At 64.1% G+C, this 115,343-nt stretch carries 91 protein-coding genes, 5 tRNA genes and 1 pseudogene (1 of these 97 cut by a window edge); 57 read left to right on the plus strand and 40 right to left on the minus strand.

Translation table 11 applies throughout. The features are described from left to right. Positions 1–223: 223 nt before the first annotated feature. The 6 genes from HYR72_19135 (at position 224) to HYR72_19160 (ending at position 26,820) form a co-directional block, all read left to right on the plus strand. The gene (locus tag HYR72_19135) at positions 224–1,354 is read left to right on the plus strand and encodes a hypothetical protein (protein ID MBI1817095.1); all 1,131 of its coding nucleotides are present in this window, start codon (positions 224–226) and stop codon (positions 1,352–1,354) included. A gap of 443 nt (positions 1,355–1,797) precedes the next feature. Further along, positions 1,798–11,502 (plus strand): Ig-like domain-containing protein, encoded by a 9,705-nt coding sequence (locus HYR72_19140; GenBank protein ID MBI1817096.1) that lies wholly within the window; start codon positions 1,798–1,800, stop codon positions 11,500–11,502. A 134-nt stretch (positions 11,503–11,636) separates the two neighbouring features. Then, positions 11,637–12,710: a hypothetical protein gene (locus tag HYR72_19145; protein MBI1817097.1), complete on the plus strand. Its 1,074-nt coding sequence runs from the start codon at positions 11,637–11,639 to the stop codon at positions 12,708–12,710. 233 nt (positions 12,711–12,943) lie between these two features. Continuing rightward, positions 12,944–14,206: a hypothetical protein gene (locus HYR72_19150; protein MBI1817098.1), complete on the plus strand. Its 1,263-nt coding sequence runs from the start codon at positions 12,944–12,946 to the stop codon at positions 14,204–14,206. A gap of 67 nt (positions 14,207–14,273) precedes the next feature. Then, on the plus strand, positions 14,274–23,384 hold the full coding sequence (locus tag HYR72_19155; GenBank protein ID MBI1817099.1) for an Ig-like domain-containing protein: 9,111 nt from the start codon (positions 14,274–14,276) through the stop codon (positions 23,382–23,384). Positions 23,385–23,430: 46 nt separating this feature from the next. Further along, complete coding sequence (locus tag HYR72_19160; protein MBI1817100.1) at positions 23,431–26,820, plus strand: hypothetical protein; 3,390 nt, start codon at positions 23,431–23,433, stop codon at positions 26,818–26,820. Positions 26,821–27,334: 514 nt separating this feature from the next. Here the strand turns inward: HYR72_19160 and HYR72_19165 are convergent. The 9 genes and pseudogenes from HYR72_19165 to HYR72_19205 form a co-directional block, all read right to left on the minus strand. Continuing rightward, positions 27,335–28,258, minus strand: a complete 924-nt coding sequence (locus tag HYR72_19165) for a TauD/TfdA family dioxygenase (GenBank protein ID MBI1817101.1) — start codon at positions 28,256–28,258, stop codon at positions 27,335–27,337. Between the two features lie 54 nt (positions 28,259–28,312). Continuing rightward, positions 28,313–28,531, minus strand: a complete 219-nt coding sequence (locus HYR72_19170; protein ID MBI1817102.1) for a UPF0175 family protein — start codon at positions 28,529–28,531, stop codon at positions 28,313–28,315. 96 nt (positions 28,532–28,627) lie between these two features. Continuing rightward, positions 28,628–28,843: pseudogene (locus tag HYR72_19175) on the minus strand (DUF3387 domain-containing protein). A 112-nt stretch (positions 28,844–28,955) separates the two neighbouring features. After that, positions 28,956–29,618, minus strand: a complete 663-nt coding sequence (gene radC, locus HYR72_19180) for a DNA repair protein RadC (GenBank protein MBI1817103.1) — start codon at positions 29,616–29,618, stop codon at positions 28,956–28,958. A gap of 4 nt (positions 29,619–29,622) precedes the next feature. Beyond that, complete coding sequence (locus HYR72_19185) at positions 29,623–32,442, minus strand: type I restriction endonuclease subunit R (protein ID MBI1817104.1); 2,820 nt, start codon at positions 32,440–32,442, stop codon at positions 29,623–29,625. Between the two features lie 2 nt (positions 32,443–32,444). Beyond that, positions 32,445–33,515 carry a DUF1016 domain-containing protein gene (locus HYR72_19190; GenBank protein MBI1817105.1) on the minus strand — a complete coding sequence of 357 codons (1,071 nt, stop codon included), beginning with the start codon at positions 33,513–33,515 and terminating at the stop codon, positions 32,445–32,447. Next, a complete protein-coding gene (locus HYR72_19195; GenBank protein ID MBI1817106.1) occupies positions 33,512–34,885 on the minus strand; it encodes a restriction endonuclease subunit S in 1,374 nt (457 codons plus the stop codon). Before HYR72_19195 ends, HYR72_19190 begins: the two co-directional genes overlap by 4 nt. Then, on the minus strand, positions 34,882–36,864 hold the full coding sequence (locus tag HYR72_19200) for an SAM-dependent DNA methyltransferase (GenBank protein MBI1817107.1): 1,983 nt from the start codon (positions 36,862–36,864) through the stop codon (positions 34,882–34,884). The genes HYR72_19195 and HYR72_19200 overlap by 4 nt, the downstream gene beginning before the upstream one ends. 251 nt (positions 36,865–37,115) lie before the next feature. Beyond that, positions 37,116–37,187 (minus strand) — tRNA-Arg (locus HYR72_19205). Positions 37,188–37,246: 59 nt separating this feature from the next. Here HYR72_19205 and ispE point away from each other — a divergent pair. From ispE to HYR72_19250, 9 genes are all read left to right on the plus strand, one after another. Continuing rightward, positions 37,247–38,146, plus strand: a complete 900-nt coding sequence (gene ispE / locus HYR72_19210) for a 4-(cytidine 5'-diphospho)-2-C-methyl-D-erythritol kinase (protein MBI1817108.1) — start codon at positions 37,247–37,249, stop codon at positions 38,144–38,146. After that, positions 38,147–38,217: transfer RNA gene (locus tag HYR72_19215), tRNA-Gln, on the plus strand. A 64-nt stretch (positions 38,218–38,281) separates the two neighbouring features. Then, on the plus strand, positions 38,282–39,238 hold the full coding sequence (locus HYR72_19220) for a ribose-phosphate pyrophosphokinase (protein ID MBI1817109.1): 957 nt from the start codon (positions 38,282–38,284) through the stop codon (positions 39,236–39,238). 22 nt (positions 39,239–39,260) lie between these two features. Next, a complete protein-coding gene (locus HYR72_19225; protein ID MBI1817110.1) occupies positions 39,261–39,977 on the plus strand; it encodes a 50S ribosomal protein L25 in 717 nt (238 codons plus the stop codon). Between the two features lie 6 nt (positions 39,978–39,983). Continuing rightward, the gene (locus HYR72_19230) at positions 39,984–40,556 is read left to right on the plus strand and encodes an aminoacyl-tRNA hydrolase (protein ID MBI1817111.1); all 573 of its coding nucleotides are present in this window, start codon (positions 39,984–39,986) and stop codon (positions 40,554–40,556) included. Between the two features lie 10 nt (positions 40,557–40,566). Then, positions 40,567–40,932: a 30S ribosomal protein S6 gene (rpsF, locus tag HYR72_19235; GenBank protein MBI1817112.1), complete on the plus strand. Its 366-nt coding sequence runs from the start codon at positions 40,567–40,569 to the stop codon at positions 40,930–40,932. Positions 40,933–40,941: 9 nt separating this feature from the next. Continuing rightward, entirely contained in the window at positions 40,942–41,271 is a 330-nt protein-coding gene (locus HYR72_19240; GenBank protein MBI1817113.1) for a 30S ribosomal protein S18, read from the plus strand. A 2-nt stretch (positions 41,272–41,273) separates the two neighbouring features. Then, complete coding sequence (locus HYR72_19245; protein ID MBI1817114.1) at positions 41,274–42,200, plus strand: DUF2232 domain-containing protein; 927 nt, start codon at positions 41,274–41,276, stop codon at positions 42,198–42,200. 13 nt (positions 42,201–42,213) lie between these two features. Continuing rightward, positions 42,214–42,666, plus strand: a complete 453-nt coding sequence (locus HYR72_19250) for a 50S ribosomal protein L9 (protein ID MBI1817115.1) — start codon at positions 42,214–42,216, stop codon at positions 42,664–42,666. A gap of 19 nt (positions 42,667–42,685) precedes the next feature. Here HYR72_19250 and HYR72_19255 read toward each other — a convergent pair whose 3' ends face one another. The 4 genes from HYR72_19255 to HYR72_19270 form a co-directional block, all read right to left on the minus strand. Further along, positions 42,686–44,050 (minus strand): sigma-54-dependent Fis family transcriptional regulator, encoded by a 1,365-nt coding sequence (locus HYR72_19255; GenBank protein MBI1817116.1) that lies wholly within the window; start codon positions 44,048–44,050, stop codon positions 42,686–42,688. A 12-nt stretch (positions 44,051–44,062) separates the two neighbouring features. Next, positions 44,063–44,734: a response regulator transcription factor gene (locus HYR72_19260; protein ID MBI1817117.1), complete on the minus strand. Its 672-nt coding sequence runs from the start codon at positions 44,732–44,734 to the stop codon at positions 44,063–44,065. A gap of 342 nt (positions 44,735–45,076) precedes the next feature. Beyond that, entirely contained in the window at positions 45,077–45,538 is a 462-nt protein-coding gene (locus HYR72_19265) for a pyridoxamine 5'-phosphate oxidase family protein (GenBank protein ID MBI1817118.1), read from the minus strand. A gap of 22 nt (positions 45,539–45,560) precedes the next feature. Further along, a complete protein-coding gene (locus HYR72_19270; GenBank protein ID MBI1817119.1) occupies positions 45,561–46,580 on the minus strand; it encodes a hypothetical protein in 1,020 nt (339 codons plus the stop codon). 130 nt (positions 46,581–46,710) lie between these two features. On the opposite strand from HYR72_19270, the gene HYR72_19275 reads away from it, so the two are divergent. The 3 genes from HYR72_19275 (at position 46,711) to HYR72_19285 (ending at position 50,489) form a co-directional block, all read left to right on the plus strand. After that, positions 46,711–48,084 carry a GNAT family N-acetyltransferase gene (locus HYR72_19275; GenBank protein ID MBI1817120.1) on the plus strand — a complete coding sequence of 458 codons (1,374 nt, stop codon included), beginning with the start codon at positions 46,711–46,713 and terminating at the stop codon, positions 48,082–48,084. Between the two features lie 50 nt (positions 48,085–48,134). Continuing rightward, entirely contained in the window at positions 48,135–49,754 is a 1,620-nt protein-coding gene (locus HYR72_19280) for a HEAT repeat domain-containing protein (GenBank protein MBI1817121.1), read from the plus strand. Positions 49,755–50,096: 342 nt separating this feature from the next. Then, on the plus strand, positions 50,097–50,489 hold the full coding sequence (locus HYR72_19285; protein MBI1817122.1) for a response regulator: 393 nt from the start codon (positions 50,097–50,099) through the stop codon (positions 50,487–50,489). A 43-nt stretch (positions 50,490–50,532) separates the two neighbouring features. Here the strand turns inward: HYR72_19285 and argC are convergent, their stop codons facing one another. The 7 genes from argC to HYR72_19320 form a co-directional block, all read right to left on the minus strand. After that, the gene (argC, locus tag HYR72_19290; protein ID MBI1817123.1) at positions 50,533–51,594 is read right to left on the minus strand and encodes an N-acetyl-gamma-glutamyl-phosphate reductase; all 1,062 of its coding nucleotides are present in this window, start codon (positions 51,592–51,594) and stop codon (positions 50,533–50,535) included. Between the two features lie 101 nt (positions 51,595–51,695). Next, positions 51,696–52,553, minus strand: a complete 858-nt coding sequence (locus tag HYR72_19295; GenBank protein MBI1817124.1) for a hypothetical protein — start codon at positions 52,551–52,553, stop codon at positions 51,696–51,698. A 2-nt stretch (positions 52,554–52,555) separates the two neighbouring features. After that, on the minus strand, positions 52,556–54,481 hold the full coding sequence (locus HYR72_19300) for a M1 family metallopeptidase (protein ID MBI1817125.1): 1,926 nt from the start codon (positions 54,479–54,481) through the stop codon (positions 52,556–52,558). A 1-nt stretch (position 54,482) separates the two neighbouring features. Next, complete coding sequence (locus HYR72_19305) at positions 54,483–55,259, minus strand: SDR family oxidoreductase (protein ID MBI1817126.1); 777 nt, start codon at positions 55,257–55,259, stop codon at positions 54,483–54,485. 105 nt (positions 55,260–55,364) lie between these two features. Continuing rightward, entirely contained in the window at positions 55,365–56,024 is a 660-nt protein-coding gene (locus HYR72_19310; protein MBI1817127.1) for a TVP38/TMEM64 family protein, read from the minus strand. Between the two features lie 4 nt (positions 56,025–56,028). Further along, complete coding sequence (locus HYR72_19315; protein MBI1817128.1) at positions 56,029–57,507, minus strand: CoA-binding protein; 1,479 nt, start codon at positions 57,505–57,507, stop codon at positions 56,029–56,031. Continuing rightward, positions 57,507–58,154 (minus strand): acetate--CoA ligase family protein, encoded by a 648-nt coding sequence (locus HYR72_19320; GenBank protein MBI1817129.1) that lies wholly within the window; start codon positions 58,152–58,154, stop codon positions 57,507–57,509. The genes HYR72_19315 and HYR72_19320 overlap by 1 nt, the downstream gene beginning before the upstream one ends. 257 nt (positions 58,155–58,411) lie before the next feature. Here HYR72_19320 and HYR72_19325 point away from each other — a divergent pair, with 257 nt between their 5' ends. From HYR72_19325 to HYR72_19340, 4 genes are all read left to right on the plus strand, one after another. Next, the gene (locus tag HYR72_19325) at positions 58,412–58,888 is read left to right on the plus strand and encodes a pyridoxamine 5'-phosphate oxidase family protein (protein MBI1817130.1); all 477 of its coding nucleotides are present in this window, start codon (positions 58,412–58,414) and stop codon (positions 58,886–58,888) included. A 43-nt stretch (positions 58,889–58,931) separates the two neighbouring features. Continuing rightward, positions 58,932–59,561 carry a pyridoxamine 5'-phosphate oxidase family protein gene (locus tag HYR72_19330; GenBank protein MBI1817131.1) on the plus strand — a complete coding sequence of 210 codons (630 nt, stop codon included), beginning with the start codon at positions 58,932–58,934 and terminating at the stop codon, positions 59,559–59,561. A gap of 89 nt (positions 59,562–59,650) precedes the next feature. Next, the gene (locus HYR72_19335; protein MBI1817132.1) at positions 59,651–60,277 is read left to right on the plus strand and encodes a class I SAM-dependent methyltransferase; all 627 of its coding nucleotides are present in this window, start codon (positions 59,651–59,653) and stop codon (positions 60,275–60,277) included. 238 nt (positions 60,278–60,515) lie between these two features. Further along, on the plus strand, positions 60,516–61,118 hold the full coding sequence (locus HYR72_19340) for a hypothetical protein (GenBank protein MBI1817133.1): 603 nt from the start codon (positions 60,516–60,518) through the stop codon (positions 61,116–61,118). 28 nt (positions 61,119–61,146) lie between these two features. Here the strand turns inward: HYR72_19340 and HYR72_19345 are convergent, their stop codons facing one another. Next, a complete protein-coding gene (locus tag HYR72_19345; GenBank protein MBI1817134.1) occupies positions 61,147–61,485 on the minus strand; it encodes a c-type cytochrome in 339 nt (112 codons plus the stop codon). Between the two features lie 128 nt (positions 61,486–61,613). Here HYR72_19345 and HYR72_19350 point away from each other — a divergent pair, with 128 nt between their 5' ends. Both HYR72_19350 and HYR72_19355 read left to right on the plus strand, forming a co-directional pair. Continuing rightward, positions 61,614–62,387: a sulfite exporter TauE/SafE family protein gene (locus HYR72_19350; protein MBI1817135.1), complete on the plus strand. Its 774-nt coding sequence runs from the start codon at positions 61,614–61,616 to the stop codon at positions 62,385–62,387. A gap of 25 nt (positions 62,388–62,412) precedes the next feature. Further along, positions 62,413–65,562 (plus strand): fused MFS/spermidine synthase, encoded by a 3,150-nt coding sequence (locus HYR72_19355; protein MBI1817136.1) that lies wholly within the window; start codon positions 62,413–62,415, stop codon positions 65,560–65,562. A gap of 42 nt (positions 65,563–65,604) precedes the next feature. Here HYR72_19355 and HYR72_19360 read toward each other — a convergent pair whose 3' ends face one another. Genes HYR72_19360 through HYR72_19390 form a run of 7 tightly spaced genes read right to left on the minus strand, consistent with a single transcriptional unit; the run spans position 65,605 to position 70,929 of the window. Continuing rightward, positions 65,605–66,423 carry a hypothetical protein gene (locus HYR72_19360; protein ID MBI1817137.1) on the minus strand — a complete coding sequence of 273 codons (819 nt, stop codon included), beginning with the start codon at positions 66,421–66,423 and terminating at the stop codon, positions 65,605–65,607. Between the two features lie 3 nt (positions 66,424–66,426). Beyond that, positions 66,427–66,546 (minus strand): hypothetical protein, encoded by a 120-nt coding sequence (locus HYR72_19365; GenBank protein ID MBI1817138.1) that lies wholly within the window; start codon positions 66,544–66,546, stop codon positions 66,427–66,429. Positions 66,547–66,564: 18 nt separating this feature from the next. Next, positions 66,565–67,299, minus strand: a complete 735-nt coding sequence (locus tag HYR72_19370) for an enoyl-CoA hydratase/isomerase family protein (GenBank protein MBI1817139.1) — start codon at positions 67,297–67,299, stop codon at positions 66,565–66,567. A gap of 14 nt (positions 67,300–67,313) precedes the next feature. Continuing rightward, positions 67,314–68,870, minus strand: a complete 1,557-nt coding sequence (locus HYR72_19375; protein MBI1817140.1) for a long-chain-fatty-acid--CoA ligase — start codon at positions 68,868–68,870, stop codon at positions 67,314–67,316. 53 nt (positions 68,871–68,923) lie between these two features. Further along, positions 68,924–69,649: an enoyl-CoA hydratase/isomerase family protein gene (locus HYR72_19380; protein MBI1817141.1), complete on the minus strand. Its 726-nt coding sequence runs from the start codon at positions 69,647–69,649 to the stop codon at positions 68,924–68,926. Between the two features lie 39 nt (positions 69,650–69,688). Beyond that, positions 69,689–69,832: a hypothetical protein gene (locus HYR72_19385; GenBank protein MBI1817142.1), complete on the minus strand. Its 144-nt coding sequence runs from the start codon at positions 69,830–69,832 to the stop codon at positions 69,689–69,691. A 26-nt stretch (positions 69,833–69,858) separates the two neighbouring features. After that, on the minus strand, positions 69,859–70,929 hold the full coding sequence (locus HYR72_19390) for an aminomethyl transferase family protein (GenBank protein MBI1817143.1): 1,071 nt from the start codon (positions 70,927–70,929) through the stop codon (positions 69,859–69,861). A gap of 146 nt (positions 70,930–71,075) precedes the next feature. Here HYR72_19390 and HYR72_19395 point away from each other — a divergent pair, with 146 nt between their 5' ends. Beyond that, on the plus strand, positions 71,076–72,305 hold the full coding sequence (locus HYR72_19395) for a hypothetical protein (protein ID MBI1817144.1): 1,230 nt from the start codon (positions 71,076–71,078) through the stop codon (positions 72,303–72,305). Between the two features lie 9 nt (positions 72,306–72,314). Here the strand turns inward: HYR72_19395 and HYR72_19400 are convergent, their stop codons facing one another. Continuing rightward, the gene (locus HYR72_19400) at positions 72,315–73,442 is read right to left on the minus strand and encodes a hypothetical protein (protein ID MBI1817145.1); all 1,128 of its coding nucleotides are present in this window, start codon (positions 73,440–73,442) and stop codon (positions 72,315–72,317) included. Positions 73,443–73,602: 160 nt separating this feature from the next. On the opposite strand from HYR72_19400, the gene HYR72_19405 reads away from it, so the two are divergent. The 3 genes from HYR72_19405 to HYR72_19415 all read left to right on the plus strand — a co-directional run bounded on the left by HYR72_19405 (position 73,603) and on the right by HYR72_19415 (position 76,551). Next, positions 73,603–74,040, plus strand: a complete 438-nt coding sequence (locus HYR72_19405) for a hypothetical protein (protein MBI1817146.1) — start codon at positions 73,603–73,605, stop codon at positions 74,038–74,040. A gap of 81 nt (positions 74,041–74,121) precedes the next feature. Next, complete coding sequence (icd, locus tag HYR72_19410) at positions 74,122–75,510, plus strand: NADP-dependent isocitrate dehydrogenase (protein ID MBI1817147.1); 1,389 nt, start codon at positions 74,122–74,124, stop codon at positions 75,508–75,510. Between the two features lie 108 nt (positions 75,511–75,618). Next, complete coding sequence (locus HYR72_19415) at positions 75,619–76,551, plus strand: methylenetetrahydrofolate reductase (GenBank protein MBI1817148.1); 933 nt, start codon at positions 75,619–75,621, stop codon at positions 76,549–76,551. Here the strand turns inward: HYR72_19415 and HYR72_19420 are convergent. The 5 genes from HYR72_19420 to ccrA form a co-directional block, all read right to left on the minus strand. Next, positions 76,543–78,525 carry a PAS domain S-box protein gene (locus tag HYR72_19420; GenBank protein ID MBI1817149.1) on the minus strand — a complete coding sequence of 661 codons (1,983 nt, stop codon included), beginning with the start codon at positions 78,523–78,525 and terminating at the stop codon, positions 76,543–76,545. The genes HYR72_19415 and HYR72_19420 overlap by 9 nt on opposite strands. A gap of 67 nt (positions 78,526–78,592) precedes the next feature. After that, on the minus strand, positions 78,593–78,985 hold the full coding sequence (locus tag HYR72_19425) for an MAPEG family protein (protein MBI1817150.1): 393 nt from the start codon (positions 78,983–78,985) through the stop codon (positions 78,593–78,595). A 56-nt stretch (positions 78,986–79,041) separates the two neighbouring features. Continuing rightward, positions 79,042–80,964, minus strand: a complete 1,923-nt coding sequence (locus HYR72_19430; protein MBI1817151.1) for a sulfatase-like hydrolase/transferase — start codon at positions 80,962–80,964, stop codon at positions 79,042–79,044. A 102-nt stretch (positions 80,965–81,066) separates the two neighbouring features. Next, positions 81,067–81,366 (minus strand): hypothetical protein, encoded by a 300-nt coding sequence (locus HYR72_19435; protein ID MBI1817152.1) that lies wholly within the window; start codon positions 81,364–81,366, stop codon positions 81,067–81,069. A 48-nt stretch (positions 81,367–81,414) separates the two neighbouring features. Further along, entirely contained in the window at positions 81,415–82,665 is a 1,251-nt protein-coding gene (ccrA, locus tag HYR72_19440; protein ID MBI1817153.1) for a crotonyl-CoA carboxylase/reductase, read from the minus strand. Between the two features lie 199 nt (positions 82,666–82,864). Here ccrA and HYR72_19445 point away from each other — a divergent pair, with 199 nt between their 5' ends. The 3 genes from HYR72_19445 (at position 82,865) to HYR72_19455 (ending at position 86,508) form a co-directional block, all read left to right on the plus strand. Continuing rightward, a complete protein-coding gene (locus tag HYR72_19445; protein MBI1817154.1) occupies positions 82,865–83,890 on the plus strand; it encodes an alcohol dehydrogenase catalytic domain-containing protein in 1,026 nt (341 codons plus the stop codon). Between the two features lie 185 nt (positions 83,891–84,075). Continuing rightward, complete coding sequence (locus tag HYR72_19450) at positions 84,076–84,534, plus strand: transposase (GenBank protein ID MBI1817155.1); 459 nt, start codon at positions 84,076–84,078, stop codon at positions 84,532–84,534. Between the two features lie 285 nt (positions 84,535–84,819). Beyond that, a complete protein-coding gene (locus tag HYR72_19455; protein ID MBI1817156.1) occupies positions 84,820–86,508 on the plus strand; it encodes a thiamine pyrophosphate-binding protein in 1,689 nt (562 codons plus the stop codon). A gap of 4 nt (positions 86,509–86,512) precedes the next feature. Here HYR72_19455 and HYR72_19460 read toward each other — a convergent pair whose 3' ends face one another. Then, the gene (locus tag HYR72_19460) at positions 86,513–87,715 is read right to left on the minus strand and encodes a CoA transferase (protein MBI1817157.1); all 1,203 of its coding nucleotides are present in this window, start codon (positions 87,713–87,715) and stop codon (positions 86,513–86,515) included. 122 nt (positions 87,716–87,837) lie between these two features. Between HYR72_19460 and HYR72_19465 the strand changes: the two genes are divergently transcribed. Both HYR72_19465 and HYR72_19470 read left to right on the plus strand, forming a co-directional pair. After that, positions 87,838–88,485, plus strand: coding sequence for a glutathione S-transferase family protein (locus tag HYR72_19465; GenBank protein MBI1817158.1), 648 nt, complete (start codon positions 87,838–87,840; stop codon positions 88,483–88,485). A gap of 153 nt (positions 88,486–88,638) precedes the next feature. Further along, a complete protein-coding gene (locus HYR72_19470) occupies positions 88,639–89,418 on the plus strand; it encodes an enoyl-CoA hydratase/isomerase family protein (protein ID MBI1817159.1) in 780 nt (259 codons plus the stop codon). 77 nt (positions 89,419–89,495) lie between these two features. On the opposite strand, the gene HYR72_19475 is transcribed toward HYR72_19470, so the two are convergent. Beyond that, positions 89,496–89,569 (minus strand) — tRNA-Gly (locus tag HYR72_19475). Between the two features lie 98 nt (positions 89,570–89,667). Between HYR72_19475 and HYR72_19480 the strand changes: the two genes are divergently transcribed. Then, positions 89,668–90,141 carry a hypothetical protein gene (locus tag HYR72_19480; GenBank protein MBI1817160.1) on the plus strand — a complete coding sequence of 158 codons (474 nt, stop codon included), beginning with the start codon at positions 89,668–89,670 and terminating at the stop codon, positions 90,139–90,141. Positions 90,142–90,310: 169 nt separating this feature from the next. Here the strand turns inward: HYR72_19480 and HYR72_19485 are convergent, their stop codons facing one another. After that, positions 90,311–90,751: a PKD domain-containing protein gene (locus HYR72_19485; protein MBI1817161.1), complete on the minus strand. Its 441-nt coding sequence runs from the start codon at positions 90,749–90,751 to the stop codon at positions 90,311–90,313. A 63-nt stretch (positions 90,752–90,814) separates the two neighbouring features. Beyond that, positions 90,815–91,603 carry a PKD domain-containing protein gene (locus HYR72_19490; GenBank protein ID MBI1817162.1) on the minus strand — a complete coding sequence of 263 codons (789 nt, stop codon included), beginning with the start codon at positions 91,601–91,603 and terminating at the stop codon, positions 90,815–90,817. A 294-nt stretch (positions 91,604–91,897) separates the two neighbouring features. Here HYR72_19490 and HYR72_19495 point away from each other — a divergent pair. The 6 genes from HYR72_19495 to HYR72_19520 all read left to right on the plus strand — a co-directional run bounded on the left by HYR72_19495 (position 91,898) and on the right by HYR72_19520 (position 96,378). Continuing rightward, positions 91,898–91,970 (plus strand) — tRNA-Cys (locus tag HYR72_19495). 27 nt (positions 91,971–91,997) lie between these two features. Beyond that, a tRNA-Leu gene (locus tag HYR72_19500) sits at positions 91,998–92,082 on the plus strand. Positions 92,083–92,168: 86 nt separating this feature from the next. Further along, positions 92,169–93,149, plus strand: coding sequence for a DUF4236 domain-containing protein (locus HYR72_19505; GenBank protein MBI1817163.1), 981 nt, complete (start codon positions 92,169–92,171; stop codon positions 93,147–93,149). A 397-nt stretch (positions 93,150–93,546) separates the two neighbouring features. Continuing rightward, a complete protein-coding gene (locus tag HYR72_19510; protein MBI1817164.1) occupies positions 93,547–94,185 on the plus strand; it encodes a hypothetical protein in 639 nt (212 codons plus the stop codon). Between the two features lie 142 nt (positions 94,186–94,327). Then, the gene (locus tag HYR72_19515) at positions 94,328–94,984 is read left to right on the plus strand and encodes a class I SAM-dependent methyltransferase (GenBank protein MBI1817165.1); all 657 of its coding nucleotides are present in this window, start codon (positions 94,328–94,330) and stop codon (positions 94,982–94,984) included. Between the two features lie 317 nt (positions 94,985–95,301). Further along, positions 95,302–96,378 (plus strand): L,D-transpeptidase family protein, encoded by a 1,077-nt coding sequence (locus HYR72_19520; GenBank protein ID MBI1817166.1) that lies wholly within the window; start codon positions 95,302–95,304, stop codon positions 96,376–96,378. 240 nt (positions 96,379–96,618) lie between these two features. Here the strand turns inward: HYR72_19520 and HYR72_19525 are convergent, their stop codons facing one another. Beyond that, a complete protein-coding gene (locus HYR72_19525) occupies positions 96,619–97,443 on the minus strand; it encodes a hypothetical protein (protein MBI1817167.1) in 825 nt (274 codons plus the stop codon). Positions 97,444–97,707: 264 nt separating this feature from the next. On the opposite strand from HYR72_19525, the gene HYR72_19530 reads away from it, so the two are divergent. From HYR72_19530 to HYR72_19610, 17 genes are all read left to right on the plus strand, one after another. Next, the gene (locus HYR72_19530; GenBank protein MBI1817168.1) at positions 97,708–98,964 is read left to right on the plus strand and encodes a lipoprotein-releasing ABC transporter permease subunit; all 1,257 of its coding nucleotides are present in this window, start codon (positions 97,708–97,710) and stop codon (positions 98,962–98,964) included. Further along, positions 98,957–99,637, plus strand: a complete 681-nt coding sequence (locus HYR72_19535) for an ABC transporter ATP-binding protein (GenBank protein MBI1817169.1) — start codon at positions 98,957–98,959, stop codon at positions 99,635–99,637. Before HYR72_19530 ends, HYR72_19535 begins: the two co-directional genes overlap by 8 nt. Positions 99,638–99,720: 83 nt before the next feature. Continuing rightward, positions 99,721–102,069 (plus strand): outer membrane protein assembly factor BamA, encoded by a 2,349-nt coding sequence (gene bamA / locus HYR72_19540; protein MBI1817170.1) that lies wholly within the window; start codon positions 99,721–99,723, stop codon positions 102,067–102,069. Positions 102,070–102,115: 46 nt separating this feature from the next. Next, positions 102,116–102,664, plus strand: a complete 549-nt coding sequence (locus tag HYR72_19545; GenBank protein MBI1817171.1) for an OmpH family outer membrane protein — start codon at positions 102,116–102,118, stop codon at positions 102,662–102,664. After that, entirely contained in the window at positions 102,664–103,128 is a 465-nt protein-coding gene (fabZ, locus tag HYR72_19550; protein ID MBI1817172.1) for a 3-hydroxyacyl-ACP dehydratase FabZ, read from the plus strand. Before HYR72_19545 ends, fabZ begins: the two co-directional genes overlap by 1 nt. Then, positions 103,046–103,999, plus strand: a complete 954-nt coding sequence (gene lpxA / locus HYR72_19555) for an acyl-ACP--UDP-N-acetylglucosamine O-acyltransferase (protein MBI1817173.1) — start codon at positions 103,046–103,048, stop codon at positions 103,997–103,999. The genes fabZ and lpxA overlap by 83 nt, the downstream gene beginning before the upstream one ends. A gap of 52 nt (positions 104,000–104,051) precedes the next feature. Then, positions 104,052–104,876 (plus strand): UDP-2,3-diacylglucosamine diphosphatase LpxI, encoded by an 825-nt coding sequence (gene lpxI, locus HYR72_19560; protein MBI1817174.1) that lies wholly within the window; start codon positions 104,052–104,054, stop codon positions 104,874–104,876. Continuing rightward, positions 104,873–105,820: a Gfo/Idh/MocA family oxidoreductase gene (locus tag HYR72_19565; protein ID MBI1817175.1), complete on the plus strand. Its 948-nt coding sequence runs from the start codon at positions 104,873–104,875 to the stop codon at positions 105,818–105,820. The genes lpxI and HYR72_19565 overlap by 4 nt, the downstream gene beginning before the upstream one ends. After that, a complete protein-coding gene (gene lpxB / locus HYR72_19570) occupies positions 105,817–106,968 on the plus strand; it encodes a lipid-A-disaccharide synthase (GenBank protein ID MBI1817176.1) in 1,152 nt (383 codons plus the stop codon). The genes HYR72_19565 and lpxB overlap by 4 nt, the downstream gene beginning before the upstream one ends. Then, the gene (gene msbA, locus HYR72_19575; GenBank protein MBI1817177.1) at positions 106,965–108,719 is read left to right on the plus strand and encodes a lipid A export permease/ATP-binding protein MsbA; all 1,755 of its coding nucleotides are present in this window, start codon (positions 106,965–106,967) and stop codon (positions 108,717–108,719) included. The genes lpxB and msbA overlap by 4 nt, the downstream gene beginning before the upstream one ends. After that, entirely contained in the window at positions 108,719–109,396 is a 678-nt protein-coding gene (locus HYR72_19580; protein ID MBI1817178.1) for a lysophospholipid acyltransferase family protein, read from the plus strand. The genes msbA and HYR72_19580 overlap by 1 nt, the downstream gene beginning before the upstream one ends. A gap of 41 nt (positions 109,397–109,437) precedes the next feature. Next, complete coding sequence (locus HYR72_19585) at positions 109,438–110,715, plus strand: 3-deoxy-D-manno-octulosonic acid transferase (protein ID MBI1817179.1); 1,278 nt, start codon at positions 109,438–109,440, stop codon at positions 110,713–110,715. After that, entirely contained in the window at positions 110,712–111,809 is a 1,098-nt protein-coding gene (lpxK, locus tag HYR72_19590) for a tetraacyldisaccharide 4'-kinase (GenBank protein ID MBI1817180.1), read from the plus strand. Before HYR72_19585 ends, lpxK begins: the two co-directional genes overlap by 4 nt. Beyond that, the gene (locus HYR72_19595; GenBank protein ID MBI1817181.1) at positions 111,796–111,969 is read left to right on the plus strand and encodes a Trm112 family protein; all 174 of its coding nucleotides are present in this window, start codon (positions 111,796–111,798) and stop codon (positions 111,967–111,969) included. Before lpxK ends, HYR72_19595 begins: the two co-directional genes overlap by 14 nt. Before the next feature lie 96 nt (positions 111,970–112,065). After that, entirely contained in the window at positions 112,066–113,124 is a 1,059-nt protein-coding gene (gene waaF, locus HYR72_19600; GenBank protein ID MBI1817182.1) for a lipopolysaccharide heptosyltransferase II, read from the plus strand. Beyond that, positions 113,121–113,873, plus strand: coding sequence for a hypothetical protein (locus HYR72_19605; protein ID MBI1817183.1), 753 nt, complete (start codon positions 113,121–113,123; stop codon positions 113,871–113,873). The genes waaF and HYR72_19605 overlap by 4 nt, the downstream gene beginning before the upstream one ends. Further along, complete coding sequence (locus HYR72_19610; GenBank protein MBI1817184.1) at positions 113,870–115,135, plus strand: DUF2029 domain-containing protein; 1,266 nt, start codon at positions 113,870–113,872, stop codon at positions 115,133–115,135. Before HYR72_19605 ends, HYR72_19610 begins: the two co-directional genes overlap by 4 nt. Positions 115,136–115,266: 131 nt before the next feature. Here the strand turns inward: HYR72_19610 and HYR72_19615 are convergent, their stop codons facing one another. Continuing rightward, positions 115,267–115,343, minus strand: partial view of a glycosyltransferase family 2 protein gene (locus HYR72_19615; protein ID MBI1817185.1) — the end only. The gene runs 817 nt beyond the window's last position; the window shows 77 of its 894 coding nt (coding positions 818–894); its start codon lies beyond the right edge, outside the window; it ends in the stop codon at positions 115,267–115,269.

Here is a 115,343-nt window from a genome sequence, read left to right on the forward strand (position 1 = left end):
ACCAAGCCGGAAAACGCAGTTGATCTTGATTCGAAGGAAAACTCACCGCCGAGAACGCGGAGATCGCAGACCGGACGTCATCATAAGAACACAACGAGTGAGTTCGCGAAGCTCATCAAACATGGACTTCGGTTTGATCACTTGGGTCCGCGGATTCGTATCTCGGCGCGCTCGGCGTGCTCCGCGGTGAATCCGCTTGTGTCAGACCAAGGTTGAGCCTGGCATGACGGAAATTGCATCAGCGCCATTCACCTCGCGGCGCGTCGACCGCTTCGCCGAGTGGCTGCACGCTCCGGCACCCCGCGAGTCGACCCATCCGCGCTTCGACGTTCGGCGCGCGCGGCCGCAGGAGTTCGACGCCATCTATGACTTGGTCGACGAGACGTTTGGCATCAAGCGGTCGCGCGCGGCCTACGATTGGCTCTACCGGCGCAACCCCTGCGGCACGGCGCGCTGTCTGGTGGCGATCGACAGGGCCAGCGGGCAGATGGTCGGGAATACATCCTCTTGGCCGTGGCCGATGGCGCGCGGGACGCAACCGGTGGAAGGTGACCTCGAGGGCGACACGGTTACCGCCAAGGGATGGCAACGGCTCGGCATCGATGCGCTGCGCGGCGAAGTGGCGCGCTCCCACGCATGGATAAGCCATAGCGTGGGGATGAGCTGGCCCAACGACATCGCGCGCGCAGCCGGTGTCAAGCGTGGGCGCAGTAAGCGCATGCTGGGGCCGGTGCCGCGAAGCATCCTATTGCTCAACACCAAAGAGTTTTTGACCACGCGTTCATGGCCGGGGTTCGCGGGCGCGGCTGCCGGAATGGTCGCGGATGCCGCGTTCGATCTCTGGCGCAAAATGTTTGTGCGCGCTCAGCCGGGAGTAGCAATCCAAGAGGTGCGGCGCTTCGATTCAAGCTTCGACGAAGTGATGCAGCGGTGCATGGCGTGGCATGGCTTCTGGTCTCCTCACGATGCCGAGTTCATGAATTGGCGCTATCTCGACCACCCCACGATGTCGTACGCGGCCTTCAGCCTGACGGTTGGCGGCGAGCTCGTCGGCTACTCGGTACTGAAGATCGAAGCGTCGGGGGCGATGCTGATGGAGTTCGTGGCCCCGAGTTCGCCCACACACTTCGCTGGCGCGTTGCTGCTCCACCTGATCAAGATCGCGCGTGCAGCGGGCTGCATGTGCCTGAGGTTCTCCGCCGCGCCCAACTGGCATCATCGGCAACTCTTCCGCGCGGCGGGCTTTATGCCGACCCGGTCGTCGCCAGTCTATCTGTGGCCGACCGGCGAGGCTCCGGGGACGGGACAACTCGACCTGTGGCAATGGGTGCCGGGCGACATGGACGATCTGTAGTCGAAGCCGGTCGAGAATTCGGCCACGAACTCTTGAGCTTGCCACGGCCCACTCGACGACACGCGGTGTGCCGGCTTCAGGGACGAAGAACGCGAGAGACACGGCCCCAGGTCGCGTACTCTCGTAGCAATTCCGGCACGCTCAACCCGCTATGACAGAGTTGGTAGCAGAGTGGGGGCAGATGAAGCGACAGTGGCGCTGGCTGGACGAGCAGTTCACACTCAGTTCATGTTGACCAACGGCTACGTAGCGAGCTGCGGAGGTGATGCGAGTGCATGATGCACGCAGTCGACACCACGAACAGTAACCGAGAAATGTCTTGACATCAAGGAACGATTCGGAGTAATTCGCGTCACCACAAAAACAGTGCGGGCGCTCAACACACAGGACGAGCGGCCGCGTAACACCGGATGGTCAGGGGCGCGGGGTTCCGAGTGTTGCTAGTGACGCCGAGACGACTGGTTGTCTTCACCGCCCTCAGCTTGGCGCTCACGATCAGCACCATCGCCCGCGCCCAGACTGTGACGCTCGCACCCGTCGGCGACACGTACCTCCGCAGCGGCAGCGCGAATCAGAACCAAGGTAGCGATACCATTCTGCGCGTCCAGCAAAGCGGGAACAACCGCGCCCTCGTGCGCTTCGATCAGGCCGCCATTGCCACCGCCGTCGGCAGCGGTACGGTCGCCTCCGCCACCCTCGAATTGTACGTCCAGACCAACGCCAACAACTGGGGTACCACCGGCCGCTCCGTCGACGCGCTCCGGCTCACCGCCGACTGGACCGAGCTCGGTGCGACTTGGAACTGCCGCATCGACAGCAACACTGGCAACTCGTCGGCTGACTGTTCGTCTCAATGGAACGGCGGCAGCTTCGCTACAACGGCCACTGCCAGCAAACTGCATGCGAACACTCTGACCGGCTGGGTTCAGTTCGACGTCACGGCCGACGTGCGCGCCTTTCTCACCGGTACGCTCAACTACGGCTGGGTGATCAAGAAGACCGATGAGAGTCAGAACGGTCAGGTCGACTACACCTCGCGCCAAGGCACCGCCGGCAACGCGCCACGGCTGGTCCTGGTTGTCGAGAGCCCGCAGATCGATCAAGTCCCACCGACGGTGCAGATCACGCAACCCGACTTTCCGGTGGTGTTCAACAACGCGACCCCCACCATCGGCGTCAGCTACAGCGATGGTGGCTCGGGCCTCAACCTCAGCAGTCTGCTCGTCAAGGTGGATGGCGCCGCCGTCGGTGGCTGCGCGGTGGCGGCGAGCACGGCGACGTGTACGCCGGCGGCGCTGACAGCCGGCACCCACGCGATCACCGCCGAGATCCGCGACATCGCCGGCAACCTCGCCAGCACCAGCTACGAGTTCGAGTTGTTTCTCGGCAGCGGTCCGGCGTCGGTGACGCTGCCGGTGCGCTGGGACACTTACCTCAGGCAGGGCAGCGCGAACCAGAACCAAGGTGCGGAGAGCGTCCTGCGCATTCAAGACAGCGGCAACAATCGCGCGCTGCTCACGTTCGATCAGGCGGCGCTGTTCGACACCTTTGGCGATACCCCCCTCAGCTCGGCTACGCTGGAAGTCTACATCGAAGACAACGCCAACAATTGGGGTACCGCCGGGCGCTCGGTCGGCGTGTATCGCGTCGATGACGAGTGGAGCGAGTTGGGCGCAACCTGGAATTGCCCCGACGACACCGACAGCACCAACTCGCAACCCGACTGCAATCCGCAGTGGAGTGGCGCGACCTTCGAGGCGACCGCGACCGATGGCGTCGTACACACCAACGGGTTGATGGGATGGATACAGTTCAACATCACTGCCGATGTGCGCGCGTTCCGCAACGGCACGGCGAACTTCGGCTGGCTGATCAAGAAAACAAACGAGGGTGACTCCGGGCAAGTCTCGTACACGGCGCGCGAAGGCACCGGCGCGCACGCTCCGCGGCTGGTGCTGGTGTTCGATCCGGCAGCGCCCGACGACATCGCGCCGCGCCTCAGCATCACTGCCCCGAGTCTGCCGGTGATCATCAACGAAACGCACCCCGCTATCAGCGTCGCGTACGACGACGCTGGCGGCCTGAATCTCGCTAGCTTCCACGTCGATGTCGATGGCAATGACATCACGGCCGGCTGCACGGTTGGTCCGGCGGCGGCGACCTGCACTGCGCCGACGCTGGCGGCCGGGACGCACACGATCACCACGCTGATTCGCGACCTCGCCGGCAACCTCGCCAGCGCCACCGGCGGCTTCGTGCTGCTACTCGGCACGCCCGCGCAAACCGTTACGCTCCCCGCCACGGCAGACACGTACTTGCGCCACGGCGCGCCCAATCAGAATCAGGGCGAGCAGAGCTTTCTGCGGGTCAAGGCGAGTGGCCGTAACCGCGCGCTGGTAGGCTTCGATGCGAACACCATCTTGAGCGCGCTCGGCACCAACCCCGCGACCTCGGCGATCCTCGAATTGTACATCGAGCGCAACGGCCACAACTGGGGACCGGATGGCCGCACGGTCGACGTGCACCGGCTCACCGGCGATTGGTCGGAGTTGGGCGCCACGTGGCATTGCGCGTCCGACAGCAACACCGGCAACTCGCAACCCGACTGTGCGACCCAGTGGGAGGGCGCGGCGTTCGCACCGACCGCCTCTGCCACCGTGCTGCACACGCGCGGGCTGATGGGTTGGATTCAGTTCGACGTCACCGCCGACATCAACGCGTTCCGCAGCGGCACACAAGACTTCGGCTGGATCGTCAAGAAGACCAACGAGAAGCTCGCCGGCTTGGTGAAGTACACATCGCGAAACGGCACCGCCGGCTTCGGCCCGCGCCTGGTGATCGCGTTCCCCGCCGGCACGCCGACGATCACCGCGACCAGCGCGGCGACTGCCACGCACACCGCGACGCTGACGCCGACGGCGACGCCGACGCACACACCCACCGCAACCCTGAGTGAGACGCCGACCACGCTTGCCACGCCGACCGACACCACGGCCCCGCCGCCGCATACCGCGACGCCGGTGCTGACGACGACGCTCACGCCGCAACCGACGCACACCGCGTCTCCTCTGCCGACCGACACGCCGATCCCGACCGAGACGCCACGGCCGACCTTCACCCCGACGCCGTTGCCGATCGACACTTCCACGCCAATCCCGACCGATACACCGACGGCGGCGCACACCGCGACCGACACCGCCACCGCAACGGAAACACCCACACCGACTGACACCGCGACGGCCACGGCGACCTTCACGCCACGACCCGGTGTGGCGGTCGGCGGAGTGTTCGACGATAGCATCGCGCAACCACTCGAAGGTGCATCGGCGCGCGCCGTCTCCGACGAGTCACCAGTCACGAGCACGAATCACGATGGTGGCTACAACCTGCCGCCGCTACCGCCAGGGGACACGCTGATCGAACTCGCCAAGCCGGGCTACACGCGCAACCTGCGTCGCGTCGAGCTGAGCGCACACAGCGCCGCGCGCGTCCGCGACGCGCGCCTGACTCCGCTCAACGTACCGGTGCAAATCGGCAGCGCCGGCGGCACGGTGACTGCGTCGTCCATCGAATTGGTGATCCAGTCCGTAACCCCCAACCCCGAACCCCCAGCCCCTTCCGCGGTTCGCCTCACGCCGCTCAGCCCGCAGGGACTCATCTACCCCGCCCCGCTCGGCTGGAGCGTCCTGCTCGGGATCGATTTTGCGGTCGCTCCAGGGCCTGGGGTTCAGGGGTTGGGGGCTGGTACCTTGCGGGTGCCACTTGCGATCCTCGATAGTGTATCGCCCGCGTCCATCACCGTCGCCGTTTGGGACGACACCACACAGCAGTGGCTGGGTGGTCCGATTCCGACGGTCGATGCGAGTTCTCTGGCAGTGGCTATCAGCGATCAGGCATCAGCCATCAGCCAGATCGCGTTTCTCGTCGCTGACAGCACTCCGGCGGCTCCGCCAGTGGCCATCCAAGGCCAGCCGCTCCAGGGCGTCGATTCGTCGCAGGTCAACGCCGATAGCGGCACGATAGTCGCCGATCCGCCGGTGATCGTGGCGGGCACCAACGGCCACGCGATCGTGCTGACGCAGGTGCACAGCGCGGCGCAGCTGCCGAGCGGCACGCTGCTCGAAGCCGCGTTGCGCGAGCGCTACGACCTGCGCGATGGCAGCCGAGTGCTCGGCACTAGCTCACGCCAAGACCTGTCCGGCTATCAAATTTCGCCGATGGCCGATCGCCGATCGCCTATGGCCGGAACACTCGGAGCATACTTCCAACTCACTCCCAGCCGCGACTTCGCGTTGAGTAAGCTGCGCGATGGCCGTGTCGACATCGAGATCGGGCTGCCGCAGTCGGGCAACGGCGCGAATCTCATCGACCCGAACGGCGGTGAGGTGAGCGGTCCCGGCGGTGTGCGCCTTGTGATCCCGCCCAACGCGGTGAACGGGCCGACCGCGATCACACTGAGTCCGGTGGCACCGGCATCCCTGCCGGTGAACGTCGGCTGTATCTCTGGTGGCGCCGGCGTCCGGGCGTGCGATCCGCCGATCGGCGCCTTCCAACTCGATGTCAGCGGTACACTCGATCCGCTCGCCGCGTATCAACTCAGCTTCGGCACGTCCCTGACCGACGGCCAACGTTTCGCGCTCGGGCGCTTAGCCACAAGCGATCAGCGATCTGCGCTTATCTTCGCCGCGCTCGCGCACAGCGAGAATGGTCTCATCGTGCTCGACGCGTGTCCGCCAGGATTGAGTGCCTGCCTCGACGGTCTGACCGGTAGCGGCACCTACGCGGTCTTCGCGCTGCCCACAGACATCGCGCTGGTCACCGGCACTGTGGCTGACGCGACGGGGCCGCGCGGCGGTGTTGCGGTTCAAGCGTATCCGAACTGCCCTCTGCCTACCGCCGACTGTCCACCGTTCCCGGTGATCAGTATCACCGATATGAGCGGCCGCTACGCATTGCCGGTTCTCGTCGGCGTGACGAGCACGATCACGGTTCGCGATCACGAACACGATCTCTCCGGTTCCGTCTCCGCCACGCCGATCCCCGATCCCCAGTCCCCGATCCCCGTCCTCTCCGCCGACATCGAACTCATCGCCACTGGTCCCGAAGTCATTGCCATCGATCCGCCGAACCACGCCAGCAACGTCCGCCTCGGCGCCACGATCACGGTGAGATTCTCGAAGCCGGTCGATGCGGCGACGTTGACTGCCGACAGTGTCCAGCTCCTCTCCGTCGAATCACGAGTCACCAACACGAGTCACGTGCGTCTCTCATTGAGCACTGACGGCACCCAGTTGCTGATCACGCCCACCGATCTGCTGGCACCGAACACGCTGTATCGCCTCCAACTCAGCACCGCGATCACCGATCTCCATGGCGCTCCCCTAACAGCGAACAACCTAACAACGAACAACCTGGTCTTCGACTTCACCACTGCCGCCGTCTTCCGCGCCGACGCCTTGCCGCCGAACACGCTGCGCGTGTCGCTACCGGCGGACGATCAAGGCAACAACCTTAGCGTCGGGCAGACCGGAAGAGTCTTCGTCTGCGGCGGCGCGCAGCTCGCGTTGCCGGGCAGCGCGGTGACGATTCTCAACGACGCGACCGGCGAGACGTTCACGGCCGTCGCCACTGACCGTGACGGCTTCAGTGGTAGCGCCTTCTGCGACACGCTCTTCCCCGGTCGTTGCGACACGACGCAGCCCGGCACGTTCTGCGCGGTGTTCGATGCGGTCGTCGGCGACCGCATCAAGGTGCAAGTCGAAGACGTGCTGCGCAACACCGTCACGCTCGACGCCGGCAACATGCGTGACGAGCGCACCGGCGCGACGGCGATTGGTTCAGCCGGCGGTGTCGTCAGCTTCCCCGCCGATTTGCGCTACCAAGCGCTGATTCCCGACGGCGCGTTCGCCGACACCACCATCATCACGCTGACACCGATCGAAGCGAACCCAACCATCGCGAGAAAGCTCGCGCTCGACGATCCGAACCACCCCGAGTTCGCCGCGCTCACCAATCCCGACTTGGGGCAACACTTCCAGCTCCTCAGCGGCGTGCGGGTCGACCTCGATCCGCCCGACACCAAAGCGCAGCGCAACTACGATGTGTCGGTCCCGGCACCGGCCGATGCGACGGCCGACGATCAATACCTCGCCCTGCAGGTGATTAGCTTCCGCACCGATGCGACCGGTCGTCCACGCTATGAGCTGACCACGATCGACACCGCCAACTTCGACGCGACCAATCATCTCGTCGTCACCGATCCGGGTCTGTTCCAAGGGCTCACTATTGGCGGCACCTTCGGACTGATCCGCGCGAAGGAGTGCATCGCGTACCTCAAGGGCTGGACCGCCATTGAGGACTACGTCACGCCCGCGCTCGTGGCCGGCACCTTCGGCCAAGTTCTCATCGTCGTCCCCATCTTCATCAGCGAACCGGTGACCCACACGGTCCCGGTGCCGTGCAACACGCCGATCAACGGCCTTACGCTGTACGATGTGGCTGATCATGTTTTGGATGACGGCTGTGGCTGTTCCGCTGGACCGGCCCCGTCATCGCCGCCGCCGAACCAGCCTGGCGGCCAGTGCACACTGCCGGTGAATGGCGTCGGCTTCTCGAACTGCACCCTGAGCACAAGTCACGCCCCGCCCGTGCTACAGACCAGTACGGTGCAACCGAATGACGAGAACGTCGATCCGCTCACGTCGCCGCAAGTGACTTTCGGGCAACCGGTGCAGATTCCGGCCCCGCTGGTGCTCAAGGACGCCAACGGCAACCCGGTGCGCGGCCACGTCGAACCGTCGGCGCACAACACGACGCTCACCTTCGTGCCGGAGATTCGCCTGCACTACGACACGACGTACACGCTGGATCTGAGCGGCGTCCACAGCATGAGCGGCGATCCGTTGCCGACCACCACCATCACGTTCACGACCTTCAAGCCGGTCCGGCTGCACACCATTCCCGATATCGATGCCCGCGACATCGCCTGGCTCGATCCGACGACGCTACCCGGTGTGAGTCCGTGCACCGATCTCATCGCCGTTGCCGAAGGCGACGCGTACAAACTCGACTTCGAGCGCGGCGTCGCGATCTATGATGTGACCGATCTCTCGACGACACCGCCGCGCGTGGCCGAGGTGGCGACGTCGGGCCTGGATCGCGCGCTGAAGTTTACGGCGGGACCACCGGTCCAGCCGATCAACGTCGCGCAGGCCTATCCCGGCCCATTCCTCATGAGCGTCGACGGCGCTGGTGGCCGCTGCACGCAGAATCAGAACGGGCAAACAAACTGCCCGGACCGCTTCGGCGCGTGGCGGCTGTGGGATCTGTCGACGTTCCCGACGATCACGCCGGTGGCGACGCGTCTGCTCAATTTGTCGGATCAGGCGATGGACCGGCTGTCGGGGGTGGACTCGCCGCTCTCGCCGCCCACCGGGTACACGGATCTGTCGCACCTCTATGCGTGGGTGCCGAAGGAGGTCGGGCTGCCGGTGGCCGTGGCGTCGTTCGGGACCGCGGCGGTGTACGTGGCCAACGAGCCGTTCATCGGGCTCCAACTCCTTGTCCCCAGCGAGATGGACGCGCGCCCGCTTACGGACGTGCAAGTACGTGGCACATTCCATGGAACGGCGGACCCGAACGTCTCGGTGCCGATTCGCGCGGTGGATACGCTGAGCGATCCGGACACGACGAAGTCACTCGTCGTGGCGGTGGAGCAAGACGGCTCCGCGGACAAACTGGTCCTGCTCGATCCCGGGCTCGACACGAGCAAGACCTTCGACGACATGGCGCTGCCGCCCGGTGGGCATCCGCTGGCGGTGCGGGCGTTAAAGCACTGGCCGACGCGGCTCGATCCCACCCAGGCGATGACAGTAGCGCGAGATCTCGCGGTGGTGCCTTGTGAAGCGTCGTCGCTGTGCGTGATCCCGGTGAATGCCGCGAACACGCCGCAAGTCGGCCCGCCGCTTCCCGCCGGCTTCGACAACACCGGCGCGACGCTCGCGCCGGGACTCACCTCCGGCATCGGCAAGATCAAGACGCCGGGCACGCCGCGCGGCATAGCTGAAGACCCGGCCACGCAACTCCTCTTCGTTGCCGACGGCACGACAGGTCTGGCGATCATCGACCTGTCCGTACCCGGCGGCAGTCGAGACGATGACAATGACGGCATCGACGACCGCGTACTCGGCAGAGTGAATCTTGGCGGCGCGCGGGCCACGGCGGTGGTGGTCTATCGCGACCGGGCGGGCGGGATGGTCGCCGCGGTGGCGACCGGCGCGGGAGGAGTGCATTTCGTGCAGGTATCGCCAACGGACCATGTCATCTTGTCGTCTGCTGTGACGCCCTGTTCGCCGGGCGCGACGAACTGTCCCAATGGGCAGAGCCATCAGGCGTCGCGCGCGCACCGATCGTTGGCTGGGAGCAACGGTAGCACCTCTGCAAATGACATCGCCGCGTGCTCGACGTTCACGATGATTGACGCGCAGTATCGATCGTATCGAGACAAGTTCACCGCGGCGATGCAACCCGGAGGCAGCGTCCCGAACGATCTGGTCACGACACTGATCAATGATGTCCCAAGGCTGGGTGATGCGACCCGCGCGATGGATGGCGCCGTCGCCGATGGGCTGAGTCGACTCGTCCTGCGACAGGAGCTGCCGGGCGATTCCAATGTGAAGCACGTCAAGTTCACGCTGAGCGCCACGACTCAGCTCTATTCGAATCATCACGACAAGCACTCGCCCTTCGGCTCGCTATCGATTGACGGCTTCCCGAGTTCGGCGACTACGGTGCTCACCGTCGACACGCAGCCTGGACCCCCACCGACCAACCGGCTCGTCGCGGTTGCGGTCTACACTCCGCCGACGTTGCTTCCGTTTACACCTGGAGCGTCGCAACCAGCGACTGTCGATCTGAAGCTCACAGCTGAAGCGGACGGTATCGAGGTATCGAGCACGACTCTGCGACTGGTCCGCCCGCCGCTCTTGGTGCTGCACGGGTTGTTTTCGAGTGCCGCGGCGATTCAAGGGACGACCCTGCCGCAAACGTTGGGCGATAACGGGATCTTGTTTGTCCTTCCGGACTACTCGAATCGCCATATCTCGGGAGTCGATGCCGTCTTCAATGTTTTGCCAACGGCGGTGGCTGATCTAGCTGCGAAGTTTCGAGCGGGTCACGGCGATCAAGCGCTGGCCAAGGGCAGCAATTCTCAAGGACGGAAGGCAGTAACCGACGAGAAGATCGCGATGACGAAGCCCGACCTCTTGGCGCACAGTCTTGGCGGAGTGCTGGCTCGATGGTACACGACGGACACGATTGCGGGTCCACCGCCGGGACCAGGCGTCACCGCACCAGCACCGCTCGCCCGAGCGATCCATTACCCTGCAAACTCGTCCATCAATCCCGACGGTACCGTCCCAGCGCTACCGCCGATGTTGCCGACCGGGGAAGGCGGGTACGGTTCGATCACGTTGAGGCGTGATGACGAGAAGACGCGGTATCAGCGGCCCGACAACTTTTGGCAGGGCGATTTCGGGCGGGTGGTAACCATCGGGTCACCGTTACGCGGCAGTCCGTTTGCGAACGGCGTCACTCACTATGTGTGCAGCCCAGACGTACGAGAACTGTGCTTCGCGCATCTACCGACCTTTCATCCCGAACGGCTCTACGTTTACAATCGAGCGACATCGGACGCCCGCCAGCGCGGCGATGCGGGCGCCGCCATCTACGACCTGGCGACGGGAAGCACCACCTATTCTCGGTTCTCCGCTGACAGCGATCCCGTGAGAGTGCATGCGATCGCTACAACGGCGCCATCAGCGAGTTCCGTCGGGAACTTCCTCGTCGGTAGCGCGAACTTCTGTCCCGGCTTCGACAATACGACTAGCGACGGCGTTGTGGCGCTGCAAAGCCAGATCGCGAATCTGGGCTCCAATCACTACTCACCATTTCCGTTGGCGGCGGAGCACACAGGGCAGCCGGACAATAAGAAAGTGCACGCCCGAGCCGTGGATGTGTTAGTCGACACGCCACCGAGTCAAGGACCGAACCCGGATCCGCTGACGTACTATTTCGAAGACAAGTTTCCCGGAGATGGTTGCTTCCCACTCCAGTGCGGAACAGGAGTCGCTGCATGTCAGCCACACTAGCCAGACGCGCATCACACCTTGCCCTCGCGAGCCTCGTAGTCCTTGGACTGCCGCTTCGCCGGGGGTACGCCCAGCCGCTCAAATGTCTCCCACAGGAACTTCAGCGGAGCTTTGACAAGGCCTCATTCTTGGACATGACCGGTGGGTACGTTTTCGGCGGGGGAACGATTATCGGGACGGAAGACGGCGGTGCAACCTGGCGCTTGGTCTTGGATCTCCCGGGTGGCGCGTCCGACAAGGCGATCGGTGTAGAGGCGCTCTACGCGGCGGATTCTCAGAAGCTCTGGGTGTTGACGACTCGCGGCACACTCTATCGTTCCAACGACGGGGGACGCAGGTTTGATGTGTCGAGGCCAACGTATTCTGGTACGGGTCGCCTGCGCGGCCAACCCGACAGCCTAGATGTGTGTGGCAGCCTCCAGTTTGTAACTGATGAGCTCGGATGGGCCGCGTGTACAAGTCTGGTGAAGACCACCGACGGCGGCACGACGTGGTCCGCAATGTCTCTAGCGCCGGCACTCGGAAGTGTCGACGAGATGTGGATGTTCGATGCGAACGAGGGGATTGGGATCACGAGTACTAACTTACCGAAGGGTGCGGCGCGCACGACAGATGGCGGTACTACGTGGACGGCAGTGCCCAACGCGCCCGCGATGTCGCACGTGAGCTGCACCAAAGGCGGATTCTGCGCGGGCCTGGGCCCTTATCACGACTTTTCAGTATTCGTCTCGCGCGATCACGGCGCGACGTGGCAGGACTTGAACCTACCATGGCTGCGGCCCGACCAAGACAATTTCAGCGCGATACAGGCGATCGATCCGAGTTCAGTTGCCGTAGTGGGTCGTGATGAGGGCGATAGCTACGCTCGGGATGTGAAACCTTACTTGGATGCTGGGCAGCCTGCGCCCCCGCCCGTCGCTCAAGAGCGTGGACTCTTGATGAAGTGGGATGGTGCAACATGGAAGCGCACCACCTACGACCAGCCGCGGCTAGTCACCGCGATGTACTTTGTCGATGCCCTGCATGGATGGTTGATCGGAGAGGCCACGTGCGAGCACGACCTCTTCGGGCCTGACCACAACTACAGCCTCTACAAGACGACGGACGGTGGCCAGACCTTGAGCTACGTAGCGAACTATTTCGAACAGATCGCGGCGCTCACGCCGAGCCCGACGCCATTCGTGATTCCAACACCTCCGACGCCGTGACCACGATGCTGATGAGGATTGAGATCATGAGATCATGAGATCATGAGAACTCGGCGACAGTCGGGAACGTTCGGAGTCCGGGAACGTGTGGGATCAGGCTTGAGTATTGACTTGTTGATGACGGCAATAGAGAGATGACGAACCACCGAACCCAAATCCACGCGATCTCAGGCTCTGAGGGCGCGAATGACCGCGGCCTCACGTTGTTGGTCGCGCGCGCTCGCGCAGCGCGCATGCAGCAGGCTGATCGGCGGCGGGTTGCGCTGCAAGCGGCGGCTGAGTTTGGTGACCCTCAACCCGCTCCAGGCGCCCAGCATCGCGCGCGCGGGAACCGGCGCGCGCTGACGCCCTGGGCGCCGATTGCCACCGCGGTGCTGGTCGCCGCCTGGTGCGTGCCGGCGCGCGCCCAAAGCCCTCACTACCTGCCCGATGATCTCCAGCGCTTCATGACGCAGGTCAGGTTCTTCGACGCGAATCACGGCTTTGTGTACGACAGCGGGCCCACGGGGACGGTGATCGCCACGGACGATGGGGGCGCCAACTGGCGGGTCATCTTGGACCCGCCCGCGAGTTACCCAGTGGACGGGATAGACGGGGTGTTTTTTTCCGACGCGCAACACCTGTGGATTCTTACCGGCCGCGGCCAAAAGCTGTATCGCAGCAAGGACGCGGGGCGCACCCTTGACATCGTCACGCCGGCGATTGTGAACCCCCGCACTGGCGGCAGCGATCGACTCAGCGGCTTCTTGTTCTTCCGCACGGAGACGGAAGGGTGGGTGAAACGAGGGATTTTCTTGAAGACGACCGACGCGGGCGCGACCTGGACGCCTGTCCTCGCGGCCAAGGGCGAGGCGCCGTTCAACCAATTCTGGATGTTCGATAGCCAAGAAGGCATCGGCGTCGGCGGAGAGAATCGTGGCTTTAACGGGCTTTACCGGACGCTCGATGGCGGCGTGACGTGGGCCCCGGTTCAGAACTCGCCACAGTTGCGAGACCTGAGTTGTCGCTCCGACGGGTTCTGTGTTGGGCTGGCGTCGCAGTACGGCTCGGTTTTCGTGTCCCGTGACCGAGGACAGACGTGGCTGGATACGCACATTCCGCTCCAAGGAGACGCGCAGGACGAGATCCACGAGGTCCAGGCTGCAGGCTCGAACTTGGTCGTGGCAGCCGGTACCGACAATGGGTTCACGCGATCGTGGTTACGGAGCTACGACGGGACGGGCACGCCGGTACCTGAACCCCAACCACCGCGGGCTCTTCTCCTAAAATGGGACGGTTCGACCTGGGCGCGCATCAGCTACGACACTCCGAAGAACCTATCCGGCGTGTCCTTCACGGACGCGACCAACGGCTGGGTGACGACCTACGACGAGGGACTCTACAAGACCACCGATGGGGGGCAGACGCTGCAGTTCGTGCCTGACTACTTTCGCCAAATCGCGGCCCGGACACCGTCCCCGACGCCCTTTCCTACGGCGCCGTGGATGGCGAAATGAGAGGCGCCTGACGATGAAATCCCTTGCAAGCGTTAGGAGAGACGATTCAGGCGTTTGAGAATCACCGATGAAGGCAGCCAAGACACATAGCGCGCAGATGGTAGCCGCGATCGCGTTGATCGCGTGGTTGCCGTCCGCATCGTTCGCGCAGTCGGTGCTGGCTTCGGGCGAACTGAAGATCATCGGCGCTCAACTGCAGGTCTCACCCGCGACGCAAACCGTCCCGAAGAATCAAGCGAGTGGATTGCTCACGAGGTTGGTCGATCCGGCGAATCCGGACGCGGCCGTCAGTGATCCGGCGCTGGACGGGTTGGTTGTCAAGGGTGAGCTATCCGGCCCAGGCATCGGATCGCAGGCGGAGACGCCTGCGCCAATCGGGACAGTGACATTGAGCACAATCCCCGGACAGATTCTTCGGATCCCGCCGCTGCTCACTGTCGGCAACTACGTCGTCGACAACCTCCGGCTGGAAGATGAGCATGGGAACTTCGTCATGCCGGCAGATGCCGCCGTGGCGACGATCAACGTCGTCGATAAGATCATCGTCACCTCCGTCTCTTCGCGGCCGTTGTCGTTGGATGAGATTCAGGACCGCGGCATCGTCATCGACTCCTCGAACTTCACCGCCTTCGAGTTCACCTTCGGCGTCGGCACCGAGTCGAATCCGGTCCCGATCAATTTGGATGTCGCGTTCGGGAAAGATCCGGCCGCGCCCGATGACCCGACTACGGGCTTCTCTTTCCCGCCGACGCTGCCGCAGCTCCAGGTGCCGAACCTCGAAGTGAAAGGTCTCTTGCTGGAAACGCCGAACGACTTCGACGAGCCCGTCGCAATCCCGCCGATCCCGGCAGTGATCGTCATCCCAGGGAACATCGCCTTCCTCAATCAGTTCTTCCAAGTCATCGTGCTGGTCTCCAACGTCGCGCCGCCCGGCAGCCATCTGGTGGTGACTTCGGCGACAGCGAAGCTCGTCCTGCCGGTGGGCAATGATGGGGTGCCGGGTTCGAATGACGATCCACTGGGCTTTGCGCGAACGGGGAGCCCTCACCCTAGCCCTCTCTCAGGGGGCGAGGGGACAACCGGAATTCGGAATACGACAGACGGGAAGCCGGATTTCGGACCTGGCCAAGACGCGAACGGCGAGTTCATCGTCGAAGGTCGACATGAAGGCACGCACCGCCTTGAAGTCACCATCAATGCGCAACTGCTCGGTTTGCCGATCGGCCCGGTGCCGCTGACGGGCAAGGCCGTCGGTACGGTGCTGGTGCGCAATCCGAAGTTCGCCCTCACCTTCAATCACCCTAGCGTCGTGCGCGCGGGTGAGACCTACTCGCTGTTCGTCACTATCCATAACACAGGCGACGCCGACGCGAACTGCGTGATGATGTCGCTCGACCCGAAGGACATCAGCGGCGCGACCTTAGTGCAGTCGGCAGTAGGCAGTGGGCAGTCGGCAGGCGGAGCGTGCGGACCAGGAACCACAAACCCGGGACCGGGGACGGTCGTTGTCCCGACGATCAAACGCAATGACGCGGGCAGCGTCGAGTTCAAACTGATCGCACGCAAGAACGGGCAGGTGACCGCCACCGGCTTTGCGGGCGAAGGCGGACTGAGCGCATCGTTCGTCCTGCGCACTGGCATCGGCGACCGCGGGATTCCGCTGTCGCCCGAGTCGCTGGTGCTGCCGTCGTACGTGAACGCGCTGCCGCCGGCGTTTTTCCAGAGCGCCATGCGCGTGCTCGGCCTCGCGCACAGCGTCGCCACCGCGCCGGTGGGCGCGCCGATCGGGATCAGCACGCGTATCGATCGCGCGGTAGTTGAGCAGCGCGCGCAGCAACTCACCGAGGCCGGGCTGCGCATCCGCATCGGTGAGCCGAACGTCACCTCGGTCGGCGATGTCTTCCTGGATTGGCTCTCCAATTGCGGAGTGCGGAATGCGGATTGCGGAATAGATGTCGGATTCGATGAGGTGATGCGAACGACGTACGCGGGGAATGATCTGGAGGTCGCCTGGGGCGCGGTCATAGATGCGCAGGCAGGGACGCCTGCGGCCACCGCGATTGAGTTTCAGCGAGAGTTTGCGGACGCGGAGAAGTATCGGCCGACGTTTGTCTCGGTGGCGGTCGAGGGTGACGCCACGATCAGCATCGCCGACGAGCACGGAAGACGGGCCTCCGGAGTAAGGGCGACGCATGCGTCGCCCGTCCGCGAGATCCCCAGCGCCGCACTGCTCGGATTGTCGGGCGGACAATTCGCGGTGATCGGGCGCAGCGATTCGAGCGCGTTTTACGACGTGACGATCACCGCGCCGAACGCGGGCGGGGCGCTACCGGGCACCGACATCGCCATCGTTCTGCCCGGTGCCGGTGGGACGTTCCGGCAGTTGCTGTACTCGAACGTTGCGCTCGCAGCGGGCGAGACGGCGACGCTGCACGTTGTGCCCGGCGCCGCCGCTCCGCCACTGCTCCAATTGCCAAACAACCAGCAAGTGGAACTCAACAACCTGTACGCCTTCGATCTTAGCGCGGGGCCGCGCATCGAGGGCGTACGGCAAATCCCCGAGTCCGATCCGCTCATGCGCGGCCGCGTGATCGCGGTGCTGTTCAATGAGGAGATCGATCCCGACTCGCTGCGCGACGCCAGCGTCGCGCTCGCGTACAGCCCTGACCCTCTCCCGGGGGGAGAGAGAATCCAGAGCGGCCCGACCGGCAACCGGTTGAAGCGGACCAAGCTGTTGCCGCGCCGCCGCATCGCGCTGCTTAACTTCAACTCGTCGGTGTCGCGCTTCTTCAACTACCAACTGACGGTCGGCGGCGTGAAAGATCCGGACGGACACTCGCTCGATTGCGGATCGGGGATGGCGGATTGCACGCGGCCTATCGTTGCGGATTTCCCCGAGCCCGACGGCGGCATCGTCTCGGGCTTCGTGCGCAACGGCAGCGGCGAACCGATAGCCTTTGCCCCGGTCGAACTGCGCGAGAAATTCATCGACGATCTCACCGGCCTCGACATCGAGATCGTCACCGCCCAGACCGCCACCGACGCCGGCGGGCACTACCGCTTCGATTTCGTTGGCGTCGACGACGTCGGTCCGTTCAGAGTCATCGCGCAGGACCCCGACACCGGTCAGCGTGCACAGCGCTTCGCTCGCATCTTCCAGGACGGCGAGCAGCGCCGCATCGATCTGCTCATGCTCGGGCTCGGCCGCGTCACCGGCAGCGTGATCGACGCGACCACGCGGCTGCCTGTGCCTAACGCCGCTGTCACCGTCACCAGCCACACTGATGAGAGCCACGTGACGGTCAGGGCCGATGCCGATGGGCGGTTCACCGCCAACAACATCGCGGTCGGCAACGTGCTCGTCGAAGCATCAATCAAGGACGACACCACGCTGGCCGTGCGCAGTGGATCGGTGGCAGCGCGCTTGGCCACCGCCGGCGCCACGGCCGAGGTCAGCGTGCTGCTCTTCAGTGACACGGGCATCGTCGAAGGAACCGTTTACGAGACGGCTATCAGCGATACGCCATCAGCCATCAGCGATCTGCACCCCGTGGGCGCAGGGGTCCTCGTCGCGGTTCTCAATGACGTGGCGGGGTTCGGGACCGAGGCGCGCACGGATCGCGCGGGCCACTTCCGCTTGCTCGGCGTGCCGCCGGGCGCGGTGCAGGTGCGGGCGCTACGCGACGAGACCGCGGAAGAGGTCACCATCAACACCACCGTCGTCGCCGGTCAGACGACGCCGGCGAACCTCATCCTCGCCGGCACCAGCACCGTGGTCGGCCGCGTCGTATTCGCCAACGGCGCGCCGGCGCCGAACGCACAAGTGGTCGGCGGCACGACGTTGGTGCGCGCCGACGCCAACGGCAACTTCACGATTACGCGCATCGGCACCGGCCATCAGCAACTCCGCGCCGCTGATGACGCCAGCGGCGCCGAAGGCTTCGTCGAGATCGACGTGAGCGCACCCGGGGTGACGGTGCCGGTGGTCATCACGCTCGAAGGCCGCGGCACGATTCGCGGCACGCTCAGCGACGCAACCGGCGCCGTCTTACGCGGCGTCGACGTGTTTCTGTGGTTTGGCGCCGGCGGGTTCCTGCGCACCGCCACGGACAGCAGTGGAGCGTTCCGCTTTGCCGCCTTGCCGCTGCGCAGTGATTACGCGCTGCGCGCCACCAATGGGCACGATGGCGTCGAACAGCCCGCACGTCTCGACGTACCGGGTCAGATCCTGGTGCAGAACCTCCAGTTCCGCGGGCTCGTGACGATCACCGGCGTGGTGCTCGATCCCGATGGCTTCTCGCCACGTACGGCGCAGCTCGTCGTGACCGCAAACGCCTTCGACGGCTACGGGCGTCTGCAGGAAAAGAAGACGACCATCGCCAGTGATCGACTTGTCGGCGCGACGAGTTGTTCCGCGCAGTGCGCCGGTGGCGGCACCAATTGCACCGGCCGCTTCACGATCCAGATTCCCGTCGGGGTCCCGTATCGCGTCGAAGCGTTGAGCCCATTCAACGGCGAGCCCGCCGCGGTGAGCGGCAAGCTCGACACCGCCGGCGCGGTGACCGAGCACTGTCTGGTGCTCGGCCAGAGCGGCGTCGTGCGCGGGCGCGTGTTCCTCGCCAACGGCGAGCCTGCCGCCGACGGCATCGAGGTGCACTACGCCGAGGCGCGCGCGTTCGGCAATCCGAACGATCGCAGCACGCTCACAGACAACACGGGCGGGTTCGAGTTCGACCTGTTGCCGCCGCGCGCGTTCGTCATCAGCGCGCGTGATCCGCGCACCGGCAACCGCGGCGTCGTGCGCGGCAGCGTCCTGACCGGCGACCAGACGGTGGTCGACGTCAACCTGCTCGGCCAGGGCAGCGTCACCGTCCACGTCGTCGACGGCGCCGGCCATCCGGTGCCCAACGCGCGCGTGCAGTTGGTCAGCGGCTCGCCGGTCGCGTTCCTGCTCCCGCTGTTCTCGACGTTGATCACCGATAGCACCGGCACGGTTGACTACGCCGCGGTTCCGGAAGGCGAGTTTTCGGTAACCGCCCAAGACCCGGCGTCGTTGACCGGCGGGCGTTCCGGCGGCGCGATCGTCGAGGACCTCGGTCGTGCGGAGATCACGGTGACCGTTGGTGCCTTCGGGACCGTAACCGGCAATCTCTTTGACGCCACCGGCACGGCCAAGATCCCATTCGCGCAAGTGCGCTTGGTGCAGAGCGGCCGTCCGGGCGCCTACGCGACCAGCGACGGTGACGGAGCGTACACCTTCGAGTTCGTCCCGCTCGGTAGCTTCTCACTCGAGTTCCTCGACCCGCGTACCGGGCGCATCGGCCGCGGCGCCGGCACGATGAACTTCGCGACCGAGGTCGTGACCGTCGATCTCTTCCTGCTGCCAGTCGGCAGCGTTACGGGCACGGTCGCGCGGCCGGCGGGCAATGCTGTGGCGGGTGTCAAGGTCGAGTTGACCTCATCGCTGCTCGTGCGCCCCGAGGGGCTCAGTCGCGATGTCTCGTTCTTCGGCCCGGGCAAGCTGACGACGACCAGCAATCTTGATGGTGGCTACGCGATCGGCGGGGTATCGCAAGGCGATTTCACTGTGCGTGCGACCGATGGCGTCAGCGGCGCAACCGGCAGTGCCGCGAATCACATCACCGCCGAAGGTGAAACGGTGTCGCTCAACATCGTACTCGCGGGGCGCGGTCGTGTTGTCGGCACCCTGCACCTCGCCGACGGCGTCACCTCAGTCGGCTTCGCGAGTGTCTTGCTCGAGAGCGGGACGACCCGCTTCAACGTCCAAGCGGACGCCAACGGCCGCTACGTCTTTCCCAGCGTGCCGGTGGATGCGTTCACGGTCACCGCGCGCGAGCAGGGCGGCGACGACGGCGGCAGGCAAGCGGGACTCGTGACGACTGATCTGCAAGAAGTTGTCGTCGATATCCGTTTCGTCGGTACTGGAACGATCCGTGGTCGCGTCGTCGATGCATTCGGCAGTCCGCTAGCGACGACGGCGGCGCTGACCTTGGCGCGAAGGAGTGGGCAGTCGGCAGTCGGCAGTGGGCAGCTGGAATTTCTGCAGACGACGTTCAGCGGATTCAGCGACGCGATCGGGCACTTCGTTTTCAGCGACATTCCGTCGGGCAGTTTTACGATTACCGCGTCGTTGATCGGCAGCGGGCTGGCGGGCAACGCCAGTGGCATGCTGATCGCCGACGGCGAGGTCATCGACAACGTTGAGATCCTCATCGAGCCGGCCGGCGCGGTCACCGGCTCGGTATTCCTGAGTGACGGCGTACACGCCGCCGCCAACGCCGTGCTCACCTTGACCGGTACCAGCGATCGCACCGGCAAGAGCTTCAGCGCCTATGCGCTCAGCAACAGCAGCGGCGCGTACATGTTCGACAACTTGCCGCTCGGCGCGTTCTCCATCAGCGCGTTCGATTCCGTGACGCGTGGGGTCGGCAACATCGGCGGGCAGCTCAGCAGCGCCGGCATGACGACGGTGCTTCCGACCATCGTGCTCGATGAAACGGTGCCAGCCGTGGTGGGCGTGTCGCCCGCAAACGCGGCCACCGGCGTTGCGCTCAGCGCGCCGCTGGTCGTCACCTTCTCGGATCAGATCAACGCCGCCACCATCACGTCGAGCAGCATTGTCGTTCGCGCCGGTACCACGGTGCTGGCGGGATCGTTGAGTGTCAACGCGGCACGCACGCAGGTGATCTTTGCACGCGCGTCGGGCTGGCCGGAATTTACGACGGTATCGCTCGAAGTGAATCAAAACGTCCGCGACGATTTCGGCCGCGCGATCCCCGCGGTGTTTCGGTCGAACTTCCAGACCGCGGACGTCACGCCGCCGCGCGTGCTGACCGGCAATCTCGTACAAGGGCAGTTCGTCGTGCAGTGGAGCGAAGCCGTCGCGACCGGGTGGGGCACGATCACGATGCTCGATACCGCGACCAGCGCAATGGTGAGCGGCTCGTTGTCGTACAGCAACGGCAACCGGACCGTGATCTTCAAACCCGACGTGCTGCTGCCCGACGATCACGTCTTTCAAGCGAGCGTCGGTGGCTGGCGCGATCCGGCCAACAATGTGCAGGCGACGGCGTTCAGCGCGACGGTCTCGACATCCGATCACGTTGGTCCGACGATCGCATTGAGCAGCAACGTCGCCGCCAACTTGGCCATCGTCGGTGAGACGGTGACGATCACGGCGACCCCAGCGGCCGACAGCGGCGACACGGCGTTCGTCGATTTCTACCTCGGCGGTGTGCGCGTGTCGTCCGACAATGCGCCGCCGTTCATGCACAGCTTCGTCGCGACGACCGACACCACGGTGAGCGCGATCGCCGCCGACTTCTCCGGCAATCGCGGCGCGGCGGCGAGTATGAGCATCACTGTGACGAGCAACCAGGCGCCGACTGTGCAACTTACGGCGCCGGCGACCGGCGGCAGCATCGGCACAGGTCGCACACTGACGGTGACGGCGCTAGCGCACGACGATCTGGCGCTCGCCGATGTACAACTCGATGTGCGCGGCACGCAACTCAGTTCGACGCAGGTCGCGCATTTCGCGGCGGGCATCACCACAGCGACTACCACGTTCAACGTGGCAATCCCGACGGCGGCGCAACCCGACAGCGCGCTCGCTTTGACGGTCACAGCGCATGACACGCGCGGCGTCGCAAGCGCGCCGAGCACCGTGACGGTACACATCGTCGACGCGACCGCACCGACGGCGAAGATCACATCACTGCTCGGCAACTTCACCGTCGATCCGGGCATCACGATTCCAGTGACGATCCAGGCCGACGATGCCGTCGGCGTAACCCTCATTCGCCTTCGCACAGAAGGCGGCGTGGTGATGTCGGAACAGGCGGTCGTATCGCCAGCGTTGACGACAACGAACACGACCTTCAGCTTGGCCATCCCCGCGAACGCGGCGCAGGCGAGCACGGTCACGCTGATTGCCGAAGCGCTCGACGCGGCCGGCAATGTGGGCGCGGCACCGCGCATCACGCTGACCGTGCGCGACGCGACGGCGCCGACAATCACGATTCTCGCGCCGATCGCGGGCGTGGAAAAGATCGCCGGCGGTGCGGTGCCGGTGAACGCGCAGGCGTTCGACAACGGCAGCGTCAAGGAAGTGAACTTCTACGTCGACGGACACCTCGCGGCCACCGATCGCACGGCGGATGTGGGCAGCGTGTTCACGGCCAGCCTGATCGCGCCACGCAACGCGACCAACACAACGATCGGCGCTCAAGCTGTCGACGCGCAAGGCAACCTGTCCGACATGGCGACGGTTGCAATCACGTTGCGCGCCAACCAGAAGCCCCTGGCGGACGCGGGTGCGGACGGCAGCGTCATCACGAATGTGCGCGTCACTGCGAGTGGTGCGGCCTCGAGCGACCCGGACAGCCCGCAGTTCGTGCAACCGCTCGCCTATCGCTGGCGCTTCATCCAGAAGCCGACCGGCAGCGCCGCGCTCCTGTCGCCGGCGACGGCGCGCGACACGAGCTTCGTGCCCGATGTCGCGGGCGACTACGTGCTCGGATTGATCGTCAACGACGGCATCGACGACAGCAGCGAAGACACGGTGACGCTGTCCGCACTCGTCGCGACCCCGACCAACACCCCGACCATCACGCCGACGCCGACGGATACTGGGACACCAACCGCTACACCGACCGTGACGCCGACAAGGACACCATCGAATACGCCGACGATTACACCGACCCCGACCGACACCGGCACGCCGACGTTCACGCCGACTGTGACGCCGACGCGGACCGCGACGAACTCGCCCACCGCGACACGCACACCGACGAGTACGCCGACGATCACAGACACGCCGACGGTGACCCCGACGCCGACCGACACTGGAACACCAACTGCGACACCGACGATCACGCCGACCAGAACGCCGACCGGCACCCCCACCGAAACACGCACGCCGACGAACACGCCGACGTTCACCGATACGCCGACCGTGACGCCGACGCGGACGCCAACCAATACCGCTACCGCAACGCGAACATTCACAAGTACGCCGACATCAACACCAACGGCAACGGAGACACCGACCAACACCGCGACGCCCTCGGCGACGGCCACTGCGACGCCGGACGCCGTGCGCCGACGTCGATCTCGGGAGCGCGCCGCACGTCTCCTTCAACGGCTCGACGACTAGCGGGCACCACAGCGTCGTTGGATCATGCGGCGGCAGCGACCGCGAGGTGACCTTCCAATACACCGCCTCGGTGACTGGAACGTACCTCATCGACATGTCGGCGTCGTTCTACGGGACTGTTCTCTACGTGCGCGCGGGCGGATGCGCCGGCGCCGAGTTGGCGTGCGACTCGAACGGCGGGAACTACGTCAGCGAATCGCGCGTGACCGTGGCGCTGACGGAAGGGCAGAGCATCGTGATCGTTGCGGACGGTCTGAGCGGAAGCCGCGGCGCTTTCCATCTTGCGGTCGACCTACTCCCGCCGTGTCCGGATACGGATCTCGGCAGCGCGCTCCCGCTCTCGATCTCCGGCACCACCGCCGGTGCCGTGGATGGATTGCGCAGTAACCTGTGCGGATTCGGGCGCGGCCCGGAGCGCACCTTCCAGTACACCGCCCCAGTGACCGGCAACTACATCATCGATACCTACGGCTCATCGTATGACACGACGCTCTACGTCTACGACGGTGCGTGCGCGGGAACAGAACTGGCCTGCAACAATGACGCGCGCGGCGTTGACGCGCAGGTCACCGTACCGCTGACGACAGGTCAGAGCATCGCGATCGTCGTCGACAGCAGCTGGAACGGTGCGAGTGGGCCGTTCAATTTGAACATCCGTCTCGGTCCGGATTGCCCCGAAACCGATCTCGGTAGCACCGCGCCGGTGTCGGTCAGCGGCACTACCGTCGGTGGACCCAATGCGTTGGACGAGCGCTGCTACAACAGCGACATCGGCTATCCGCCGAATGAGGGTGCGCCGGAGCGTACCTTCCGCTTCACTGCGCCGGTGAGCGGGCAGTATCTGATCGACACCGCGGGCTCGTACACCGTCCTCTATGTCCGCGACGGGAGTTGCGGCGGCCCAACCCTCGCGTGTTCCACCGGACAGATTGTCATCGATCTCGTGGCCGGGCAGAGCATCGTCGTCGTCGTGGACGCCCCTGATGCGTACCCGATTGACTTCAACTTGCACATCACGCCGCCGGCGATCTGCCCCGACACGGATCTCGGCACTACGCTTCCCGTGGCGTCGAGCGACTCGTTGAGCGGCGCCGGCAACGGCGCTGGTGCGAGCTGCGGCGGGAGTTTTCAGCCCGAGCGTACGTTTACCTACACGGCGCCGGTGGCCGGCACCTACGTGATCGACACCTTCGGTTCCGTAGTCAACACCGTCCTGTCGATCCGCGATGGCTCCTGCAGCGGCAGTGAGCTGGCATGCAGTCAGTACGCGCTGGGGACGGGACAGTCCGAAGTCCAACTTGATCTCGCCGCCGGACAGAGCATCGTGATCGCTGTCGACGGCAACTACGCCGATGCCTTCAACTTGAACATCAATCTCGCCCCGTCGTGCCCCGAGACGGATTTGGGCAGCGCACTGCCGATGTCGATCAGCGGGACCGTTTTCGGTGCGGCCGATGCCACGAGTGGCAGTTGCGGTGGAACGAGCGCGCCGGAACGCACCTACCTCTATACCGCGCCGGTGGCAGGGACCTATCTGATCGACACCTACGGCTCGTCCTTCAGCCCGGTGCTCTACGTCCGCGACGCGTCCTGTGCGGGCGGCGAACTCGGATGCAATGCGGCGTACTACAGCGCCAGTCCGTCGGAAGTCCTAGTGACGCTCGATGCCGGGCAGCCCATTGTCATCGTGGTGGACAGCAATGCGTGGAGTGGCGGCCAATTCAACCTCAACATCAGTCTGGCCCCAACGTGCCCCGAATCCGACCTCGGAAATTCTGGCCGTGCAGCGGCGAGCGGGGCGACTGGGCGCGGCTTGAACGCGATGAGCGGCAGTTGTGGTGGTACCTACGCTCCGGAACGTTCCTTCATCTATACGGCGCCGGTGGCGGACACGTACGTCATCGATACGATGGGGTCGGAATTTGCCCCCGTGGTCTATGTTCGTGACGCGGCATGCGACGGAGCGGAGATCGCCTGCGACAGTTCCGGCCTCGGTATGTTGGTGCCGCTCGCCGCCGGCCAGAGCGTCGTCATCGTCGTCGATGGACAATATTCGAGCGGCGACTTCGTGTTGCACGTGACCGGGCGTTCGAGCGCGGTGACACACACGTGGGTGGGCGGTGATCAAGCGGCGCCCTCGGACTGGGGGACTGCCGACAACTGGGATCCGAACGGTGTGCCGGCGTTGGCCGATTCCGCCGTGATCCCGGCGGCGGTGGCGAATCAGCCGCAACTCAATGCCACTGCCGGGATCAGCGACCTCACCGTTGAAGCCGGCGCAACATTGGATACGCAATGGTCGAGCTTGGTGGCGCTGGGCAATGTCGACGCGAGCGGTGCGGTCGTCGGTTACGGCGGCGTGCGGATGATCGGCAGCAACGCCACGGTCCGCGGGACGGTGTGGTATCTGACGATCGATGGAATCGCGACGGCTGTCGGACCGCTGCCTGCAAGCCAGTCCATCCAAATCAACGGCAATCTCATCGTGAACGGCCAGCAGGTAACGACGCAGTACCTGTCGACCGGAGGACAGACGGGCGCGCTCACCATGCAGAACCCGGCGGATGCGGTGAGTGTGACCGTGAGTGCCTACTTCAGCGGGACGAACACCACCGGACTGCTGACCAACGGCGTGCTGTCTGTCGGCGGTTCCTTCACCTCCGGGAATCCGTTGTCTTTCGTCGCGTCCGGCAATCACCGGGTCGTGTTCAACGGGGCCTCGACGCAGTACGTCTATTTCTCGTATCCGGTCTCGTCGCACTTCCAGGATATTGAGTTGGCGAATTCAAGTGGGGCGATCAATCTGAACACGCAGGCGGTCGCGAACGGGATGCTGCGCGTTGCCGGCAGCATCCCGCAGACCCTCGCCGGCAGCCCGTACTACTGGCGGCCGTTCGATGTTGGTGGCGTTGACGTCGACGGCGCAGGTCTCGTCGTGGATCACCTGCAGTTGCGGATCTACCTGGGCCAGATTGTCGCGTTCGATAACGTGAAGTTCCAGAACTACCCGTCCAACGCGACACCGTTGGTGGTATCGCATCCCGGCGCGGCGAGCCCGTTTACGATTAACAATCTCGCCTTCCTCACGCCGACGAGTGCGAGCTACCTCAGCGTGACCGATACCGCGCCGGCGGATGGAAACGTGCTGACGCTCAACCTCGTGTGCTCGCAGCCGCTCGACGGATCGGCGCGGACGAGCACCAGCGGCGGCGCGGTGGTGCATTGGCTTCCGTGCGCTCCGGCGACCGCCGCGCCGACAGTGACACCCATCCCCAGCGACACGGCAACCGCAACCCCCACGATGCCGCCGGCCGATGTGATACCGACGCCGACGGCTACTGCTGGGCTCACGCCAAGTGCGACGGAACTTGAATCGCCGACGGCGACGCCGACTCCGACTGTGACGCCGACCCCGAGCGCCACGCCGACGCCGTAGCCGACGCGCCCACTAGAGAATTGGGACAGGACACCGCAGCACGCGCAGCTGCGCGCGAACAATGTCGTTCGCGCGGACGGCGGGCGAGATTGCTACTTCAAATCCTCCGCGATGGTGGCCAACTGTTCGAGGGCCGCCTCCAAGTCGTCGGTGATTTCCTGCGCGATGATCTCGGGTGCAGGCAGGTTCGCGGATTCTTCCAGCACGTCGTCCTTCGGCGCCGTTTTCTTCGATCCACCGCTTCGGGGTCAGAGTGAAGCTGTTCAGGTCGATCTGAATTCTAATCCCGTCGTTGAGCCGCTCCCAGTCCTGCGACGCTCCGGGGACGAGACAACTCGATCTGTGGCAATGGGTGTCGGGTGACATGGACGATCTGTAGTCCCTCACGCCGCCCACGACTCCGACAACATCTCCGCCCGATCGTCTGCGTGGTGCCAATTCGGCCGCAGCGCTGCGATCTCACGATACAGCTCGACGCAGATGCGGCGGCTCATACCCCATTCGCTTATGGCATCTAAACCGGCGCTTCGCCGGCGATGGTGGTGCGGTACATCTCGCGTCGGTAGCCGTTGTGGTCGTTGAACGCCTGATGCAGACAGAGGCGGTTGTCCCACATCGTCAACGTCTTGGGCGCCCAGCGCAGGCGACAGGTGAGGGCGGGTTGCGTGATGTGCTCGCCGAGAAAGCGCAGGAGCGGTTCCGCCTCCGCCTCGGTCATGCCGTCAATGCCCACCGCATAGGTCTGATCGCAGTAGAGCGCTTTCTCCCCCGTCACCGGGTGAGTCCGCGCCAGCGGATGCGCGCTACCTTCCACCTTTCTCTTGATCTCTTCGTCGAGCTGCCTCGCGTGCCGCGATGCCGCCAGCCGGCCCAGCGGGCTGTCGTCGGGTTCCATCACCGATTGCGCCGCCGCCAGCACGTCACGCATCGACATGCGGACTTTGAGCGGGGCGATCATTGCCTTCATGGTGTCGCTCAAGAGCGCGTATGCCAACGCCGAGTTGGCCCACATCGTGTCACCGCCGAAGGGCGGAATATCGACCCCGTACAACATACTGATCGCCGGCGGCCGGGCGAGAAACGGCGAGTCCGTATGCCAGCCCGAGCCGAAGATCATGGCCACGCGGGCGTCGGCTTCCTTGATCACGGGTTGGACGTTGACGTGGCCTTCCACGCCCTTGGTGTAAGCATCCTCGGCGAAGTCGCCGAACCTCAGGCTGAACGCTTCCTGATCCGCGTGAGTGATGTCCTGGTCGCGAAAGTAGATCATCTTGTGCCGGAACAAGGCGTGCCGGATCTCCGCGAACTGCGCATCCGTTAGATTGCTGATCCGCACCCCTTGAATTTCCGCGCCCATCGCCGCAGCCAGCGGCACGGCCCGAATGTGAGCGTAGTCCTTGGCCAGATTGTCAAACAGGCCCGCAGAATGAAGTTTCACGACAGTTCCGCCCGAGTGTGATGAGGCACGTACTGTTGGTAACCGCAGTTGAGCTCAACCTTCGACCTCGGCGCGTAGCTCTTCTGGAGAGTAGTCGAGGACGGGGACTCCCACCTCTCCGAGGAGTTCCACGAACGCCACCTGCGAGTGCCCGGCTGACTTCGCAGCCTGCCCCAACGACAGCCGGCCCGTCTCGAAGAGTTTGGCCATCAGCAACAGGCGCGCTTCCTCGACTGGACGCTCCGCTGGTAACTGGATTCGCAATTCGCTCATGCTGCCCTCCCTTGCTTTCGGCTAGCTTACCTTATCACTCGCTGTCCACCATGTGCCACTCGCTCTTCACGCGCGTTTCACACCGGCAGGAACACCTCACGCCGCCCACGACTCCGACAACACCTCCGCCTGTTCCAGCACGATTTCCGTTGCCTTCACCTGCTTGTCGGGTGGGTAGCGGTGTTTGCGGAGAATGCGCTTCACCAGCACCCGCAGTTGCGCGCGGACGTTTTCGCTTACGGTCCAGTCGATGGTGACGTTGGCGCGAACGGTCGCGACGAGTTCGCGTGCGATGTCGCGCAGCGTCTCGTCGACAGTACATCGTGTGCAAGCTCGGCGCGACGAAGCCGGTGAGCCACATGTCTCGCCGATCACGATCTGGAACGGGACCACACTATCCTTGAAGCGGTTCGCCAGCTTGCCTCTACAGCTTCCCCTCTTCCAAAAAGCTAAAGTATCCGCTCCTGTTGAAGATGATGTGGTCCAGCAGCTCGATGGCCACGATTTCACCCGCCGCTTTGAGCTGGGCGGTGATGTTGACGTCGCTTTGCGACGGCGCAAGACCACCACTGGGGTGATTGTGGGCGACGATGACAGCCGAAGCCCGGTCGGAGAGTGCATCCGCGAAGACTTCTCGCGGATGCACCGGGCTCCGGTCTATCAAACCGATGGACACGACCCGGATGTTCAGGATCTCATTTGCGCCGTTGATGCTGGCGCACAAGAAATGCTCCTGCTTCCGGTCGGCATAGTGCCGGATGTGAGGCAGCAGATCCGCCGGAGTTACGATCTTCGCGCCCTCCGGCTTGATGCGGCGGCGGGCGAACTCGATCGCCGCGAGAATCAGGGTGGCCTTCGCGTCGCCCACGCCTTCGAACTGCGTCAGGTCTTCGGCCTTCACTTCCAGCCCCTTCTCGTCAATGAGCCGCGCCAGCTTCCCGGCGAGGGTCATGACATCCATCCCTGGCGTGCCTTTCCCAAGCAGAACCGCCAGCAGTTCCCGATCGCTCAAGGCAGCCGCGCCTTTCCGGAGCAGCTTCTCGCGCGGCCGGTCGGCTTCGGGCATTTGGTGAATGGTCTTGCTCATAGCCTCATGCCGCGAATGACAGATGGTGCTGGATCACGGTGACCGCCATGATGTCGAAGATACCCCCGGAGCGAATGTAGTCCTCGTTGGACAGCTCCTCGTAACGGTCGCGCTCTTCGTAGGCGGTCTGAATCTCGCCGTTCACCTGCCCGCGATACGCGCCTTCGAGATAGATGCGGTCGTCCCGGTGGGCGGTGACCGTGTTGCGAATGGCCGCGTCGGCGGCTTTCTCCTCAGTGACCTGCCTTATGTAGAGGGCTTCCTCGTCGCTGATGTCGAACTTGGCGCGAATCTCCGCGATCATGTCCTGAACGGAAACCTTCTTGGGCGGCGGGCCAGCGCCCTTGCTGCCTTTGCCTGGCCTCAGTTTCACCGGTCCGGCGCTGGTGGTGACGCCTTGATACTCGACGGCGGCCTTGATGACTTCCGTTTTCCGGATCTGTTTCATCAGGTCGGATACGCTGCCGTGCTTGATGAGTTGCGGACCGACGTATTCGGCGAACTTGGCGAACTCTTTCAACTCTGCCGCGTAGGTGAAGAAGCAGGTCAGGAAATGGAAAGCCTTGACGTAGCGGGCGAGCAAATAGACGAACGTCTTGCGCTCCTCAGTGTCCGCAATCTTTGCGTGAAACCGTGTGCGCAGCGCGTTGATGAAGAACTGCACCTGCGCGTCAGTGCCGGTGGCGGCCAGTTTCGCGAAATCGGCGGCGTCCTTCTGTGTGAACACGCTTGCCGCCAGAATTTCGGCGTAGAGCTTAGGGCAAAGCTCTTGATCCGGCTCTTCCGGCGCGAACGGCGTGCCTTTGCGGTATTTCTGGAACGCCTTGAGGATGGCGGCGGCGTTGTTGGTGAAGTCCACGACCACCACGTCTTCCTTGCCCTCGTGGCAGCGGTTCAGGCGCGACACCGTCTGCACGGCGTTGCGGTCCACGACGGGCTTGTCGAGGAACATGCCGGCGAGCAACGGCTGGTCGAAGCCGGTCTGGAATTTGTTGGCCACGATCATGAGCCGGTAGTCCTCGCCCTCGAACCGTTCCTCGATCAACTCGCCGTCTTTGAGTTCGTTGACGGCGTGCTCGTGAATTTCCGCGTTGGTTTCGGGATGCGTGAAATCGGAGAAAGCGTAGAGCACTTTGTAGTGCGCGCCGCGCTCTTTGAGCTTTTCCTTGATGATGTCGCAATAACGCAACCCGGCTACGCGGGAACTGGTGACGATCATCGCCTTGGCCCGGCCTTCGATCAGCGGCATCACTTGCTCCTCGAAGATGCGGAGCATCACCTCGGCCTTGTATTGGATGAGCCCGTCGTCCTGAAACGCGACGTTCATCAGCGCCTTGGACACGACGCCCTTGGGATAGACGTTCTCCTCCTCGTCCGGCGGGGGAACAAAATGGCAATGCAGGTTGTAGAGCGTCTTGTAGGAAATGATGCTGGCCGCCACGTCCACGATGTAGCCCTCGGCGATGGCCTCGGCCTCGGTGTAGTTGTCGAACGGCGCGCCGAACAGGCTGACGGTGGCCGGCGCAGGGGTGGCGGTGAACGCGACGAACAACTGATTGCCATCGTGCTCGCGGATGACCTTGGCAATCTGTTCCTCCGGGTCTAGCTCTGGCGCGTCGGCGTCCGGTTCGTCCGCTTTGCGGAACGGCAGGCGGATGGCCGCGCCCATCTGGCCTTCCTGGGAGCGGTGCGCCTCATCAATCAGGAAGGCGACGCGCAGAGTCTTCAACGCCGAGTTGTCTTGGAGTTCTTCCAACACCCAGGCGAACTTCTGCTGCGTGGTGACGATGATCGGCTTGCGGTCTTTGAGGAAGCGCGGCAGGTCGTCGGCTTTTTTGGCGATGCCCACCACGTCTTTCAGGTGGGTGAAATTCGCGATGTCCTCCCGGACGTTCGTGTCGAGCGATTTGCGATCGGTGAGGATGAACGTGATGTCCACCAGCTTTTCATTCGTGCCGGGCTTGAACAGACTGTGCAGTCTGTCCGCCAGCCAGCAGATCGAGAGGGTCTTGCCGCTGCCGGCGGAGTGGTCGGCGAGATACTTTTTCCCGATGTCGCCTTTGGCGTCAAAGTGCGCCGAGATGTCGGTGGAGATTTTGCGCACCAAGCGGCTTTGGTGGTAGCGCGGGAACAAGGTGAGCGCGGGGCGTTCCGACTTGTCGTCCTCCGCCTGGCGCTGGGGCACGCGCACGAGGAAGAACGAGAGCGCCTCCATCAACTGCTCCTTGGACAAGACTTCACGGTAAAGAAACTCGACCGGATATTCGTCTGGATTCGTGGGGGTATTGGTGAGGCCCGTGTTGTGCCAGCGGAAATTCTCCTCCCGGCGCGGGTCGGTGGCGGCCATCACGTCGCTCGTGTCGGCGGCGAGGTAAAGGAACGGGTGCTGGAAAATCCTGCGCGAGTGCTCGCGCGCGGCGAACTGCGCCACGGCATCATGCACGTTCTGGTTTTTCTCGTGCTTCAATTCCAGGGCCACGATGGGCAGGCCGTTGAGGAAGAAAACGAAATCAATTTCCTGACTCGTTTCGCCGAAATAAAAGTGTGGGCGGAAGGTGATGCGGTTCTGGGCGTATTTTTCTGCGGCGGCGCTGGCCGCGGAGCGTGGCTTGGGATAGAAAAGCCGGAACTCCATCCCGCGCACCTTCTTGAGCGTGTCGGCTTGCGTGGCTTTGAGGAAGGCCCAGAGGTGATCTTCGGCGATAAAATGCTCGGTGTCCGTGATGTCGGTCTGTTCCAGCACGCCATACTTGTGCTCGCGGACGAGGAAATCCGCGATGTGCTGCTGAAAGGTCAGCTCGGGGGATTTCTTTCGCTTGGGCACAGTCAGTCCTTTGCCGCCTCCAGACGTGTCCGGGCCAGGCGCACCGCCTCGTGGAGTTTGCGTTCCAGTTCCTTCTTCGGCAGCGCATCCGTCCAGTAGCTGGCCACGTGGATGCCGCTCTTCTGGAGTTCAAGCAGGGCGATGTGTTCCTCGCTTTTGCCCGCGCACAGGATCATGCCCAACGGCTCGGCATCGCCCGGTTCGCACGCGTAACGCTTGAGCCAGCCCAAGTAGAGTTCCATCTGGCCTTTGTCCGCTGCCTCGAACCGGCCGATCTTCAGGTCGATCGCGATCAGGCGGCGAAGTTTGCGGTGGTAGAAGAGCAGGTCGAGGTAGTAATCCCGGTCGTCGATCTGCATCCGCTGCTGCCGTGCCACGAAGCAGAAGCCCACCCCCAGTTCGAGGATGAACGCTTCCATCTCCCGCAGAATCGCCGCTTCCAAATCTTTTTCCGCATAGGTGTCTTTCAACCCGAGGAAATCGAGGATGTAGGGATCGCGGAAGACCAGATCGGGCGTGACCTTGTCTGCCTCTCGCAATTGATTGAGTTCCATCTCCGCGAGCTTCGCGGGCTTGCGCGACAGCGCCGTGCGCTCGAAGAGCATCGAGCCGATTTTCTTCTCCAGTGTGCGAGTGTTCCAGCGCTCGATGCGGCACATCTCGGCGTAGAAGTCGCGTTTGAGCGGATCGGTCATCGGGATGATGGCCTTGAAATGAGTCCAGCCCAATTGTCGCCGCAGTGCGGCGACAATCTTTTCATCGGGGAACGCTTCCGCAAACTGGATCATGCGGCGCAGGTTCTTTTCGCCAAATCCACGCCCAAACTCCACTTCCAATTGCGCACTCAGCGCGGACACAATCTGCTCCCCATACTCGGCGCGCTTTTCCCTGAGGATGTCCTTCCGGATGCGGCGGCCCACGTGCCAGTACAGGGTCGTCAGCGCGGAGTCCACGGCCCGGGCGACCCCCTCGCGAGCTTGCAGAATCAGCTCCCGCACATCCGAGATCAGCGCGATTGGCTTTCCAACTGGCAAGACCACGCCCGCTCGCTTTGTCGGTTTCCGAGGTGTCATGCCCTGCGCTCCGTAGGCTGACTTCTCTCGCTGTGCCCTGCGCGCCGCACGTCGTCGTCCGTCACCTGCCGCTGGCCGGTGACGCACTCGTGTATCAGCGACTTGCGGTAGGCGGTGAGGGTGGCGATTTGGGATTCGATGCCTGAAACGATGCGCTTCAGTTCACCGAGTTTTTCGTCTAGGTAAACACAGATAGCTTCCTGCTCGGTCAAGGAGGGTAATGGAATGGGGAACTCGCCAACCTTGGTCGCGTTCGTGCAGGCCAGGTTGGTTGTTTTCTTGCCCGTGGCCTCGAAGTAATCACGCCCATACTGAGCGGCAGTGACATAGGCGAGGAACATCGGCTTCAATTTGTGGAGGAAGCACCGCACTGCGAAGATGTGGTTCTGGTGCAGGCATCCCGTGATCTCGCCTCTCCATAAATGGCCTCGACCGAGTTTATCAAGGTCTCCGCCCTCGGTCATCAACACATCGTCAGGGCGAAGCTCAACACCCGCAGCTACGCTGGCCGGGAGTTCGATCACGGAAACGTCCGCCAAATCGAGGTGGCCGTCCTGCACATTACCGACACGCAGATAAGGACGCTCGATGAGCGAACCTTCATATTGCTTGCCGAGGGTGAGACCGCCTTGAATTGCAGCGATGCGTTTGAGGCAAACGAGCTTCCAGCCGCGTGGAATCTCTTCCATCCACGCATTGCCAGTAGATTCCAGCGCGACGCGCGCTGAGGTGCCCCGTGTCACGGCACGTTGAATGATGGACTTGCGGAGTGCGTCGAGGGTTTCGTGTTGGCGGCGTTTGGCGGCCACCGCCGCGTCAATCGCCGCACAACTCGCATCCAGATACGCCGCGATCCGCTGTTGCTCCGGCAGCGGCGGGAGGAACAGCCGCGTATCTTTCACAAAGCGAGAGGACACACGCTTTTGGCCCGCCGCGCCGACCATGTTCTCTGCTGCATAAGCGCGGTAAATGGGATTGAAGGTGACGTAATACAGGAATGTCCCGTCAATCTTCTTACTGGGCCGAAGCACGTGAAACTCGGTGCTTCCAAAGGCGTAGCGCGTTGGCAGTTTCCGCACGAACGCACCTTTCCCGTTCTCCATGCAAGGAGTGATCTTTGCGAAGAGAACATCGCCCGCCTCAAAGAGGGTCAGTCCCGATGTGACTTCGTCCAACGGCTGCTGATTCGTTACGTCAATCGCGCCATCGTCGGAAAGCAATTCCATTGGAGCGACCGTGCATGCTTCATCTGACGCGGGAACTGTCGCGGAGTAGCCCGGTGACAATGCGGCCACGTTGCGAAGCCGACTGCGCTGCCAGTCGCTCGGCATTTTACCGAGCCAGGCGTCGTTGGACTCGACAGCGCTCATTTGGCCAGCCCCTCCAATATCTTCTCTGCCTCTTTCTCCAGTTTCCAAAACTCGGCCAGCAATTCTTTCGCGGGCGTGGGCGGCTGGTAGCGGTAGAAGCATTTGTTCGGCAGGATTTCGTAGCCGAGTTGCGGGCTGTCCTCCCAGCGGATGATGGGCTTGGCGATTTCCCGCTTCAGGAACGCCTCGATGTCCTCGCCGTGCGGGATGTATTCGTCGTCCTGCACGTAGTGCCGGTGCGTCCATTCGACGGAGAGAATTTCGGGCCGGTCGGCCAAAACTGTTCTGAACTTCTTCGCCGCGTTGTCGTTGGGAGGGATGGCGAGGGTGATGGTCTTTTCTCCGTCCGCCGCTTTCACGCGCACGCTGAAGGTCAGGTCGCTAGCGTGGAACTCCAGTTCCTTGGTGACATTCGGGGCGGTGAACGCCTTCCCGTATGGCTCGGTAACAATGGCGGGCTTGTCCTGCTCGTCCGTCTGCCAGAACACGACGCCGACCTTGCGGTAGGCAAAATCTTCGCGCTGGAAAATCTTCACCTGTTCATCGGTGTAGCCTTTGGCCCAGCCCTCGCGGTAACGCTCCTCGATCCATTGGCGATGGGCGTCCGTCATGCGGTTGCGTTTACTGGCGAAGGCTTTTGGCTCTTTCTCGAATTGCTTCCGCGCGTCAATGAGCATCACGCGTCCGCGATGGCCGGCGGGTTTGTCGTTTCGCAGCAGCCAGATGTACGTGAAGATGCCGGTGTTGTAGAACAACTGGTCGGGCAGCATGACGATGGCGTCGAGCCAGTCGTTCTCCAGAATCCAGCGGCGGATTTCGCTCCCGCCCTGTCCGCAGTCACCGTTCGAGAGCGGGGATCCGTTGAAGATGATGGCGATGCGGCTGCCGCCCTCGGCGGGCGGGATCATCTTGGCGATCATGGTTTGTAGGAACAACAGCGATCCTTCATTCCTCGCAGGCAAGCCGGCCGTATAGCGGGTTTTCTTCAGCTTGAGCACCTCAGCTTCGTAGCCGTCCTTGCCGCCCCAGGTGACGCCAAATGGAGGATTGCTCAACATGCGGTTGAAGCGGTGTTTGGGCTCTGGCCACTGGTCGCCCTGGTCGCGGCTGCGCGGATCATGGGGGATGAGCGAGTTGCCCAGGAAAATTTTGACCTGCTGATCGTTCTTGATGAGGAGGTCGGCCTGACAGACGGCATAGTTCGTCGGTGATAACTCCTGGCCGTGGACGGTGAGGAACTTTTCGACGCGCTCCTTTTCCTCCGGTGTGGCGGCGCGGTCGAGCAGATGTTCCTTAGCCACGGACAACATGCCGCTCGTGCCGGCTGCGGGGTCGTAGATGGAAAAATGGCGGTCGGGAATGGGAATGTCCAGCAGCTCCACCATGAGGCGGATGACTTCGCGCGGGGTGAAGTGATCTCCGGCTACCTCACCGCTTTGTTCTGAGAAGCGCCGGAGCAATTCCTCGTAGATGTAACCCATCTCCAGCCCGGAGAGCTGGTCCGGGCCGAGCGCGAGTTCCTTGTATTGATTCAGGATCGGCGCGAGCCGGTTGTTCTTCACCATCGTGCCGATGGTGGCGCGGTAGTTGAAGTGCTCGATGATGTCCTCAACGTTCTTGGAAAAGCCGTTGATGTATTTGCGGAAGTTTTCTTCCAGGAGCGCGGGGTCTTCCTCATAGACCTTGCGGAGCGTCAAATCGGTTTTGTTGGAGAAGGGCGACTGCTTGGGATTGAGTTCGAGCTTCTTGACCAGCTTGGTGAGTTCCTTCTCGGTGAGCTTGGGCCGCTTCGCGAGCACCTCCACGCGCTTGGCCTCGCGCCACGTCAACAGCACGCACTCTAACCGGCGGATGACGATGATCGGCAGGATGACGCCCTGATATTCGTAAGGCTTGAACTTGCCGCGCAACCGCTCGGCGGATTTCCAGATGTCGCCGGCGAGGTTGTCGAGCTTGGGTTTGTCGAGAGAGAGAGCCATCGTTCAATGAACCCCTTGGAGCTGGCAATGAGGCGGCCCGCCGTAGTCACAGCACTTGCTCTTCTTCACCTTCGGCACGTGTCTACCCCGTAGGAGCCGTTAGCGCGCCTCGGTCATGATGTGAGCGTCTGTTGCCGCGTCTAACGCGGAACTCGCGAGCCATTAACAGGAGGCGCGTCTCGATACCTCGTGGGCAATATACAGTCAGGCCGCGTTCGGATGGAAACGGATGGATCGGCGGAAAAGAGGAATGCCCCCGCCGCGAATCGAACGCGGACTCCAGGCTTCGGAGGCCTGTGTGATATCCTTTTCACCACAGGGGCGTTGCGATGCAGGTAGCATGCAGGTTTGAGAGGGTCAACGAAGTGGGGATCTTACAACGATGAGCGCGCCCATCACACAGCGCGTGCTCGCGCCGGCTAAGGTGAATCTGTTTCTCCGTGTCGTTGGCCAGCGTGCCGACGGCTACCATCTGCTCGAATCGCTGATGTTGCCGGTCGATCTGTTCGACGAGCTGCGGATCGCCGTGGACACCGATGCGGCGCCGCACGTCACGTTGCGCAGCGATTCGCCGGATGTGCCGGCGGACGCGACGAACTTGGCCGCGCGTGCGGCCGTGTTGTTTCTACAACTGACGCAGATCCGTGCCGCGGTTGATATCGAACTGGTGAAGCGAATTCCCCCGGGCAGCGGGCTTGGGGGCGGTAGTAGCGACGCGGCGACGACTCTCACTACCCTCAATCGCATGCTCGATGCTGGTCGCACGGCGGACGAGTTGGCCGCGTGGGGTGCTCGCCTGGGTGCCGACGTGCCGTTCTTCGTGTTTGGCCGCCCGGCGCTCGTCGAAGGGGCAGGCGAGGTGGTTAGTCGCCTGGCTGGTTGGGATCGAATACCTCTGGTCCTTGCGTTCCCAGGAATCGGGCTGTCGACGGCGGCGGTTTATCAGCAGTACGATGCCCGTCAGGACCGCCCGCGTTCGTTGACAAAGAGAGTGTCGGCCACTAGTATCGCCGACTTCGCTACCAGCGGAAGGCCCGTGCGTGAGCTGCTGGTGAACGATCTTGAGGCAGTTGCCGCTGAGCTTCGTCCCGAGTTGCTTTCCCTCAAGAGCTTATTGGTGCAATTCGGCGCGACGGGCGCGCTGATGACAGGGAGCGGTTCGGCGGTGTTTGGGATCTGGCCGACGCGCGCGGCTGCGGAAGTGGCGGCCGAAGTGGTGCGCGGCCGGGGATTTTGGGCGGTCGCGGTCGAGACACTGCAGGTGTCACCGGCGGCAGCATGATGGGCGGTCGCCAAGCGGTAAGGCCCCGGACTTTGGATCCGGTATCGAAGGTTCGAATCCTTCCCGCCCAGTACTTGCCCGCCCTACGTGTCGGCGCGATATTGATGGAACGACGGTGCCCCGGGCGCCGGTGAAATGAGGAGTCGGGTGAGAGACGAAATCCAGGTATTCGCGGGGAACTCAAACCTCGCCCTGGCCCGTGAAGTCTGCCAGCACTTGAACGTGCCGCTCGGCAAGGCCGAGGTGCGGCGCTTCAGCGACGGCGAGATCAACGTCAAGATCTCCGACAACGTGCGCGGCAGCGATGTGTTCGTCCTCCAATCCACCTGCACTCCCGTGAATGACAATCTGATGGAGCTGCTGCTGATGCTCGACGCGTTCCGTCGAGCCTCGGCCAAGCGCGTCACGGCGGTGATTCCGTACTTCGGCTACGCTCGGCAAGACCGCAAGGTCGACCCCCGCGTGCCGATCAGCGCCAAGCTGGTCGCCGACCTCATCACGACATCCGGTGCCTCGCGCGTGCTGACGCTCGATCTGCACGCCGGGCAGATTCAAGGTTTCTTCAACATCCCCGTCGACAACTTGTTCGCGACCCGCGTGCTGCTGAAGTACGTGCGCGATCGCCTTCCCGGCGATGGCGTCTGCGTCGTGTCGCCGGATCCCGGTGGCGTCGAACGCGCGCGCGCGTTTGCCAAGCACATCAACGCCGGTCTGGCGATCATCGACAAACGCCGCCCGCGACCCAACGTGGTCGCGGAGATGCGCGTGGTCGGTGAGGTCGAAGGTCAGAAAACCATCATCGTCGACGACATCGTCGACACCGCCGGCACGCTGGCGGCGGCGGCGAAGGCGCTCAAAGACGCCGGTGCCACTGAAGTCTACGCCTGTTGCACGCACCCGGTGTTGTCGGGCCCGGCGATCGAGCGGGTCGAGCAATCGGTGCTGCGGGAACTCATCGTGACCGACACCATCCCGCTCTCCGAACCCGCGCAACGCTGCGGCAAAGTCAAAGTGCTCTCGGTCGCGCAACTGTTGGGCTCGGCCATCAAGCGTACCCACGACGAAGAATCGGTCAGTTCGCTTTTCGACTAGACCACGACAGGAGTCACACGCGATGCAAACCGTGGAAATGAGCGCCGAGGTTCGTAGCACCGTCGGCAAGGGCGCCGCGAAGAAGATGCGGCGCACGGGCAAGGCCCCTGCCGTGTTCTATGGACCGAAGCGGACCCCGCTCTCGCTGGTGATCGACGCCAAGGAGTACCGCACCCGGCTCGCCGGCATGGAAGGATCGACCCACCTCATCAAGCTGCAGTCATCGTCGGGAGAGTTGGCGGACAAGGTCGCCTTGATCAAGGACGTGCAGCTCCATCCGGTCAGCGGCGCGTTGGTGCACGCCGACTTCTACGAGGTGGATGTGAACGCCAAGCTGCGCGTCAAAGTGCCGTTGCACTTCACCGGCAAGGCGGTCGGCATCATCGAAGGTGGCATCCTGCAACCGCTCCAGCGTGAAGTGACGGTGGAGAGCTTGCCGTTCGATATTCCGGAGTACATCGAAATCGACGTCACGCCGCTCAACATTCACGACGTGATCCATATCAGCACGATCAAGGCCCCCGCGGGCATCGATCTGATCTTCGATACCGACGAAGCGCTGGTCACGGTGCTGCCGCCGACGGTCGAAGAAGTGAAAGTGGCGGAAGTCGCTGTCGAAGGCGCCGCTCCGGTCGAGGGTGCAGCGGTCCCTGCCGCCGAACCGGCGAAGGCCGAGGGCAAGGGTGGTGCCCCCAAGGTCGAAGGCAAGGGCGGTGCGGCGAAGGGCGGTACCGCGTAAGCAGGTATGGTCTTCGTCGCGGGCTTGGGCAATCCCGGCCAACGCTACGCCGACACGCGGCACAATGTGGGTTTCATGGTGATCGAACGACTGGCGCAACGCTGGCACATCTCGCTTGGCGACGATGTCGGTGGTGCGCGCACCGGTGTCGGCCGCATCAGCGAACAGCCGGTCACGCTGGTCGAGCCGCAACGCTATATGAATCTGAGCGGTGAAGTGGTTGCTCCGTTACGCGCCGACGGCGCTGCGCTCATCGTGGTCCACGACGACGTTGACGTGCCGTGTGGCCAGTTGCGAGTGAAGCGCGGCGGGGGCGATGGCGGGCATCGTGGGGTGGCGTCGATCGCCTTGTGTTGCGGCGCTGAGTTCGATCGGGTGCGCGTCGGTGTCGGTCGCCCGAGTGACGGACACGATACCTCGGCACACGTACTGGCGCCCTTTGGAGCCGATGAACAGGAAGTGATCGGGACGGCGATCGAGCGGGCGGCCGATGCAGTGGAAGCCCTGCTCAGCGAGGGCTTGGACGCAGTGATGAATCGGTTCAATCAGCGAGTGCCGGTGGCGGCACCGGCAAAGTAGGAGGCAGTTCATGCAGCAATACGAGACGCTCTTTGTGCTGCACCCAGAAGTCCCCGAGGCTCATGTGCGCGAGATCATCGAACGCGCCAAGAAACTCCTCGAAGGCATGGGTGCACAGGTCGGCCAGGTACACGAGTGGGGCCTGCGCGACCTCGCCTATCCCATTCAGAAGCTGCGTCGTGGCAACTACGTGGTGATCGAGTACGCCGCCACCGGTGAGGCGGTGCGCGAACTCGAGCGCACGCTGCGGATTGCCGATGAAGTACTGCGCTACATCTCGGTGCGCGCCGCGGAAGTCACACGCAAGGTGCGGCCATCGCGCCGCAAGCCGGTCCGCCCGGCGGCCGTCGCCGACGCGCCCGCGACTGTGGAGTAAGGAGAGGTCATGGCAGTTCCAACGCAGAGAAGCGGAAGCGGTGGCGGTCGTGGCCGCAGCGGTGGCGGAGGCGGTCGCGGGGACGAGCGCGGTGGCTCCGGCGGCGCCTTTCGTCGACGCGGGCCGGGACGGCGCAAGGTGTGCCGCTTCTGCGCCGACAAGGAATCGGTGATCGACTACAAAGACACGCGCACCCTCGCGAGCTTCATCACCGACCGCGGCAAGATCGTTCCCAGCCGCATCAGCGGCAACTGTTCACGTCACCAGCGCCGGTTGCGGGTCGCCATCAAGCGCGCGCGCACGGTCGCGCTCGTGCCGTACACCGCGGTCCAGGCGTAAGCATGCAGGGATCGTCAGCAGTCGGCGCCGCCGTGGCAATTACCGGCGGGCTCTACGTCACCGCGCTGGTCGGCGCGCCGGTGTCAGCCGTACTGCTGCCGTTCGTGCCGTTGCCCGGTTTGTTGCTCGGCGGCCGGCATGGCTGGCGCGCGTTGGGCGCGTGTATCGCCCTCAGCACAGTACTGGCGGCGATCCTCGTCGGCACGACGGCGGCGCTCACCTATCTGCTGGCGCTGGGGGCGCCGACTCTCGCAGCCACCGCCGCGTTGCGGAACGGCTGGTCGGTGGAACGCACAGTGTTGCTCGGGGCGGCAGCCTGGAGTGCGGCCGCCGTGATTCTATTGCTCGCGTCATTTGGCTCGCCGGCGGATGTGCTCAGCGGTCTGCGCGGTCAACTGCGCGAGAGTTTCGACTTGGCGATGTCGGTCTCGACTCAGCTCGGTATGCCCGAGGACGCGATGGCCGATTTGTTGGCGGCGCGCGACCCCGTGCTCGCCAGTGTCCTCGCCATTCTGCCCGGGATGCTCGTACTCACCGGCGCCATGACGATGCTGCTCAACGTCGTCATCGTGCGCAGCCTGCTCCCCTGGTTGCAAGTGAGTGACTTGCGCTTCTGGAACGCACCGCCGTTGCTGATCTGGGCGTTCATCGCGACGGGCTTCGGGATGTTCGCACCGGTCGCAGCGGTCAGTCTGGTGGCACGCAACATCTTTTTGGTGCTGATCGGGTGCTATTTTTGTCAGGGACTGGCGATCGTGAGCTTCTACCTCGCGCGCTTCCAAATCCGCCGCGGTCTGCGCATCGCCACGTATGGACTGATCATCACGCAGCAGGTGCTGCTCGCCATGATCGCGCTGCTGGGCGTCTTCGATCTCTGGGTGAACTTTCGCCGCCTCGGCGTACCGGAGTCGGACACCGACGACGATTGAAGGAGTGTTCAACATGGAAGTGATTTTGCGTGAAGAAGTACCCCACCTCGGCGTGACCGGCGACGTCGTGAAGGTCAAACCCGGCTACGCGCGCAACTACCTGCTACCGCGCGGGCTGGCGATTGTCGCCGATCGGCGCAACGTCAAGGTGCTCGACCACCTTAAGCGCGTTGCCGCGGAGAAGGGCGAGCGCGAGAAGCGCGCGGGTGAAGCGCTGGCGCAAAAGGTCACGTCGTTGCGCTTGACGATCAAAGCGCGCGCCGGTGAAGAGGGCAAGCTGTTCGGCTCCGTAACCAATCAAGACATCGAGAAGGCGATGGCGACGGCGGGTTTCACAGTCGAACGCCGCCGTATTCGTCTGGCCGAGCCGATCAAGACGCTCGGCGAGCACATGGTGCCCGTCCATCTCGCCGTTGGCGTGGACGCCCACGTCACGATCGTGGTTGAAGCCGAGCGCGAAGCGTAAACACCGCGGCGTGATCCGCTCAGCGCTTCATTGCCGAGGGATCGCGCCACGACTCCTGAAGGCGCCGCTCGAGCGCCTTGCGATCCAAATCCAGACAGCGCGCGGCAGCGCTCTTGTTGCCGCCCGTCACCCCAAGCGCTGTGTGCGCGAGCGCGTGCTCGATGGTGCGGACGAGGTGGGGCGGTAGGCTGTCGCCCGCGCGGACCGCGCCGGCGAACGCGGTGCGCAGCCCGTCAATCGCGGCACTGATGGTTGGGTCGACCTCGCGCGGGTTCGCCGTCGGCTGCAAGCCCAGTGAAGTGATCTCGGGGCCGAGGGTAAACACCAGCGCCCGCTCGATGGCGTTGCGCAGTTCACGTACATTGCCCGGCCACGAATGACTGCGTAGCTCGCCTTGTACCGCGCGGCTGAGGTGTGCCCCGCTCGCGCCGAACTGGGCGAGCAGGTGATCGACCAGTTCGGGCAAATCGCCAAGACGCTCGGCGAGCGCGGGTACGGTGAGCGTCACCACGTTGAGACGATGGAACAGGTCGTCGCGGAATAAGCCGCTGGCGACGCGTGCCGCCAGGTCCTGGTTGGTCGCGGCCACCACACGCACGTCGACATCCAGCTCCGCTTCGCCGCCGACGCGGCGAAAGCGGAGATCTTCGAGCACGCGGAGCAGCTTCGCCTGTGCCTCCGGCGGCAGTTCCTCGATCTCGTCCAATAGGATGGTGCCGCCATCCGCGAGTTCGAACAGCCCGCGCCGCCGAGCGGCGGCGCCCGTAAAGGCGCCACGTTCGTAGCCGAACAGCTCCGACTCGACCAGGTCGCGCGGCAGCGCCGCACAGTTCACGGCAACGAACGGCTTGGCGCGTCGACGGCTGAGGTGGTGGAGGGCGCGTGCGACCAACTCCTTGCCGCTGCCCGATGGTCCGACGATGAGTACGCGGGCGTCGCGCCGGGCGACGACTTCGATCTGCTCGCGCAACGCGCGCATGGGCAGACTGCTGCCTATGAGCTGATCGAGTGGATGGGGTGGCAGCGGTGGCGCGAGTGTCGCGTGGACGACCGGCAGCAGCCGCTCCTCCGTCACTGGCTTGAGCAGGTAGTCGCGTGCGCCAAGGCGTACTGACTCGCACGCCTGATTCGCGTGCGCCGCATCGCTGAGCACGATGGCGGGGAACTGCGGCGAGATCTGGCGCAACAGATCGAGGCCGGTGTGGCGCTCATCTGAGGAGCCGAGCCGGAAGTCGATCAAGCCGAGGTCGAAGCTTCCGGTGTGTGAGAGCGCCCGGGCTCGATCGAGCCCTCGCGTGTGACAGAGATCGAAACCGGCCGGCTGCAGTACCCGTTGAACCGCGGCGAAGCCGGCCGCGTCATCTACGACCAGTAGGGCCGACATCGCTGTGCCTCGCTATTGCGAGAGCGGCGCCGCCATCGATGCGGTCCGGGGTAAGACCTGCGGCGCCAGCGTCGTCAGTTCCTGACGGGTTCGAATGCCGAGTTTGACGTAGATGTTGGTCAGATTCACCTTCACGGTTTTCACGGCGATGCCGAAGACTTCGGCGATCTGCGCGTTGCGCAACCCCAAGGCCACCTGTTCGGTGATTTGCGCCTCACGCGGGGTGAGCGACCGGGGGCGCGGCGGCAAACTGATTGTGCGCCACGGTACCAGGCGTGAGGCCAGCGCGGCATCAATGGCGCTCGGAAGGTCGTCGACCGTGTCGACCACGCTGTCCAACGCGAGGTGCTTCTTGAAGATGCCGAGCGGGTGATTGCTCGCCCCGCGCAGCATGATGACCGCGACCGGCAATACGCGCGCGCGCACGCTGGCGAGCACTGGCACCGGTCGAATCGCGTCGCTGCAGCACGATACTACCAGCACCGCGAAGGGCGCGCGCTCCAACGTCGCCACAATCGTAAGCGGGTCGGCGGGTGCCGTGCGCACTTGGAAGAACGCCCTCGACCCTGCCAGCTTCGACGCCAGCCTCTCGCGACAGAGATCATGCGTATCGACGATGAGCACGAGTGGCCTCGCGTCAGTGACAGGTGCAACCGCTGAGACTGCTGTTTGCAGCACTTGCATGGTTAACCTCCCCCCGAGTTCGTTTGCCGCATCGAAAACGCGGCTCGTTTCAGAGGGAGATCAACTTGTGTGCCGAAGGGGTCGCGACGGACGGCGGGAACTAATCGCGCTGCACCCCGCTTTGCACCTGCGTACTGCAGTTGGCAGGGTGCTACGGCGCGGTAGCAGGGTGGCCTAGTGGAGGACTGGTGGGGTCTGGCGTTCGAGCGCTTCGCACAGGAGGTGGCCCCTCGATACGAAGCCTTCGGCTTCTACTCTGGCCTGCTACTCGGAAAAACGGTTGTTTTCTTCACGCTCTCCCAAAATCCGTTCGCCCGAACTCGAATCACCGCCGACATCGACTCAATACGTTCCCCCCAGCTTCGAATGGTCCCAGCTGCTCACTCGTTCGGGGATGACGCGAATAATGGTTCGCTTGCGCGCTTGCGCTTTCAACGCCTCTTCGATGCCTTCGGGAAAGGATCCGCTCATCTTATGGTGGACCCGGGCGAGTAACGCCGCGCAGCGGTCAACGTCGTGAATCAACTCGGCCCGGCCGCGCAGCAATACCCCGCGTAGTTGGTCGTACGTCGCGCCGGTCTCGGCCATCACCGCGACTTTGGGGTCGCGTTGAATGTTGAGTGCCTTTTGCGACTTCGCGTAGGTGGTCATCAGCAGGCTACCGTCGGGGTCGACGATGTACCACATCGCCACCGCGTGCGGATAGCCGTGACGATCGATGGTGCACAGCGTGATCGTGCGCTGCTCATGGAGGAAACGCTGCCGTTCCTCGGGGGTCAGTTCAATCAGCTTGCGGCGACTCATGCGATTTCCTCTCTCTCTGTCTTCAAGCAATAGCCGCTTGGCGCGGTGCGGGTACGGTCGCGGCGGCGTGGGCGAGGCAACGCGCGAGGGCCCAGCGGCCGCACTGGGCGGCGGCGAGTCCAGCGAGCAGCGCGCTGCCAACCGACTTGATCAGCATCGTGGCGAGCAGCGAAATGCCGCCGCCGGCGAGCCGGCCGAAGAGGGTCACGATGATCCAGACGGCGGCGGCAAGGCCCAGCGCCATCGCATAGCGCGTCCACAACGGCGGCATTGCCGTAGTCCCACTGATCTCCGCCGGCGTGGTGCCGAGGGCGAAATCGGTCTCGACCTCGGGGATGACCGCCACGGCGGTGAAGACGCAGATCAGAAAGGTGCTCAGCACTAGATCGTGACGCAGGTCGCCAATCGCCACCAATGGCGCCGCGGGCCCCTCGCTTTGGTGATGCAGCATCCAAGCGAACACCGCGTTGAGGATAGCGTTGATGACGACCCACGGGAGCACCAGATGCGCGACGATGTACCGCCGCCCTGATGGCGGGCGGCGGCCGACGCTGCCGAGGTGGAAGTGGAAACGCCGGAACTCGCGATCGGCAGCGGTGCGCGCCAGCACCAACGTGATCGTGGCGCCGATCGCCCCCATGCCATAGGTCGCCGCGGCGAGAGTCACGGCCGTTGCCGGGACCAGTTGCAGCACCACTGTCGTCACCACCGCCGCGATCAGTGCCGACGGCAGCGCATGCCGCGCCGACATCAGCCAAACGTTCCGCGGTGGTGGCATCCGCGCCCCGGCTGACGGTGGCGGAATGAAACGACCGATGAGGTACTGCTCGCGCAAGTTGACGATCGCGCCCTGGCTCGCCAGGACGCTACTGACGAACGGCGTCAGCGCGAAGAATGCCCAGGCGCCTTCCCAGGTGAGGCCGGCTTCCTCGGCGAAGTGTTCGTACACCACGTGCCCCAGACCGAACAGGATGAAGAACCACACGATCGCGTTGCCGATGGCGAAGATCCAGACAAATGTCCGATACGAAAAACGTGGCATGCGGGAAAACCGAGACGGCGGCAACCGTAGTCGATGACCGACGACGAGTCAAAGTGGGTGGCGCGATGTTCGCGGTTTGCTTCGCGCCGCGCAATGCTGCAATCACGATAGCAATTTGCCCGATGACAGCATGATGCACGCGCTCGGTACTGACTCGATAGGCGATGACCTGATCGTGCGTCCCGCCACGGCGACGGACACCGAGGCCCTCGTTGCCTTCACTGCCGACGTGCTCCGGCATCAAGACGCGCCGGTGCCCGATGCGCACACGGCAGCCTGGACGCGCGACCTAATGGAGGGACGCCATCCTCACTTCGCCCCCGATCAGTTTTTTATCGTCGAAGAGGTTCAGTCTGTTGCGATCATCGCCTCTGCCTGTCTGATCCCGCAGACATGGCGCTATGGCGATGTTGCGATCACGGTCGGCCAGCCCGAGCTGATCGGCACCCGTGCCGACTATCGTGGCCGTGGACTGGTGCGCGCGCTGTTCTCCGCGCTCCATGAATGCGCTGTCGCGCGCGGCCTGCATCTGCTCGCCATCGACGGCGTGCCGTACTTCTATCGCCAGTTTGGCTACGAGATGGCGCTGGAGCGGCTCGGCGGGCGCGTGCTGAACGCGGCGCGCTTGCCGACCGGCGACCGCCACGGTGCGTATCGCGTGCGCGCCGCGACTGACGCGGACGTACCGAGTATCCGCCGCATCGCCGATCAGGCAACCGGGCGCTACCTGCTGACGAGTTGTCGCGACGACCGCTTGTGGCGCTATGAGATCTCCGGCCGGCAGCCGATGAGTTTCTATCGTAGCGAGTTGTGCGTGGTGGTGGGCGCGGACGATCGCCCCGTTGGCTTCCTCGCTCACGCATCCCACACGGCGCGCCTGGCGGGGGCAACACTCGCGTTGTACGCGTGCGAGCTTGCTGCTCCCACGTCGTGGGAATCGGTTACCCCGAGTCTGCTGGCGTACGTTCGCTCAACCGGCGCGCACTACGTCCGCGTGGGTGGGGACGACTTTCGCTACGTCGGTCTCTGGCTGGGGACCGATCATCCGCTGTACGCGGCGATCGAGTCGCTACGCCCGCAGGTCGCGCCGGCGTACGCTTGGTACGTGCGGGTGCCGAACCTGCCGGGATTTGTTCGGCACGTCGCGCCGGTGTTGGAACAACGGTTAACGAGATCGGCCTTCGCACAACACTGCGGCGAACTCCGCGTGAGCTTCTATCGCGGCGGGCTGCGGCTACAGTTCGACGGCGGACGGCTGGTCGACGTCACCGCGTGGCAACAGGCCAACGATCTGGTTGGCGTCGAACGACTGCAGCCGACCACGGCGGCGCGCGCGGACGCGTTCTTCCCCGGGCTCACGTTCTTGCAGCTCCTCTTCGGCTATCGATCGCTCGACGAGCTGGCGTATGCCTTCCCTGATTGTTTGGTGCGAACCGATAATGCCCGCGCGCTGCTCACCGTGCTCTTTCCGAAGCGCCCGTCCAGCGTGTGGCCGGTAGTCTAGCCGTCCGCCGCGCTTCCTTCTGCAGGCGGCTCCGTGGTAGGCATCGGCGCGTGGACGCAACGCTGAGAGGCGTACTGGGACTGATCAAGGGTACCGACGTCGAGGCGCGTTGCGCGGCGCTGTTGGTCGTCACCCATCTGCAGGCCAGCGACGATCCGGTCGTGCAAACCGTCGGTGCCGCACTCGGCGCGAAAAACGTGGTCGTTCGAGACTTCGCGGTCGGCTACTTCGAGCAGGTCCGCCCGCGCGACGGCGTCGCGTCATTGGTCCCGCTGCTCGAGAGCGAGGACGATGCGCTGCGCCAACGCGCGGCCGCGATTCTTGCTCACTACGGTCAGGCCGCGATCGCCGGCATCAAGAAGTTGGTCAAGGACGCGCCGCGCCGACGGCTCAATGCGATCATCGATCTGTGTGCGCGAGTGCGGACCAGTGCCGCGCTCGATCTCTTGTTCGATCTGATCGCCGCCGAGGACTTCGACGTCAGTCGCACGGCGTGCGACGCGCTCGCAGCAACGGTGCCGCAGCTCGACGCGCGCGCCCGTGCCGATTTGTTTGCCCGCGCCGATCGGCTCGCCGCCGGCGCCAAGGGACAGCGCACAGGTTTGGTCGGTGCGGCCAAGCTGTTGGGGGCACTCGCCGACGCCAAGGCCCGCAAACGATTGCTCGCCATGCTCGACAGGGAGGAACCGCACGCGGTGCGCACTCACGGTCTCGGGGCGCTGCTGCAATGCTTGCGCGGCCAGTCGCTCACGGCAGCGGAGATCAAAGCCCTCCTGCCATTGTTGGAAGCCGACGACGAGACGGGCATCTTGCGGCCGGCGATTCTGTTGCTCGAAGACCAAGCGCTCGACCGCAGCTATCTCGCGCAACTCAGCCGCCTGGCCGAAAGTCCGCAGCCACTGGTGAAGCGGTTCGCAGTCCACAAGCTCGGCGCGTTCGAATCGGGTTCGGTGGTCAAGACCCTGATCGGCTACCTCACCGATGACAGCTACGCGCGCCGCGATGAAGCGGGTGTCTCGCTCAAGAAACTGCCTGCTGCGCGCGCGGCGCTGATGAAGGAGTTTCTCGCCTGCGACGATGAGCGCAAAGCGTGGACGCTGTCCGAGGTGTTGCTGGTGCACGACCGCGATTGGAAGCGCGACACGCTCAACGCGTTGTGCGCAAAGATGGAAGGCGCCCTGGAGAAGCGCGACGACCGACTGTACAGCGCCTACTTCCAGTTTCTCACGACCCTCGATGCGGCGTGGTTGGCCGAGCGCGTGCGCGCCCGCGCCGAGCACCTCCGGAAACGCAAAGACTTCGCCACCGCGGCGAAATGGTTGACGCTGTTGAAGGACTCTCCCGCGTTCGATGCCGACACCAAGTTTGCGTGCGCCGTCGCCACCCTCAAGTCGCACCCGCACACGCTGTCGCTCACCGTCCGGCGGCACGATAGCGCGCTCGAAATGTTGCGCGAGCTGTCGCAATCGACATTTGCGACCGCCGACCGCCTGCGCCGGGAGCGGACACTCACGCCCGAAGAGCTGTTCTACGTGGCCTTCAACTTCGCCGAGAGCCGCGGCGAAGAACGCGCCCTCGCGCGCGAGCTGCTCGAACATCTGGCGGCCAAGCACGGTCGCGCCAAAATCGGCAAGGCCGCTAAGAACAAGCTGCACCTCTTGCCGGCGTAGCGACGGCGAGGACGCAGCGATCCGTGAGCGAGTAGAAGATCCTCACGAGAGGCTCAGCCTCTTGCTGAGAGCGACCGATGTCGATCGACTCTGCCGGCAGGTTTGTGCCGAAACCCCGCGAATCGACGCGCGCGTAGCAGCGACGCTCGCGTCGCTCAGCCCGAGACTAGCTAGACAGCCGAAGTGAAGTCGCTGGCGTGAGTTTCGCTCCGCCGTGCCCGCGATGCGACGGGTATCCACTGCAAGCCGAGCCTACCCCGCCCATCCGCGATCTTGGACGTGCGCCGAAGTGAGCGGATCGTGCTGCCGCTGGTCGGCGCCCTCAACCGTGGAGGATCTGTAATGGACACTGTGTTGCTCGTCGATGAGGACGTCACTGCGCGCATTATTGGGGAGACGTTGTTGCGTACCCGCGGCTTACAGGTGCACTCGACGGGCGACGGGTTGGACGCGTTGAACTACTTCACCCGGGAGGGCGCTGCGGTGGTCGTGCTGGGTCTGCCCGCTGCCAACGGACTGGAGCTGCTGCGCGGGTTGCGCGAAGTGCCAACCAGTGAAGTCCCACGCGTGGTGATTGTGACCAATAGCGCCGAACCAGAGGTTGAACGCTTTGCGGAGCGCCTCGATGCCGACGCCTTCCTGCGCCGGCCGATGCCGCCGACACAGTTTGTCGCCACCATCGAAGCGCTGGTCAGCGCGTCGGCGTCGTGGGTAGCGGTGGCCACGGTATCCTGAAGACGGCCCCGAGGTACACGTAGCGCGGGCCGATCGCGTCGTCCTACGGATGCAGCCCGTAGCCGTCGATGCCCATCTCCTCGGGGAGGCCGAGCATGCAGTTGAGGTTCTGGATCGCGGAGCTGGCGGCACCCTTGCCGAGATTGTCGAGCGCTCCGAAGGCGACCACGCGGCCCCGCCGTGCATCAACATCAACGCCGAGGTGGACGAAGTTCGAGCCCGCCACCAGCGCCACGCTGGGGTAGGGTAGGAACTGCCAACTCACCTTCGGGTCTTTCTCCAACGTCAGGACGCGCACGAAGTGCTCGTCCTTGTAAAAGTCCTGGTAGAGCGCGAGCAGATCGGGGCGCGAGATCTTGCGGGTAAGGAACCCGTGACAGTTGGCCAGAATGCCGCGCGAGAAGGCACAGTAGTAAGGCGTGAAATGAATCGTCACCGGCGCACCGGCGACGGCCGTCAGCTCCTGTTCGATCTCATAGGTGTGGCGATGATCGACGACGTTGTACGGAAACGCGGAGTTGCCGATCTCGCTGTGGTGGGTTGGTACCACCGGCTCCGCACCGGCGCCCGACGTGCCGGACATGCCGTCGACGACGAGGCGATCGAGTTCGACGAGCTTCTCCTTGACGAGTGGTGCGAGCGTGAGAATCGCCGTGTAAGCAAAGCAGCCCGGGTTGGCGACCAAGCGGGCTGTACGGATCTGCTCGCGATGCAACTCGGTGGCGCCGTACGGCGCCTCTTCTACCAACGGCCACGCCACATGCTTCGCCTTGTACACTTGCTCGAACAGCGCGGCGTCCTTCAACCGAAAGTCGGAGCCGACATCGACGACCTTGGCGCCCATCTTCAGATAGCGTTCGGCGCGCGTCATCGATTCACGCGACGGCATGCACAGAATCGCGGCGTCGCACGCCGTGGCGTCCTCTTCCTTGATGAAGCGCAGCCCGGTGCCGAACAGATTGCGATGAATTGACTCGAGGTGTTTGTCGCCGCGCGACGTCACCCACGCCACGCGCATGCGCGGGTGCGCCAGTAACAGACGCAACAGTTCGCCCCCCGAGTATCCGGATCCGCCGACAATCCCGACCGCAATGTCCTTCGCCACGCGCGCTCCTCCTTACGCCGCAAACCTTACCGAGAAGCGGTGCGCAGCGAAAGGCCGCGGCGACGGTTGTTGAAGTGGGCAGGGGAGCGGGCCGAGCACCGCTACTCGGGCAGTTCGATTTGCAGCTCGCTCTCCGCCACGAAAGTCGCGACGCGCAAGAAGGCGCGCGCGAGTAGAAAGACCTGCCCCCACAACAGGGAGAGATTCATCCCAAACGTCGTCGTCGCTGGCAGCAGCGCCGCCAGGCTCTGATAGACCAGCCACACCAACCCGCCACTGAGCAGCAGCGCCACGGCAAGCAGAGGTGCCCGCGCATCGCCGCGCGTGACGAACCACCACGCCCAGCGGTAGGCGCGCAGCGCGCCGACGCCGCGCCGCGCCGCGTAGATCCGCGCGTGATCATGGACGGTGACCAGCCCGATCAACAGCGCGCCCGCGAGCACGAGCGCGGTGCCGTGGATGTAGTAGTACGGCATCTCGCTGGGGCTCTCCGATAGCCAGCGGACGAGCAGCCGCGCCGTGATTGTGATCGCGGCAAGCGCGACAATGACGATCGCAGTGGCCAGCCCCCACAGTCGCGCACAGACCGGATAGAGTGCAAAGCCGCGCCGCCAGAACTCGCGCGGGAGAACGGCCACGCCGGGATCTTGCGTCGTCCCGGCGAGGCCCGCGTTGAGCCCGATCCCAAGCGCGACGTTGGTCAGGACCAAGAGCAACGCGATCACGAACAACTGCGCGAGCGATTCACGGTGATAGCGCCACAGCTCGATCAGCACGTTGGCGTCGAGGTCGCGCAGCAGCGTGGCGGTGGCTAGCGAGCTGTCGAGCGCCAGGTCGAGCCAATGGCCCGCGCTGAGGCTGAAGGCGAGGGCGAACATCGCACTCATCGCCCACACTTGCAGTACCAGCGACGAACGCCACATCGCGCCGCGGCATGCCGCGGCCAACACGCGTCCCATCGCTACAGCCCCGTGAGCACGTGCAGCAGATTCTGAAACCAGAATCCCCAGCGTCCAGCGAGTCGGATCACGCCACGAGTGGCCTGGTCGCGCATTCGCGAGTTGTTGGTGAGGTTGATGTCCAGCGGCAGTTTGTGACGCGGATCCACCACTGCATAGTCGACCCGTTGCGTGCCGACGTACTCAAAGCGGCGCCACCGATCGGTGCCATCCCACCATTCAGCCGTCTCGGTGCCGTCCTCGAATGACACGGTGACCTCGACCGGCATGCGCAAGTCTCCCAGCCGCTCGACCACCACCTGATTGCGATAGCGCTTCTCCTTCGGTGCCGGTGCCGCCTCCTCAGCGGTGGCTGCCGGCACGTGGGCGCCGGCGAACTCGAGCGCGTCCTCGGTTTCGACATGGGTCACCGCATAGTCGAGCGTCCCCGTGCCGTAGATGGTTTCATCGAAGTACCACCACAGATCCTCACCCGCGGATTCGTTGATGGCTTCGATGAAGTCGCGCGCCGTCGGGTGTTGAAAGCGCCAGCGTTCGAAGTAGTGCCGCAGCGCCACGTGCAAGCGATCGCGGCCGAGGTACCGGTCCAACGTCGCGAGCAGCAGCGCGGTCTTCGCGTAGGTGATGCTGCTGTAACTGCGCCGATCGAGGAACTGCCAGGCATAGCGCGTGAGTGGATCGTGGCTCGGCGCGGCCAGATAGCCCGCACGCCGCGCGGCGATGCCGTCGACCCGCAAGCTGGAGACGTCGATGTAGCTTCCTTGCGGGCCATAGCGCTCGTCCATGATCAGGCCTTCGACGTACGAATTGATGCCTTCGTCGAGCCACGCCGCTTCGAACTCGTTGTTGGCCACCATCCCGTACCAGTATTGATGACCGAACTCATGAATGGTGACCAACTCGGGGAAGCGCAGGCCCGCCGGCATCCACCACGAGGTCCCGACGGTGATCAGGGTCGGATACTCCATGCCGCCGGCCCCGTTGCCGCCGGGGGCTGGATCGACGATCGTCAGTTGCGAATACGGATAGGCCCCGAACCAGTCGCGATAGCGCAACATCGCAGCCTTCACCGCATCGAGGTGCCGCGCTGCCTGGGTTACGTGGTGCGGTTGCAGAAGTAAGCGCAGCGTGACCGCGTCGAAGTGGTCGGTGACTTCGATGAAGCGCGGGTCGACCGTCCACGCGAAGTCATGGACGTCTTCGGCGTGATAGCGCAACGTCTTGCTGCCGTCGCTGTTGTCGTGTTCCTCTTGGCGCTCGCCGGTAGCGCCGACAACCGAGTCGCGCGGCACCGTGAGCCGCACGTCGTAGACGCCGAAGTCGGCGAAGAACTCGGTCGTCAGATGGTACTGGTGACAGTTCCACGCGCCACCGTCGTACACGCCGATCTTGGGGAACCACTGCGCGACAAAGTGGAACGGGCCAGCGTAGCCAGCGCGCGCAAAGATCTTCGGCAGCTTGGCGGTGAAGTCGACTTCGATTCGCGCACTGCCCCCGGCGCCGATCGGATGTTCGAGCGGCACGCGGATGACCGTTCGATCTTCGACGTTGTCGTCGTCAGGATGAACCCACTCGATTGCCGCCGTACGGTCGCTGCCATCGACGACGAATCGCGAGATCGCTTGCTGTCCCCAACCGTCCGGCTTGTCGCGCTGCCAGTCCTCCACCGCCTCACCGGCCTCGCGCATCAGCGATGAGCGATTGTTGGCGAAGGCGTTCAGGTACAAATGGAAGTACAGGTCGGGGGCGCTCTCGCTGCTGGTGTTGCGCCAGGTGAGCACTTCGCGCGCGGTGACGGTGTGCTGCGTTACGTCGAGCCGCGCGTCGATGTCGTAGTTCGCGATCCGTGACGACAACGGTTCCGCTGCCGCCGCCGCCGCGAGGCACACCGCCAAGGCGATGAAGCCGGTTGTAAGTCGACCGCGCACGTCAACTCGGCGGCGGCACGGCGCGCGCGAGCGCAGCGCGGAAGAGGCGGGGTACAAGCACCCGCACACGGCTAATGATGCCCATCACTCGCGGAACGGTCATCTCCGGTTTGCCGCTGCGGATGCACGCGAGCAGGGCCTGCGACACGGCTTCCGGCGGCCACGGTCGGTCGACGCCAGGTGGGCGGTGATCGAGATGGTCGGCCAACTCGGTGGCGATCGGGCCGGGGTAGATCGTGATCACGCGCACGCCAGTGTCGCGGAGTTCGATCGCGAGGCTTTCCGCGAAGCCAGTCATCGCGAACTTTGACGCCGTGTACGCGGTGAAGCCGGCGGTGCCGATGCGCCCCGACACTGAGGCGATGTTGGCGATGACGCCGGCGCGCCGCGCCAGCATGTCGGGCAGCACCGCCTTGGTGCAGTAGACGGTGCCGAAGTAGTTCACCTGCATCAGCCGTTCGAAGTCGTCCGACGTCGTCTCGGTGAAACGGCGATACAAGCCAACCCCCGCGTTGTTGACCAGCATGTCGATGTGGCCGCGCTGCGCACGGACATCTGCGATCGTACGCTCGACCGCGGCGCGGTCACTCACGTCGCATTGGATGGCGAACGAGTCGGGACTGAACCGACGGCACTCGGCGAGTGTGGCGGCGAGTTGATCGGCACGCCGCGCCACCGGTACGACGAGCATGCCTTCACGCGCCAAGTCGATCGCGATGGCCCGCCCGATGCCCGACGACGCGCCGGTCACCACCGCGACTTGTCCCCTGAGGTTCACCCGATCCCCCCCTCCAACTCGGCCGCTGTTATATACGAGGCGTGGATGCGCGTACCAGCCCGACGATCGTGCCTGACGATTGTGCCTGACGAACTGGGCCGACAGTTACGGCGCCTTCGCACCCCGCAGGCGCTTGAGGAGTGTGGGGATCATGGCCACGACGGCGAGCAGCGCGAGCGCTATGAGCGCCTTCGACACGAGACCTTGGCCACCACCGGCGGCTTCGCGCCCGGCATACCCGAGATACACGTAGGCGGCGGCGGCCGGCATCATGCAGAAGAACGACGCCAGCGCGTACGGCACCAATCCGATGTTGGTCAGGCCTAAGGCGTAGTTGAGGATGTTGAACGGAAACACCGGCACCAGCCGCGTGAAGGCGACGAACTTCCAGCCTTCGCTCTCGACACCGCTCTTGATGCGCACGAGCAAGCCGGAGGTGTTGGACAAGCGCCGCTCGACCCAGTCGCGCCCGAGGTAGCGCGCGACGACGAACGCGAGCATAGCGCCGCCGGTGGCGCCGATGATCGTGTAAACGGTGCCCCAGACCGGTCCGAACAATACGCCCGCGGCGATCGTCAGTGGCGCACCGGGCAAGAACAGCGCCGGACCGATCACGTACAAGGCGATGAACGCCAGCGGTCCCCACGGTCCGAGCGCGCGCACCGCGTATTCGATGTTGTCGACGGTGATGTACTGGCGCAGGCCAACCCCGGTGGCGATGACGGCCGCGATCAAGAGCAACAGAATGATGAGCCGCGTCGACACCGTTCTAGTCTACCTCGTGCGCGCGGCGGAACGCCGCATAGGCGCACAGATGCGCTAGGGCGTTTACGGCGCGATGCGCCGACGGGTAGCAGATGCGCCCAGTTGCCGCGACCGCCAGTGGCGCGGAGTTGCCGTAGGCGCGGTCGGTGTACACCAGCTCCGTCGCGCACAGCACCGGCTTGTTGTGCCGCGCGCTCGCGGCGGTGGCGGCTTCGGCGTAGCGGCGATCCTGCCGCTCGTGAAACTCGGCGATGCGATCGATGCCGTGGCCCGGATAGAATGGACTCGACTTCAGCACATGCGCTTGCGCCGCTTGAATGCCGAGGCCGAGGTAGATCACCGCATCGACGCCGTCATGGCCGGCGATGCAATCGAGCAGCTCAGGAATCGTCTCTCGCGTTTCGCCCCCGGCCATGTCGACCGGATTGTTGCGGCTCCATCGCGCTGGCAGCACGCTGTCGATCTTTGCGCGCAAGTCTTCCGGCAACTGGATGAGGTCGAGCCCGGCGCGCACGCAAGCATCGGCGCACAACACGCCCCAGCCACCCGCCGCCGTGAGCACGACGACGCGTTTGCCGCGCGGCAACGGCTGCGTCGCGAACGTCGCCGCCACTTCGTAAGCTTCTTCCACCGTTGCCGTGCGACGCATACCGGCCTGGCGCGCGACGCCGTCGAACACGCGTTCATCCGACGCCAACGCGCCGGTGTGACTCGATGCCGCGCGTTGGCCGAAGCCGGTCGTGCCGCCCTTGAGCACGACGAGCGGTTTGCGCCGCGTGAACGCCGTCGCGCGTTGCACGAGATCACGCCCATCACGCACGCCCTCCAAGTATGCGAGCCCGACGGTGGTGTCGGGATCGGCGGCGAAGTACTCCAGGTAGTCGGCGATGCCGACCGCCGCCGCATTGCCGGCGGAGATACCCTTGCTGAATCCGACGCCGGTGAGTTCGCCGTAGTTCATGAAAGACGAAAGGATGTTGCCGCTCTGACTCACCGCGGAAATGCGTCCCGGTGGCGGATACGGCGGGACGATCTGCGCGCACATCTGGGCACCGGTGGAGATCAGTCCCTGTCCGTTCGGACCAGCGAGCAGGATGCCCAACTCCTTGGCGACGCGCGCCAACTCGTGTTCGGCGGCGGCGCCGTCAGCGCCCGCTTCGGCGTAGCCGCCCGAGACCACGAACGCGGCGCGCACGCCGATCTGCGCGCAGGCGCGCAACACGTCGAGATTGGCGGCAGCCGGCGTACAGATGAACGCAAGATCAGCGCGACCGGCCGGGATCGCGGTGATGTCGCGGAAGGTTGATCGATCCAGCACGGTGCTGCCGTCGCGATTGACCGGAAACAATTCGCCGGTGAACCCGTGGCAGAGGAGATTGTGCAGCGCGGCGAAGCCGAACTTGCCCGGGTGCGTCGACACCCCGGGGATCACGATGCCGCGCGGATAGAAGAGCGGACGGTAGCGCTCGACCAGATCGGACATCAGTCGGCGACCTCCATCAGCGCGTCGACGGCGATCGGGCTGGCACCCCGCACGATGAGAGGATTGATGTCGAGCGAGCGCACGGCATCCCGTTCGAGGCCGATGCGGCCGACCGCGATCAGCACCTGAGCCAGCGCGTCGCGATCGATGCTGGGTTCGCCGCGGAAGGCTCCGAGCAGATGTGCGGCTTGCAGATCGCCGACCATGTCGTCGGCGTCGGCGCGCGAGAGCGGGGCCATGCGGAATACCACGTCGCGCATCGCTTCGGCGAGAATGCCGCCGAGCCCGAGCATCACGCAGGGACCGAACTGCGGATCACGGATCAACCCGACGATGATCTCGCGCCGTCCGTGTACCATCGCCTGCACCAACAACTGCGCGTCGCCATCAGCCGGCTGCTTCTTCGCCAACAGTTCTGTGGCCGCAGCGCGCACCATGCCAGCGTCTATCAAATTGAGTCGGACGAGATCGCGCTCGGTCTTGTGTGCGATGGCACGACCGCACAGTTTGAGCACCACCGGAAAGCCGAGCTGCGTAGCCGCCGCGACCGCCCGATCGGGATCCGTCGCCAAATGTTCGGGCGTGGTGGCGATGCCGTACTCGCGCAGCAGTTGCTTCGATTCGAACTCAGAGAGCGTGTGACTCATGCGCGACAACCATTAGGGGAGCGATTCGCGAATTACAAGTTACGGAGAGCCGCAGCGAGCGAGTGATTGGGCGTGATAGCCTGATGCCGTTCGATACCCGGTGTGGTGGAGGGCGGCCTACGACGGTAGTTCCTTGAAGCCGTAATGCATTCGGGTGTATGAGGCGCGCATACATGCCCGCGAAGTTTGGTGAGGGTTGCCGCTTCGTTGTTACGCCTCGTTCAAACTCGTCATGCATGACATGAGAGGAGGCCATCATGAGCATACTTACAGACGACATGAAGCGCGTCGTGCGCCAACAGCGCCTCGCCTTCGTTGCGACCGTCTGTCCCGACAACACGCCCAACGTTTCGCCGAAGGGCTGCATCGCTGTCTGGGGTGACGATCATCTCGTGTTCGCGAACATTCGATCGCCTCGCACCATTTCCAATCTTCGGCACAACCCCGCGATCGAGATCAACGTTATCGATCCCTTCGTTCGCAAGGGTTATCGCTTCAAGGGTACTGCAACGGTCGTGGAAGCTGGCGCGAGGTACGAGGAGATCACAGCTTTCTTCCGGGCACGGGGGGTTCAAAGCCCCATCTTAGAAGTGGTGGTCGTTACGGTCGAGCGTGCAACTCCCGTGACGTCGCCAGCCTACGATCGCGGGGTCTCAGAAGCGGAAACCCGCGCGCGGTGGGAGCGCCATCACGAGGCGGTCAAGCGGGGTACGGAGGAGTCTACTGGTGAGTAGGCGGTGAGCGGCTCGGTTGTTGGGCGTCGGAGAAGGAGGCAGCATGCAGTCACCCGACTCGCGCTTCGACATTGGCAGCGAATCAGATCTGGTGCGTCTGTTCGACCCTCCGAAGGAGGCATCGCTCGTCAAGGAGTTCGACCACGTCGATGCCAACTATGCGGCCTGGATCGCGGCCTCCCCGTTTTTCGTGTTGTGCACCGCAGGGGACACTGGGCTCGATGCCTCGCCGCGCGGGGACGCGGCCGGCTTCGTAGAGGTCATGGATTCGAAGACCCTGCTGATTCCCGACCGCCGCGGCAACAATCGCATCGATAGCCTGCGCAATCTGATGGTGGATCCGCGCGTCGCGCTCCTGTTTCTGATTCCGGGTATGGGTGAAACCTTGCGCGTGAACGGTCGTGCACGAGTCAATGCCGATCCGGCCACGCTGTCCCGCTTCCAGGTTCGGGGAGTCGAACCCAAACTCATCCTCGTGGTGACCGTCGACGCGGCCTACTTCCAGTGCTCGCGCGCCGTGGTGCGCAGTGACCTCTGGAACGTTGAGCGTCACGTGGCGCGCGGAAATCTGCCCACACCTGGCAAGGTCCTCAACGACGCGACGGCTGGCAGGATTGACGGTGGCGTGTACGACCGGGAGCTACCTGCACGCATCAAGTCCACGCTCTACTGAGGTGTTGGCATCGATCTCAGCGAGATGCCCATGCTCCCACCCGGGCCCAACGGCTCAACTCCTTGGGACGGACCAGTGAGGATGGGGTCGTGAGTTGGGAGCACCTTCGCTTCTCCTACGACCTCGTGGCGACGAAGTACGAGGAGCGGTTTCGTGACGAGCTTCAGGGCAAACCGCGCGACCGAGAGCTGCTCGAGTCGTTTGCGGCAGCGGTCGGCGACCCGATCGTGGAGATCGGATGCGGGCCTGGCCAAGTCGGCGTGTTTGTCCGAGAACGGGGTCGACGCGTCGTTGGGCTCGACCTCAGCCACGAGATGGCAAAGCTCGCGAGCCGCCGGCTGAACGGGGCGGTTACTGCAGACATGCGCGCACTTCCGCTACGCATGGGTGCGGTCGGCGGCATCCTCGCGTTCTATTCCCTTATCCACCTTCGTCGGCTGGAGCTGGAATCGGTGCTGCGGGCGTTCCACCGAGTTCTGCGGCCAGCCGGGAGGATACTGCTCTCAGCTCACGAGGGCCAGGGCGAAGTTGGAGTCGCTGAGTTCCTCGGGGAACCTGCACCCGTCGCCGCCACGCTCTTTGAGCTCGCAGAGCTGACTAAATCCGCCATAGCCGCCGGGTTCGACATCATCCGCGCGGAGCGGCGCGAGCCATATCCGTCAGAGGGCCAGACAGTTCGCCTCTACGTCGAGGGGCGGCGACGGGGCGTCACCTGACGCCCGGTTGAGGGCCAGATGACCTACCTGCCGAACACGGCGCGGCGCACCACGGGCAGGGCCTTCGAAGTGAGTCACTACTCGAAAGGCGGAATCGATGAATAGCGGAATTGGTTGCGAGCGATGCCAGCCTTTGCTACCCTCCGCGACAATGCGCCTGAACCAGGCTTGGCTGGCGACGCGTCAACGCATCGCGTTCGCCGTCACACTCTGCGCCCTCACTTTGACCTTGCGACCGATGACGGTTGCCGCCCAACGGGCGGCGGAGGCGAAGTATGTCGATCCGGCGCGGGCTGCCGAACTCGCGCAACGCTCGATTGTTCTGATGAAGCAAGGCGAAGACGCCTATGATCCGGCGCAGAAGGAGCAACTCTACCGCGAGGGCTATGATCTGGCTCAGCAAGCGGTGGCGGCCGACGACTCGAATGCGGATGCTCACTTCGCGCTGTTTGCGACGATGGGTCGCGTGATGTTGGCCGACGGGGTGACGCTCAACCCATTCAGCCTGGTGCGCGTGAATCGCGAGTTGGAACGCGCCCTCGAACTCAATCCGCAACACTCCGACGCGCTCGCGGCGAAGGGCGGCCTCTATCGCCAACTCCCGCGGCTGCTCGGCGGGAATCTCAGCAAGGCCGAGCAATACTTGCAGCGATCGATCGAGCTGGACCCGAATGCGGTCGGCGCGCGCATCGAGCTGGCGTTGACCTATCAAGAGATGGGCGAGGCTGAGAAAGCCGTCGAGCCGCTGAAGCTCGCCGCGGCGATCGCGGAGCAGCAGGGCAAAACGCGTCAGTTGTACGAAGCTCGCGAGTTGCTGAGCACGATCCAACCGAAGAACTAAAGGCGCCCCGTCGCCGGCACGTCGCCGGTCACTTGGGTGTAAACGTTTTCAAATAAGCAAGCAAGTTTTCGATGTCGTCCGACGACAGCGAGGTACCGAACGGTACCATCGGCGTGCCGGGCTTGCCGTTCTTGATCGCGTTCTTCACTTGCTCGTCGTTGGAGGTCTTCCAGTAGTCCGTGGACGTGAAGTTCGACGGCGGCGGCTTGAGCGCGGCACCGACCGGACCCTCGCCCTTGCCGGTGGCGCCGTGACAGAACGCGCAGCGGCCTGTGTACAGTGCCTTGCCCTTGTCGACATCGCCGGCTTGGGCCACAGCGACCACGCATAGGAGCCCACCGATCGCCATCAGTATCCGTTGTCTCACAGTACGTTCCTCCGGAGCGGCGCATAGAATCGTATCGCCTTGAGCAGGTCAAGCCGAACGCGAGTATTGCGAGCGGCGAGCAGCGGAGCACCAAGCATTGGGCGCTCGTGATGTGCTAGGGTGCCGCGATGCACAGCGCGGTTGCGGAAGGTGTGGCGGTCTTTGCGGCCGCGTTCGTCGCCGGCATGATCAACTCTGTGGCGGGTGGCGGAACGCTGATCACCTTCCCAACGCTAGTGTGGCTCGGACGCGATCCGATCATCGCCAACGTCACCAGCACCGTTGCGTTGTGGCCGGGCTCGCTCGGCGGGATGTTGGGATTCCGCCGCGAGCTGGGCGACAGCCGTCGCTGGATGCTGCTGCTCGCGGGGCCGTCGATCGCCGGCGGATTGCTGGGGGCGTTCTTGTTGTTGCGCACGCCGTCGCGGACGTTTGCGGCGATCGTGCCGTACCTGATTCTGTTTGCCACTATCTTGTTCGCCGTCCAAGAACCGCTGGCGCGCTGGCTGCGGCGGAACGAGGAAGCGCCAGGCGGGCAGCGTGACGACTGGTGGTTGGGCATCGCAGCGTTTCAGTTTCTGGTCGCGGTGTACGGCGGCTACTTCGGCGCCGGTATCGGCATTCTGATGCTGGCGGCGCTCGGCCTGCTCGGGCTCAGTGACATTCATCAGATGAACGGGCTGAAGAATTTCTGCGCGGTATGCATCAATCTGGTCGCGGCGGGCTACTTCATGTTGTGGGGGCCGGTGAATTGGCTCGACGCGATGGTGATGGGCGCCGGAGCGATCACTGGCGGCTTCGGTGGCGCAGGCTTGGCGCGCCGATTGGGACGTGAGTTCGTGCGCCACGTCGTCGTGGTGATCGGTTTCGCGATGGCGATCTCGCTGTTCTTGCGGGGCTAGGCGTCTTCCCATATTGGCTGCCGGCATGTCGCGGGTTCGGGCACAGACGGTTGCGGCGCTGCTGTTCGGCTCCGGGTTTTGCGCACTGATCTACGAAGTCGCGTGGTTGCGCCTGCTGCGGTTGGTGTTCGGCGCATCGACTGCGGCGAACGCTGCGGTGCTGGCGATCTTCCTCGGCGGGCTGGGATTCGGTGGATGGTGGCTCGGGCGGCGGGCGGACGCCGCACGCAATCCGCTCGCGTTCTATGCGCGCCTGGAGTTTGGGGTGGCGGTGGCGGCGGCGGCGAGTCCGCTGCTGGTCATGCTGGTGCGCTCGCTCTATCTCGCCCTCGGCGGAACCGCCGCGCTCGGCACAACCGGCGGCACCTTGCTGCGACTAGGGTTGTCGACGCTGGTGCTGGGTTTTCCCACCGTACTCATGGGCGGAACACTGCCGGCCGCTGTGCGTGCGGTTGAGCGCCGCGCCGACGCCGGCCGGCGCCAGATGGGTCTGATCTACGGCGCCAACACGCTCGGCGCCGTGGCGGGCAGCTTGTGCGCGAGTTTTTTATGCCTTGAGACGGTCGGCACCAATCGCACCGTCTGGCTGGCGAGCGTGATCAATCTGATGGTGGCGTTGCTGGCGTCCGGCATCGCGCGCCGCGTCGTGGTGGTGACGGATGAGGATTCCGTCGAGTCGCGCTTGCCCGCCGTCTCATCCGCACCGGTGGCGTTGATCTGGATGGCGGCCGCGGTGGTTGGCTTCGCGTTCCTGCTGATGGAGCTGGTGTGGTACCGCATGCTGGCACCGCTGCTCGGCGGGTCGTCGTATACATTCGGATTGATTCTGGCGGTGGCGCTGCTCGGCATCGGTGTCGGCAGCGTCCTGTACGCGGTCGGCGCACAACAACGCCGGCCGACGTTGATGACATTCGCCGCGAGCTGCGCGCTCGAAGCCTTGTGCATCGCCCTGCCTTACGCAGCGGGCGATCGAATCGCCGTGGCGGCGATGGTGATGCGCCCGCTGGGTTTCATCGGCTTCCTGCCTTTGGTCGGCACGTGGCTGGCGATCTCGCTGGTGGTGGTGTTTCCGGCCGCGGTCGTGTCGGGGTATCAGTTCCCGCTCTTGGTTGGATTGCTCGGAGCGGGTGACCAACGCGTGGGCCGCGAGGTCGGCCAAGCGTACGCATGGAACACGGTCGGCGCGATCGTCGGCTCATTGGCGGGAGGCTTTGGCTTGCTACCGCTGCTGTCGGCCCCGGGCGTGTGGCGGCTCGTCGTGTACTTGCTGATCGGGTTGGCCGTGATCAGTGTGGCGCGGGCGCTGCGCGACGCCGCTAGTCGGAGTCGCGCCTTGACGCCGTTGCTAGTCGCGGCGGTGAGCGTATTGTTGTGCCGCGCGGAGGGGCCCACCGCGTTTTGGCGTCACTCCCCGATCGGCGCCGGGCGGCTGCACATGTCGATCGATGCACCAAACGACTTGCAGCGTCTCTTCAACGAGCGGCGACGTCCGATCATTTGGGAAGCCGATGGCGTCGAAAGCACCGTCGGGCTCGACCGGTCGAATGCCTACGCATTCATCGTCCACGGCAAATCCGACGGCAACGCGATCGCTGACGCACCGACGCAGGTGATGTCGGGGCTCATCGGCGCGCTGCTTCACCTCGAGCCCAAGCGCGTTTTGGTGATTGGCCTCGGCACTGGCAGCACCGCCGGTTGGTTGGCGCAGGTACCGTCGGTCGAACGGGTCGATGTGGTCGAGCTGGAGCCGGCGATTTTGCACGTCGCCGAAGTCTGCAGTCCGGTGAATCAGAATGTGCTCGCGAATCCGAAGGTGCATATCGTCATCGGCGACGGCCGCGAGTTCTTGCTAACCACGAGCGAGCGCTATGACATCATCTTTTCCGAGCCGTCCAATCCGTATCGCGCGGGTGTGGCCAGTCTGTTCACGCATGAGTTCTACGACGCGGTGCGCGCGCGGCTGACCGAGGCCGGGGTGTTCGTGCAATGGGTCCAGGCCTATGAGGTTGGTGCGTCCACGCTCCGCAGTGTGTATGCAACGGTCGGCCGCACGTTCCCGGCGGTGGAAACCTGGGAAGTGAATCGCAACCACGATCTCGTCCTGACGGCGCGCCAACGGGTGAGCCCGCACGACGTGGCGCAACTACGTGCGCTCGTCGCCACTGAGCCGTATCGCAGCGCGCTGCAACTTGTCTGGGGTGTTACGGGCGTGGAAGGATTTTATAGCCGGTACCTCGGCAACGCAGGATTCGGTGAGGCGCTGGCGCACGCCGACGATGGCCGGATCAATACCGATGATCGGACCCTGATCGAGTTCGAGTTTGCCCGCACCGTGGGCCGCGAAGGTCTGTTGAACGTGGACGATTTGCGCGCGCTGGCGGTGGCGCATGGAAATCACCGGCCGCCGATCCAAGGCGGCGCGATCGATTGGAACTTGGCGGATGAGTTGCGCAGCTTGCGCGCGGCGACCGAAGCGTCGGTTCCAGAAACCGTCCCTTCGCCGGATGCCGCGTTGAACGAGCGACTGCGCGCGCGTCAGGCCTATGCGAGCGGAAATATCAATGAGGCGCGGTTGCACTGGCAGGCGCAGACCGAAGGACCGAAAGGGCCGCGCGACATCACCATGCTGGCGGAGATGTATACGGTGGCGGGTGATGCCCGGGCGCTGGAGTACATCGATGCGCTCCAGTCGCTGTTCCCGCCGGAGGCCGAAGCGTTGCTGGCGCAGTGGCATCACCGCGCCGGCGAGGTGGACAGTGCGGCGGCGCATCTGCTCGCCGCATTCTCCGCTTACCGCGAGTTCCCGTGGGCGCATCCGATCGTCCTGAACCATGCGCTCGCGCTGGCGTGGACGATCGCGACTCAGCGGCCGCAGTGGGCGGGCGAACTCTTCACTGCGCTCGCGGAGCCCTTTGCGGTGCGGGTCCTCGACGAAGCGCGCATGCACGCCTACGCCGATATTGGGCTGATGACCGACTTCGACGGCAAGTGCATCGCGGCATTGGCGCCGTTCGAGCCGCATACGATTTGGGATCGTCGGTTCCTCGAAGAGCGCGCTCGCTGTTACGACACACACCACCATCCACTGGCTGAGCGCGCGCGGCGTGAGCTCGCCACCTACCTCGCGAACGCACCGGGCCGGATCGATCAGGGGCTGACCCCGGCGCAGCCGTAGCGATTGTGTGGTGACGGGATGTTGAGGCAGGCAACCGCGCGGTCACGACACGGCGCGAGGTTTGTAGATCGCGGTGTGTCGAATGTGTTGGACGACGTGGTCGGGATCGGCAACCACCAGGATGTCGAGGACCACGAATTCGTGACCCTTGCGCTCGAAACACTCGGCGACCCGGGTGCGCAGACTGATGGTCTGGCCGTAGCGCGCGAGAGAATAGTGTGTGACCTCGCTGGCGGTATGGATCCACGGGCCGAGCACGACGTTGCGGGCAAGAACTCGATTGGCGAGTGCAAGCAACAGGGCAGGGTGAGCGATCCCGTCGGCGCCGCGGTACAGCGGCAAGTCATCACCGACGGCATCGACGAAGGCGATGGCCTTGCGTGCATCGAGACGCAACCCGAGCGTGCCGAGCACGGTGCCCGCGGCCAGTGCTGACGCGGCCGCGGGCGGACGCATGACCGGCAGCGGCGCGATTGGGTAGTTCGCCACGTCGGGTTCTGCGCTCGGCGACGACGTGCGGGCGCTGCCCCGCGCGCAAACGACTCCGTCGGGTCGTTGCACCGTCAGCTCGATGTGGTCGTTGGTGTTGTGCGCAACGACGGTGATCTCTTCGCCGTCGTAACACGGTTGCATGAAGCGGCCGCTCGCGCCTCCGCGCGCCAGCCACTGGGCGCCCAAGCGCGCGACGACCGGGCGAGTGAGGTACCCGAACACCGCGATGCCCGGCACCAGCCCGCCGGCGAAACCGTACTGGCGCGCAACGGTGTCGTCGTGGATCTTGTTGTCCGAGTCGGACGCGATATTGCGCGCCAGCACTCGATAGGTGCCGAACGGTTCAGCCGATGGGGAGTGACCGCTCACGGGTTACTTCTTCTGCTCCATCTCTTGCCCGCAGCATTTGATTGAGCCGGTGCCGGCTTTGGTGACGATGACCTGCGAGCCGCACTTGCCGCAGATGTACATTTTGCCGAGTTGGTTTGCCATTGCTCTCTCTCTGCTCGATCACGAGCCTTTGAATGTGGGCCGCCGCTTTTCAAGGAAGGCGCGGATGCCTTCGGTGCGGTCGGCGGTTGTCTGTAGCAAGACATAGAGGTCTTGCTCAAGCCGGATGCCGTGATCGAGGGGGAGATCGACGCCATCGCGCACAGCTTCCTTGGCGTAGCGCAGCGCGACCGGTCCTTTCGCGGCCAGGTCGCCCACTACACGGCGGACATCGGTCGCGAACGATTTGGCGGGAAACACGCGCGTTGCCAACCCCATCGCCTCGGCTTCAGCGGCGGTGAGCGCGCGGCCGCTGAGCAGAAGATCCAGCGCGCGCGTCCGACCGACGATGCGCGGCAGCCGCTGCGTGCCGCCGTGCGACGGCAACTCGCCGCGTTGGAGTTGCGGCATTTGGAAGCGCGCGCGCGTCGAGACCAGCCGCAAATCACACGCGAGCGCCAGTTCGAACCCTTCCGCAATCGCATCGCCGTCAATCGCGGCGATCACCGGGACGGTGAGATGGCCGATCGCCGCGATCCAATCAACGCGGCGTTCCCAGTCGCCGGCGTTCGCCACACCCTGGCAAAAGTGTTGCCCGCTTCCGGCGATCAGGACGACGCGGATGGTTTCATCCAACTCGATCGATTCGACCGCGGTGCAGAGTGCCTGCGCTGTTGCTTGGTTGATCGTTGTGTGAGTCAGCGTGAAGGTGGCGATGCCGTTGCGCAGAGTGGTACGGAGTGTCTGGGCTCGCATGGGTTTGGCTGTTCTCATGCGGCGCCGAATTGCTTGCGCAGATCCTTCTTCAGAATCTTTCCCATCGGGTTCTTGGGCAGCTCGGGCAGGAAGTGGATGATCTCCGGTTTCTTGAAGCTGGCCAAACGCTGGCGACAGAACTCGATGATGTCGTCGGCGCCGAGCATGACCTCGGGGCGCGTCACCACCACCGCGCAGATCCGTTGTCCCCACTCGACGTCGGGTACGCCGATCACGGCTGCCTCTTCGACGCTCGGGTGCGAATAGAGCACTGCTTCAACCTCCGCCGGCGCGATGTTCTCGCCGCCGCGGATGATCATGTCGTCCTTGCGACCGGCGAGAAAGATGTAGCCGTCGGAGTCGAGCCAGCCCATGTCGCGTGTCGGCAACCAACCGTCGGCGTTGAGCGGCGAACTGGCACCCTCCTTGGCGGCGTAGCCCTTCATCACGCGTGGTGTACGCACCCAGATCTCGCCCACTTCGCCAGCCGGGAGGTCATGGCTGTCGTCGTCCACCACCTTTACCTCAACGTCCGGTAGCGGACGACCAATGGAGACGAGGCGCTTCAAGCGCAACTCGACTTCCGCGGCTGAGCCGTCGAGCCGATGATCGTCGGGACCGAGCACGGTCAACGTCGAAGTGGTTTCGGTCTGCCCGAACGCGTTGACGAAGCCGACCGTCTTCGGGAACATCTCGAGCGCGCGGCGGATCACCGGGAACGGCATGGCGGCACCACCGTAGGAGAGATTCTGCAGGCTCGACAAATCGCACGTGGCGAAGTCGGGATGGTCGATGAGCTGCTTCAGCATCGTCGGCACGACGAAGGCGTGGGTGACCTGCTCGCGCGCAACCGTGTGCAGCCACTCGGTGGCGTCGAACTGGCGCAGCAGCACGAGTTTGCGACCGGTAAACAGATTACTCATCACGTTGGTGGCACCGGCGATGTGGTAGAGCGGTACGCACAACAACGACGTGCCGCGCGGCGTGCCATCGGCCAGCTCGACGTTGGCGGTAACGTAGGCAGTGAAGTCGTTGAAGCGCAGCATCACGCCTTTCGGCAGCGCGGTGGTGCCACTGGTGTACATCAAGATCGTGGTGTCGTCGTCGTTGGTCTCGCGCTCCTGGAATTCAGCGGCGGCCGCGGCGATGAGTGGCTCGATATGCCGAAAGCCTTCGTGCTCGCCCTCCATCGCGATGCAGGTGGTGACGCTCGGCAGCTTGGGAAGCAGCTGCCGCACGGTCTCGACGTAGCGATCACCGACGAGCAGCACCTTGGTCTCGGCGGCGCCGAGCATGTACTCCAGCTCCGGCAGCTTGGCGCGGTAGTTCACCGGAATGAATACCGCATTGAGCGCGGCGGCGGCGAAGTAGGCTTCCACATATTGCGCCGAGTTGGTCTGCAGCACGGCGATGCGATCGCCGCGGCGGACGCCGATGCCTTCGAGCGCGTTGGCCAGCCGCTGAATGCGCTCCCACAGTTCGCCGTAGGTGCGGCGTTGCGTGTCGTAGACGAGGATCTCCTGGTCAGGAAACATCATCGCCGGAATGCTGACGAAGTTGGACGTGTTCACGATGCCTCCCTCAAAAGTGACAGTATGCAGTCGGCAGTGGGCAGTGTTGAGACTCAGAGTGGCGCGTCGGACCAGCGACTGTCAACCGCGGCGAGCCGCGCCTCCAGCGCCAAGCCATCGCGCAGCGATTGGTCGAGTCCTTCGTGCACGGCGCGCTTGGTGCGAGCCGCGAGTGACGGTTCGATCGCACTCAGACGATGTGCGAGTGCCGATGCTTCCGACTGCAACTCAGCCGTTGGAACCACCCGGGTGACCAGACCGAAGTGTTGCGCCTCGGTTGCGTTGAGCATGCGACCGGTCAGCACTAGATCGAGCGCGCGACCGAGTCCGAACAAGCGCGACGTGGTTTGCGTGCCGGCAACACCGGGAATCATTCCGAGTCGTGTTTCCGGCAAACCGAAGCGCGCGTTGTCGGCAGCGACGCAGAGGTCGCACAGCATCGCCATCTCGAAGCCACCGCCGACGGCGTAGCCGTGCACGGCCGCGATCGTGATCTGCGGCAGACTCTTCAGTGTACCCCACACGTCGCGCTGAAAGCGCACCGCGCGTGCGACAGTGGGCGACGGGGCGGTGCCGAACTCGCGTACGTCACCACCCGTGCTGAACGCCGGCCCATTGCCGCGCAGGATCATCACCCGGATATCCGGATCGTCGCGCACCGCCGTCAGCGCGGCAAACAACGCGTCGCGCATCGCGACGTTGTACGCATTGAGGACGGCGGGTCGGTTGAGCGAGACGATCGCCACCGGCCCGTCGGTCTCGTAGAGAACCGCGGGCATGACGCTTCCGTTCCCCCTCACGGCGGATCAGGAGGCAGACTAGTCGCTCGACGGCAGCGGCTTGGCTTCCTTGATTTTCATCTCCTGTCCGCAGCACTCGACCGCGCCGGTGCCCGGCTTGTTGCACAAGGCCTCGGTGCCACAGGTCGCGCACAGGTATCGTTTGCCAAGTTGGTTTGCCATGAGTCACCTCTCTTCAACTGTACTGGTCATGATCGATAGAACGGTCGCGCTGTAATGGTCAAATCGATTGGTTGATCGTTGACGCCGGCCTGCAACACGGTGCCGATATCGCCCGCGCTGCGATGCACGTAGCCGAGGGCGATGATGGAGGAAAGCGCGGGTGACGCCGCCGCACTGGTGACATGGCCGACGTCCTTGCCGTCGCGGGTCAGCGTCGTCCCTGCCGGCGGAACGATCGATGCCTCCCCGACAAGTCCGGAGAGTTTGCGATTCACATGGCCGCGCGCGGCGACGCGCTCGACGACTTCTTGGCCAAGATAGCAACCCTTGCTGAAACTGATCGCGTCGTCGAGGCCGACTTCCATCACCAGGGTCTCTTCGTCCATATCGAGTCCGTACCAAGGAATGCCGGCTTCGAGTCGCAGTACGTTGAGGGCGTCGAGCCCCACCGGTGTCGCACCCGCCGCAGTCAATCGTTGCCACACGGTCGCCGCGTTGGCGCGAGCGCTCAGCAGACGGAATCCCGTCTCGCCGGTCTGACCGATCGCCACCACACGAACGGTAACGCTGTCGATCGTGATCTCGCGATGCTGATACGGTTGCAGATCGGCGAGCGTTGCGCCGGTGACATCGGACAGTAACGGAGCGGCGCGCGGCCCTTCGATCGACAGCAACGCGTCCATGTCGTCGCCGATCGCCAGCTCCACGTCGTCAGCGATGATGAAGCGTTCGAGCGCTTTCCGCACCGCGTCGACGCGTATCGCCGGAACGTCGAGCAGGACACGGTCGGCGAGTACGAAGACGTACAAATCCGCGACCACTCGGCCTTGGATGGTGAGCAGCGCCGCGTGCGTGCCGCTCCCGGGCGCAAGCTGTTTCACGTCATTGGTGAGCTGGCCTTGTAGGAACGTGATGCGGTCTTCGCCGGTGACGGCGATGAGACCACGATGCCGCGCATCGAGAATACCGACGGCGCGGCGGACAGCCTGCCATTCGCGCTGTGGCGATCCGAACGCGCGCGGCACGCGCACGCCGAACGTGTCGTCACACGTAGCACCGGCTGCCGCCTGCGCTCGGTCGAGATCTGCCCAGCTCATTGATCGAGGGTGGTAACAAGAAACCCAAGCGAGCGAAAGCGTGGCGTCGGGCCCCTATGACAACGGAGTTCACCTCGGCGATAGAACAGTAGCTTCCGACGCTCGTCGGTTTCCGCCGCTCGGATTGCCCGCTATGATCCGCGCCCATGAAGATAGTGTCGGCCCGCGAGGCGATTCGTGCAATCCCCGACGGCGCGCGTGTCGTGTTCCCTCACGACGCCGTTGAACCGACCGAGATCTATCAAGCCTTCGCTGCGGAGTACCAGCGCTTCACCGCGCTGCGGCTCTACTCCGGCCTGCAGTTCGGCAGCTATCCGTTTCTTCAGGCCGGTCTCGGGACGCACTTCAGCTACACGACCTGGCAAGCGTCGCCGAAGCTGCGACCGTTGGTGCGAGACGGCCGCATCGAGATTCTCCCGCTGCGCTACCGCGACGTGCCGCGCATGGTTGCGCGCACCGGGACAATTGTTCCCGATGTCGTGGTGGCGCAGGTCAGCAAACCACGTCATCACGAAGTGAGCCTCGGGATCGCGTTGAGCTTCTACCGCGAGCTGATCGACAACGCATCGCTAGTGATCGCTGAAATCAACGAGCACATGCCGTGGACGCGCGGGCCGACGCGCGTGCCGATCAGTGCGATTGATCTGGCTGTGGAGTCGTCGCATCCGCTCGGCGAGTATCGATTTGCGCAGAAGAGTGCGCGTGATGAGCAGATCGTCGAGAACGTGCTCGGGGTGATTCCCGCCGGCGCGTGGGTGCAGTTCGGCGTCGGGGCCATTCCCGACGCGGTCCTGAGCCGGCTGCACGAGATTCGCGGTGCCAACGTGTTCTCGGGTATCGTCACGGACGGACTGCTCGACTGCATCCGGCGCAGCCGGCATCGCGTGCGCGTCATCACCGGCGAAGCCGGCGGCACCCGGCCGCTATACGATTTCGTTGGCGAGTCGGCGCAAGTCGAGTTTCAACCGGTGAGCGTCACTCATAGCGTTGCCGAGCTGGCGAAACGCGCGCCTTTCGTGTCGGTGAACTCGGCGATCGAGGTCGATCTCTCCGGCCAGATCAACGGCGAGACGATCGATGGCGTGCAGGTCAGCGGCGTCGGTGGCAGCCTGGACTTCCTCGAAGGGGCCGAGCACTCGCGCGGCGGCGCGTCGATCATCGCGCTGTCGTCGACAACCGAGGACGGCACTCGCTCGAAGATCGTTGCGCACCTCGGCGAGCAGACGCCGGTGACGATCCCGCGCTTTTGCGCCGACTACATCGTCACCGAGTACGGCGCCGCGCGCTTGCGCGGCAAGACGCTGCGCGAACGCGCCGCGGCGCTGATGACGATCGCGCATCCGGATTGGCGCGACCGCTTGACGGCGGAAGTGTGAAGCCTCCCATCACGGGAGGTCGTTGCGGTCGACTACCTCGATATCGACCGCCATGGTGTTGTTGGCAGTATCGGCGCCGTCATCGACGGCGTTGAAGGCGGCGGTGTCGACGGCATCCGCTTCCACATCGACGCTGCAGCGAAATGGCGTCGTGGCGGTGACCGACAAGACGGCTTCGACGGGAAACTTGACCGTGAAGCTGCCGTAGACCCTTCCGCCCCTGGGGACCGTCGCGGTGGCTTGCAGCCCGGGGACGAGTGAGCCGGCATTGGAATCGACCTGCGTCACCGTGCCGGCGGGACACGAGCCGTCGGTAACGGCCAACGAGTAGTCGCGAGTTGCCGGGGCGCTTGCACCGAATTCAATGTTCGACACCGCCACGCGCACGGTGCGCGATACGGACGGTTTGCCCTTGGTCATGAAGAGGCGGACTGGATAGAGTACGCCGACAGAGAAATCGGGTCCCTGCGCGCGGGTCTCCGCGATGCCGTTGGGTCCGGAGTTGACGACGATGGTGTTCTTGTTGCCGCAGGCAGCGTTCACGGCGAGGACTTGGACGTCGTCGCCCGCGGCGACGTTGTTGGCAGTGGTTTCGACAACCTTGTTCGGCCCGCACCGAATCACAGCGGTCGTCGCCTTGGCGGTGCCGGCGGCTTGGATTTGCACATCATCGCCGGCGGCGGTGGTGCTGGCGATGCCGTTGCCGCCGACCGTGACGCACGTCGCGTTGGCTTGCCCGGCGCCCGGGGCGAGTACGGTCGAGTCATCGACGGCCGCGGTTGTGTTGGCGACGCCATCGGCGCCGGTGTCGATCACCGGCGTATTCGCGTTCGCGCAGCCGGCCGAGACTGCCACGAGTTGCACATCGTCGCCCGCGGCGGTGGTATCTGCGGTCATGTTAGTGCCACATCTGATCTCGGCCTGATTGGCCAATCCCTTGCCGGCCGTGATGACTTGCACGTCATCGGTTCCCAGCGGCACCGTGGTTTCGCACACGCCATTGGCGCCACTGTCGATGACCACCGCGCTCTGCAGGCCTTTGCCGGGTGGGATCACCTGGATATCAGCGACGACGCGTGAACCGGACGCCAGTGCCAAGAGTGTGGCGATGATCGAGGGTCGAACGACCGATTTCATTCATCCTCCTTCAATCGGGCAGCGACCATAGACATCGCTAGTGTTATGGTCGCCGAGATCGCACGAGTCGTCAATCGAGAATGTGCGAGCACCGCATCTGCGAGCATGCGTTGACCGAGTATGTACGTGTGCTCTAAATGCCTCGCACAGGGAGGGCGCGATGCAAATCCAGAAAACCGGGATCGTTATGGTCGGTGTGATCGGATTGCTGGCGATCGCCGGCCGAAGTCAGTCGGCGCAGCCGCAGTGGGCGCCTAACGACTGGGCGAAGGAGGAAACGCTGAAGCTCTGCACCAACGACCCCGGCGAAGGGGAATACTGCTTTAAGGTTTGGCTAGTTGTGGTCGATGGCGATGTGTACGTGCGGCTGGGCTCGAAGGCTGCCGACCGCATGAGCAAGAACGCCACCGGAATGAGCTTGCCGGTCGAGATCGCCGGACATCGATTTGAGCACGTGCGCGCGACAGAGGCGCCAGACAAGGTCGAGGGAGTCAACAAAGCCATCGGCGAGAAGTATTGGAGCGACGTATTCGTGCATCTCATGAATCACCCGCTGACGCTGCGGCTGCGGCCCGAGGACGCGGCGGCCTCACGCTGACATTCCCGGCTGATTGCGCTAGTGAAGGAAGACTCTCGCCGCCAGGGCGGGAGGAAAACACGGAATCGAGGTGTGAGCGCAATGGCAGAACTGAAACTTCCTTCCGGTGGCGACCGTATCCGCGTGCGTGACGGCAAGCTGCAGGTTCCCGACAATCCGATCCTCCCATTCATCGAGGGCGACGGTACCGGCCCCGACATTTGGCGCGCGAGCCAAGCGGTCTTCGACGCCGCGGTGCAGAAGGCCTCCGGCGGCAAGCGCCGCATCGTGTGGATGGAGGTGCTCGCCGGCGAGAAGGCGTTCAATCGCACCGGTAACTGGCTGCCCGACGAGACCGTCGCCGCATTTCAAGAACTCATCGTCGGCATCAAGGGTCCGCTGACGACACCGATCGGCGGCGGTATCCGCTCACTCAACGTCGCCTTGCGGCAACTGCTCGATCTGTATGTCTGCTTGCGGCCGGTGCGCTACTTCACCGGCGTGCCGAGTCCGGTGAAGCGTCCCGAAGCCGTCGACATGGTGATCTTCCGCGAGAACACGGAAGACATCTACGCCGGCATCGAGTGGCAGTCGGAGTCGTCTGATGCGCGCAAGATCGTCGCATTCCTGCAGAAGGAAATGGGGGTCAAGAAGATCCGCTTCCCCGAGACCAGCGCGATCGGGATCAAGCCGGTGTCGCGCGAGGGCTCGGAGCGCCTGGTGCGCGCCGCGATCGACTACGCCCTGCGCCATCAGCGCCGCAGCATTACGTTGGTGCACAAGGGCAACATCATGAAGTTCACCGAGGGTGCGTTCCGCGATTGGGGCTACGCGCTGGCGACGCGCGAGTTCCGCGCGCAAGTGATCACGGAACGCGAGAGCTGGATTCTTGGTAACCGCGAGGCCAAGGCCGATATTTCGGCCGAAGACAACGCGCGCGCCATCGACCCGGGCTACGACCTGATGACGCCCGATCAGCAGAAGACCGTGCTCGCCGACGTCGAAGCGGCGCTCACGCTGTGGGGCACGCACGGCAACGGCCAGTGGAAGAAGAAGCTGATGATCCGCGATGCGATCGCCGACATCACGTTGCAGCAGGTGCTGACGCGGCCGCGCGAGTTCGACGTGATTGCGACGTTGAATCTCAACGGCGACTATCTCTCCGACGCGCTGGCCGCGCAGGTCGGTGGCATCGGCATCGCGCCCGGCGGCAACATCAACTACGTCAGCGGGCATGCGATCTTCGAAGCCACGCACGGCACCGCACCGAAGTACGCCAATCTCGATCAGGTCAACCCGGGCTCGGTGATTCTCTCCGGCGAGATGATGTTCCGCCACCTCGGCTGGGACGAGGTCGCGGATCTCATCATCAAGGGCGTGGAAGGCGCGATCACGGCCAAGACCGTCACCTACGACTTCCATCGCTTGATGGAGGGGGCCACCAAAGTGAAGTGCTCGGAGTTCGGCCAGGCGATCATCAAACACATGTGAGATGACAGTAGGCAGTAGGCAGAGGGCAGTAGGCAGTGCGGAATGTGGAATGATTGACCCATCTGCCACCAGCGATCTGCCATCAGCCATCGGCCATCAACCAATCCGATGGCCCTGCTGAGCATTCTGGCGGCGAAGGCGCAGCGCGGCGAGCAGATCTTCACCGCAGAGATCAGTCCGCCGCGCTTGTACCTCGAAATCGATCGCATCGTCGGCATTGCGCGGCGCTTGCGTGCGCTCGGGCTCGACGCCATCGCTGTTACCAATTCGACCGGCGGCGGCTACAAGTTCAGTCCGTGGGCGATCGTCGAAGACATTCAGCGGGCGATGGGGCACGTGCCGCTGATCATTCATCTGACGGCGCGCGACGAAGGCTCGGCGCGCAGCGTCTACTACCACTTGCACGAGATGTCGCTGAAGGGCGTGCGCGACGTGCTGATCATCCGCGGCGACCCGTCGCCCGGTAACTCGAAAGTGCTCGACTCGTACCGCTTCAACACCACCGATCTGGTCCAGATGGTGGCCGGCTATCGCGCCGGCACGTTGATCGACGGTTCGCAGAGCGAACCTTTGCCGACGCTCGACGTCTTCGTCGCCGCGCATCCCGAGTTCCCCGAGCGCGCGCTCGATAAGCACTTCCGCTTCCTGCGTGGGAAGATCGATGCGGGCGCGAACGGGTTGATTGCCAACATCGTCACCGACGTTGACGGGTTTGTCCGCTATCGCGACCGCGCGGTCGCTGCGGGAATCACGTGCCCGATCGTGCCGTCGCTCTTGCCGCTGAACAGCGCGCGTCGCTGCGACTTCTTGAGCGCGCAACTGCACATCCCGGTTCCGCCTGCGGCGGTCGAGCAGCTCCGCAGTGCCGATCGCGATCGCGCGCATCAGTTTGGACTCGACGATCTTGTCACCAAGCTCCGTCGTCTGGTTGCCGAAGGGGCTCCCGGAGCGAACTTCAACATCGTCGTCCCCAGCGATGCCGAGGTGATCGTTGAAGCGCTCAACGCGTTTCGCGGTGGCGGTTACCGGCGATCACGCTGATTCATTGCCCGACGCATGTGCCCGATGGGCACGGCGTGGCAACCACACGGAGAAGGACGATCCCTTGCCGACTTCGCTGTCGACCGTGATGGTGCCGCTGAGCATCTCGACCAGGCGCCGCACGATGTAAAGGCCCAGGCCGGCGCCGCCGCTGCGTCGCGTCGGCGAGTGGTCGACTTGCCGGAAGGGCTCGAAGATGAGCTCGAGTGCTTCGGACGGAATGCCGATGCCGGTGTCGCTGACGCGGAACTCGACGCCGCCGTCGCGTGTGTGTGCGCACACCGTGATCTGGCCCTCGTCGGTAAACTTGATGGCGTTGCCGATCAGGTTCTTCAGCACCATGCGCAGTTTGACCGGATCGGTCGACAGGGTGATGGGCTCGCTGCTGACCTCCCACTGCACCGCAAGCTGCTTCTTGCGCGACACCGCTTGCATCTCGGCACCGACCTCATCGAGCAGCGTGTCGATCGCCACGACTTCCTGGTTCAAGGGCACCTGCCGGCTCTCGAATCGGCTGAGATCGAGCGTTGCGTTGACGAGATCGAGCAACTCCAGAGCGTTCTTGTTGGCGCGACGCAAGATGTCGGCTTGTTCATCTGAGACCGCGCCAAACGTGCCGTCGAGCAGCAACTCATTGTAGCCCATGATCACGGTCAGAGGATTGCGCAACTCGTGCGACATGGTGGCGACGAAGTCCGAGCGGAAACTGTCGGCGCGCTCCAGCTCTTCCACCAGCCGCGCGTTTTCCAGCGCGAACGAGCCGAGCTGCGCGATGCCGCGTGCGATGCGCAGCTGCTGCGGTGTGAACGACTCGTCGCGACTGAGGTACGAGGCGCTCAGCACGCCGATGAGTTCGCCAGCGCGTCGCAGCGCGACAAACATGATGGCGTTCGTCCCTCCGGGACGGAACATCGCCAGCGCGCGCCGGCCGCGAGCGTCGGCGCGCCGAACCTGCACGAGTTCTTCGCGCTCGAGCTGCTCGTGCAGCGGCCGAATGAGGGCCAGTGGAAACTTCATCACCCGCATCGCTTCCCATTGCTCGGGCGTATGCCCGTGGCCGGACATGGGAACGTAGGCCTCTTCGCCGGGCTGCCACAGGTAGATGTGACTCGCATCGCAGGGCAGCACCTCGGTGGTGAGTCGACACAGCCGCTCCAGTACCACTGGGGTGGCCAGCGATGTAATCATTTCGCTGCCGACCCGAGCCAGTGCGGCGGTGACGTCGACATCTTCGCGCAGTTGTTCGCGCTGGACCTGTAGCGCGGCTTCGATTCGCTTCTGTTCGGTGAGATCACGCGCGATGCCTTGGACGCCGACGGGCACGCCAGCGCGAAAGATCACGCGGCTGTTGACTTCGAGCGGCACGCGCCGCCCGTCTTTGGCGACAATCTCCAACTCGTAGGTCGCCGTCGTCGTCTCGGCCCCAGCGCGCAGCACCCAGGGCAGAACCGCGTCGAGATACTCGGGCGGCACGATCTGCGCGATGTTCATCTGCAGCGCTTCCTCGCGACTGTAGCCGCTGATGCGCTCCGCAGCATTGTTGACGGCGGTGAAGTTCCCGGCGAAATCGTGGGTGTAGTTGAGGTCCTTCGCGTTATCGAACAGCTCGCGATAGCGCTCTTCGCTTTCGCGCAAGGCTTCTTCGGTGCGTTTGGCTTCGGTGATGTCGCGCGCGACGGCGTACGAGGTGCCGTCGACCATGCGCGACCCGCTCCACGACAGCCACCGATAGGAGCCGTCCTTGTGGCGATAGCGATTGACGAAGTGGACGGGTTGAGTGTCTGCTTGGCGAAGGGCGCGGGTAGCCGCTACGTCGTCGGGGTGGACGAACTCGATCCACGGCCGCGCCCGCAGTTCATCCAGGGTCCAGCCCAGGCATCGAGTCCACGCAGGGCTCAGCTCGTGGAAGCGGTCGTCAGGCTCGGTGGTGGCGAGCAGTTCCGGCGAGAGCGCAAAGAAGCGGTCGCGATCCATGCGGCGTGCCTACGGACTTCTTGTAACACACGCGTGCCGCCTTCGAGAGGGGCCGCGTCGAAAGGGCCTAGGCTCCCCGCATCAGGTGGAGGAGGGCGCCAATGAGGCCACCCAGCAACAACAGCGCGTTGGCGATGGCGGTCAGCAGGGCGCCGGTGGAACGCTGCTTGGGATCAGCGACGTAGCCACGGGCATAGATGGCACGCGCGGCGATGAACACCAGCCCGAGCGCCGCACCGATTCCGGCGCTCACATACGTTGCGAACATCCACAACGCCGGGACAAATATCACGAGCTGTTCGAGCGTGTTCTGGTGCACACGGAAGTGGCGTTCGAAGATCGGGTGGCCGATGGTGGCCGGCGCCTCGACGCCATAGCGTCCACGCGCTTGTCCAACCTGCACGCCGAGGACGAAGTACTCGATCAATGCCAACGCAGCTACGATCGCGACTGCTTCCATATCAACCCCCTCCGGTTCTGGGCGCCTTTACTCGGCGCGCGTCGTCACGTGTCACTTCACCGCAGCAGGCGCGCCAGTGCCATTTGGTGCTGGCCCTCCCAGCGTTCTAGGCGGGCGCGGTAGCGGGCGCGCAGAGCGGGTGCGCCGGCGGCGATGTCGTTCTGTTCGCTCGGATCGCCGTGTCGATCGTACAGTTGCTCGGCATCGACGTGCGGCGTGTAGACGTAGCTGTAGTGGGCGTCGCGCAAGCCAAACCGCGCCACGCCGTTCTCGGTAAAATTCATCACCGTACGATTCGGATCCTCGCGCAGCAGCGACATGCCGTCCCCGGGTTCGGCGTCGGTCATCCCGAGAATGTCGAGGATTGTCGGTTTGAGATCGACCTGCGAACCCAACTGCGCGATCCGTGGCGGCAACCCGAGTCGGCGGGGGTGCAGAATGAAGCACGGGATGTGGACGTTCTCTTCGTAAATCGCTCCGGCATGGCCGAAGGTGTTGGGATGTTCGCCGAAGGCCTCGCCGTGATCGCCGAGGACGAGCAGGAGCGTGTTCTCGGCCACCCCCGTCTCCTTCATCCACTCATACAACTCGGCCAGCAGGCGCAGGTTGTAGTCCACCAAGCGATCGTACGCCTGGTGATCATCGCCCGCGGCTGACTCGCCAGGAATCATGTCGATCGAGTAGGGGTGGTGCGGGTTGCTGGTGGCGGCGATGATGAAGAACGGTCGCTGATCGCGCGCGCTGAGCGTTCGCTTGAGTTGATCGAGCAGCAAGCGATCGTCGTAGCCCCACGGCAGCAACGCGTAGTGCTCCTTGTCCGGCCAGTCGTTGGAGTCGAGCACCTCGTCGAAGCCGCGCGCGGCAAAGCTGCGCACGTCGTCGTAGTTGAGGTCGGCGGTGACGAACAAGTGCGTCGCGTAGCCGGCGCGACCGAAGATCTGCGCCATCGAGTCGGCCACCACCGCTTTGCCCGCACTGGTCCAGAAGGCCCCGATGTAGGGATAGACGCCGTAGAGGATGGAGAACATCGCGTGCGCGGAGGTGGGCACCGGCGCGTACACGTTGTCGAACACGACCGCCTCATCGCGGAAGCGCAGCAAGCCGCGGCCTGCGGGTGCGGCGAGGTTGTAGAGTGCAACGCTCGACGAGCGCGTCGATTCGAGCAGGAAGATGAGCACGTTGGTCGGCCGCTCGGTGGCGTGATAGCGCTGGTGGGCGGCGGTGACTTCGGGTGCGACGGCGAGATCGGAGCCCAGATTGCTGGCTTGCCAAACGTGTTCCTGCTGATTGCCGGCTACTAACCATAACAGCGGGTGCGGTGTCAGCATCGCATCATTTATGATCGGCTTCGGTGCCGCAATGGCGAACGACGCGGTGACCAAGAGCCCGACCAACGTCGCGATGCCAAGTGGTCTGGCCCACGACCAGTCGAGCCGCCACACGAACGGACCCAAGCCGTATCCTATCGCGGCCAGTTGCAGCCCGGTTGTGACCTCGGGGACTTCGAGCACATTCGCCGCCGTCACGATGTGGCGAGTCCAACCGATCATCCGCACTTCGTCCGGCCCGAGTGGCGTCATGAAGAGCGCGAAGTGTGCGAGACCGAAGATTTCGACGATGGACAATCCCGGCAAGATGATCAGCCCGAGCGTCCAGGCGACGGTGCGCGATGCGACGCCGGGACGCGGCACGGTGCGGCGCCACAGCAGCACCATGATCACCAGTGCCGCAAACACCGAGATCTCCTGCCCACAGAAAAGCAGCAGGTGCGAACAGTTGGCGAACAGGTGGCCACCGGCGAACCAGGCCGATCCGTACTCCGCCGTCAGTCGCATCTCACTGAACTTCACGTACAGACTGACCAGGAAGAATGTGACGAGCTGACCGAGGAGCCAAGTGAACGGGCGCGCCAACACCGCGCGATAGCGCTGCCAGCAACCGGCGACCCAAGCGGTCGCCGAGGATACGGCGGTGATCATGAAAGTGTGGGAGGGTACTGCGAACCGACCGAATTGGTCAAGCGCGACCACTCGGCCGCAACGCGGACATCTCGCCAACGTGCCCGCGCACTCGCCGTATCTTCAATGCCGTACGCCGCGGACGTCGAAGTAGACCACCCGTTCGCGTTCACAGAGGTGACATTCGAGGTGGACGACGCGCAGTTGGCCGCGGGAGCCTTCGCCGCGTATGGAGAAGCGGCCACCGCATTGACACTGTTCGCGCAGCAGGGCGGCGTCAATCTCGCCGTAGTCGGCGACCGCGATGGGGTTGTCCTCGTTGCGGCCCGGACGCCTCCCCTCGCGGCGCCATATGCGCGCCTTGCGCCAGCCCACAACCAGTACGGCCAGCAACACCGCCAAGCCGAGCGCGCTACCGATCACGTGCGCGCTCCTCCCGCGTGTTGAACTCGCGGCGCGGCGTGCACCGGACTAGGGCAGGTCTTTGAGGCCCGCGCGAGGTGCGCCCACCAGTGCCACCATCTTCCCCTCGGGCGCCTTGTTTTCATGCATGAGCTGATGGGACAGGGGGATTTCATCGAATTTGAACGTACGCGCCAAGCAGGGATCGATCTTGCCGTCGAGCACGAGCTGATTGAACGCGTAGGCCTGATCGTCATTGGCGAAGTGGGATCCTTGGAAGCGTTTCTGCCGCATCCAAAGATAGCGCAGATCAGCGACCGCGTTGTAACCGGTAGTGCCGGCGCAGATGACCACCATACCGCCGCTGTCGCAGACGAAGATCGACGTCGGAACAGTGTCCTCACCCGGATGCTCGAAGACGATGCGCGGGCTGCGGCGTTCGCCCAGGACGTCCCAGATCGCCTTGCCGAACGCGCGGCACCCCGCCGCCCACTTGGTGTACGCGTCGGTGTCCTTCCAGTGCGGCATCATGCCCCAGTGGCTGAACTGCTTGCGGTTGATGCAGCCCTTGGCGCCGAGCTTCATGCAGAAATCGAACTTGCGATCGTCACCGACGACGGCGACCGGAACGCCGCCTTGCGCCTTGACGATTTGAATCGCCATGCAGCCGAGGCCGCCGGACGCGCCCCACACCAGTACGACGTCGTTCGGTCGTACCGTGTGCGGCGGCCACGCCATCAGCATGCGATAGGCGGTGGCGCCGACCAGCGAGGGCGCGGCGGCTTCTTCCCACGTGAGGTGCTTGGCCTTCGGCATGCACTGATGCGCCTGCACTTTGGTGAACTGCGCGAAGCTGCCCCAGTTGGTCTCGTAGCCCCAGATTTTGAACGACGGATCGAACATCGGATCGTCGCCCGCCTTCACCGCCGCGCAGTCGCGCTCCCACACGCCGCAATGGATGACGACCTGATCGCCGACCTTCACGCGGGTCACGTCGCGTCCGACCGCGTAGACGATGCCCGAGGCGTCGCTGCCGCCGATGTGAAAATCGCTCGGATCGTAATTCGACTTCTGCCGCGCGGCGATGACGTTGACGGGTGAGCCGAGCGCGGCCCACACGTTGTTGAAGTTCACGCCCGCCGCCATCGTGTACACGAGCGCTTCGTCGGGCTTGAGATCGGGCACGGCGACCTTCTCCACCTGGAACGCTTTGGTCGGTTCGCCAAAACGATCGGCCCGGATGAGCTGGCCGTACATGTACTTGGGAACCTGACCTAGCGGTGGGACTTCGCCGATCTCGTAGAGGTCCTTCGCGCTCATGTTGAGAGTCCTTTCATCTTTGCGGGCCCGACCGCGCACGATCTACCGTGGCGCGTAGGTGAAGGCAACCGACCAGAAGTGAAGCGCGTTTGGTTGACTCGTGCAAGGTGCTTTGGTTGTGTCGGAGCATGCCGATCGCCGAGTGCGTGCGCAGCGGAGCGCGGGTGCATTGTCGTTGCGCGACTCGGACGGCGGCATCATGAGAGCGGCGTTCTGTGTTGCCCCGGGGCAGTTCGAGCTGCGTGACGTTCCCGAACCGGCGCCCGCTCCGGGCGAGGTCTTGATCAAGATCCACAACTGCGGCATCTGCGGCAGCGATCTACACTGGTATCACGGCGGCGGCATTCCGATTCCGTCGGTATGCCCCGGCCACGAAATCAGCGGCGAGGTGGCGGCGCTGGGTAACGGGGTGCGGGGCGTGCGCGCTGGCGACCGCGTCGCGATTGAACCGCTGCTGGTGTGTCACGAGTGTCGCTACTGTCGCAGCGGCGAGTACCAACTCTGCCGTCGGATGCGCATTCGCGGCATTAGTGCGGACGGCGGCTTTGCCGACTACGTGAGCATGCCGGAGTCCGCCGTCTTTCCGCTGCCGCAGTCGGTGGACTGGGAACTGGGTGCGATGGCTGAGCCGATGGCCGTGTGCGTGCATGCGCTGCGGCTCGCAGCGTTGCCGGTGGGCGCGCGGGTGTTGGTGCTGGGTGCGGGCACCATTGGTTTGCTGGCGATCGTGGCTGCACGCGCGGCCGGTGCGGCCGAGGTGTTGATCAGTGCGCGCTATCCGCACCAACACGCGGCGGCCGAACGGCTCGGGGCGCGAGTGTTTGACGCGAGCAGTGAGGGCGCGGCGCGATTGATCGACTACGGCTATCACAATCCCGTCGATGCCGTGATTGAAACCGTCGGCGGTGTAGCGGACACGCTCAACGATGCCGTGCAACTCGTTCGGGCGGGCGGCGTCGTGGTCGTGCTCGGCGTGTTTACCGGTCCGGTGACGTGCAACGGTTTGTTGCTGGTGTCGAAGGAGGTTCGCATCGTCGGTTCGCTGACCTATAGCCGCGCCGGCGTGCGCGCCGAATTCGAGATCGCGTTGCAGCTCCTCGCCGAGCAGCGCACGAGCTTGCGACCGCTGGTTACGCACACCTTCTCGCTCGATCGCGTCGGCGAGGGCTTTGCCGCGGCGAGCGACAAAACGTCTGGCGCGATCAAGGTGACGGTCACATCCTGATTGAGAGGGCGAAGCTTCGCTGATTCGCGTGGCTCGCCAGAAGGCTCGCCCTCCCTCGGATCGTGGGCAGTGCGGAGAGTGATGGGTTGCGGGAGGGCGAAGCTTCCGCTGAGCCGCAGGGCACGGGATGCGCGGCTCGCCGGAAGGCTCGCCCTCCCGGCCGTCTTGTGCGAAGGGGGATTCCGATGGCGTTGCCAGAACGCAAACGCCCGACGACCGGGGTTGTCGTTTCGTCGGACGGACCGACGATCGTCTTCGTCACTGTTTGCACCAAGGATCGTCGTCGTTGGCTTGCCACGCCGCAGGTCCACGCCCTGTTGCGAACGCTATGGGCGGACTCGCGCGCTTGGCGTGTTGGTCGGTACGTTCTCATGCCCGATCACCTTCATCTCTTCTGCGCCCCCGGGGTTTCCGACATCTCGCTGGCGCGTTGGGTGAAATACTGGAAGGCGCAAGTGACTCACCACCATCGTGTCGCGGACCATCAGTGGCAAGCCGGCTGCTGGGACACGCGCTTGCGAACCGGCGAGAGCTACGAGCGCAAGTGGGACTACGTGCGCAACAACCCGGTGCGACAACAGTTGGTCGGAGGCGCGAAGGATTGGCCGTATCAAGGCGAGTTGGCTGTTCTCCCCTGGTATTAGACTCGGATGAGGTCTTGGGAGGGCGAAGCTCCCCTGAGCCGCAGGGCGGGGGATGCACGGCTCGCCGGAAGGCTCGCCCTCCCGTCGGACTGGTTGAACGTACCGAGCGTGATGATTCCGGGAGGGCGAAGCTTCCGCTGAGCCGCGGCAGTGCGCGGTTCGCCGGAAGGCTCGCCCTCCCTTTTCTTTGCGCGCGTACCTGAGTAAGACAGCCACATCATGCCGGACATGGATTGGGGCAAGTCGCTGTACGGAGAGTCGTCCGCACAAAAGAAGGAGCGAACAATGGCCGTTGTCGATGGAGGCACTCTGGTCGGTCGAGTCCTGCGCGAACAGAATGTGAAGCATTTGTTCGCGATCAATGGCGGACACACGTTCCCGATTCTTGCGAATCTGCGCAACAACGACATCAAGCTGATTCACATGCGGCACGAACAAGCGTGCGCGTACGCCGCCGATGCCTATGCGCGCACGACGGCGGGCGTCGGCGTGTGCAGCGTGACGGCGGGCTGCGGCCTGACCAACGCGGTGACTGGCTTGTGCGTGGCGGGACTGACGAACAGCGCCGTGGTGTGCATCGCCGGCCAGCATCCGACGACGGAGGACTACCTCGGTTCGTTCCAAGAGGCGTACGGCTCGGACGTCTGCCGCAGCTTTTCGAAGTACGTGAAGCGGGTGCTCGACTGGAGCACGATCGAATTCGATTTGCGGCTGGCTTTCCGCGAAGCCCTCAGTCCGCCGCAAGGGGTGGGTTTGATCGAGATTCCCACCAACATTCTCTATCACGGCGACGATGAGTCGAAGCAGCGCAAAGGCGCCAAGGTCTACGAGCCGGATGCCGTGCGCTCGCAAGGCGACCCGGCGCAAATCGAACGCGCGCTCGAACTGCTGGTGCGCGCGGAACGGCCGTTGATCGCGTGCGGCGATGGGATCTTCTGGTCACAGGCCGGCGCCGAGTTGCGCGAACTCGTCGACCTGACGCACATCCCAGCCTATGCGCGGCGAGCCGGGCAGGGTGCGATTGCCGAGGATCATCCGCTGGCGATCCGCGGCTCGTGGAAGAAGCCGTTCACCGGTCGCGCGGATGTGGTGTTGGCGATCGGCTTCCGCTTCTGGAGCGGCGAGCATTTCGGCGAGCCTCCGACATGGAACGACAAGGCGACCTATATCCAGGCCGATCCGGTGCCGAGCCGCATCGGGTGGCAGGTGCCGGCGGAAGTTGCGATCGTCGGCGATCCGAAGTTGGTGCTGCGCCAATTGATCGATACGGCCAAGCGCCTGAAGTTGGACTTCTCGCGTCAGCGCCAGTCGGCGTGGGTGAAGGAAGTCGCCGAGGTGCGTGCAAACTACGAGAACCTGATCGACGAGAGCGAACAGAAAGTGCGCGACCGCACCCCTATTCATCCCGATCGACTGGCGCGCGATCTGTGCGCGGTGATGGACAAGGACGCCACGGTCGTCATCGACTCGTTCACGCTCAGCGGTTGGATGACGCAGTGGTTCCGCGCTCGCTTTCCCGGACAAGTTGTCGATGCCGGTCCGCTGGCTCCGGTCGGTCATGGCGTCGGTATGGCGATCGGTGTGCAACTCGCGCGACCAGGTAAGCAAGTCGTGCTCGTCACCGGCGACGGCGGCCTCGGCATCGGCGGCTGGGACATCGAAACCGCGCTGCGCTACGATCTGCCAGTCCAAACCGTGCTGTGGAACAACAGCTCATGGGGCCCGAGCTTTGAGCAGATGCCGTTGCTCAAAGGCCGCACCGATCCGTTCAACATGATCGAGAACATCCGGTACGATCAGATGTTCAAGATCATGGGTTGTCACGGCGAGCACGCCGAGAAACCCGACGAGATCGTCCCGGCGCTCGAACGCGCGTTCAAGTCCGGCAAAGCGTCGCTGATCAACGTGGTTGGCGACAAACGCGTGGGGCATCCGCGCTTAGGCGGTAATCTGCTCGGATCGACGCAGGTCTGAGCGCTCAGATCGCGCCGCCGTCGCGCAGAGCGGCGATCTCCCGCGCTGACAAACCGAGCAACTCAGACAACACCTCGTCGGTATGTTGTCCGATCGTTGGCGGTGGCGTCACTGAGGGCTCCGGATCGTCCGAGAGTTTGATCGGCGTGCCGATCACCTTCACGCTGCCGCGTCCGGGATACTCGACCTCGCGCACGATGGCGCGTTCGACGAGGTGCGGATCGCGGCCGACTTCGGGGAGCGTCCGCACCGGTGCGCTGGGGATGCCGGCGGCGGCGACGGCGTGCGCCACGTCATCGCGGTTGCGAGTGATCGTCCATTTTTCAACTTCGGCTTCGATCGTCTGCCAATCGGCGGCGCGCTCGGGCACGCCGTGCCAGCGCGCGTTGGCGAGCATGTCGGGACGGTCCATCAAGCGGCAGAGATCGAGCCAGTGTTGGTTCGACACGCACATGATGGCGACGTAGCCGCCATCGGCGCAGGGGAAGTTGTTGTACGGCGTGGCACCACCAACGACATGCCGATTGCCGCTGCGAGTGATTTCCTGGTTCAGTTCGTAGAACGGCGCGAGATAGCTGAGCAGGGCGGGGACGGCGGCGTCGAACATCGCGACTTCGACACGTTGCCCGCGTCCGGTTCGTTCGCGCTCCCGCAACGCAAGCAGGATTCCGGCGAGCAGATGCGTGGCGCCGAGCATATCGATGAACGTCGGTCCACACTTCACCGGCGGTAAGTCGGGGTAGCCGGTGATGGCCATCGCGCCGACGAGGGCCTGAATGGTGAAGTCCATCGCGGGGTAGCCGACATATGGACCGGTGGTGCCGAAGCCGCTGCCAGAGGCGAAGACGAGGCGCGGATTGCGCACGCTGACCACGTCGTAGCCGATGCCGAGTCGTTCCATCACGCCGGCGGCGAAGTTTTCGACGATCACGTCTGCATGTTCGGTGAGCTGCAGAAACAGCTCGCGTCCGCGCTCGTGCTTGAGGTTGATGGTGACGCCGCGCTTGTTGGCGTTGAGCATGAGGAACGGATAGCTGGCGCCGCCGGGCGAGCGGTCCATGCGCCGCAAGACGTCGCCCTGCGGCGACTCGATCTTGATGACGTCGGCGCCGTGATGCGCGAGCAGGAGTGAGCAGTACGGGCCGTTGTAGATCTGCCCCAGTTCGAGCACGGTGAGGCCGGCGAGCGGTCGCGTCGACGCGGTCATGATTGGGGGGGTGTAGCAGGTGTCGCCGGGCAGGGGCCAGCGGCGACGCAATTCAATACCCGGCTTGCGCTACCGCTGGCAGACGCTGATACTCGCGGCAAATCTCATCCGGAGGTGCTGTGATGAAGCTCTACAACATGAACCTGAGCAACTTCGCTTCGAAGTGCCGGCTGGCGATCTACGAGAAGAACGCGCCGGTCGACATCGTCGCGATTCCCGGCGGCGAGTTGAAGTCACCCGAGTATTTGAAAGTCTACCCACTCGGGAAGACGCCGGCGCTGGAAGTGAACGGGCAGATCATCGGCGAATCGGAAGTCATCGTCGAATACTTCGAAGAGAAGTTTCCCGACAAGCCGTTGCTGCCGAAGGACCCCGAGAGCCGGGCGCGGTCGCGTGGCTTCGGCCGTTTCCACGATCTGTATCTCGAACCACCGATCCGGGCGCTGTTCCCGCAAGTGGCGGCGAAGGAGAAGGATCAGAAGTTGATCGCCGACAAGCTGGCGGAAATCAAAACCCGCTTCGATCAACTCGAAGGCATGTTGTCGTCGGGGCCGTACGCGTTGGGGAGCGCGTTCACGCTGGCCGACTGCGCGGTGATCCCGACGATGTTCTTCGCTAACTTGCTGTTGCCGATGCTCGGTGGCGCGGCGCCGACCGAGGGGCGTCCGAAGCTCGCCGCATGGTGGGCCAAGGTGCAAGAGCGCCCCGCCGTGCAGAAGGTGCTCGGCGAGCAGCAGCAGGCTCTGATGGAGATGCAGCAGCGGCGGTAGGGGTCAGGGGCTAGGGGTTAGGGGTTAGGGTCTGGGAAACGGCCGGCGCCCTACGCGGGCGATGGTGTTGAGTGCCGCGTCGTCGATTGATGTGGCGATAGCTCGCGCCGCCTGAACGTAGGCATCTCGACTCATCGCACTGGAGGATCACTCATGGGCTACGAATTCATCAAATACGAGAAGGACGGGCGCATCGCCCGCATCATGATCAATCGGCCGGAGGTGATGAATTCCCTGCACCCGATGGCGAATCAGGAACTGTCGGCGATCTTCGACGATTTCGCGGGCGATCCCGAGTGTTGGGTGGCGATCGTCACCGGCGCGGGTGAGAAGGCGTTCTCGGCGGGCAACGACCTGAAGTACTCGGCGCAGCACGGCATGGGTGCGGTATCGATGGGCAAGGGCGGTTTTGGCGGCCTCACCGCGCGCTTCGATTTGTTCAAGCCGGTGATCGCGGCGGTCAACGGCTTCGCGCTCGGTGGCGGGTTCGAGATCGCGCTCGCGTGCGACATCATCGTCGCCGCCGATCACGCCCGCTTCGGCTTGCCGGAGCCCAAGGTCGGCTTGGCGGCGCTGGCCGGCGGCATGCAGCGATTGCCGCGCCACATTCCGCCGAAAATCGCGATGGGTCTGATGCTCACCGGCCGTCATCTGATGGCGGCGGATGCGCTCAAACTCGGCATCGTCAACGAGGTCGTGCCGTTTAAGGACTTGGCGGCCACGGCGGATCGCTGGGCGAATGAGATTCTCGAATGCTCGCCAACCTCGGTGCGCGCCACTAAGCAGGTCGCACTCCTCAGCGAGGGGATGCCGCTCGAAGATTCGCTCAAGAAATCCTATCCGTTGGTCGGTGCCCTGTTCGGGTCGGAAGACATGATGGAGGGCGTTACAGCGTTTGCGCAGAAGCGCAAGCCGCAGTGGAAGGGGAAGTAACCCTCGCCCCGTCAGGGGTGCCTAAGATGACAGAAGCCCGAGGGAGATACTCTCCCTCGGGCTTCTGTGCTTGTCAGAGCGGGCGACCGGGTTCGAACCGGCGACTTCAACCTTGGCAAGGTTGCGCTCTAGCCAGCTGAGCTACGCCCGCACGCATCGGAATCTAGCGAAGGATTGCCGCGGAGTCAAAACAGACTGAACGAACAGGCGGAAACGAATACCAGGACGGCACTGCGCGTCTAATCGGCCATGAATCGTATTGCGAAACACGAACTCCCCAAGCAGCGGGTCGCCGCGCGCATGCGCCGTTTGGGGCTTGCCGTCCGTTCCGTGCACTCCAACCTGGGACACGATCTGTTGGTCGACGATCATCTGCTGGTCAGTTTGCGCGTCGCCTTTCCCAGCGTTCGCCATCACCGCGTGCGTGTGGGTGGGCGCGAGTACCGTTATCGGTACCCCAGTTGGCACTTCAACTTTCACCACCACGGCGAGATGAAGGATCGCTATACCGACTTTTTCGTCTGCGTCGCGGTGCCGCCGGCGAACGCAGCACGCGCCACGGAGATCTTTGTGATTCCCTGGGAGGGCCTGCGTGGTAAGACGTTCTCGTTGCACGCCGGCCGCCACCGCTACGCGGGGCAATACGCCTGCTATCGCGACGGTTGGGCGCAACTTGTTGAGGCGGTTCGGCGCGAAGCAACCCACCTCCGCGCGGTTGCCTAACCTCAGTCCGATAAAGGAGAGGAAACCGCCGATGTACGCCGATGAACGCAGATGCGGAATTCGGCGCGACTGGCGACTCATCGCGTGATCACCACATGCGCTCCGATCAGATTTAGCGATCTCTCCTGTCTTGGCGGAACGCTCTGATCGGCGGACATCGCGGAGATGGCTACGGAGTGACGGTGATGGTCACCGAGTCGCTGTCGGTCCGCCCGTCGGGGTCGCGAATGGTAACGGTCGTGTTGTACTCGCCCGGCTTTTCGTAAACGTGGTTTGGGCTCTGCTCCTTGACGTGCGGCGTCCCATCGCCGAAGTCCCATTCGAAGAGGGAGGGTCCGTCGGTGCAGCCGCCTTCGGCCTGCATCGAAGCGTTGAACGGCGCCTTGCCTTCGATGTTGGGAGGTACGGCGACGACCGCGCAGTGCGGCGGCTCGGGCGTGGTCGGCACTTCCGGTGCGGCGACCCGGGGCGGCGGTGGCGGCGGCAGCTTGCCCTCGATTCGTCGTGGTTGCGGTGGCGGCGGGGCTTCGGTGCACGACCGGCACGACGAAAGCAGGACGGCCGTGGAAAGCAACAGACTGAGGAGCAACAAGCGGCGTACGGACGACATAGCGGCACTTTGTAGCGGGGCGGAGGCGGGGGCGTCAAGCCATCGTGGTCACCCTGTCGATGGTCAGTCCGTCGGCTCCTCTCCGTTGGGTTCGGTCTGCTCGGGTTCATCCACTTGGATTTCGATCTCCTTGCTGCCCTGCTGCCCGTTGGTGTGGGTGACCGTGAGCTTCAGCGTGTAGGTCCCCGCCGCGATGTAGACGTGTTCCGCGTTCTTGCCGCGCGTCGAGCCGCCGTCACCGAACGACCACTCGTACGCGGCCACATCGTTCTCCATATCGTCCGGGACCACAGCGGACAGTTTCGTTTTCAGCGGCGCCGGGCCGATGTCGGGATCGGCTTCGATGTCGACGTCGAAGCCTTCCTCGGTGACGTCGATGCTGAACTCGCGCGTCTCGTCGATCTCCGGTCCGGCGAGCGTCAACACCGCCGTGTATTCGCCTGCGTTGCGATAGCGGTGGATGGGGCTCTTGACGGTCACCGGCGGGCTGGCGTCGCCGAAGTCCCAGCGGAAGGTGAGACCCGCAGGCGGATCCTCGATGGTGAGCGTGAACTCGACATCGAGAGGCGCGCCGCCGGAGGTTGGTTCGGCGTCGGCGTCGAAAGTGAAACCGCTCCCCGGCTCGTCGGCGCTGTCGTCGGACTCCTCGGCGGGCGGCGCGGTTGGGGCGATGATGAGTCCGGCTCCCATCGACGGGGCGACGATGCGTCCGGCCGCGGGTACCGCAGCGGAATCACTCACGTCAGCGTCGCCTGCCCCGCCGCAACCGATGAAGCGGCAGCCCATCAGTGCGAGGCACAAGAGCAATGGCGCTTGCGTGATCCAGTGGCGCGCGCGCGCGTTCCGATTCATCGCGAGTCATTTACTGGGGCCGCAGCGGGTGTGTCAATTCGCCGAGCGCTCGCTCGTCCTCACGGAGAGCCAGATTCGGAGGAAGAGAACTCAACGCAAAGTCGCCACGGCGCAAAGGCGCAAGGCGAGTATTCTTTGAAGGAGGGCTCATCCCTCTGAGCTACTACTCCCGAAAGTCGTTGTGCATCGCGAAGCGTTTTGCCAGCCACCTTCGACTTTGGACTTTGAACCTTGAACTTCGGATTGAGGCTCGGTTGCGTGGGTACAGGGCGTATGTTAGCTGACCGCACGCGCGGCGGCGTACCCAAGTGGTTAAGGGAGGGGTCTGCAAAACCCCGATGCAGCGGTTCGAATCCGCTCGCCGCCTTTCTCGCCTGTATGCCCGGACCGGCCGGCCGGGGTGGTGGAACTGGCAGACACACAGGACTTAAAATCCTGTGGGGGTTTCCCCCGTGCGGGTTCGAGCCCCGCCCCCGGCACTTGCACTAACAGCCGCCCGGCGCGACGTTGCAGATAGTAGAGGACGTGCGCTATAGCCCCGTCTTCAGCGCAGGGGCGATAGCCAATGCCATTTTTCCTTCGCAAGGCGATGACGTTCGGTCCGCTTCGACTGAACGTATCCAAGTCGGGTCTCGGGGTGTCAGTCGGCGTCAAGGGCGCGAGGATAGGGATTCGCGGTTCAGACGGCCAGCCGTACGTGCACGGCGGGCGGTACGGGTTGTACTACAGGCAGAATCTGGGGTCGGTGAAGCCGGGCGGTGGTGGCACCAGCCAAGGGACGCGTCCCGTGAAGCGTGATGCTGAAGCTCAGATCGAGCGCGCTACTGCAATTGTTGTTGAAGTGCTTGAGGAAACACGTGACGACTGGCTCCCTACCTTCCGGTACGAACTCGATATCACGTTGCACCCGAGTGGAAAATTTGAGGATGAGGACTCCGCGACGACGAAAGAGAAGAGACGACTTGCCGACGAATTGGTGGAAGAGGCTCAAGGGCGGCTCACGCGTGAGGGCTTCCCGGTCGGCGACGAAAAGTTCGATCGAGTGACTGGCGCTACCCTAAGCGAATTGATGCTACAAATGGCCTTTCCCGTGGAGTCGCGTCAGCCGTGGGGCGTGGAGCTCGACGACATGCTCGGCAGAGTCGCGGACGTGGCCACGCAAATTGTGCATCTACGCAGGTTCGATACATGGGCAAGAGTGGCTCCAGGCGGCCAACTACCCACCGACCAACGGGTATGGAGTCAGCGGGTAGGGGATGTAGCGATGGAATTGAATAATATCATCATGCTTGAGTTGAAACGCCAAGGGCTGGTGCTGGAGAGCAATCCGATCTACCTGGCGCGTCTCAACGACGTAGCCGCCGACGTGGTGGGAGCGAGCATCTTGCACCCCACACCCGATGTGATCTCGTGGCACCACCAGGGTTGCCCACCCAGAGGAGCCGCCCCCTCGGTCGACCCAGAGCAACAAATGAAGGCGGACCCTGAGTTGGCGCAGCCCGCGCCACAGCTTCACGGCGGGGTCATGGCCGTATGGCTTTTCTAGCCCTTTTGTTTTCCTATCTTGTGGTTGTTTTGGCCAAATAGGTGGCGATCCGGTTGCATCGAGACGCTTGCGGACAAGTCAACAATACAGTTGAGCTAGACGGGAAGGACGTGGCGCTGCGAACCAGCCCAGCCAGCGCCGGTAACCCGCCAGAGGACACCAGCACCAAACGCTCAGGCCGCCGTGATCGCGGTCGGTCCGGGCCGCTAGTGCAACGCTCAGTCTTTCATCTGCCGATGTTCGAGCGAGGGTCGGTGATGGCAACGGCATTGGAGAAGTGCCGAGTGGCGCGTAGCGAGTCACCTGGTTTGCCCGTGCGTGATAGCTGCGCGATGTCGAGGAAAGAGGAGGCGCTCTTGGCCGCGGACGATCTACCTAGTACAAATGCTAGAGGTACATGGACACTACAGAAACCGCGAGGCTCCGGAGATTCGCGCTGACGGCGGCCCTCCTCCTCATTACCTACGTAGAGGCGGGAATCGTTGTCGAACCCGATGCACGGATCTCGGTGTTCGGTGTTCCGGTTCATGTCGGGCGCCCTGATCTGCTTCCTGCCGGGCTCGCGCTCGCGGCGCTCTGCGGCGGCCTCCGCTTTTACTACTACGGTCTCATGCTTGCGACGAGCCCGCATCGAAAGCGCAGAGAACTCCTCAACGGTCTCACGGCCCATTTCGACGAATACATCCGGCCAGGAAAACCCATCAAGCCCGGCGCGGTCGTCTCCGGCACCAAGATTCCAATGTACTGGGGGCCGCAGAAGTTCGAGACAGCATCGCACTATGACGAAGAGCTTGTGCGGAAGCGCGCCATGGCCTTCGACAATGTATTTCCAAAATTCGCTTGCAAGCGCGCATCCGCGCGAGTCGTGGGTGAAACGTTTCTTGATGATGAGGGCGAAACACATCAAAACTACTGCGTTGAAGTCATCGTGCCTCTACGTTGTCGTGCCGCAGCGATCTTCGAGGATCTCGACTACACGGCTCCAGCGTGGGTGAGTGCTTGCGCCTTCCTGCTCTTTCTCCGGACGCTTGCTTGACCGAGCCCATGCTCTCCCAATCCCTTTGCAACCGCTCCCCCCACGGAGCGGCGACCGGGGAAGGCGAGGGTCAACACTCGCATGGCGGCCTTTGTTTCCTTGCAGTTGACACATGCGGGCAGTTTCACCCCGAAGGTGAGCGATGACCCAGACCTCCGATCCCGCTCAGTTCTTTGCGGATAGAAGCCGAAGCTACGTTCGTTTCGTCCGCTCCGTGCGCTATCCGCAAGGGCTTCGCGGCTTCTTCCTGAGTTCGCCGTTGCTCCGTTCCGATCTCCGGGTACTTGACGCGGGCTGTGGGACCGGCATCGTCACGCTCGCGTTGCGCGAGGCTCTCCTGCGTCGCGGCCTTCGTCCTGGAATCACACACGGCTTCGATCTCACTCCGGCGATGATCGAGCGCTTCCGCCAGTCGCTGCGAACGCGGGCGATCGAAAACGTGGACCTCGTGCAGGCCGATGTCCTTCGACTGGATACGCTTCCGACTTCCTGGAACAACTACGACCTCATCGTTTCAGCCTCGATGTTGGAATACGTTCCGCCGAATCGATTGGTCGACGCGCTGCGCGGGCTGCGTGGACTGCTGAACGAAGAGGGCACGCTCTTGCTCTTCATCACGCGACGAAACTGCCTGACGCGGCCACTCATCGGCCACTGGTGGGCGTCGAATCTCTACACCGCGCAAGAGATCGAGGAAGCATTCCGTCAGGCGGGCTTCTCAGCGATCGCCTTCCGGAACTTCCCGCTCGCGGTCGCCTACCTTGCTCTGTGGGGTCATATCGTCGAGGCGCGACGCTGAGGGCGTTCGCATGTGCCCACCCCGCCGCAGTCTCGATGAGACAAAAGAAGGTTCACCGCAGAGAACACCGAGGGCGCCGAGCCGCGCGAGAATTCACCCTGCATAGCAAATCTCATTGGGGATGACCTTTCGATCGCTGATGCGGTGATGCGATTGGTCGAGGTTCTCTGCGGTCTCGGCGATCTCGGCGGTGAATCGGTCTTCCGGCACGTGCCGGCTTGGCTCAGTCGCACCAGTGTGCTTTCATACCGCTCAAGGATGGGCGGGGTGGACTACGAAGGTAATTTGAATCGACGCAATCCCCTCCGAAAACTTCTGTGAACAAATCCTTCATCGTTGGTGTGCGTCTGCTGATCGCGACGCTCGTGGTGGCCAGTTCAACCGCTTACGCGCGGCAGTGGACGGAGGAGGACTTCCTCCACAAGCGCGGCGCCGCGCACTTCATGATCGTCGCCGGCAACGATTGGCGCGCCACGCAGTCGGTCGTCGGCAGCACGCGCTTCTACCAAGTGCAGCAAGGCGATACGTTCCTCGATCTCGCGCGCTACAACGGCCTCGGTTACAACGAGTTGGTCGAAGCCAATCCCGGCGTCGATGTGTGGATACCGCCCCCCGGGCAAGTGATCCTGCTGCCGACCGAGTTCGCCTTGCCCGACGTGAGCCCGCGCGGCGTGGTCGTCAACATTCCGGAGATGCGGCTGTACTACTTCCACAAGCGTCCCAACGAGCAGACGCCACTACTCGTCACCACCTACCCGGTCGGACTCGGGCGCGACGATTGGAAGACGCCGGTCGGTACGTTCAAGGTGGTCGAGAAGACCGTCAACCCACGATGGATCTTGCCCGAATCGATCCGTGCCGAGCATCGCAAGGACGGCCGGCCGGCGCCGCCGTTCATCGAGGGCGGTGATCCGGAGAATCCGCTCGGCAAGTATCGCTTGCGGCTGACGCTGCCGCTCTACGGCATCCACGGCACTGACATCCCGTGGGGTGTCGGCATGCAGGTCAGTCACGGCTGCGTGCGTTTGTATCCCGAGGACATCGAACAGCTCTTTCCCCTGGTGTCGGTGGGCGACCCCGGCGAGTTCGTCTATCAGCCGGTCAAGATCGGATCGCGCAACGGTGAGATCTACGCCGAGGTGCACAAGGACATCTACAATCTGACGCCAGGTCCGTACCGTGAGGCGCAACGATTGTTGCAAAAATTCGGTTGGGCCAATCGGGTCGACGATGCTCGGCTCCGTCGCGCGATCACCGAGGAGTCGGGTGCTCCCATCTTGATCTCGCGCGATGCGGCGAGCGATGCGGTGGTGGAAGAGCGATTTCGCCCGCGGCCCACGCCAGCGCGCGTCGAGGGCGTCACGCCAGCCGTGCAAGCCGCGAAACCACGCTGACGTTGTGGACAACCCTTCGCATTCCCAACGTGCTCCCTTTCCCGTGCGTCTCCGTGTCTCTGCGGCGAGAACCTTTCTGCCAGCAGCCCGTTGAAAAGTGCGGCGCCCTTCGAGACGGCGCTTCGCGCCTCCTCAGGGTGAGCGGGAAAATGTTGTGGCAGAAGGGAAGAACCGCTCATGCTGAGGAGCGCCGACAGGCGCGTCTCGAAGCATGCGGAGTTCTTCAACAGGCTGCTAGTTCTAGTTGCCCATCGCCAGCGGCGTACCGAGACAGAAACAGCGCGAGGCGACGGTGGGATCGGTCCGTCGTACCTCCTCACAACCGAGCTCGGTCCGGAACACCGTGCCCTGGACATCAGAGACTGTGACGATGCGGCGTGTCGGTGGAAACGTCTGTGGGTGCGGGTACGCATAGTAACCCCACACGGTGCACGTCAGCGCGGCGCTCAGCCGATACTGCAGCACGTTCACCTGGTCGTTGAGGGTCTGGTTCTCTTGCGCCAGTTGAGCTTGGCGCTCGCGCTGTGCGGCGGCGCGGCTGGCGACCTCTTCGGACTCCTTGCCGATGCGATCGAGTTCCTGCACCAGCACATTGTTCTCCTGCCGCAGCGCGGCGAGTTCTTCGTTCAGCGCGGCGTTCTCCGCCTCGCTTTGTTCGCGCTCGGCTTTGAGCGCGCTCAGCGACGCGTTGAGTTTGGTGAGCCGGGGTTCCGCCACCGGGCTCGGACTGGGAGTTGGCGATGCGGCGGCGACTGCAAAGCGCCGCTCGCTTTGAATTAGCGCCCCAAAAAACGGCGCGCGCACTTTCAATCGGTAGATGCCCGGTTCCGGAAGATCGGCGGCCGTCAATTCGAACGGCGATCGTTGCAGGCCCAAGTCGCGCGGACTGCCGTCATCGCCGTGGAGCGAGAGCGCGAGTCGCGGTGGCCCATCCCACTGCACCACCAGCGGCAACGACACCAGCGCCCCTTCGCCGGGCGAGAGGATGGCTGGCTGCAGCAACCGGTAGAGCGGGGTGTCCAAGTACAGTTCGATCAACAGCAGGGCCGCTATCGTAACCGCCACGATCTCCAAGGTCCGCCGCACAGTCGGCATTATAGGTCAATCGCCGGGCGCGCGACTACCCCGGCTCTCGCAATTGGAGCGCTTGCGAAGGGCTCGCGCAGCGGCCAGAAACTTGACTCAGTGGAACATCCCGGTTAAGCGTCAACGGCTTTTCGACAGGATAAATCAAAGGCGTTTCACGGTGGATAGCGATGGGTTGGAACGACGGATGCCCGCGTCGACGCCGTTGAACCCTCGACCCGCGAACCGCTGAACCCCTCACCGATGCGCTACGAGTTGTTCATTGGCCTGCGCTACTTGCGCGCGAAGCGCAAGGAAGCCTTCGTGTCGCTGATCACCATCATGTCGATCTTCGGCGTACTGATCGGCGTGATGACACTCAACATCGCGCTGGCGATCATGACCGGCCTCGAAGAGGACCTGCGCGACCGCATCCTCGGCTTCAATCCCCACGTCGTCGTGTTGAGCTACAGCGACAACATCCCGAGCTACCAATCGGTGGTCGACCGCATCCAAACCATCCCCGACATCGTGGCGGTGGAGCCGTTCGTCTACGGGCAGGTGATGCTGTCGACGCAACAGAACATGTCCGGCGTCGTGGTGCGCGGCGTGCTCCCGGCACGCGGCGGCGCGGTGGATTTGGAGCGCTACCTGTCGCAAGGCCACCTCGAAGATCTCGCCACGCTCCACACGGTGCAACGCGATCCCGGGATCGGCGGCACCGTGCAGTTGCCCGGCCTCATTGTCGGCAAGGAGCTGGCCCGGCAACTCAGTCTGGTGATTGGCGATCCGGTCAGCGTAGTCTCCCCGATGGGCACGCCGAGCGCGGCCGGATTGGTGCCGCGAGTGCGGCGCTTCGCGGTGGTGGGCGTGTTCGACTCGGGTATGTCGGAGTACGACGCCTCGCTGGTGTACATGAGCATCGTCGATGCGCAGCGGTTTTTCGATCTCACCGACGCCGCCACCGGCATCGAGATCCGCGTGCGCGATCTCTACCAAGCCAGCCGCGTCGCGGCGGCGGTTAGCAAGGAACTCGGCTTTCCCTACCGCGTACGCGATTGGATGGAGGTGAACCACAATCTGTTCTCGGCCCTCACGTTGGAAAAGACCGTGTACTTCATCGTGCTGATGCTGATCATCTTGGTGGCCGCGTTCAACATCGTGGCGACGCTGATAATGGTGGTGATGGAGAAACGCAAGGACATCGCGATTCTCAAATCGATGGGAGCGACCGCCACCAGCGTGGCGCGGGTTTTCGTCTACAAAGGCCTGATCATCGGCGTCGTCGGGACGCTGCTCGGCAACCTCGGTGGCTATCTGGGTTGTGTGGCGCTGCAACGCTACGAGTTCATCAAGCTGCCGGCCGATGTGTTCTACGTCTCCACGGTACCGGCCAAGATGTATCCGGAGTACTTCGCGGCGGTGACGTTGGCGTCGCTGCTGATCTGTCTGCTGGCCACCATCTATCCCGCGCGTCAAGCGGCCCGCCTCGTGCCGGTCGATGTCATCCGCTATGAGTGACGCGCCGTTGATTCGCGCAGTGGGCCTGACGAAAGTTTACGGCGACGGCGGCCACACGGTGCCCGTGCTCACCGGCCTCGACCTCGAAGTGCAAGCTGGAGAGATGGTGGTCATCGTCGGCGAGTCGGGCGTCGGCAAGAGCACACTGCTGCACATCCTGGGAGCGCTCGATCGGCCCACGTCGGGACAAATTTATTTCGACGGCACGGATCTCGCCACGCTCGGCGAGCGCGAGCTGGCGGGGCTGCGCAATCGCGAGGTCGGCTTCGTATTCCAGTTTCATCATTTGCTGCCCGACTTCAGTGCACTTGAGAATGCGATGATGCCGGCGCTGATTCGCGGCGACTCTTTCGAACAGGCTGCGACGCGGGCGCAGGAACGGCTGACGCAAGTCGGACTCGCCGATCGCTTGACCCACAAGCCGGGCGAGTTGTCGGGTGGCGAGCAGCAGCGCGTGGCGATCGCACGGGCTGTCGTGGGCTCGCCGCGTGTGATCTTGGCCGACGAACCGACCGGCAACCTCGATCCAGCCACCGCCGATAGTGTCCACACTCTGTTGGTGGAGTTGAACAAAGGCCACGGGATTACCTTCGTGATCGTCACGCACAACGAACGGCTGGCGGCGCTGGCCGATCGGACGTTGCGGCTCTATCACGGAGCCCTGACGTGTTGAGTCGCGGCGTGGCCCGGCCGCGCTTTACAGCGAGCAAGGCGTTTGGTAGCCAATCGCTCCAATCAAGCGTGCGGAGAGCGTGGGTGCGTGCACTGCCGATGATACTGCTGGTGGGGCTCGTGCTCCACATCGCCAACCGGCCGGGTCTCGCGGCAATGGTCGGCGACGGGCACCTCATCGTTTCGCGGGTCATCATCGCCGGCAACCAGCGCGTGGAGGAAGAAGCCATTCGTGTGCAACTGCGCATGCGCGCCGGGGCCGCCTACGATCCCGCGACGGTCGACGCTGACGTGCGCGCCCTCTACAAAATGGGCTTCTTCGACAATGTGCAGGCCGATCTGTCGCAGCAAGGCGGTGCCGAGCAGGCCGATCAATTTATCCTCACCTACCAGGTCACCGAGCGGCCGCAGATCAAAACTGTGGAGTTGGAAGGCAACAAAAAGATTGACAAGGAAGAACTCGAAAACGCCCTCAAGATTCGCCCACACACCATTCTCGATCCGATCAAAGTGCGCCACGGCATCGAGGAAGCGCGCAAGCTGTACGAGGCGAAGGGCTACCTCGACGCGAAAATCACCTACACCGCCGTGCCGCTCGGCAACAACGAAGTGACCATGAAGTTGCTGGTGGACGAGGGCAAGATCATTCGCATCGACGAGATCATCTTCGAGGGCGCTCGCAAGATCCCGCCCAGCACCTTGCGCAAAGTGATGCAGACCAAGGAGAAATGGATCTTCTCCTTCATCACCGGTGCCGGCACGCTCGACCGCGACGTTCTCAAGACCGATGTCGAACGGCTCACCGCCTACTACTACGATCAGGGTTATATCGACGTGCGCATCGATGAACCGGTGATCGAGCGCAAAGGGGACGGGCTGTTCGTCACTATCAAGATCGACGAGGGCGACATTTACAAAGTGGGCAAGGTCGACATCGCCGGCGATCTGGTGGCGGACATCGACGGCGCTCGCAAAGATCTCAGCTTGATATCGGGCGAAACGTTTCGCACCAGCAAGCTGCGGGAGGACATCAACAAGCTGACGGAGTTCTACGGTGATCGCGGGTACGCCTTCGTCAACGTCGCGCCGGAAACCCAGGGAACCCCCGGCGAGAAGGTCATCAGCGTCACTTACAAGGTCAGCATGGGCCCCGCGGTCACGTTCAACAAGATCGAGATCACCGGCAACGTTAAGACCCGCGACAAAGTCATTCGCCGCGAACTGGCGGTGCAAGAGCAACAGCTGTTCTCCGGCTCCGGTTTGCGGCGGAGTCAGGAGAAACTGCGCCGCCTCGGATTCTTCGAGGACGTGAACCTGACGACCCGCAAAGCGGAAGGCGAGGATCGGCTCGATTTGCTGGTGGATGTGAAGGAAGGATCGACCGGGACGTTCTCGGCGGGCGCCGGGATCAGTTCGGGTGAGTCGTTCCTGTTCAACGTGCGGTTGTCAGAAATCAACTTGTTTGGCCGCGGCCAGCGTCTGGTGCTCAACACCGACATCGGATCGCTCCGCCGACAGATTCAGTTGACCTTCACCGAGCCGCATTTCCTCGACACCGAGCTCAGCCTCGGCGTCGACGCGTTCAACTGGCAACTGATCTTCGATCAGTTCACCCGCGCCGGTACCGGTGGATCGATTCGGACGCTCTATCCGTTTTCGGCGTTGGGCTGGAACAAGCTGTGGGGCTTCTCGCTTGAGGACACGCGCGTGGGTCTCGAGTATCACATCGAAGACGTGACGATTAAGAATGTCGCCTCGGGGGCGTCCGTCAGCATTCTCGAAGCGGAGGGGACCAGCGTAGTCAGCAGCATCATCCCGCGGTTGTATCGCGACACGCGCAACCACCCCTTCGATCCCACCGGCGGATCGCTGCAAGACTTCTCACTCGAGGTGGCGGGAATCGGGGGCAATGCACGGTACATCAAGCCGGAGGTGCGCTTGCGTTCGTACTTCCCCTTTTACAAGAGTCCGACACTCGGCACCTTCGTGTTTGCGCCCGGCCTGACATTCGGGTACGGGCTCGGCTATGGAGGCCAGACCGATTTGCCGCTGTTCGAACGGTATTTCCCCGGCGGCATCAATTCGGTGCGCGGATTCAAAGTGCGCTCGCTCGGGCCGCTCGAGCAACTCTTCAACTCCCGTGGCCAGTCACTGGGTTTCGACGAGATCGGTGGGAGCCAGCAACTGATCTTCAACGAAGAAGTGATCTTTCCGATCGTCGAGTCGCTGGGGTTGAAGGGTGTCGTCTTTTTTGATGCCGGCAACGCGTTCGCCAATGGGATCGAGTTCAGTGAGCTGCGCCCGACAACGGGCGGGGGCATCCGCTGGTTGTCGCCGATCGGTCCGTTGCGGATCGAACTTGGCTTCCCGCTCAATTCGCGGCCGGGCGACCAAACCAGCACGGTGTCGTTCTCGTTCGGCGGGCCGCCGTAAGGACAATACGCACTATCGAGGTGTACAGAGGAATGGAGGCAAGGACATGAAGTGGGTTGTAGGGGCCGTGCTGCTGGGGCTCGTCGTTCCGGCGTGGGCCGAGGGCTCGCCGAAGATCGGTTACGTCGATCTACAGCGCGCGCTCAACGAGTCGGAAGCGGGCAAGAAGGCGCGTGAGGATTTCAAGGGTCAGGTCGACAAGGCACAGGCCGGCTTGAAGAAGCAAAAGGAAGAGGTCGAGGCATTGCGCGAGCAGCTCGAGAAGAAGGCGCTGGTGATGAAGGAAGAAGAGCGCGGCAACCTCGAGAAGGATCTCGGCCGCAAAGGGCGCGACTTCGAGCGCTCGTACAAGGATTCGCAGGCCGAGCTGCAAGCCAAGGACAACGAACTCACGGCCGTGATCCTGCGGGAGCTGCAGGTAGTGATCAAGGCCTTCGGCGATCACGAGGGCTATACGATGATCTTCGAGAGCTCCAGTAACGCCATGCTGTACGGCGCCAAGGACGTGGATCTCACCGAGCAGATCATCCAGCTGTACAACGGCCAAAGCGGTGGCAAGAGCCGCGCGAAGACCAAGGACAAGGAGAAGGAGTAATGGCGGCCGGCGATGGCGGCTTCGATCATCATGAGATCGCCCGCCTGCTTCCGCATCGCTACCCATTTCAGTTCGTCGATCGCGTCGTCGAGTTCGTTGATGGCCAGCGCATCGTTGCGCTCAAAAATCTCTCGCTGCTCGATCCGTTCTTCCGCGGCCACTTCCCCGACAACCCGGTGATGCCGGGCGTCCTGATCTGCGAAGCCTTGGCGCAGGCGGGCGCCCTACTCGCGCATCGCTCGACCGACGGTGTGCCGCCGGAAGCCGGTGTGGTGCTGAGCGGCCTCGACAACGTGCGCTTCCGCCGCCCGGTGGTGCCCGGCGATCAGCTGCGACTCGAAGTCACCATCACGCGCCGTCATCGCCCCTTGTGGCGCTTGCATGGGCGCGCGACCGTCGACGGGCAACTCGTGGCCGAAGCGGACATCCTCGCCATGGAAGTCAGCCGGAGCCGTCGTGCCTAAGTCGATCCGTCAACGTCCGCGCAAACAGGCGGCGAGGCGGGTGCGGCCACAGCCTAAGCCGCGACGCGCGGCGCCCCGTCGTGCCAAGGCGGCGCCGTCACGCATTCATCCGACAGCGATCATCGCGTCCGGCGCTGTGCTCGGCGCCGACGTCACCGTCGGCGCCTACACCGTCATTGGTCCACGCGTCCGAATTGGAGCTGGCACCTGGATCGGCCCGCACGCCGTGATCGACGGCCACACCACGATCGGCGCCGGCAATCACATCTTTCAGTTCGCAGCGATCGGCGCGATTCCGCAAGATCTCAAGTACCGCGGGGAAGACAGCGAACTCATCATCGGCGATCACAACATGATCCGCGAGTTCACCACGCTCCACCCGGGCACCACCGGCGGCGGTATGATCACCCGCGTCGGCCACCACAATTTGCTGATGGCCTACACGCATGTCGCGCACGACTGCCGCCTCGGCGATCACAACATTCTAGCTAATGGGGCGCAGCTCGGCGGCCACGTGACCGTGCAAGACTACGCTGTCGTCGGCGCGCTGGTCGGCGTGCTGCAGTTTGCCAAGATCGGCGAATCGGTTATCTTGGGCGCCGGTTCGATGGTGTCACAAGACGTTGCCCCCTTCTGCAATGCGACCGGCGACCGGGCCGTGCTGCACGGCCTCAACACGCTCGGTCTACAACGGCGCGGGTTCGGTGAGGACATCGTTCGGGCGTTGAAGCAAGCGTATCGCATCGTGTTCCGCTCCGGGCTCAAGCTGGCCGAAGCGGTCGCGCAGGTGCGCGCCGAGTTGCCGGGTTTCCCAGAGGTCGACCGTTTCATCAGGTTCATCGAAACCTCCGAGCGGGGCGTGTGCCGCTAGGAGTGGACGGTCCACGGTTGCGCAACCGTCGACTGTCGACTGGTCTGATCGTATGCAACGCGTCGGACTAATTGCCGGCAACGGTCGCTTCCCGCTGATCTTCGCGGAAACCGCGCGCGCGGCCGGCTATGAAGTTGTCGCCGTGGCCCACGAGGGTGAAACGCCGCCCGAATTGAGCGCCGCCGTCGCCAGCATCACCTGGATTAAAGTCGGCGAATTGGAACGCATGGTTCAGGCCTTCCGGTCGCATCAGATCACGCAGGCGGTGATGGCTGGCGGCATTCGCAAGGCGACGTTGCTCACGAACTTCGCGCCCGACGAGCGCGCCATGCGCTTCCTTGCGCGGCTCACCGCGTTCTCCGACGACACGCTGTTGCGCGGTGTGGCGGAGGAGCTCGAAAGTGAAGGCGTCCATATCGTCGACTCGATGCCGTTCCTGGATTCCATCTGCACCACCGAAGGTGTGTTATCGGCGCGAGCGCCGGACGAGCGCCAGTGGCGCGACATTCGTTTCGGGTTTGATGTCGCCAAGGGTGTCGGCCGCTTTGACGTGGGGCAGAGCGTGGTCGTCCAGTCGGGGATGGTGCTGGCCGTCGAGGCGATCGAGGGCACCGATGCCGCGATGCAACGCGCCGGGCAACTCGGAGCCCGCGGCGCCGTTGTGGTTAAGGCCAGCAAGCCGGGGCAAGATCTGCGCTTCGACGTGCCCGCCGTCGGACCCGGCACGGTGAACGTGGCGCGGGCGGCGGGGATTGCAGTGATCGCCCTCGAAGCCGGTCGGACGTTGATGCTCGACAAGGTCGCGTTTCTCGCCCAGGCCGATGCGGCCGATCTCGTCATCGTTGGAATCGCGGTTGGAGTCGCTCCCAGCCCATGACGCGCACCGGTTCATCTCCGCTGCGGGCCGCGGTGATCGGGGCGGGATATCTCGGACCATTTCACGGCGACAAGTACGCGAGCTTGGAGAATGTCGAACTCGTCGGCATCGTCGACATCGATCCCACGCGCGCGGCCGAGTGCGCGCAACGCTGTCATACGCGGGCGTTCACCGACTATCGCGCGCTGTTCAACCAAGTCGATTGCGTCAGCCTCGCCGTCCCGACCACGGCGCACGCGGTGATCGCGCGCGACCTGCTGCAGCACGGGATCGACGTGCTGGTCGAGAAACCGCTCACCGCGACGGTCGCTGAAGGGCGCGAGCTCGTCGCGGTGGCGGAAGCGTGCGGGCGTATTCTGCAGGTCGGACACCTCGAGCGGTTCAATCCCGCCATTCGTTCGCTCGCCGGCGTGTTGACGCAGCCGCGCTTCATCGAGTGCCATCGCCTCGCGTCGTTCGTCGAGCGCGGCACCGAAGTCGATGTCATTCTCGATCTGATGATTCACGACCTTGACGTGATCCTCAGCGTCGTGCGTGGCGAGGTGGAACGCATCGAGGCGGTGGGCGTGCCGGTGCTGACCGAACAGATCGACATCGCCAACGCGCGGCTCCGCTTCAGCAGCGGCTGCATCGCCAACGTGACCGCGAGTCGGGTGGCGACCAAGCGTGAACGCAAGATCAGGTTTTTCCAATCCGACACGTATGTCTCGGTCGACTACGACGCCAAGTACACGCGCATCCTGCGTCGGCGCGCGGGCGCGAGCGGTTCGCCCGAGATCGATGCGGAGGAACTCCAGTTCACCGACGCCGACTCGTTGCTGGCGGAGATCACGGACTTCGTCGACGCCGTCCGTCATCGTCGCGCGCCGGTGGTCGATGGACGCGCCGCGCTGCGCGCGCTCGAAGTCGCGCATCGCATCAAGGACGCCGTGGAAACCATATGAACGACGGCCTCGCCGCCTCGTCTTCGGGGACGAAGCGCGTCTTGTTGGTTGCCGGTGAAGCCTCGGGTGATTTGCACGCTGCAGCCCTGGTTCTTGCGTTGCGTAAACTGGATACGACCATTGAAGTGTCCGGCGTGGGTGGCCAGCATCTGCGCGCGGCCGGCATGCAGATCCTGGTCGATACGGCGCACGTCGCCACGATGGGGTTCACCGAGACTTTCGGCACACTCGGGCGGCTGCTCTCGACCTATCGCCGCTTGCTGCGCTTCCTCGACGAGCACAAGCCGCGGGTGGTGATCCTGGTCGACTATCCCGAGTTCAACATGTTGTTGGCCCGGGCAGCGAAGCGCCGCGGCATCCGCGTATTCTACTTCATCGGCCCGCAAGTATGGGCGTGGCGGCGCGGGCGGGTGCGCAAGATCGTCGAGCGCATCGACCGCATGGCGGTGGTGTTTCCGTTCGAGCCCGAACTGTACAACGTCAACGGCAGATCGGTGGCGGAGTTCGTCGGCCATCCGCTCTTGGATCGCGTGCGCGTGACGGCATCACGCGCCGAGACGCTGGCGCGCCACGGGCTCGATCCCACCAAGCGCACGCTCGCGTTGTTGCCCGGCAGCCGCAAGAAGGAAGTGCGCCATCTGCTCGCGCCGAGCATCGCCGCGGCGCAACGTTTGATAGCCGAAGACGGGTGGCAGGCGATCGTGGCACTGGCGCCAACGGTGAGCGTTGACGAACTGCGCGCGACGCTGGGTCGTGACGTGCCGATTCCAGTAGCCGTCGACGACACCTACAATGTCGTCGCCGCCGCGGATGCGGCGTTGGTGACCTCGGGCACCGCGACCCTCGAGACCGTCCTGCTCGGCTGCCCGATGGTGATCATGTATCGCGTATCGCCCGTGACCTTTGCGGTGGCGCGTCGATTGGTGCACCTCGATTACATCGGCATGCCGAACATCATTCTCGGCCGAGCGGTGTTTCCCGAGTTGCTTCAGCGGGCGGTCACTCCGGACGCGTTGGTGGCCGCAGTGCGCGGCCTAGCGGCGCGGCACGAGGAACACGTGGCGGCCTTGGCGACCGTTCGCTCACGTCTTGGCACGCCGGGGGCAGCGCAACGGGCCGCCGCTATGGTATTGGAGTTGGTGTCATGAGCCAGATGTATCGCCGCCTGCTCAAGTACCTGCGCCCGTACTGGTGGCCGCACTTCACGCTCGCCGTCGTGTGCATGGTGTTCTACAGCGCCAGCAACGGCGTGATGCCGTTCCTGGTGCGCCATATCTTCGATGACGTGTTCACCAACAAGGACGCGCTGTCGCTCCAAGTGCTTCCCGGCATCATCATTGCCACCTTTCTGGCGCGGGGCCTGTTCGGGTTCGGCAATACCTACCTCACCGAATACGTCGGCCAACGCATCATCGCCGATTTGCGCAACGAACTGAACGAGCACGTCCAGCGCCTGTCGCTGTCGTTCTTCAATCGCACTCCGACCGGCACGATTCTGTCTCGTATCACCAACGACGTGGCGTTGGTGCGCTCGGCCCTCACCGACGCCGTCGCGTCGATTCTAAAGGACGCGACCTCGCTGCTGGTGTTGGTCGGGGTCGCCTTCTGGCAAGACTGGCTGCTGTCGCTGATCGCGTTCATCGTGTTCCCGGCCTCGGTGCTGCCGATCATCCGGCTCTCCAAGCGGTTGCGGGGCTTCAGCAAGAAGGGTCAGGTATCGATGGCCAACCTCACCGTCCTGCTGCAGGAAACGGTGCAGGGCAATCGCGTGGTGAAAGCGTTTGGGATGGAACAGTACGAGCAGCGCCGCTTCGCCGAGGAGAATGATCGCCTGTTCAAGTTGTCGATGAAGGCCACGCGCATCCGGGCATTCACGAACCCGATGATGGAAGTCCTGGCAGCGTTCGGGATCGCCGGCGTGGTCTGGTACGGCGGCCACAGCGTCATCGCCGGCGGCCGTACCCAGGGCTCGTTCCTAGCGTTCCTGACCGCGTTGTTTCTGCTCTACGATCCGTTCAAAGCGCTGGCGAAGACCAACAACGTCGTGCAGCAAGGCCTCGCCGCCGCCGAGCGCGTCTTCGAGTTGCTCGACACCGAGACCGACGTGCCCGAGCACGCCGACGGCCGACCGATGGGTCTGCTACGCGATGGTATCGAGTTTCAGCATGTCGGCTTTCGCTACGATCACGACCTCGTGTTGAACGACGTGAACCTCAAGATCATGCGTGGAGAGTTGGTGGCGCTGGTGGGGACGAGCGGTGGCGGCAAAAGCACGCTCGCCGACTTGGTGCTGCGGTTTTACGACGTCACAGAAGGCGTCATCAAAATCGACAGTGTGCCGGTGCGGGACTTCAGCCTGCAGAGCCTGCGCGCGCAGATCGCGCTGGTCACGCAGCATACGTTTCTCTTCAACGACACGGTGCGGAGCAATATCGCGTACGGCAACATCGACTGCGGCATGGACGCCATCATGGCGGCGGCCCGGGCGGCCAACGCGCACGACTTCATCACGGACTTGCCCAACGGCTACGACACCGTGATCGGCGAGCTCGGCTTCAAACTCTCGGGCGGCCAACGTCAACGGCTCGCGATCGCGCGGGCGTTGTTGAAGAACGCGCCGATTCTGGTGTTGGACGAAGCCACCTCGGCGCTCGATAACGAGTCGGAGCGGCTCGTGCAGGTCGCGCTCGAAACGCTGATGGCGGGGCGCACCACGCTGGTGATCGCTCACCGGCTTTCGACCATCCGCCGCGCCGACAAGATCGTCGTGCTCTCCGGCGGCCGGGTGATAGAGCAGGGCACGCATGATGAGCTGCTCGCGCTCAATGCCGAGTATCGCAAGTTGCACGATCTGCAATTCGAAGAGCCCGAGTCGTCGGGCGCCAAGCTGCTGCACTGATGCGGTCGCGAAGAAAGTTGCGCGAGCGGCTGCTCGGGATGCTGGTGGTGGTTGCACCGATGCTACTGAGCGGGGCGCTCTGGCTGGTGGCCAAGACGATTCGAGTCGAGTATCGCGGTGCCGAGCCGCTGTTCGAGTGCTGGCGGCGCGGCGAGAAGGTGATCATCGCCTTCTGGCACAACCGATCCGTGCTCATGCCGGTGCCATATCGCGGCGAGAAGATGTGCATCATGAATAGCCAGCACCGCGACGGCGAGATCGCCACACGCGCGCTCGCGCGTTGGGGCATTCGTTCCGTGCGTGGCTCGGCGACGCGTGGCGGAGCCACCGGGTTCCTGCAACTCGTCAACGCCTATCGTGAGGGATACGATCTGGCGGTGGTACCCGACGGACCGCGCGGTCCACGCTACGTCGTGAAGCCCGGCGTGATCCATCTCGCCAAAGCCACCGGCGCACGCATCTTTCCGGTTACCTACGCTGCGGGTTGGCGGAAGCAGCTGCGCAGTTGGGATCGGCTGATCATTCCTCTCCCATTTTCGCGCGTGACGTTCATCATTGGTGCACCGATTGAAGTGGATCGGCACGCCGACGAGGGCGAAGTCGAGCGCCAGCGCGGCGCGCTTGAACAGCACCTCAACGCCATCACCGCGAGTGCCGATCAGGCGTTGGCCGCTTGACGAATCTGTCGAGAGTGATGCCGCGCACGATGAGGCGGACAATGAGCAGGTTGGCCTACGATGCCCTCGGTGCGGTGGTGACAGTGGTCGCCACGCCGGTGCTGCCGGTGGTGGCGCTCACGCGGCATGGCAGCGGGCTCGGCGAACGTCTCGGCGTGCTGCCCGAATCCGTGCGCGCCCTCGCCGGACGCGGCGCGATCTGGATTCACGCCGCCTCGGTGGGCGAGGTGCACGCGGCGGCGCCGTTGATTGAGGCGCTGCACGCGCGCCAGCGCGGACGGCCGATTCTGGTCACCACGACCAGCCGCACCGGGCGCGAGCAGGCACGCGGCCTTGCCGGGGTCGCCGCCGCGATGCTGTTGCCGGTCGACATCCGCTGGATCGTGGCGCGCGTGGTCCGTTTCGTTGCGCCGTCCGTCCTCGTGATCGTCGAGACCGAAATTTGGCCCGCACTATTGCACGCGGCGGCGGATGCCGGCGTGCCGGTGGTGATGGTCAGTGGCTGCATTTCGGATCGCAGTGTGGCGCGGTTCGGCTTCATGGGGACCGTTGTGGGGCCATTGATGCGCGATGCGCTTGCGCGGGTCACGGAGTTCGGGATGCAGACCGCGGCCGATGCCGACCGCATGATGGCGTTGGGCGCGCCACCCGATCGCGTGCGTGTGACCGGGAGTTTGAAATACGCCCGCTTGGCCCCGGCGCAATTGCCCGACGTACCTCATCCGCTACCTGGGTTGGCGGGCCGTCCGTTGTTGATCGCAGCGAGTACGCAGCCTGGTGAAGAACAGGTGGTGATCGAAGCCTGCGCCGGACTTTGGTCCGCATACCCCGACTGCGTGTTGCTGCTGGCGCCACGCCGGCCCGAGCGCTTTGACGAAGTGGATCGCTTGCTGCAGCAAGCCGGCGTGCGCCGGCAGCGGCGCAGTGATCTCGGATCGGCGGTGCGGCCCGACACCCAGGCGGTTTTGCTCGATTCGGTCGGCGAACTGGCCGGCCTGTTGCCGACGGCGCGCGCCGTGTTCGTCGGGGGCACGCTCGCACCGTTGGGCGGACACAACGTGCTCGAACCCGCGGCAGCCGGCGTGCCGGTCTGCTTTGGCCCGTGCACGGAGAACGTCGCCGAGGCGGCGACGGCGTTGCTTGTCGGTGGCGGGGCTACGCTCGTCCACGACGCCAACGAGTTGCGCGCGCTGTGGCGACGATTGCTCGCGGATGAAGGGGAGGCTCGCGCGATAGGCGCGCGCGCCTTGGCGGTGGTGCGCGCGCGCGCGGCAGTGATCGAAGATACCGTGGCGCTGGTGGAGCGGGCGCTCCGATGACCGTTGCCCGACGCGTGCGCGAATCGGTGTGGCCGCGACGTGGCGTCGCCGGCTGGATCGGGTGGTTGGCGCTGCGGCCGCTGGCGAGCGTCTTCGGCGTCGCGGTGAGCGCCCGCAATCTCGGCTATCGCGTCGGTGTGTTGCGCACGGCGCACGCACCGCTGCCGGTGGTCAGCATCGGCAACCTTACGGTCGGTGGAACCGGCAAAACGCCGATGACGCTGTGGCTGGCGGACACCTTGCGGTTGCGCGATTGTCGCCCCGCGATCTTGCTGCGCGGCTATCGCGGGAGTGCCGATGGAGTGACCGTGGTGTCGGAGGGACAGGGGCCGCTGGTGAGTGTCGAGGATGTTGGTGACGAGGCGGTGATGCTGGCGCGCCGTTTCGCCGGCGTCGTGCTCACCGCGCGCCGCCGGATCGACGGTGCGCGACGCGCCGCGGAACTTGGCTGCAGCTTGCTCCTGCTCGACGACGGATTTCAACATCGCGCGTTGGCGCGCGACTTCGACGTGGTGTTGGTGAGCGAGATGCGCGGACCGTTGCTGCCTGCCGGCCCGAATCGCGAACGGCCAAGCGCGTTGCGGCGCGCCGATGCCATCGTCGCGATCGGCAGCGACGGCGAGCGGACGGCGCCGACGTTGCCGCGCAGCGTGGCCAACAAGCCATTCTTTCATGGGCGGTTTGTGCCGAGCGGGTTGATCACGTCTGATGCGGGCATGTGGCGCGAGTTGCCGCTCGCCGACCTCGCCGGGCGGCGGGTCGCGGCGGTGGCGGGCATCGGGTCGCCCGATCGCTTCTACCGGCTGCTCCACCAACTGGAGGCGCAACTGGAAGAGATCATCGAATACCCGGATCACCACCGCTACACACGCGCGGATTGGCAAGAGATCACGCGCCGCACGCGCAACCTGGATTTGGTGGTGACGACGGAGAAGGACCTGGTGAAGCTGGAGGCCTTTCCCTTTGCAAGAGGTAAACTGGTTGCGCTACGAATTACCGCGGAAGTCGACCGCGGCGACGAATTGGTCGAGCTGATGCTGGCTCGCGCCGAAACCAGCGCCGCGACTGTAGGAGGAACCCATGGCGATCAGTAAGGAACTATTGGACATCCTGGCGTGCCCCAAGTGCAAGGGCGAGATTCATCTGACCCCAAAGGAAGACGGCTTGGTGTGCAACGCGTGCAAGCTGTTGTACCCGATCAAGGATGACATCCCGATCATGCTGATCGACGAGGCGATTCGAATGGAATCGTGAAGCGTGAAGCGTGAGTCGTGAGACGTGAGCCGAGCTTGGGACACGTCTACATCGGGACAATTCACGAGTCACGACTCACCACTCACGCCGCCCGCCATGCGCATCGTAGTTGCCCAGACCAGCTTCCTCGGCGACGTGGTGCTGAGCACTCCGGTGTTCGCGGCACTCAAACGGCGCTGGCCCGAGAGTCACCTCACCGCGTGGCTGCGACCCGAGGCGGCTGCCGTGCTCGCGGGTCATCCGCACGTTGATGCGGTGCTGGTTGACGACAAGCGCGGTGCCGACCGCGGGCTGCGCGGTCTCATGCGATTGCGCGCGCGACTGCGTGCTGAACGCTTTGATCTCGCGGTCGCACTCCACAAGTCTCTGCGTACCGCCGTGCTGCTCGCGCTGGCCGGGGTGCCGCGACGAGTCGGCTTCCGCCAAAGTGCGGGCTGGTTTCTTTATCCTGAGCGCGTGAATCGCGACCCGACCTGTCACGACGTGGAACGCAATCTGTCGATCGTATCGGCGCTAGGCATCGATCCTAAGCAGGGGTCGCCACGGCTGTTGGTGGTACCGACCAGCAGCGCGTGCGATCGTGTCGCGGCGTTGTTGCGGGAGGCGAACGTTGGCGAACAGCAGCCACTCGTTGGAATCGCCCCGGGATCGACGTGGGCGACGAAACGATGGACAGTCGAAGGCTACGCCGAGGCAGTGCGCTCACTCGCCGCCGAAGGCTATGGCGTGCTCCTGTTCGGCGCACCGAACGAGGGTGGGATCGCTGACCGGGTTAACCAAATGGCTGGTGGCGTCGCGCTGAACCTGGTGGGTCGCACCGACGTGGGCATGTTGGTGGCGGCGATCGATCGTGTCCAAGTATTGCTGTGCAACGACAGCGCGCCGATGCACATCGCGGTCGCGCGTGACATCCCGGTGGTCGCGGTATTCGGCCCGACGCATCCGCAGCAAGGCTATGGTCCGTACAGCGTTCGCGCGACCGTGGTGCAGCGTGACGATCTCGATTGTCGGCCGTGCGGTCGCCATGGTGCCGCCGTCTGTCCGATCGCGACCCACGCGTGCATGGTCGGGATCAATGCAGCGACGGTACTCGCGGCGGCGCGCCGCCTTCTCGATGCGCGCGTGGTGGCGCGCCCTCACTTGGTTGCTCCGTGAGCGCGCGGCGCGAGCTGCCCCGTGGTTTCGAGTTGATCCGGGACGGGCGGGTTGAGATGGAGGTGCGCACCGATGTGCGCGCGCCCGTCCTCGAATTGCTCCAACAATGGGCAGCGAATGCGATGCCGGTGGCCTCGCGGTCACTCGCCGGTGGCCGCGGCGGCATTGCGGTGTTCGACCTGGCGCCTTCGCTGGCGGTCGTGCTGAGGCCAGGTCGCCGTGGCGGCTGGGTCGGCCGCTTCAATCGCGGCCTGTATCTCGGCTTCGAGCCGCGCCCGTTCAGTGAATTGGCGGTCGCCGAGATCATCCGCGCGCGTGGCGTGCCGACGGTCGAAGTACTCGGTGCGGCGGTGAACTGGCGCGCGCCTGGCTGCTATCAAGGCGCGGTCATCAGCCGCGAAGTCCCGCAGGCGGTCAATCTGTGGCAGTACCTCAACTCGATCGGTGCGAGTGAGCGAGTGCGCATCTGCGCGGTGGCTGCACAGGTGACACGCCGGCTCCACGATGCCGGTGCCATTCATCCTGATCTGAATCTGCAGAACTACTTGGTGCGGCGCGGGGCAGCCGGAGTCGAGGTGATGATCATCGACTGCGACGGTGTGCGACTGCGGCCGGCGTTTGATCGGGATCGCCAGGCGGCGCTCGCGCGGCTGCTCCGCTCGGTGCACCGTCTCGATTCATCGTCACGAATCGTCACTGGCGAATGCATCGAGGCGCTGCGAGCCATCGGCGTAGCGGACGGGACGTGAGTATGCGGGCGCAAGTGGCGGCGTGGCTCACCAGTGCAGCCGGGCGGCGATGGATTCTGCGCGCACTGTTGGCGTATGCGGTGATCGGCTGCGTTGTGTGGATCCAGCGGCCGGGCGACTTCGCTGGCTACGTTGTGGTCGGCGACTTGGTGCGGAGCGGCGCTCACATTTACCGTGACGCGCCGCCGGGGCTGAACACGTGGCCGCCGTTCTTCAGTCTGTTGTGCGTGCCGCTCGCCGTGTTGGCGACACCGACCCCGTATCTGGCGCGAGGCGTTTGGCTCCTCCTCAACATCGGGTTGTTGCTGCTCGTGCTGCATCTCATTTGCCGGCTGGTCTATGGCCGCGCGCTCAGCCTGCGCGCCAGCGAGTCCACCGGGACCTCGTTGGCGGCGCCGGAGATGCTGATGCCATTGCTTATCACTGATCGCTACGTGAGTGGTAACTTCGATCACCTGCAGGTCAACATCGTGATCTTCGCGCTCGCGTTGGGCGGCCTGTACTGGCAACGGCGTGGTCGTTGGCTGCTCGGCAGCGCCGCGCTTGGGTGCGCCGCGGCGATGAAGGTCATGCCGGTGGTGTTCATTCCCTACCTCGCCTACCGGCGTCGCTGGCGTGAGGCGATCGCCACCGCAGTCGCGACGGCGTTGCTGTCGCTTAGTCCGATGTTGCTGTTCGGTTGGAATCGCTTCTGGGACTACGTGGCAGCGTGGCGCGCGGCGGTTGCGGTCGGCTGGGGCGTCGGCAAGATGAATCAATCGGTGTTTGCGATGTGGGATCGATTGCTCGGTCACGGCATGTGGCCGTTCACGGTCGACGGCATGAACGATGTGCCCGAGTCGGGCGCGGCGATAGTGACAATCGTTTCAGCGCTGACTCTGGTGGCGATCACACTCGCGGCCTTGTGGTGTTTTCGCGCAGAGCACGATGACGAGTGGCGCACCGTTGCAGAATGGAGCGTCGTGTTCATCGTCTCCGCCTTGTTCGGTCCGCTAACTTGGAAGGCGTACCTGGTGGTGTTGCTGTTGCCGCATACGCTGCTGTTCGCCGCGTGGCGCGTGCCGGATGCCGATCCGCACATACAGCGACGGGTGGGCTGGATTCTCGCATTGTCGGTCGCGCTCGGCGCGCTTCCGTCGCCCGGGCTGGTAGGCAAGAGCGTGGCAGGAATGCTGGAGATGTCGTCGGCAGTGACCGTGTCGGTGCTGGTGCTCCTGAGCGGAGTGCTGTGGCTCATCAGTCGGCGGTCCCGTTTCCTGTAGGGGCGACGCATGCGTCGCCCGCAGCGAAGTGATGCACCCACTGCGGAGAAGACGGAGGGCGATGCATGCATCGCCCCTACGCTTCAGAGAAGGCCGCATGTCACTGACATTTGCGAGGCAGGACGCTAGGACTAGCGCGGAGCGATCGCGCCGGCTGCCGGCCGCAGCCGCTTTACGCCGGCGTCGAGGTCGACGCGCTCGTCACCCC

The organism is Deltaproteobacteria bacterium, from assembly GCA_016178705.1.
Lineage (GTDB): Bacteria > Desulfobacterota > Binatia > HRBIN30 > JACQVA1 > JACOST01.

What these genes read in the sequence shown, in the direction of transcription:
- HYR72_19400 (MBI1817145.1), bottom strand. Translation starts at nt 73,442, where the DNA reads ATGAAATCGGTCGTTCGACCCTCGATCATCGCCACACTCTTGGCACTG.
- lpxA (MBI1817173.1), top strand. Translation starts at nt 103,046, where the DNA reads ATGGGCGCGCGACCGTCGACGGGCAACTCGTGGCCGAAGCGGACATCC.
- HYR72_19415 (MBI1817148.1), top strand. Translation starts at nt 75,619, where the DNA reads ATGGCCCTGCTGAGCATTCTGGCGGCGAAGGCGCAGCGCGGCGAGCAG.
- HYR72_19535 (MBI1817169.1), top strand. Translation starts at nt 98,957, where the DNA reads ATGAGTGACGCGCCGTTGATTCGCGCAGTGGGCCTGACGAAAGTTTAC.
- fabZ (MBI1817172.1), top strand. Translation starts at nt 102,664, where the DNA reads ATGGCGGCCGGCGATGGCGGCTTCGATCATCATGAGATCGCCCGCCTG.
- HYR72_19340 (MBI1817133.1), top strand. Translation starts at nt 60,516, where the DNA reads ATGACGGTTGCCGCCCAACGGGCGGCGGAGGCGAAGTATGTCGATCCG.
- HYR72_19480 (MBI1817160.1), top strand. Translation starts at nt 89,668, where the DNA reads ATGAATCGTATTGCGAAACACGAACTCCCCAAGCAGCGGGTCGCCGCG.
- HYR72_19355 (MBI1817136.1), top strand. Translation starts at nt 62,413, where the DNA reads ATGTCGCGGGTTCGGGCACAGACGGTTGCGGCGCTGCTGTTCGGCTCC.
- HYR72_19350 (MBI1817135.1), top strand. Translation starts at nt 61,614, where the DNA reads ATGCACAGCGCGGTTGCGGAAGGTGTGGCGGTCTTTGCGGCCGCGTTC.
- HYR72_19370 (MBI1817139.1), bottom strand. Translation starts at nt 67,299, where the DNA reads ATGCGAGCCCAGACACTCCGTACCACTCTGCGCAACGGCATCGCCACC.
- HYR72_19580 (MBI1817178.1), top strand. Translation starts at nt 108,719, where the DNA reads ATGCGGTCGCGAAGAAAGTTGCGCGAGCGGCTGCTCGGGATGCTGGTG.
- HYR72_19265 (MBI1817118.1), bottom strand. Translation starts at nt 45,538, where the DNA reads ATGAGTCGCCGCAAGCTGATTGAACTGACCCCCGAGGAACGGCAGCGT.
- HYR72_19260 (MBI1817117.1), bottom strand. Translation starts at nt 44,734, where the DNA reads ATGCAAGTGCTGCAAACAGCAGTCTCAGCGGTTGCACCTGTCACTGAC.
- HYR72_19515 (MBI1817165.1), top strand. Translation starts at nt 94,328, where the DNA reads ATGACCCAGACCTCCGATCCCGCTCAGTTCTTTGCGGATAGAAGCCGA.
- HYR72_19425 (MBI1817150.1), bottom strand. Translation starts at nt 78,985, where the DNA reads ATGGAAGCAGTCGCGATCGTAGCTGCGTTGGCATTGATCGAGTACTTC.
- HYR72_19485 (MBI1817161.1), bottom strand. Translation starts at nt 90,751, where the DNA reads ATGTCGTCCGTACGCCGCTTGTTGCTCCTCAGTCTGTTGCTTTCCACG.
- HYR72_19430 (MBI1817151.1), bottom strand. Translation starts at nt 80,964, where the DNA reads ATGATCACCGCCGTATCCTCGGCGACCGCTTGGGTCGCCGGTTGCTGG.
- HYR72_19380 (MBI1817141.1), bottom strand. Translation starts at nt 69,649, where the DNA reads ATGCCCGCGGTTCTCTACGAGACCGACGGGCCGGTGGCGATCGTCTCG.
- HYR72_19390 (MBI1817143.1), bottom strand. Translation starts at nt 70,929, where the DNA reads ATGAGCTGGGCAGATCTCGACCGAGCGCAGGCGGCAGCCGGTGCTACG.
- lpxI (MBI1817174.1), top strand. Translation starts at nt 104,052, where the DNA reads ATGCAACGCGTCGGACTAATTGCCGGCAACGGTCGCTTCCCGCTGATC.
- HYR72_19295 (MBI1817124.1), bottom strand. Translation starts at nt 52,553, where the DNA reads ATGGGACGCGTGTTGGCCGCGGCATGCCGCGGCGCGATGTGGCGTTCG.
- HYR72_19510 (MBI1817164.1), top strand. Translation starts at nt 93,547, where the DNA reads ATGGACACTACAGAAACCGCGAGGCTCCGGAGATTCGCGCTGACGGCG.
- HYR72_19325 (MBI1817130.1), top strand. Translation starts at nt 58,412, where the DNA reads ATGAGCATACTTACAGACGACATGAAGCGCGTCGTGCGCCAACAGCGC.
- HYR72_19565 (MBI1817175.1), top strand. Translation starts at nt 104,873, where the DNA reads ATGACGCGCACCGGTTCATCTCCGCTGCGGGCCGCGGTGATCGGGGCG.
- HYR72_19135 (MBI1817095.1), top strand. Translation starts at nt 224, where the DNA reads ATGACGGAAATTGCATCAGCGCCATTCACCTCGCGGCGCGTCGACCGC.
- HYR72_19255 (MBI1817116.1), bottom strand. Translation starts at nt 44,050, where the DNA reads ATGTCGGCCCTACTGGTCGTAGATGACGCGGCCGGCTTCGCCGCGGTT.
- lpxK (MBI1817180.1), top strand. Translation starts at nt 110,712, where the DNA reads ATGACCGTTGCCCGACGCGTGCGCGAATCGGTGTGGCCGCGACGTGGC.
- msbA (MBI1817177.1), top strand. Translation starts at nt 106,965, where the DNA reads ATGAGCCAGATGTATCGCCGCCTGCTCAAGTACCTGCGCCCGTACTGG.
- rpsF (MBI1817112.1), top strand. Translation starts at nt 40,567, where the DNA reads ATGCAGCAATACGAGACGCTCTTTGTGCTGCACCCAGAAGTCCCCGAG.
- HYR72_19200 (MBI1817107.1), bottom strand. Translation starts at nt 36,864, where the DNA reads ATGGCTCTCTCTCTCGACAAACCCAAGCTCGACAACCTCGCCGGCGAC.
- waaF (MBI1817182.1), top strand. Translation starts at nt 112,066, where the DNA reads ATGCGCATCGTAGTTGCCCAGACCAGCTTCCTCGGCGACGTGGTGCTG.
- HYR72_19190 (MBI1817105.1), bottom strand. Translation starts at nt 33,515, where the DNA reads ATGACACCTCGGAAACCGACAAAGCGAGCGGGCGTGGTCTTGCCAGTT.
- HYR72_19275 (MBI1817120.1), top strand. Translation starts at nt 46,711, where the DNA reads ATGATGCACGCGCTCGGTACTGACTCGATAGGCGATGACCTGATCGTG.
- HYR72_19545 (MBI1817171.1), top strand. Translation starts at nt 102,116, where the DNA reads ATGAAGTGGGTTGTAGGGGCCGTGCTGCTGGGGCTCGTCGTTCCGGCG.
- HYR72_19505 (MBI1817163.1), top strand. Translation starts at nt 92,169, where the DNA reads ATGCCATTTTTCCTTCGCAAGGCGATGACGTTCGGTCCGCTTCGACTG.
- HYR72_19225 (MBI1817110.1), top strand. Translation starts at nt 39,261, where the DNA reads ATGCAAACCGTGGAAATGAGCGCCGAGGTTCGTAGCACCGTCGGCAAG.
- HYR72_19365 (MBI1817138.1), bottom strand. Translation starts at nt 66,546, where the DNA reads ATGGCAAACCAACTCGGCAAAATGTACATCTGCGGCAAGTGCGGCTCG.
- HYR72_19405 (MBI1817146.1), top strand. Translation starts at nt 73,603, where the DNA reads ATGCAAATCCAGAAAACCGGGATCGTTATGGTCGGTGTGATCGGATTG.
- HYR72_19490 (MBI1817162.1), bottom strand. Translation starts at nt 91,603, where the DNA reads ATGAATCGGAACGCGCGCGCGCGCCACTGGATCACGCAAGCGCCATTG.
- HYR72_19395 (MBI1817144.1), top strand. Translation starts at nt 71,076, where the DNA reads ATGAAGATAGTGTCGGCCCGCGAGGCGATTCGTGCAATCCCCGACGGC.
- radC (MBI1817103.1), bottom strand. Translation starts at nt 29,618, where the DNA reads ATGAGCAAGACCATTCACCAAATGCCCGAAGCCGACCGGCCGCGCGAG.
- HYR72_19595 (MBI1817181.1), top strand. Translation starts at nt 111,796, where the DNA reads ATGGCGATCAGTAAGGAACTATTGGACATCCTGGCGTGCCCCAAGTGC.
- HYR72_19155 (MBI1817099.1), top strand. Translation starts at nt 14,274, where the DNA reads ATGAAGGCAGCCAAGACACATAGCGCGCAGATGGTAGCCGCGATCGCG.
- HYR72_19445 (MBI1817154.1), top strand. Translation starts at nt 82,865, where the DNA reads ATGAGAGCGGCGTTCTGTGTTGCCCCGGGGCAGTTCGAGCTGCGTGAC.
- ispE (MBI1817108.1), top strand. Translation starts at nt 37,247, where the DNA reads ATGAGCGCGCCCATCACACAGCGCGTGCTCGCGCCGGCTAAGGTGAAT.
- HYR72_19470 (MBI1817159.1), top strand. Translation starts at nt 88,639, where the DNA reads ATGGGCTACGAATTCATCAAATACGAGAAGGACGGGCGCATCGCCCGC.
- HYR72_19250 (MBI1817115.1), top strand. Translation starts at nt 42,214, where the DNA reads ATGGAAGTGATTTTGCGTGAAGAAGTACCCCACCTCGGCGTGACCGGC.
- ccrA (MBI1817153.1), bottom strand. Translation starts at nt 82,665, where the DNA reads ATGAGCGCGAAGGACCTCTACGAGATCGGCGAAGTCCCACCGCTAGGT.
- HYR72_19270 (MBI1817119.1), bottom strand. Translation starts at nt 46,580, where the DNA reads ATGCCACGTTTTTCGTATCGGACATTTGTCTGGATCTTCGCCATCGGC.
- HYR72_19150 (MBI1817098.1), top strand. Translation starts at nt 12,944, where the DNA reads ATGCAGCAGGCTGATCGGCGGCGGGTTGCGCTGCAAGCGGCGGCTGAG.
- HYR72_19240 (MBI1817113.1), top strand. Translation starts at nt 40,942, where the DNA reads ATGGCAGTTCCAACGCAGAGAAGCGGAAGCGGTGGCGGTCGTGGCCGC.
- HYR72_19465 (MBI1817158.1), top strand. Translation starts at nt 87,838, where the DNA reads ATGAAGCTCTACAACATGAACCTGAGCAACTTCGCTTCGAAGTGCCGG.
- HYR72_19330 (MBI1817131.1), top strand. Translation starts at nt 58,932, where the DNA reads ATGCAGTCACCCGACTCGCGCTTCGACATTGGCAGCGAATCAGATCTG.
- HYR72_19245 (MBI1817114.1), top strand. Translation starts at nt 41,274, where the DNA reads ATGCAGGGATCGTCAGCAGTCGGCGCCGCCGTGGCAATTACCGGCGGG.
- HYR72_19170 (MBI1817102.1), bottom strand. Translation starts at nt 28,531, where the DNA reads ATGAGCGAATTGCGAATCCAGTTACCAGCGGAGCGTCCAGTCGAGGAA.
- lpxB (MBI1817176.1), top strand. Translation starts at nt 105,817, where the DNA reads ATGAACGACGGCCTCGCCGCCTCGTCTTCGGGGACGAAGCGCGTCTTG.
- HYR72_19385 (MBI1817142.1), bottom strand. Translation starts at nt 69,832, where the DNA reads ATGGCAAACCAACTTGGCAAACGATACCTGTGCGCGACCTGTGGCACC.
- HYR72_19320 (MBI1817129.1), bottom strand. Translation starts at nt 58,154, where the DNA reads ATGAGTCACACGCTCTCTGAGTTCGAATCGAAGCAACTGCTGCGCGAG.
- HYR72_19585 (MBI1817179.1), top strand. Translation starts at nt 109,438, where the DNA reads ATGAGCAGGTTGGCCTACGATGCCCTCGGTGCGGTGGTGACAGTGGTC.
- HYR72_19145 (MBI1817097.1), top strand. Translation starts at nt 11,637, where the DNA reads ATGACCGGTGGGTACGTTTTCGGCGGGGGAACGATTATCGGGACGGAA.
- HYR72_19460 (MBI1817157.1), bottom strand. Translation starts at nt 87,715, where the DNA reads ATGACCGCGTCGACGCGACCGCTCGCCGGCCTCACCGTGCTCGAACTG.
- HYR72_19220 (MBI1817109.1), top strand. Translation starts at nt 38,282, where the DNA reads ATGAGGAGTCGGGTGAGAGACGAAATCCAGGTATTCGCGGGGAACTCA.
- HYR72_19450 (MBI1817155.1), top strand. Translation starts at nt 84,076, where the DNA reads ATGGCGTTGCCAGAACGCAAACGCCCGACGACCGGGGTTGTCGTTTCG.
- HYR72_19455 (MBI1817156.1), top strand. Translation starts at nt 84,820, where the DNA reads ATGGCCGTTGTCGATGGAGGCACTCTGGTCGGTCGAGTCCTGCGCGAA.
- HYR72_19230 (MBI1817111.1), top strand. Translation starts at nt 39,984, where the DNA reads ATGGTCTTCGTCGCGGGCTTGGGCAATCCCGGCCAACGCTACGCCGAC.
- HYR72_19285 (MBI1817122.1), top strand. Translation starts at nt 50,097, where the DNA reads ATGGACACTGTGTTGCTCGTCGATGAGGACGTCACTGCGCGCATTATT.
- icd (MBI1817147.1), top strand. Translation starts at nt 74,122, where the DNA reads ATGGCAGAACTGAAACTTCCTTCCGGTGGCGACCGTATCCGCGTGCGT.
- HYR72_19420 (MBI1817149.1), bottom strand. Translation starts at nt 78,525, where the DNA reads ATGGATCGCGACCGCTTCTTTGCGCTCTCGCCGGAACTGCTCGCCACC.
- HYR72_19195 (MBI1817106.1), bottom strand. Translation starts at nt 34,885, where the DNA reads ATGAGCGCTGTCGAGTCCAACGACGCCTGGCTCGGTAAAATGCCGAGC.
- HYR72_19315 (MBI1817128.1), bottom strand. Translation starts at nt 57,507, where the DNA reads ATGTCCGATCTGGTCGAGCGCTACCGTCCGCTCTTCTATCCGCGCGGC.
- HYR72_19530 (MBI1817168.1), top strand. Translation starts at nt 97,708, where the DNA reads ATGCGCTACGAGTTGTTCATTGGCCTGCGCTACTTGCGCGCGAAGCGC.